This is a genomic window from Streptomyces sp. NPDC001507, assembly GCF_042894765.1.
Classification (GTDB): Bacteria; Actinomycetota; Actinomycetes; order Streptomycetales; family Streptomycetaceae; genus Streptomyces.
In genome coordinates this window covers 284,711-398,016 of sequence record NZ_JBIAVV010000010.1, presented here as the reverse complement: position 1 = coordinate 398,016, position 113,306 = coordinate 284,711, and the positions used below count along the sequence as shown (strand labels likewise).

Genomic DNA, 113,306 nt, shown 5'->3' with positions numbered 1-113,306 from the left:
AACGCGCCGTGAGGTCGGCCGCGTTCCCGTGTTCGTACCCCTCGAAGGTGAATCCGGGGGCCATGGTGCAGCCGAACAGGGTCCAGGCGCCCGGGGTCGCCACCCGGGCGCCCATCCAGGTGCCGGCCGGGACGGTCAGCTGGATGTGCTGGCCGCCGAGGAGGTCGGGGCCGAGGACGGGCGTGCTGGTGGTGCCGTCGGGGGCGAGCAGCAGGAGCTCCAGCGGGTCGCCCAGGTAGAAGTGCCAGATCTCGTCGGTGGGGAGACGGTGCAGGGCAGAGAAGTCGTCGGCGGTGAGGAGGACCACGATCGCGGTGCCCTCGGGGCGGCCGTCGGGGCGTGCGGGACCGGCCCAGGTCTCCCGGAACAGGCCGCCCTCACGGGGGATCGGCTCCAGGCCGTAGTGGGCGATGAGGTCATCGGCGGTCGGCTTCGGGCTGGGGCTCGGCATCGGGGAGGTCACCCGGGAAGGCTACCGGCCGGGTGAGGAAAGCCAGTTGAGCTTGCTTCTCGGGCAGGTGGACGTCGGGGAGGTCGATCTCGGGGAGCAGGACGGCCGGGCCGAGCTGGAAACCCTGGCGCCGGAAGCGGGCGATCGCCTTCTCGTTGCGGACGTCCGGGTCCACGACGATGCGGAGGCGGTCCCGGGCGAGCAGCACGTACGCCGTGAAGGCGGTCAGCAACGCCTCCGTCCAACCGGGGCGGGGGCCTTCGGGTCCGGCCGGGGCGAGCAGGACGTGGACGCCGATGTCGCCGGGGTGGATGTCGTAGCACTCGCCCACCCGGTCGGCCGCCGGCTCGTACGTCTGCAGGAGGCCGACCGGGGTGCCGTCCTTCTCGGCGAGGTGGGCGTGGTGGGTGTCGAGGGTCGCCATGTGGGCGTAGATCTCGGCGACCTGGGCGCGGGTGAGGCCGGTCATGCCCCAGAAGGCGGCGCGTTCCGCGTCGACCCAGGTGTGCACGACGGCCGCGTCGCGCTCGGGGTCGAGGGGGCGGAGCCGGACGGTGCCGAAGCCGGCGAGGGTGTGCTCGAAGACGGTGTGGTGCTCAGCCATCGGTGTCCTCCGTGAGGTCTACGCGTTCCAGCCGGGCCCAGTCGGTGACGACCGGGAGCAGTTCTCCCTTGAGCCACAAGGGGAGTTGGTCGGTGTGGTGGGGGGCGCCCGGGACGCCGTCCGCGCCGAGCGGGACCAGCCAGAGGCTGTCGTCGCGGCGGGCCAGGTCCCAGACGTAGCGGGCGGCCGGGCCGCGGGCGGCGCGGTCGGTGAGGCCGGGGACGGCGGAGGTGCACAGCACGCAGTCGTGGTCGCCGGACAGCGCCGGTCCGTCGTACGGCGACGGGCCGGGCAGCGCCTGCCAGGGAGCGAGGCGGTGGGTGTCGCCCCAGGTGCCGGTGGGCGGGCCGGCAGCGACCTCCTGCACGGCGGCGCGGACGGCGGCGGGGCGGTCGACGCCGTACAGCTCCGCCGCCCGCAGGAGGTGTTCTAGGGCGAAGGCGATCCGGGGGGTGAGGGCCAGCCAGGGGAGCAGGACCTCGGGGAGGGCCGGGGGTTCGGCGAGCGCGGCGAAGGCGGGGTGCGCGGCGAGGTGCCGTACGACGGCGGAGCGTACGGCCGCGTAGGCGGCGGCGTCGGTGCTGTCGGCGTCCATCCGGCGGTCCCAGGCGAGGAGACGGTCACGGAGGGCGCCGGCCTCGGGGGTGAGGCCGTCGAGGGCGGCCAGGTGATCGAGGAGGGGGGCGGCGGAGGCGAGGTGGGTGTCGGTGTGGATCGCGGACAGGCCGGCGGCGGACCAGGCGCGGCGCTCGCCGAGGAGGGCGCGGATGCGGTCGGCGCGGTGCGGCGGGGCGAACTCGACGCCGAGGGGGGCGGCCGGGCCGCGCTGGTTGGCCATCACGGCCACGCCGTCCGTGAAGCCGCCGTACGGCATCTCGTGCCAGCCCTGCCAGTCGTGGCCGGGGAGCCAGGCGGGGGCGAGGCGGGTGCGGTTGGTGTGGGACCGGACGGGGACGCGGCCGGCGACGCGGTGGAGGAGGCCGCCGTCGGTGTCGGCGGCGTGCACGACGTTGACGGGCTCGGCCCAGGCGTCGAAGGCACGGTCGACGTCGGTGACGCTGCGGGCGCGGAGGAGGGGGAGGAGGGCGCTGAAGCCGAGGTCTTCGGTGACGCGGGGCGGGTAGCGGAGGGCCAACGCCTCGGCTTCGCCATCGGCGGAAGCCTTCCCACCCGCACCACCCGTGCGGGTTTCGTGGTCCGGTGCGGGTGGCCCCTGTGGGGGCCGAGCACCGCCGGCGGCTGCCCGCGAAGCGCTGTCGTCCCCCGCCGTCTCCTTCGTCGCCGCCGTCCCCGCCCCCGGACCCGTCCGCGTCCCCGGACCAGTCCCCCGACCCGTCTCCGTCCGCGTCCCCGGACCCGTCCCCGGCCACCCGGTGATGACCGGCCCCCGGGGTGTTTCGAGTACCTCGAGCTCGGTGGGCGGGTTGCCGTAGACCTCGATCGTCTCCGTGTGGCGGTCGGCCGGGGTCCAGGTGCCGTCCGGGGCGAGGGCCTCCACGTCGGCCCCCATGCGCCGCAGGCGCTCCCGGTAGAGGTCCTGGTAGTCGGCCATCGCGTTGGTGATGGACCAGGCGACCGTGCCCGTGTGGGCGAAGTGGGCGATGCCGGGGACGCCCGGCACCGCCAGGCCGACGACGTCGAACTCCGGGCAGGCGAGGCGGATCTGCTGGTAGACGCCGGGCGCCTCGATGAAGCGGTGGGGGTCGCCGGCGAGGAGGGGGTGGCCGGTGGTGGTGCGGGAGCCGGCGAGGAGCCAGCCGTTGCTGCCCGAGGTGCCCGGGCCGTCCGTGGCGAAGAGCGGGACGGCCTCCTCGCCCAGGTGCCGTATCGCCTCCTCGCGCCACAGCTTGGCCGGGAAGCCGGCGAACAGGATGTGGGTGGTCAGCCAGACGCCCAGGGGATGCCAGGGCTCCCAGGTGCCGGGGGCCAGGCCGGTGCGGGCGAACTCCGGGGTGCGGGCGGCGCCGGCCGGCAGGCCCTCGTTGACGCCGGCCACGTACGCCCGTACCCACTGCGCCGTCTCCGGGTCCCGTCTCTCCAGCGCCCCGAAGCAGCGTCTCGCCGTGTCCGCCAGGCGGGCCCGGCGGGCGAAGACGTCCCAGGCGAGGGCCGTGGCGCCGAGGAAGGACGCCGACGTGCCCTGCGCGCGGTGCCGTTCCACCTCCAGCTGCCAGGCCCGGTCATGGGCGGTGACCCGGCCCTGGGCGCGAGCGAGTTCGAGGGCGTCGGCCGCCCGCAGATGCGGGATGCCCCAGGCGTCGCGGTACGTCTCGATGGCCACCCTGTGACCCCCTTGTCTGAGGTTAGCCTTACCTAAGTTGAATCGCAGCGGAATCGTACGCGAGGGGTGAGGGAGCCACGAAGACCGGGGGAGCGCGGGCGGCGGCGAGCGCGCGGCGCCGGTCCGGGCGCGGGATCATCGAGCCATGGACGCCGACACCGACTCCCCCGCCCTGCACCTCGCCCAGGACCCCGAGGCCGACGAACTCCTCAGCCGCAGCAGGCTCGCCGCCCTCACCGGCATGCTGCTCGACCAGCAGGTGCCGATGGAGTGGGCGTTCAAGGGGCCGGCGACCATCGCCCGGCGCATGGGCACGGACGACCTGGACGCGCACGAGATCGCCGCCCAGGATCCGGAGGCGTTCGCCGCGCTGCTCGCCGAGAAGCCGGCCGTGCACCGGTATCCCGGCTCCATGGCCAAGAGGATCCAGCAGCTGTGCCAGTACCTCGTCGTGCACTACGACGGTGACGCCGAGGGCATCTGGCGGGACGCCGGCAGCGGGGCGGAGCTGCTCCGGCGGCTGCAGGAACTGCCCGGGTTCGGGAAGCAGAAGGCGCAGATCTTCCTGGCACTGCTGGGCAAGCAGCTCGGGGTGACGCCGACGGGGTGGCGGGAGGCCGCCGGGGCGTACGGGGAGGCGGCGGCGTACCGGTCGGTGGCCGACATCACCGGGCCCGAGTCGCTGGCGAAGGTGCGGGCCCACAAGCAGGAGATGAAGGCGGCGGCGAAGACCGCGAAGGGCGGGACCAAGCCGTAGGGGACGTCGGGCAGGGCCAAGCCGTAGGGGACGTCGGGCGGGGCGGCCGTGGCCCTCGGGGCGTCATCCGATCAGACCCTCCCTGCTGGCACCGCCGTCTTCCCCGGTCTCAGCTGGAACCATGACCGAGCCCCCCAGCACCGGCCCCGCCGACGACGACCGGAAGGCGCACGCCACCGGCACCGCTCGGCATGAGCCGGAACCGCCCTTCGAGGGACCGCTGCACGCCCTCTCCCGGGCCGCCTGGCAGATCGTCCTGCTCACCGGGATCGCCTCCCTGATCCTCGGCGTCCTGGTCCTCGTCTGGCCCGGCGCCTCGCTGCTCGCCGCGGGTGTGCTCTTCGGCATCTACCTGCTGATCGCCGGTGTCTTCCAGCTGGTCGCCGCCTTCGGCACGCACCGGGCGACCTCGCTGCGCGTACTGGCCTTCTGCAGCGGCGCGCTGATGATCGTGCTGGGCCTCTTCTGCTTCCGCGGGCCCCTGGAGTCGATCCTGCTGCTCGCCCTGTGGATCGGCATCGGCTGGCTGATCCGCGGGATCACGCAGACCATGGCCGCCGTCTCCGACTCCAGGGTGCCCGCGCGGGGCTGGCAGGTCTTCCTCGGGATCGTCACGTTCATCGCCGGCGTCGTGCTGATCGTCTCGCCGTTCACGTCGGTCGCGGTGCTCACCCTGGTCGCCGGTATCTGGCTGGTCGTCGTGGGCGTCGTCGAGATCGTCACGGCGTTCGGCATCCGCGGCCGCGCCAGCCAGGTTCCGCAGGCCCTGTGAACCCCGGCCTCGTCGGCGCGGGCCTCGTGGACGCGAACCTCGCGTGCGCGGGCCTCGCGGGCGCGGGCTTCATGGGCGCGGGCTTCGTGAACGGTGCGGGCCTGTTGAACGGCGCGGAGTTCGTGAGCGGCGTGGGCCACGTCGGCGTCACCCCGTCCGATTCGTCAACCTCGCGCCCCGCAGGTACGCCGAGCGAGCGGTTCTCGGGCCCCGCGCGATGAACAGCGCCCACTTCGTGGGGAGATGAGGGGCATGAGCAGCGGTCCTGCGGCCGGACGCCGCCCGCGGCCGGGCCCCGCCTGGCCGCGGGTGCTCGTGCTGCTGCTCGCCCTGCTGCTGGCCGGCGTCCCGACGGCGGCCGAGGCGCTCGCCGCGGCCGCCACGGCCGTCTCGGCCGAGACCGTCGAGCACGACGTCCCCGACATCCCGCTGCGGCCGCCCGCCCGCCCCGTCGACCGCGTCGACGTACCCCAGCGCCCCGCGCCGCTCCCCGACCCGGCCCCCGCCGGCCCGGCGGACCGCCACCGGCCCTGTCCGACGGCACCGCGTCCGCCGTACGCCACGCCCCTGCTGCGCACCGTGGTCCTGCGCTGCTGAGAGACCGGCCTGTCGCACTCCCCCAGGTCAGTCAGCTCAGTCAGCTCTACGCAAGGAACACAGTCATGTCCTCAGACCCGTACGCGGTCCTGCGCGCCCTGCTGCGCGCGGAAGCCGTGCGCAGCACACCGAAACCGGAGACGAAGACGGCGGAACCGCCGCAGCCGCGGCCGCAGGCGCAGAAACGCGGTTGACCCCGCGGAGCTGAGCCGGAACCGAGCCGTGGCCGAGCCGGGTGTCCTGTGCGGGCGCCCGGCTCACCGGCGCCGGCGGGCCGTGCCGAACAGCGACCGGGTGATCTCACGGCCGAGTTGCGTGCCCACCGACCGGGCGAGGGACCTGAACATCCCGCTGCCGACCACCTGCTCGACCAGCGAGGGCTCTTCTCTGCGTACCGCTTCTCCGCGCGCTGCGGGGGCCTGCGGCTCGGCCGGCGTCCGCTGCAGCTTCTCGTACGCCGACTCCCGGTCCACAGCCTGTGCATAACGCCCGTGCAGCGCGGACCCGCGCACCGCGGCGTCCAGCTCCGCCGCGTCGACCGGCCCCATCAGCGACTCGGGGGCCCGCAGCCGGGTCGCCGCGACCGGCGTCGGGGCGCCCGTCTCGCCGAGCACGGTCACCACGGCCTCGCCGGTACCGAGCCCCGTGAGCAGCTCCTCGAGGTCGTACGACGACTTCGGGAAGGTCTGCACGGTGGCCCGCAACGCCTTCTGGTCCTCGGGGGTGAAGGCTCTGAGCGCGTGCTGGACGCGGTTGCCGAGCTGGCCGAGGACGTCGGACGGTACGTCCTTCGGGGTCTGCGTCACGAAGAAGACGCCGACTCCTTTCGAGCGAATCAGGCGCACGGTCTGCGTGATCGAGTCCAGGAACGCCTTCGAGGCCTCGTCGAACAGCAGGTGCGCCTCGTCGAAGAAGAAGACCAGCCTGGGCCGGTCGGCGTCGCCGATCTCGGGGAGGTCGTGGAAGAGGTCGGCGAGCAGCCACATCAGGAAGGTGGAGAAGAGGAGGGGCTTGTCCTGGACGGCGGGGAGTTCGAGGACCGAGACGATGCCGCGGCCGTCCGGTGCCGTGCGCAGGAGGTCGGCGGTGTCGAACTCCGGCTCGCCGAAGAAGTCCGCCATGCCCTGGGCCTCGAAGGCGGTGAGCGAGCGCAGGATCACCCCGGCCGTGGCCGTCGAAAGGCCTCCGATGTCCTTCAGCTCCGCCTTGCCCTCGGGCGAGGTGAGGAAGGCGACCACCGCCCTGAGGTCCTTGAGGTCGATCAGCTCCAGGCCCTTGGTGTCGGCGTAGTGGAAGATCAGGCCGAGGGACTGCTCCTGGGTGCGGTTGAGCTGGAGCACCTTGGCGAGCAGCAGCGGGCCGAAGCTGGTGATCGTGGCGCGGACGGGGACGCCGTGGCCCAGGCCGCCGAGGGCGAGGAACTCCGCGGGGAAGCCGGTCGCCGTCCACTGCTGGCCGACCTCGGCCGCCCGGCCCTCGACCCCTGCGTCCGGCTGCCCGGGGCCGGCGATGCCGGACAGGTCGCCCTTCACGTCCGCCAGGAACACCGGGACGCCGTGCGCCGAGAGCTGCTCGGCGATCAGCTGGAGCGTCTTGGTCTTGCCGGTGCCGGTGGCGCCGGCGACCAGGCCGTGGCGGTTGAGCATGGGGAGGGGGATGCGGACCTGCGCGCCGGGAAAGCAGCGGCCGTCCCGGAGAACCGCGCCGAGTTCCAGTGCCTGACCGGCGAAGGCGTACCCGGCGGCGATCCCGGCGACCACGGGATCGGCGGCGCCCGCGGGGATCTTGACGCCCGCTTCCTCGGCGTCACCGGAACTCGTCATCGGACCCCCTGTTCCCGTTTAGCCCGCTTGATGACCTTTACGGCGTCTTTTCCAGCGTCGCACTCGGTCGCCATGGCTGCGCCCGGAACGTCTGGACCGGTAGGCTTTCCGTGTGATCTTCAAGCGCATCGGAAACGGCCGGCCGTACCCCGACCACGGCCGGGAGAGCACCCGGCAGTGGGCGGACGTCGCACCGCGCCCGGTCCGCCTCGATCAGCTCGTGACGACCAAGGGGCAGCTCGACCTGGAGACCCTCCTCGCCGAGGATTCGACGTTCTACGGCGACCTCTTCGCGCACGTCGTGAAGTGGCAGGGCGACCTGTACCTGGAGGACGGGCTGCACCGCGCGGTCCGCGCCGCCCTCCAGCAGCGTCAGGTGCTGCACGCGCGCGTGCTGGAACTCGACTGACACCCGTAGGCCATCGGGCATTTGCCGCCGGTTGACCCTTTCGGGTTAGACCGTCCGCCGTCGGATGATCATCTATTAGTCAACGCACCCGTGGCGCACTACGCTGCGCTCATGAGCATGCTGACTCCCCCCGGCATGGGTGGCCAGTACCGGATCACAGGGGACAAATACCCACGCATGCGCCCGCGCCGACGGCGCGCCCGGCTGGTCCTCTCCGTGGTCGCCTCCGTCACCGCGCTCGGCCTGGCCGGCTGGGGCACCCTGCAGCTCATCGACGTCTTCACGGGCGGCGGCGGAACGGCCTCTGCGGCCGGCTCGGCGGGAGACTGCGTCAAGCAGGCCGCGGCCAGCGCGAGCCCCGCGGCCGGTGCGACGGCCGTGGTGTTCCCCAAGCCGGCGCAGATCACGGTGAACGTCTACAACGCCACGACCCGTACCGGCCTGGCCAAGGACACCGCGGACGAACTGAAGAAGCGCGGCTTCAAGATCGGCGACGTCGGCAACGCGCCGGCGAAGTTCGACCAGAAGGTCAAGGGCACGGCGATACTGCTCGGTCCGGCCACCGCCCTGAAGACCTCGCTCCCGGTCCTCGCCACCCAGGTGACGGCGGCCGAACAGCGCACGGAAGCGGGCCGCAAGGGCACCGCCGTCGACCTGATCATCGGCAACGCCTTCAAGTCCCTGACCCCCCAGGCAACGGCAGCAAAGGCCATCACAGCCCTCTCCGCCCCCAAGTCGACGGCCGCAACCACGAAGAAGACCTGCTGACAGCAGGACACCACCGGGACTGCAGCGCCCCGTAGGGGGCGCTGGGGGTGCCCCCGGCCGAAGGCTGGGGGAGGAACCGCGCGACCAGCCACAACGGACCCGCAGCCGCCGACGCACCCGCACCCCTACGGCGCCGACGTCGACGCACCCGCCCCCGCACTCCTACGGCGCCGAAGCGGACGGGCCGTTACTCGGCCGCGCCGTAGAGCCGGTCGCCCGCGTCGCCCAGGCCCGGCACGATGTAGCCGTGCTCGTTGAGGTGGTCGTCGACCGCCGCCGTCACGACCGTGACCGGCGTCCCCGCCAGCTCGCGCTCCATGAGCTCGACGCCCTCGGGCGCCGCCAGCAGGACGACCGCCGTCACGTCGTCCGCGCCACGCCTGATGAGCTCGCGGATCGCCGCGACCAGCGTGCCGCCCGTGGCCAGCATCGGGTCCAGGACGTACACCTGGCGCCCGGAGAGGTCCTCCGGCATCCGTGAGGCGTACGTGGACGCCTGCAGCGTCTCCTCGTTGCGGATCATGCCAAGGAAGCCCACCTCGGCGGTCGGCAGCAGCCGCACCATGCCGTCCAGCATGCCGAGCCCGGCCCGCAGGATCGGCACCACCAGCGGCCGCGGCCGGGCGAGCTTGACGCCGGTCGTGGCGGCCACCGGGGTCTGGATGTCGACCGCCTCGGTCCGCACGTCCCGCGTCGCCTCGTAGGCGAGCAGGGTGACCAGTTCGTCGGCGAGCCGCCGGAACGTCGCGGAGTCGGTGCGCTGGTCGCGCAGCGTGGTGAGCTTGTGGGCGACCAGGGGGTGGTCGACGACGTGGAGACGCATGTCCACAACAGTAACCGCGCCCTCTCCCGCCTCGCGCACGTCCGTGCGGTCCCACGCTGGCATCAAACCCCCCATCCGGGGGAAAGTGGAGGTGTCGGACTGGGGGTGATGTGACCGTGCCCGAACTTCCCGGGCCGCCCGAGCGGCCGGACCGCGCGTACGGCGCGCCCGAGGGTGAGACGGAGGCCGAGCGGCGGCGCCGCCGGGCCCGGTTCCTGCGCGACCTCGCCGAGGCGCGGGCGTTGCGCGACCGGGTCCAGCCTCGCCGCGCCAAGGTGGCCCGGCTGCGGCAGGCGATGCGCATGCGGACGTTCCGCTGGTAGGAATCGCCGAGAGACGGCAAGACTCGGCAACGGTCGTACAGCCGATCCTTCGGCAAAGATCCACTCCTTGTGGCGCGTTGCGGTCCGTCACGGGGGAAGGCCGTGCGTGGGCCGCGGGAAAACCCGCGTACGATCCGCAGGTGGCGGCAACGAGTGCGCTGGTGACTGCGTTGACGGGCGCATGGATGGCTCTTTGCATACGTGCGATCAAAACTGCCAGACACAGGGAGCCGAAGACGTCCCCTGAACGCCTTGTTTCTGCCACGATTCCGAGTGGGCGGGGCTCGGAGCACAGCTCTCCCCGCCCAGAACCTCCGCCGGGGGGACCCCCAACCGGCACGCCTAAGACCAGTGGGAGAGTCACGGTGTACTTCGCCGCACTGCTCGCGCGCACCGAAGACGGGTGGGAAGCGAGCGACACAGAGCTCGACGATGTGGAGACCCTGTCGGACCTGGCCGACCTGGCCCGGGAATCGGCGCCGGACGCCGACGACACGGTGCTCGTCTTCATCGAGCAGGAAGACGCTTGGTTCGGCGTCGTGCGCGTCGACGGCGAGGAGGACCCCCGGGTCTTCGTCTCCAGCGCAGCCGCCGCCGCCCGCAGCTCGTACGGCGAGCTGCTGCTCACCGACGAACTGCTCGGAAGGGAGCCCAAGGACGAAGCAGACGACCTGGACGCCCTCGACCTCGACGGCACCGAGGACGGTGAGCCGGACGCCGAGGAGGACGACGACGCGGACGGTTCCGCCGTGCCGGCCGGCCCGGTCGGCGACGCCGCGATCCTCGACGACCTGGGCGTGAGCGCGAAGGAGTTGCTGGCGCTCAGCGACGACGCGCTCAGCGAGATCGCCGAGGCCCTGGGCGCCTCCGACGTCCTGGAGACCGTCCGCTGACGCTCCCCGAGGCATCCGGGTCCCCCGACCCGGTACGCGACCGCTGGCGGGCCGTGATGCGGCTCGCCCTGGACGAGGCCGGCCGGGCCGTCCGGGGCGGGGACGTCCCCGTCGGCGCCGTCGTGCTGTCCCCGGACGGTACGACGGTCCTCGCGGCCGGGCACAACGAACGCGAGGCCACCGGCGACCCCACCGCGCACGCCGAGGTCCTCGCCCTGCGCCGGGCCGCCGCGGCGCTCGGGGAGTGGCGCCTCACCGGCTGCACCCTGGTCGTCACGCTGGAGCCCTGCACGATGTGCGCCGGCGCCCTGGTCCAGTCCCGGGTGGACCGGGTCGTCTACGGCGCCCGCGACGAGAAGGCCGGCGCCGCGGGCTCCCTCTGGGACGTCGTCCGCGACCGGCGCCTGAACCACCGTCCCGAGGTCGTCGAGGGCGTCCTGGCGGACGAATCCGCCCGCCTCCTCACGGACTTCTTCCGCACCCGCTGAGGGCCTTGCCTGGCCCCCGAATACCGATTTCAGAGCACGGCCCCCCGTGCTGTAAGGTCTCCCTCGGTAGCGTGTCCGAGCGGCCGAAGGAGCTCGCCTCGAAAGCGAGTGTGGCGCAAGTCACCGAGGGTTCAAATCCCTCCGCTACCGCTGGTGAACGAAGGGGCGGTCCAGTGGGCCGCCCCTTCGTGGTCTTCCGTCGCAGGGTACGGATCTTCCCTATCGGAGACTCACCCGGTGTGCTCCAGCAGCGCCTCTCGGATCCCGCCCACGAACATCGCCCCCGCGGGCAGCAGTTCCCCGCTGTCCAGCAAGGCGCGGGTGGCGGTCAGTGAGTGACGGCCCCAGGTCTCGTACTCGTGCCGCGCCCGCTCGCCCCCCGTGCCCGCATCGGCTTCCGTCCGCCAGAAGTCCGTGACACCGAGGTGGGCGTAAGTGCCCTGCAGCAGGGCGCCCGCGGGGCGCGGGTCCGCCCGCCAGGGGGCGTGGTAGACGGCGCCGGAGGGCGGGCCGTGCAGGGGCACCAGGTCCATCAGAGCCCCGAGCTGGACATGCAGGAACTCGTGAACCAGCGTCAGGGCCAGCAGCACCGGGTCGGGCGGCCGGGAGGCCGCGACCGCACCGAAGGCCCGGCGGGCGGCGGAGCTCACGGCGGTGCCGCCCGGGGCCGGTCGCAGGGGCACCAGGGCGGTCAGGCAGGCAGCCACGGCATCGGCGTGCCAGGGGTGCCGTCGGACCAGCACCTCCCATGCGCCCTGCAGCGTCGTCGCCCAGCGCTGCACCTCGTCGTCCGCCAGCGGCTCCGCGCACAACCGGCCGTGGACCTCCCTGAACGGCCCTCTGTCGGCCAGCCGTACTTCCCAGACCCGGCCGTCGCACTCGGCGTGCAGCAGCGGCGCAGCGCCCCAGGTACCGCCCGGCGCCTCGGCATCGTGGACCAGACGGTGGAACCACTCCGTGTCGGTGACCTCACCCGCCTTCATCGCCGCGATCGTCCGTGCCGCCCCCTCGTCGAGGTAGGGATGGAGCATGACGGCTCGCCAGCGTCGTGGATCCTGCCGGTTCATCCGCACCAGACGCCGATAGGGCGCCTCGATGCCGTGCCCGTGTTCCGCGGCCACCTGGTGCAATGCGGCGACCAGCAGCATCCGCTTGCTGAGCTGCCCCGCCTGCAGCAGCTTCACCGCCGCCGCCCCGCCGCGCGCCCGGGCGACCGCGTGAAAGGTAGGTGGGTCGACGACGTGCCGCTTGAGCAGCCGGCCGCTCACCGCGAGCCTCCGCCCGTACGGCGGCCCAGCACGAGGGCCATGTCACGGGTCACACGTTCGCGGATGTGGTCGACGACGACGGCGAGATCCCTGCAGTAGACCGACGGGGAGGCGAAGGGGGTGGGGCGTGCGGTGGGGCTGTACCGGTGGGCGTAGAGACCGCCGCCACAGACCTGGACGCGCGCGCACCCGGCGCACACCGGTCCGAGACCGGCGAGCCCTCGCTGCCGGACCCGGAACGCCTCATGCGCGGCGGCTTCGGCGAACGTGTTGCCGAACACGTCCAGCCCGGTCGTGGGGGCACCCGGGTACGAGACCTTCAAGGAGTCCGCCTGCTCGATGGATCCGTCCGTCTCGACCACGACGAGATCGACCGGTGCCAGACCCACCGTCTCACTGCGAGTGCTTCCGCCGAGCAGAACCGTCATGATCTCGTCGAAGAACCGGATGCCGGTCTCGCGCAGCGGAGCGTCGTACCAGCGGTCGAAGACGGCACACAGCCAGTCGGCGTACGGCGTGGGCTCGTCCGGCCGGGGTCCGGGGGACGACGTCGGCGGGACCGTGCGGCGGGTGAGGCCCGGCGGCGGATTCAGCCAGGTCCCGTGTGGCAGCAGCAGGTCCATCCGGGGCGGTGCGAACTCCAGCAGAGCCTCGTACGTCTCCACCGGATCGGCGGCCAGGTCGACCACGCACAGCAGTCCCGCGTACAGCGCGCGGTTGGCCGTCCGGCCCAGCGTCCGCAGCGCGCGGGCCGTCGCCTCGTGGCTTCCCCGCCCGTTGCGGCGGGGTCGATGCCGGTCGTGCACGGCAGGGGTGCCGTCGAGGCTGACGCCGACCTGGACTCCGTACCGGTGCAGCACGGGGAGCAGCGCCCGGTCCTCGGCGAGCCTCACTCCGTTGGTCTGCACCGTCAGCCCCACCTCGGTGATCCCGTGCAGACCGTCGACGAGCAGCCGCAGCATCTCGTCCAGCCGCTCGGCCCCGACCAGCAGCGGCTCGCCGCCGTGCAGCACGACACTCACCCGGTCCAGCCGGTGCTCCCGCGCGTGGTCCGCGATGAGGGCGGAGGTCCTGCGGACCGTTTCCGCGGTCATGATCCGGGGCCGGTCGCGCCAGCTCTGGTCAGCGGCCTCGTAGACGTAGCAGTAGTCGCAGGCCAGGTCGCAGCGGCTGTGGATCTTGAGCAGGAACTGGCGGAACGGCAACTCCGGTGCACCGGAAGCGGTGAGAGGCGAGCGCGTCTGCGGGACGGTGTGATGCGGGGTGGTGGGGCGCATGAATCCCGATCGCTCTGTGCGGGAGGCAGGGGCCCGCATATTACAGCCCGTCAGTAGCCCGTACGGGCGCCTTTCTCAGGTGGTGGGAGGCTCGATGTCCGCGTCCAGGCGGGCGCCCGACATGACGGCCCGGGTGGTGGGATGCTCCTCGCCGAGAGTCAGCCGCGCCCGTCTCAGGGCTTCCGTCCGGTACTCCTCGGCCTCTGCAGTGCGCCCGAGCGCGCGCAGGCTGAGGGACAGATTGGCCGTGACAGCCATGGTGTCGTAGTGATCGGGGCCGAGGTGCTGGAGGAGCCTTTGCCGAGCCTGTTCCTCCAGTTCCGCGGCACCGGCCACCTCACCGGCGGCCACCAGATCGTTCGCGTGGTTGATCAGGCACGCCAGGGTGTACGGGTGTTCGGCACCGAGCACGTCGTACAGCTGTTCCAGCGTCCGCTGCGACATGTCCCGGGCCGCCTCCAGGCGTCCCGCCAGCCGCAGATGGACGGACAGGTTGTTGGCGCAGGCGAGCGTGACGGGATGGGCATCGCCCAGGTAGTCCACGTAGCGGCGCTGCACGCGTTCCGCGAGTTCCAAGGCCTGTTCGGCGTTTCCGAGCGCGGCGAGGTCTCCGGCCAGGTTCGAGGCGACGGCGAGGGTGTCGGGGTGCTCGGCGCCGAACAGCTCGATGTACCGGCTGTGGACCTCGTGGTCGATCTCGTGGGCTTCGGTGTAACGACCGGCGCGACGCAGGGCGACCGCGAGATTCCGCCGCGCGTCCAACGTGCTCATGTGACCGTCCCCCAGGGTCTGCCGGTACAGCTGGACCGTCTGCTGGAGCAGCACGAGAGCCTGGCTGAGGTGACCGGTCTCTCGCAGGTCCCGGGCGTAGTTGGCCGCGCTGCTGAGGTTGTAGACGTCGTCCGCCCCCCGTGTCTCACGCCCCTGGTCGTAGATTCTCCGGTGGCGTGCGAGGGCCTGTCTGCGGTCACCTGCCAGATATTCGGAAACGGCGAGGTTGTTGTCGTACATCAGGGTGCGGGGATGGTCTTCGCCGAGACTCTGCTGTGCGGCCGCGAGCGTTGCCGCATCGAGGGCACGGGCTTCCCGGTAGCGACCGAGGGCCCGCAGATCGGAGCCGACGTTCGTCGCGGCGGCGAGCGTGTGGGGGTCGTTCTCCCCCCTGGTGGCACGGAACCGCTCGTGCGTGTCCTGGTCCATGTCGAAGGCCGCGCGCAGCTGGCCCTGGAAGCGCAGCGCGTTGCCCAGCTGGATCCGGAGCAGAAGCGTGTGGGTGTCGCTCGGATCCTCGAACGGCTCCCTGCTCCATCGCTCCAGGGTGCGCTCGGCCAGTGTGCGAGCCGCGCTCAGGAGCCCGCGTTTCCAGAGGTAACGGACCGAATCGATGATCCACTTTCGCACTTCGGGATCGGTGTTGCCTGCTGCTCTGGACGGCCACAAGTGGGGAAGAAGCTCCTCGTACCCGTCCCAGTTCCGGGGGGAATCCGGGTCGCCGGGGCTGGCCTCGGCGAGCGCGGTGTGGACGACACGGCGCCACTGCTGCCAGCGTTCGCCGACGACATGGTCACGGATGACCGCCTGGACCAGCCGGTGCACCGTGAGGGTGGCGCTGCCCTGATCGCTCTTCGCCAGTCCGAACCTGTTGATCAGGCGCAGGATCTGGGCGGTGGCCAGTTCGTCCCGGGGTTCACCGGGAGCGATGGTGAGCGCCTGGGTGACCGACCGGCTGTAGAGGAGGCGCATGGGGATCGGGTCCGGGCCGAAGAAGGAGCAGATCTCCAGCATCTCCGCCGCCGCAGGGTTCTTGCGGCGCAGCTCACCGACCGCGAGCCGCCACGTCGCGACCGCGGAGTGGTCGTAGTCCTGCCTGGGGAGCTGGGTGCTGCCGAGCACCTCGGTCAGCCGGTCCCGGAGAAGGCCCAGGTAGCGGGCGACCGGCATGTTGCTCTCGTGCAGATAGATCGCGGCCTGGGCGACGGCCAGGGGGAGGTCGCCCAGCTCGTCGGCGACCTGGCCGATGTCCTCCTCGGACAACGCCGGATTGAATCGGTGCATCAGTTCGACGCTCTCGTCGCGGGTGAACACGTCCACCTCGACCAGGCCGGCGCTCGTCGCCCAGGCCCGGTCGCGAGAGGTGATCAGCACATGACCGTTGGGCGGCCCGGCAGGGATCAGGCCGGCCAGCTCCTCGGGGCCTCCCGCGTTGTCGTAGACCAGCAGCCAGCGGGCGAACGGCTCGCCGCGGCGCAGGGCTCGGAGCACCGAGGTGACCGTCGTGTTCAGGTCCTCGCTCTCCTCCAGGCCCAGATACGGCGCGAGGTCGGCAAGGGCCGGAGGAATGAGTTCCGGCTGCGCCGCCGCGACCCACCACACGACGTCGTAGGCGCCCTTGAAGCGGTGGACGTACTCCAGGGCGATCTGGGTCTTCCCCATGCCGCCCAGCCCGTACAGCACCTGGCTGGAAACGGCACCGGTCGGTCCGGCGGTGAACTGGTTGCGCAGTCTCTCCAGGAGTTCGGCGCGGCCGGTGAACGCCAGGTTCCTGGACGGCGCCCGCTGCACCGCCGGCATGCTTCCCGGAAAGTCCGGACGTCGGCCTCCGGCTGCCCGGAGGGCGGCCTCGCCGTCCTGGCCGTGGGACGGCACAAGCACCGCGGCCAGCAGTTGCGCTCTGGCCTCCGCGGCGTTGGAACAACGACTGAGGTCGGTGGCGAGGTTGTGCCACAGGGGGGTGGACGCGGTGGTCTCCAGTTCCTGGACGCACACGGCCACCATGCGGGGGACCCTGGTCTCCTCGCAGTCGCCGAGCCGCAGCCGGAGGTCCGCGGCACGCCGATGCGCGGTGTACGCAGGAGACAGCAGCGCGAGCAACCTCCCCTGGCCCTGCAGGGCGCCGAGCAGCTCGGGCGGTCCATCGGCTTCGGTGACCGCCGTGATGCTGTGCAGGGAGACGCGGTAGCCGACCCCCTCCAAGGTGCCCGCCGCCCATTCGGCCCACATCCGGTCGCCGGGCGCGTAACTGATGAAGATCCGCGCGGGCACGGTGCGCGGAGTGCGCAGGTAGGAGGTGTTCAGGCGACGGCGCTCGTCGGGGGGCAGGGGAACCAGGGCACGTACCCGGCCCTCGGTGATCCAGTCGGTGAGCCGTTCGAATGCGGAGAGCAGAGATCCTTCCTGCAGCGGCCGCTCGGCGACCGTGGCAGGTATCTCCTCATACGCGTAGAAGGGTTTGTAGGGGATCTCCACCTCGCCCCAGTAGCGCTCGCGCTGTGCTTCGCTGAGCCAGTGCAGGAAAGGGGCGAAGGCCTCACGTGCGAAGTCCCGGCCGGCTTCCAGACGCTCCTTCTCGGCGTCCTCCACTCTCATCGGGACGGGCAGGATACGGATGTCACGCTGCGACGAACGGCCCACCGACAGGGCGACGTCGACACCGCCACGGATGCTCTGCACACTTGAGGTGAAGCAGCCGACCAGGATGTCCGGCATCAGGATGGTGCAGATGCCGGACGTGTCGCTGACGCCCGTCCGGCTGTCGATGAGCACGTAGTCATAGGTGGAGACCATCTCTTCACGCAGCGCGTGCAAGAACGTTCCTCCGCCCAACTGTTCATAGAATCGATGCCAGTTGAACCTGGTGACGGCCGTGGAATAGGAGGCCGACTGGCGTCCGGCGGGAACGAAGTCGAGCCGACCGGACAGGTTCAGTTCGAGGCCGGTCGTGTAGGGACGGAGCCGGGTGAGCGAACGCAGTCGTCGCTCACTGACAGCGGCGGGCACGGTGGGCGGAGCCTCGGCCCGGCTCGGGCTCAGTACCTCGTTCACATAGGCCTGGACCATGTTCATCAGGCCTTCGGTCGAGCGCAGTTCCGCATCGACGAGCACGGGGTGGAAGTAGCGGTGCAGTCCTGGAGCCTCCAGGTCCCAGTCGACTATCAGCACCCGGAGACCGTTGCTGGCCAGGATCCAGCCGACATTGGCAACGGCCATGGTCCGTCCGGTGCCGCCCTTGTAGGAGTAGAAGGTCACGATCTTCCCGTTGCCCGGGACTTCAGTACTCTCAGTACTCATCGTCCCCATTCCCCTCCCACGGTCGGCGCACCGGCGTGTCCGCCGTCTCGGGGCCGGCGGCCGTTGCCTGCGGTGCAGGCACGGTCAGCTCGGGCAGCCGCGAGGCGGCCGGCCCCTCGGGCAGCCATCTGGGCACGGCGCTCTCCGTCAAGCGACTCTGGGCGACGGCGACCATCACTGCCAGATGGTCGTCGAAGTTCTCCTTGCCGACCCGCACCCGGAAGAGCGGGTCGTACGGATCGTTCCGCCGCATCCAGTTCCGCCGGAACACCTGCCGCAGGCGTGCCCAGAGCCCTTCGTCGGCAGACTCCTCGTCGCTGTCGTGGCAGGGGACCAGCACCCCGGTGACGGGATGGTTCTGACGGTCGAAGTCGACGAGTGCCGCGCGATAGGGCTCGACTGCCGCAGCCCAGGCGTCGACCAGGAGGATGCTCGTCTGGCTGTCGGTCAGCGCCGCTTCGAGCTTGCGGCCGAGTTCGTCGTCGATCGCCTCAAGACTGCTTGTGCACCCCTCGTCGATGATCACTCGTTGAGCGCGGTGGGCCAGCGTGGGACGAACCGGCGGGTGGTAGGGCGTCCACTCAAGAGGTGTGCGCCCGTAGTACTCGATGCCGCGCCGGCCCTCCGGCAGCCGTTCCGCGGTACCCGCGGCCACGAAGATCCTCACGTGCCCCAGATCGCGCTCCGTGGGCTGCTGCCACTGCGGGGCAGGGAAGCAGCCCTGCACCGTGCCGAGGTCGAGTTCTTCGGTGTGCGGCAGCCTGAAGCGCTCCGCGACGTGCCTGACCCGATCGGCTATGACCGAGACGGCCTTGCGGTAGCTGTGACCAGCGGGATCGGTACGCAAGAGTGCCTGGAGGCCGTACTCGGCGTACTCCGATCCCATCCTCGGCTCGGAATACTGCAGCCGTGCGACCTCGTCGGGCAGCGGACCGCGCAGCGGCGCCCACATGACCGGCACCAGTGCGGGCACATCGATGTCGGTCTCCTGCCGGTACTGCGTGAGGCGGTCCCGGAACGCCGTCCACTCCTTGCCGCAGTAGAGACTGCGCATGTAAGAGGACGAGTACAGGGCGACAAAGGCCCGACAGCGCCCCACCGCCCTGCCGAGCACCCGCTCCCAGTCCGAACCGAGTCCGAGCCGCTCCACGTCCCGGAAGGCGGGTTGCATACCGGAACCCGCACCCAGACGCTCCAGTTCGTCCACCAGATCCCGGTAGAAGCGCCCGACGAAGGCATCGCTGTCATCCCGCCTGGCGTAACTGAGGAAAAAGTACGGCTCCTCGTCCAAGTCGCCCCCCGGTACCCGTCCACAGAACCTGGCACCGTGTCACCCACCTGCCAGGGCGCGCGCACAGACGTTCATACCCGACGGCGGAAGGGCTCAGACATCCCAGCCGAGACGGAGCCGACGGCGCGTCACAGCGCCGACTGGAATCCGGCCATCGGCTCGTTCGTGGGGTGCAGCACCTCGTCGATCACCCTGCGCAGGGCAGCGGTGAAGGCGGTGTCGGGCATGTCATCCAGATCGCCCATCGACACGCCGGTCAGATCCACCAGGCCCGAGCTGTACTCGGAGCCGAACGTCCGTTCCACCGCACCCCTCACACGCGCGTGCGCACACGTGCATTCGGAGACCGGCATGCACGCCCACTTCTGCCAAGGCGGGAGCCTACTCGCTCCACACCCCGCCAGGCGCACGCGATGCCCCGCACCCGACGGGCCGTGACGCCGCACCCCCAGAACAACACGAGTGACGCGCAAGCCACCGAGGGCTCGGGTCCGTCCGTCACCGACTTCACACGAACGGCTCAGGGCGCTTGCCCGCGTAGTTCCAGACCATGGCCCCGAAGACCGGGGCGTGCAGCAGGAACAGCAGCCAGAGCCACTTCGGGACGTACCTGACGCGCTCCGCCGGCGTGCGGACGCAGTCGAGCAGTGCCGCCACGACAAGCACGACCAGCAGGGTGACGAGCCCGAAGGCCATCGTCGTCATCAGCATCCGCGCTCTCCCTCTCGACTCCGGTTGACCCGGGTTCGCCTCCGTTGCCTCGGCCCTTCATCGGATCGGCCCCCGCGATCGGTTCACGCGACCGGTTCACGTTTCGGGGACCGGGAGATTCGGAGATTCGGAGAAAAAAATCCGGCACGCATCGCGCCATCGGTCATACAAAACGATCGGAGGGTTACACTCGCGCCCGGCAACCGGGGGAACCCGGGGGAGTGACAGGGGAGAGGCCAGGTGGCGGTGAACGCCAAGAAGATCGCCGTCTACGTACTCGTGATCTTCGCGCTCTACGTGATCATCACGGACCCACCCAAGGCGGCGGACTGGGTCCAGATAGTCTTTCAGGGCATATCGGACGCCGCGAAGGCCGTCGGTGACTTCTTCACCTGGCTGGCCGACGGGGCGAAGTAGACGCACCGGGAGTACCCATGATCCGCCACCTGGTCCTCTTCAAGCTCAACGAGGGCGTCGGGCGCGACGATCCGCGGGCCGTCGCGGGCGCCCAGGCCTTCTCCGACCTCGGCGGCCAGATCGAGGAGCTGCGCTTCTGGGAGTGCGGCTGGAACATCACCGACCGCCCCATCGCCCACGACTTCGCGATCAACTCGGCGGTCGAGGACCAGGACGCGCTCAAGCGGTACCTGGAGCACCCGGCCCACCAGGCGGCCGCGGCGCAGTGGCGGGAGTTCGCCACCTGGGTGATCGCCGACTACGAGTTCTGAGCCGTACGGCCGCCTGAGCATCCCGAGCCCCCTGCCCGCCGGGCAGGGGGCTTTTACTGCAGCTGGTGCCTCAACTTGCCCGTATTAATACCCAACACGACGTTACCAGGTGCTTGCACACAGTGCACATGTCTTGTGATGCTATGACCGCTTTTGACGGATGATTGACCGATGAAGAGGTGGCGTTGACCGTGTCGGCCAGTTCTGCGCCGCCCCAGGAAGAGGCGCCCGCCCCAGCCCAGACCCCCACCGCTCCCGCCCAAGCCGCCGCGCCCGCCCAAGCCGACGCCCCCGCCCCGGAGAAGCGACGGGGCGCCGACACCCGGGCGCTGACCCAGGTGCTCTTCGGACAGCTCAAGGAGCTCAAGCCGGGCACGCCGGAGCACAACCGCGTGCGCGCGGCGCTCATCGAGGCGAACCTCCCGCTCGTGCGCTACGCGGCCGCCCGCTTCCGCTCCCGCAACGAGCCGATGGAGGACGTCGTCCAGGTCGGCACCATCGGGCTCATCAACGCCATCGACCGCTTCGACCCCGACCGGGGCGTGCAGTTTCCGACCTTCGCGATGCCGACCGTCGTCGGGGAGATCAAGCGCTACTTCCGGGACAACGTCCGGACCGTGCACGTACCGCGCCGGCTGCACGAGCTGTGGGTCCAGGTCAACAGCGCGACCGAGGACCTGACCACCGCCTTCGGCCGCTCCCCCTCCACCGCCGAGATCGCCGAGCGGCTGCGGATCAGCGAGGAGGAGGTGCTCTCCTGCATCGAGGCCGGCCGGTCGTACCACGCGACCTCCCTGGAGGCCGCGCAGGAGGGCGACGGGCTGCCGGGCCTCCTGGACCGCATCGGCTACGAGGACCCGGCCCTGGATGGCGTGGAACACCGGGACCTCGTCCGCCACCTGCTCGTCCAGCTCCCCGAGCGGGAGCAGCGGATCCTCCTGCTGCGCTACTACAGCAACCTCACCCAGTCGCAGATCAGCGCGGAGCTCGGCGTCTCCCAGATGCACGTCTCCCGCCTCCTGGCCCGCAGCTTCCAGCGCCTGCGCTCGGCCAACCGCATCGAGGCATAGGGCCTCGCCCCAGGGACCCGTTACCGGTCCGAGACCCGTCCCCGGCGACTTGGTGAGACCGTAACCGCAAACAGGATCGAGCCATCACCGTCGCGAGCGAATCGCTCACCAGCGCACTTCCCGACAGTTGAGGGTCGAAAAAGCGTCAGACCCCCTTCTTCCAGGGCGGATTCGCATCTCGCATGTCGACATGTCACTACAGCGTGTTGCCGACATGTGACATTCTGCCGGAAGCGCGTTTGCAGGGGCTCCGGCTCCGGTATTCAGGTGAAGGCATCGTTCCTAGCAGGGAACGCCGCCGCGACCGTCCCGCGACCCAAAGGGGGTGGCATGTCCGCAGACCAGGGCAGCTCGAAGGTGCTCACGCCCACGAACAGCGAGGCAGCGCCCAAGGAGCTCGACGCCATCGACGTGCTCGACAGCATCGATGGCGCCCTCGAAGGCGCCCCGGCGCTGGAGGCCCCTCCGACCCCGGAAGTCCCGGTGGTCTCGGAGAACCTCGACACCCGCACCCTGTCCCGCTCCCTGTTCCTGCGCCTTGCCGCACTCGAAGAGGACAGCCCCGAGCGTGCTTACGTCCGGGACACCCTGATCGAACTCAACCTCCCCCTCGTGCGCTACGCGGCGGCCCGCTTCCGCAGCCGCAACGAGCCGATGGAGGACATCGTCCAGGTCGGCACCATCGGCCTGATCAAGGCGATCGACCGCTTCGACTGCGAACGGGGCGTGGAGTTCCCGACGTTCGCGATGCCGACGGTCGTGGGCGAGATCAAGCGCTTCTTCCGTGACACCTCCTGGTCGGTGCGCGTGCCGCGCCGCCTCCAGGAGCTGCGCCTGGCCCTCACCAAGGCCAGCGACGAGCTCTCCCAGAAGCTGGACCGCTCGCCGACGGTGACGGAGCTGGCGGCCGTCCTCGGCGTCTCCGAGGAGGACGTGGTCGACGGCCTCGCCGTCGGCAACGCGTACACCGCCTCCTCCCTCGACTCCCCGGCCCCCGAGGACGACGGCGGCGAGGGCTCCCTGGCCGACCGCCTCGGCTACGAGGACACGGCTCTGGAGGGCGTCGAGTACCGCGAGTCGCTCAAGCCGCTCCTCGCCAAGCTCCCGCCGCGCGAGCGCCGGATCATCATGCTCCGCTTCTTCGCGAACATGACCCAGTCCCAGATCGGCGAGGAGGTCGGCATCTCCCAGATGCACGTCTCCCGCCTGCTGACCCGCACCCTGGCCCAGCTCCGCGAGGGCCTGATCTCGGACTGAAGTCGCGCCTACGGGTTCCTTACTGACGGAGTGTCAGCCACACTGGCGCGATGCCTCTCCGCAGGACAGAGATCCGTAGGACGCACATCCGCAGGAAGCAATTCCGCAGCACGCCGAGCGGCGAGACACCGAGCCGCAGGACGCCGAGTGGCCGTGGGGCCGATGCTCCCGCGGCGCCGGTGGCCGGTCCGGTGCGGCCACGCAGGGCGCCCGGCGGCCGGTGGGGCACCGGCACGGCGGCCTCGGCGGTCGCCGCCTGTCTGGCCTCGGCGCTCGCGGCGTGCGCGGGCGGCGGTCACGGCGGCTACACGGCGGTGGGTGCCGCGGGCGGCGCACCGGGCACGTCGGCACGGCCGACGGGATCGGTGACGCTGGTCCCCCTGGACGGGGCGAAGGGGGCGGACGGCCCGACGGCCCGGGCGGATGAGCGCGAGCCGGCCCCGACCGCCGCCACGGCCGGCGAAGCCGCCACAGCCGCCTCGCCGTCCGTCATGACGGCTTCCCCCGGTTCCGCTTCCCGCCGCGACGGCACCCAGCCACGCCGAAGCGAGCCGCCGGCGTCCAACTCACCACGGCCCGGCACCTCTTCGGCCACGTCGTCACCCTCGCCCGCCGCCCTCACCTGGAGCACCCCCACCCGCGAGGCCACCGACCAGCGCTGGTGCGAGAAGGTGACCATCACCTTCGCCAACTCCGGCGGCACGGCGGTGCGTTCGGGCACGGTCACGCTCGGCACGCACATCATCGACCTGCTGGGCATCGACTGGTCGACGGTCACGTCGACGGAGCCCGTGCCGGCCCCGGTCGCGCCCGGCACCCGCAAGGCGAAGACCTGGACGGTCTGCGTGGACGACTGGCGGGTGCCGCTCGGCATGCACGTCGAGACACGGGTGGTGACCGTCGACTGGAGCTGAGCACGACGAAGGCCCGGGGCACGCGACCCCGGGTTCCTTTCGCCGTACCGGCCGCCGTGGCGGCCGTCCTACATGAACGCGAGCCAGGCCACCGCCGCCACCACGACCACCGCGGCGACGACGCCGAGGATCAGGCCGAGGCGGGGGCCGGAGGAGGAGTAGGTGGTCGCCGTCTGCTGAGGAGTCTGCGGGGCCTCGTCGACGAACGCGCGGAACATCTGGGTGCTGCCGGCGGGGTCGTAGTTGCCCTGGGGGCCCTGGGTGTTAGCCATGGCCCGAGACACTAGCGAATCCGGGGGGCCGGCCCAAGTGGGGGGCCTCCGTTGCACCCGACCCACCCCACCTGCACGTTTACGTTCGCAATACTTGCCTTTGCCAAGTTTTTATGCCCACTCCCGCCGATATATTTGCCTGTGGCAACCAAGCAGTTCTATGGTTGCCCCAAGCAACGAATACGGTCGTGAGGAGGTGTGCGGGATGGCGAAGCAGGCGCAGTTCGAGGAGCTGGCGCGTCAGCTCAGCGCCGTCGGAGCCGTGAAGCGGGACCTGGGCCGCATTCTGCCGCCCGAGTGCCCGACCGGCTCGGCGGCGGTACTGACGCTGCTCGGCCGTCACGGCTCCATGCGCATGAGCAAGCTCGCCGAGCTGCTCGCCGTGGACATGTCCGTGACCAGCCGGCACGTGGCGCACGTCGCCGAGCGCGGCTGGATCGAGCGCTCTTCCGATCCGGCGGACAAGCGCTCCCGCATCCTGCACCTCACGCCCGCGGGCGAGGCGACCCTCGAGGAACTGTCCCGGCGCAGCACCGAACTGCTCGCCGAGCGGCTGGGCGACTGGAGCGACGAGGAGGTCGACCAGCTGATCCGGCTGATGACCCGGCTCCGGGACAGCTTCGGCGACTGCCGGGCCACGGCCCCGCATCTGCGGCCCACCGCCGTCGGCACGGTACCCGCGCCGGGCGCCCCGAAAGCCACGGCCGAGGCCATGGACAAGGTCACGGTCACCTCCGCCGCCCGCGCCCCCACGCCCGTACTCGAACCGACGCCCACGACGACCACCCGTACACCCGCATAAGACGTCAGAAAAGGAAGCCCATGGCAACGACCACACCAGCCGGTGTGCGGGCTCACGCCAAGCACGGGGGAGGCAGCGCCGCCGGCTCCGCCGAGCAGGCCCCGATGTCCCACCGGCAGATCATGGAAGCCCTCACCGGGCTGCTGCTCGGCATGTTCGTGGCGATCCTGTCGTCGACGATCGTCACCAACGCCCTGCCGCACATCATCGGCGACCTCGGCGGCGGCCAGTCCGCCTACACCTGGGTCGTGACCGCCTCGCTGCTGGCCATGACGGCCACCACCCCGCTGTGGGGCAAGCTCTCCGACCTGTACAGCAAGAAGGCGCTCGTCCAGATAGCCCTCGTCATATACGTCGCGGGCTCCATGGTCGCCGGTCTCTCGCAGAACCCCGAGATGCTGATCGCCTGCCGTGTCGTCCAGGGCGTCGGGGTCGGCGGTCTGTCGGCGCTGGCCCAGATCGTCATGGCCGCGATGATCTCGCCGCGCGAGCGCGGCCGCTACTCCGGCTACCTGGGCGCGACCTTCGCCGTCGCCACCGTCGGCGGCCCGCTGCTCGGCGGTGTCATCACCGACACCTCGTGGCTGGGCTGGCGCTGGTGCTTCTACGTCGGCGTCCCCTTCGCCGTCATCGCGCTGATCGTGCTGCAGAAGACCCTGCACCTGCCGGTCGTGAAGCGGGACGTCAAGGTCGACTGGGCCGGCGCGTTCTTCGTCGCCGCCGCCGTCTCGCTGCTGCTGCTCTGGGTCACCTTCGCCGGTGACAAGTACGACTGGATCTCCTGGCAGACGTACGCGATGGTCGGCGGCTCGATCGTCCTCGGTCTGATCTTCGTCCTGGTCGAGTCGAAGGCCACGGAGCCGATCATCCCGCTGCGGCTGTTCCGCAACCGGACCATCACCCTGGCCTCGCTGGCCTCCCTGTTCGTCGGTGTCGCGATGTTCACCGGCACCGTGTTCTTCAGCCAGTACTTCCAGCTGGCCCGCGACAAGTCCCCGACGATGTCCGGTGTGATGACGATCCCGATGATCGGCGGTCTGTTCATCTCCTCCACCGTCTCGGGCCAGTTCATCACCCGCACAGGACGCTGGAAGGCCTGGCTGGTCAGCGGTGGCGTGCTGGTGACGGCGGGCCTCGGCCTGCTCGGCACCATCCGCTACGACACGGCGTACTGGAAGATGTCGATCTTCATGGCGCTGATGGGTCTCGGCATCGGCATGATGATGCAGAACCTGGTGCTCTGCACGCAGAACCAGGTCGCCCCGTCGGACCTCGGGTCGGCCAGCTCCACCGTCACCTTCTTCCGGTCCCTGGGCGGCGCGGTCGGCGTCTCGGCGCTGGGCGCGGTGATGGCCAACCGGATCACGCACTACGTCACGGACGGTATCGCCTCCCTCTCCCCCAAGTACCAGGCCGCCCTGGCCGGTTCCAGCTCGTCCACCGACAGCATCCCGGACCTGGGCAAGTACCCGAAGCCGCTGCGCACCCTCGTCGAAAGCGCGTACGGCCACGCCATCGCCGACGTCTTCATGATCGCCGGTGGCCTCGCGGCCCTCGCGTTCCTGATCAGCCTGTTCATCAAGGAGGTTCCGTTGCGGACCAAGGGCGCGCTGGCGCAGGCCGCCGAGGCCGAGAGCACCGAGACCGCGGAGAGCCCGGAGACCGTGAGCGCCGCCGTCGCCGCGCCGGTCGCGGCTCCCGTCGAGGAGCGGCAGGTCCCGAGCTGGGCCGCCCCGGTCGTGAGCAGCACCACGGAGGCCGCGGCCCAGCCGGAGACCGCCGGGCTGTTCACCGCCGTGGCCACCATCGCCGGTCCCGAGCAGTCGGCGGGCTCCGGTGCCACCCCGGTGCACGGCTTCGTGCGCGGTGCCGAGAGCGCCCCGGTCGCGCAGGCCGCGGTCACCCTGATCTCGCTGTCCGGCCGCCAGCTGGGCCGTGCGGTCGCGGGCTTCGACGGTTCCTACCGGCTGGACGCGCCCGGTGCGGGCTCGTACGTGCTGATCGCCTCCGCCGACGGCTACCAGCCGCAGGCCGCCACGGTCGTGGTGGGCGAGGAGCCGGTGCCCTACGACATCCTGCTGAGCGGCACCAGCGGGCTGACCGGCGTCGTCCGCGGGGCCGGCAGTGCGCTCCCGGTCAAGGACGCGATGGTCATCGTCACCGACGTGCGCGGCGACCTGCTGGCCACCGCGGCCACCGGTGACCAGGGCGACTTCCGGTTCGGCGAGCTGGTGCCGGGTGTGGTCACGGTCGCGGTGAACGCGGCCGGGTACCGGCCCCGCGCCCTGCCGGTCGAGATCGGCACCGCCGGGGTCACCCGGATCGAGGTCGACCTGGACGCCGGCGCCCAGCTGCAGGGTGTCGTCCGGGCCCCGCACGGCCCGCTGGCCGACGCCCGCGTGACCCTCGTGGACGCGGCGGGCAACGTGGTCGGCACGTCCACCACCGGCCTGGACGGCGCGTACGCCTTCGCCGACCTGGACGGCGGCGACTACACCGTGATCGCGACGGGCTACCCGCCGGTCGCCACCGCCCTGAACGTCACGGGCGCAGGTGTCGAGGGCCACGACATCGAACTCTCCCACCCGGGCGAGTAGTTCGAACTCCGGCCCGTGGCGGGCGCGCCCACAAGGAGGCGCCCGCCGCGGGCCGGTCTCATACGACCAATGTGTGATTGCCTGAGTGTTTCAGTGTCTGCAGGGAGAAACGGGATGGGACTGACCGCGAGGATCCGCACCCGGGACGGATGGGCCGTGTCGCACGCGGTCGTCACGGTGACCGACATGACCGGCAGCCAGGTGCTGCGTGCCGAGGCCGACGACGAGGGCACGGTGCGCGATCCGAATCCGCTCGCGCCGGGGGCGTACACCGTCATCGTCACGGCCCTGGGCTACGCGCCCGCCGCCTCCAGCGCCATCGTCACCGCGAGCGGCCGCGCCGAGATCGGCACGGTGACGCTGGCGCGGCAGGGCGGCACCGAGCTGCCCCCGCCGGGCCCCTGGACGGTGGACCCGGCGCACTCCACGGTGGGCGCGGTCGCCCAGCACCTGGGCATCTCCAGCGTCCGCGGCCGGTTCACGGACTTCAGCGCGGGCATCGAGATCGCCCCCGACGACATCGCCAAGTCCCGAGTCCAGGCGGTCATCCGGGCCGCCTCCATCGACACCGGCAACGGCATGCGCGACACCCACCTGCGCTCCGCCGACTTCCTCGACGTCGAACGCCACCCCGAGATCACCTACACCTCGACGGGACTGACGGCGGCCGGTTCCGACCGCTGGACGGTGCACGGCGAGCTCTCGCTGCACGGTGTCGTACGGCCGGTCGACCTCGCCCTCGCCTACCTCGGCACCGGCGCCGACCCGTGGGGCGGCACCCGCGCCGCGTTCCGCGCGACGACCGAGCTGCACCGCGAGGACTTCGCCATGAACTACAACCAGGTGGTGCAGGCGGGCATCGCCGCCATCGGCACCACCCTCAAGATCGAGCTGGAGATCCAGGCGGTCCAGGGCGAGTCGCTGCCGCAGGCCTGAACATGAGCCCGTCAGGGACAGGCTGAGCGGGCCCGGCGCCCCTAGGCTGGCGCCATGGCACCGAACATCGCGACGAACACCACCGTCTCCCTCGACGAACTGCTGGACTTCGTACGGCCCCGCCACCGCGCGATCCTGCTCACCCGGCGCGCCGACGGCAGCCCGCAGGGGTCGCCGCTGACCTGCGGGGTCGACGACTCCGGGCGGATCGTCGTCTCCACCTACCCCGAGCGGGCCAAGACCCGGAACGCCAAGCGGGACGAGCGGGTGAGCCTGCTCGTCCTGAGCGACGACTGGAACGGGCCGTGGGTCCAGGTGGACGGCCGCGCCGAGGTGATCGACTCGCCCGAGTCGGTGGAGCCGCTGGTGGAGTACTACCGGAACATCGCCGGGGAGCACCCGGACTGGGACGAGTACCGGGCGGCGATGGTGAAGCAGGGGAAGTCGATCATCCGGGTGACGCCGGAGAAGTGGGGGCCGGTGGCCACCGGCGGGTTCCCGGCGCGACTGACTTCGCCGGACGCGTAGGCGCGGTGCGCGCCACTCGGGGCCGACGGCGTCCGCCGCGGTGTTCCCGGCAGCCGCTGCCGGGCTGCGGAGAGTCCGGCGTCCTGGCCCGCTGAGCAGGCCGTCGGTCGGCTGCGCCGCCGTCGTGGCCGGTCGCGCAGTTCCTCCCCCAGCCTTCGGCCGGGGTACCCCGGCGCCCCTTACGGGGCGCCCTTCGCCACCATCGCATCGATTCCCGCGATCAGCAGATCCAGCGCGAACGTGAAGTCCCGGTCCAGCATCTCGGCGACGGTGTCGCCGCCCCGTGCCGCCCTGAGGTCCCTGGACTCCTCGATGATCTGCGCGGTCGCCGGGGTCTCGGTCACCGCGTTCATCGCGGTGTCGAAGTACTCGTCCGGGGTCATGCCGGCCGCCGCCACGCGCTCGGCGAAGTGGCTCTCGATCGTGCCGTAGCCGTAGACGAACTGGAAGACGGCCGAGATCGCGCCGGTCACGCCGTGGGCGGGCAGGCCGGCGCGGCGGACCACCTGCTGGACCACCCGGGAGAAGGCGAGCGAGTGGGGGCCGATGTTGAGATAGCGGCCGGCCAGCGGGGAGAGCCAGGGGTGGCGGACCAGCAGGGCGCGGTACTCCGTGGCCAGCGCCCGCAGCTGCGCACGCCAGTCGCCGACGGCGGCGTCAGGCAGGGCCAGCTCGCCGAAGGCCGCGTCCAGAGCGAGTTCGAGCAGGTCGTCCTTGGTGTCGACGTACCAGTACACGGACATCGCGGTCACGTTGAGCTCGGCCGCCAGCCGCCGCATGGAGAACTTGTCGAGCCCGTCGGCATCGAGGAGCCGGACGGTGACGGAGGTGATCCTGGCCCGGTCGAGCCCGGACGGCTGACCACTGCGCCCGCCCTTGCCGCCCTTCTCCGCCAGCCACACACTGGCCCGCGCCATAGACACACCTTCCTCCACGACCACTTCCAAAGATGCTAGAACCCCAACGCCCCTGGAAGGGGCGCGGGGCTGTGCCCGACATGCGGCTCCGCCGCGCGGCCGCGACCAGCCACAATCCACCCGCACCCGCCGCCGGACAAGTACCCCCCTCCCCCTGGGCGACCTCCTTCTCCGCCTTCCTGAGAAGCCCCGCCGACAGCGACTTCCCCGGCGCCACCCAGGAACTGAGCACCGCGCCCAGCACCGCAACCCCCAGCCCGTTCCCGAACTCGGCCAGCGGGCCGTTGATCCCGGCGCCCACCCCGGCCTTCTCCGGAGGAATCGCGCTCATGACGGCGTGCGCCATCGCCGGGTTGGCGATCGCACACCCCGCCCCGATCAGCAGCAGCCCGAGCAGCGTGCCGCCGTACCCGCTCGCGTCCAGTACGGCGATGGACACCAGGCCCAGGGACATCAGCAGCCTGCCGAGCGCGATCGCGACCGGTGTCCCCAACCCGGTCGCCCACCTGGCCGACAGGCCGCTGAAGTTGAGGGCGACGACCGTCAGCGCGAGCGGCGCGGTGCGCAGAGCGGCCTCCAACGGGCCGTAGCCGAGGACGAGTTGCAGGTGCTGGGTGAGCAGGAACGGCGCGCCGCCCATGCCGAACGTGATGAGGACCGCGCCGGCGACGGCGCCCATGAAGCAGTTTCCGGGGCACGGCAAAGGGCGGTGACCGGGGAGGTCACCGCCCTCTGTGCCGCTCAGGGAGCCGTCAGCTGCTGCTCGTCTTCTGCGTGAGGTCGTAGAAGGTGGACGAACCCACCGTCACCTTCTTGAAGTTCTTCTCGACCCAGGAGGAGATCTGCGAGGCCGTGCCGCTGCTGCTGCCGCCCATCATGCCGCCGCCGGTGCCGGAGGAGATGAAGTAGTGGATCTTGCCTTCGGCCACGTACTTCTCGAACTGGGCGAGCGTCGGGGACGGGTCGGTGCCGTTGAAGCCGCCGATCGCCATCACCGCGTCGCCGGTGGAGAGCTGGTAGCTCGCGGCGTTCTGGGCGCCGACGGCCGCCGCCGCCCAGGTGTACTGGGAGGAGTTCTTCTGCAGCCGTGCCTTGGCCTCGGAGGAGACGGTCGCGCCGTTCAGCAGGCCGCCGGCGCCACCACCCATCCGGCCGCCCGTGCCGCCGGCCTCGCCCGTCCGGCCGCCGCCCGGGAACCCGCCGGTGCCGTTCTGGCCCTGCGTGCTGCCGTTGCCGTTCTGCTGGTTCTGGCCGAAGCCACCGCCGCCGGTTCCGCCCGGGAACCCGCCGGTACCGCCGCCCGGGAACCCACCGGTGCCGTTCTGGCCCTGGCCCTGCGTGGTGCCGTTGCCGCCCTGCTGGTTCTGGCCGAAGCCGCCGCCGCCCGTGCCGCCGCCGAAGCCGCCCCGGCCGCCGCCGGGACCGCCACCGCCGCCGAAGCCCATCGTGCTCGCGCCCGCCGGACCGGCCGTCGGGATGGAGCCGGTGTGCGCGGAGTCCACCGTGGAGAAGGTGTACGCCGTCGGGCCCGCCAGCGCGGCCAGCAGGCCGACCGCGGCCGCCCCGAGGGCGAGCTGCCGGGAGATCCGGCCCGCGAAGATCAGGCCGAGCGCGGCGGCCAGACCGCCGATCAGGACCAGGTACTTCAGCCAGGGCAGGTAGCCGGAGGTGCGGTCGAGGAGGACGTAGCCCCAGACCGCGGCCGAGACCACGGCGGCGGCGAGGGTGATCGACGCCCACAGCTCGGCGCGCTTCTCCCACAGCAGTCCCGCGCCCATGCCGACCACGGCGGCGATGTAGGGAGCGAGGGCGACCGTGTAGTACTGGTGGAAGATGCCCGCCATGTAGCTGAACACGATCATGGTCATCAGCAGCGAGCCGCCCCAGACCAGGAACGAGGCCCGGGTCACCGAGGTCCGCCGCAGCCTGCGGGTCGCCACCAGGCCGGCGACCAGGAGGATCAGCGCGGCCGGGATCAGCCAGGAGATCTGGCTGCCGATCTCGTCGTTGAACATCCGGTCCCAGCCGGTCGCGCCCCAGCGGCCGGAGCCGGTGCCGCCGCCACCGCCGCCGACGCTGCCGGTCTCGTCGCCGCTGATCCGGCCGAGGCCGTTGTAGCCGAAGGTCAGCGACAGGAAGCTGTTGTCCTGGGAACCGCCGATGTAGGGGCGGGAGGAGGCCGGCCACAACTCGACGATCGCCACCCACCAGCCGCCGGAGACGACCAGCGCGCCGGTCGCCAGGGCCAGCTGCGCGATCCGCTTCTTCCACGTGTGCGGGCCGACGGCCGCGTACACGAACGCCAGCGCCGGCAGGATCAGGAACGCCTGGAGCGTCTTGGCGAGGAAGGCGAAGCCGATCGCCACGCCCGCCCACACCAGCCACCTCGTCCGCCCGTCCTCGACGGCCCGGACCACGAAGTAGCAGGCCAGCGCCATCAGCAGGGCCAGCATGGCGTCCGGGTTGTTGAACCGGAACATCAGCGCCGCGACGGGGGTGAGCGCGAGCACGGCGCCCGCGATCAGGCCGGCCGCGGGGCTGAACCGGCGGCGCACGGAGGCGTAGACGACGGCGACCGTGCCGACGCCCATGAGGACCTCGGGGCCGAGGAGCGTCCAGGAGTTCAGCCCGAAGATCCGCGCCGCGATCTCCATCGGCCACAGGAACGCCGAGGGCTTGTCGACGGTGATCGCGTTGCCCGCGTCCAGCGAGCCGAAGAACATCGCCTTCCAGCTCTTGGTGCCCGCCTGGACGGCGGCCGAGTAGAAGGAGTTGGAGTAGCCGTTGACGCTCAGGTTCCAGAAGTACAGCACCGCGGTGGCGAGCAGCAGGCCGAAGAAGGCCGGGCGCACCCAGCGGGGGTCCTCGGGGCGGCCGCGCCACAGTCTCCGTACGAACGGCTGCTTCGGTTCGCCGGAGCCGGGGGCGGGCGCCACCGGGACGTTGGGGGCCTGCTGCGGCCGCGGGGGAGCCGTGGGGGGCGCGGTCGGGGGCGGGCCCCACTGGGCCGGGTGCTCGGTGTCGGTGCTCATCGGGGGTCCCCCGGCTCGGTGTCGTGGGGGCGCACCGGCTGCAACTGCATGGTGGCGTCCCTCCAGGTGCCGTCCGCGGCTTCACCGGCGCGGAACTGAGTGGTCGTGGTGCCGTTCTGGGCGTACGGCGGGTGCGCCGGGCGCTGCGGCAGCGGGCCCTGCGGCTGGTACGGCTGGTGTCCGCCGGCCGTGTAGGTCCCGGTCGCGTAGGTCGGGGACGACGGGTTGTGCTGGGCCACCACCGTCGACTCCTGCCCGTCGGTGCCGTCGCGGTCCGGGAAGACCCAGGCGCGGAAGAGCAGGAAGCGCAGCACGGTCGCCGCGAGGTTGGCGGCGACCAGCACCGCCAGTTCGGTGGAGTGCGCGGGGTCACTGCTCGCCGCGTTCAGGGCGGCGAGGGAGCCACTGGTCAGCGCGAGGCCGATGCCGAAGACGACCAGGCCCTGGGCCTGGTGCCGGACCGCGCCGCCCCGGCCGCGCACCCCGAAGGTGAGGCGCCGGTTGGCGGCCGTGTTCGCCACCGCCGACACCAGCAGCGCGAGCGCGTTGGCGATCTGCGAACCGGAGAACTCCCGGAAGAGGCTGTAGAGGAGGAGGTAGAAGAGGGTCGACAGGCCGCCGACCACGCAGAACCCGACGAGCTGGCGGGCCAGGCCCTTCGGCACGTCCTGGATGTCGCGGTCGCGCGGGTCGTCGCCGAACGGCCGGGCGACCCGGTCCAGCGGCAGCGAACCGGTGGCCAGGGCCTTGCCGACCCGCCACACGCCCTTGAGGTCCTCGGTCGCCGTCTTCACGATGTGCACGGTCGAGTTCGGGTCGTCGACCCAGTCGACCGGCACCTCGTGGATGCGCAGTCCTGCGCGTTCGGCGAGGACCAGCATCTCGGTGTCGAAGAACCAGCCGGTGTCCTCGACCATCGGCAGCAGCACCTGTGCGACGTCGCGGCGGATCGCCTTGAAGCCGCACTGCGCGTCCGAGAAGCGGGCCTGCAGCGAGCCGCGCAGGATCAGGTTGTACGAGCGGCTGATGAACTCCCGCTTGGCACCGCGCACCACGCGCGACGAGCGGGCCAGCCGGGAACCGATCGCCAGGTCGGAGTGGCCGGAGATGAGCGGCGCCACCAGCGGCAGCAGCGCGTTCAGGTCGGTCGACAGATCCACGTCCATGTACGCGAGGATCGGCGCGTCCGAGGCCGACCAGACGGTCCGCAGCGCCCGGCCGCGGCCCTTCTGCTCCAGCCGGAACGACTTCACCTCGGCGATCTCCGCCTCGAGCTGCTTCGCCACCTGGGGGGTGGTGTCCGTGGACGCGTTGTCCGCGATCGTGATGCGGAACGCGTACGGGAACGTGCGCTTGAGGTGGTCATGCAGTCTGAGGACGCATGGGCCGAGGTCCTTCTCCTCGTTGTAGACGGGGATCACTACGTCCAGGACAGGCGTACCGGCGTTACCGGCCGGGAGGTGCTCCCGCGCCGGCAGGGTGCCGGGAGAAGAGTCGGTTCGCATGCATCGACTCTCGTCAAGCGCCCTGTTGCACCCATGTGGTGGCACTGTGCTGTGCCTGTGAGTGCGATTGCCAGTTCGTTTCGGGGGCGGGCTGCGGGGCCGCCGGGGCAAGCGCGGGCAGATAGAGGGTGAACACCGTACGGCCGGGCACGCTGTCCACGGTGACGGCGCCGCCGTGTGCGGTCGCGACGGCCTGCACGATGGCGAGCCCGAGGCCGGTGGACCCCGTGGACCGGGACCGCGCGGAGTCTCCGCGCGCGAACCGCTCGAAGACGTGCGGCAGCAGGTCCGGCGGGATGCCCTGCCCGTTGTCCTCGACGTCCACGCACATCCACGGCCCGCGCCGCTGGATGCGGGCGGTCACGGTGGTGCCCGGCGGGGTGTGCTTGCGCGCGTTGCCGAGCAGGTTGATCAGCACCTGCTGGATACGGGCCGCGTCGGCGGCGACCAGCGCCGGCTCGTCGGGCAGGTCCAGGCGCCAGTTGTGGTCCATGCCGGCGGCCCGCGTGTCGCTGATCGTGTCGACGACGAGCGGGATGAGGTCGGTGTGCTCGAACTGCAGCGGACGGCCCGCGTCCAGCCGGGCGAGCAGCAGCAGGTCCTCCACGAGGAGGGTCATCCGGCCGGCCTCGGACTCGATACGGCCGAGGGCGTGCCGGGTGTCGGGCCCGACCTGCTCCCGCCCGCGCCGGGTGAGTTCCGCGTACCCGCGGATGGAGGCGAGCGGGGTGCGCAGCTCGTGACTGGCGTCGGCGACGAACTGCCGTACCCGCATCTCGCTCTGCTGGCGGGCGTGCAGGGCGCCGTGCACGTGGTTGAGCATCCGGTTGAGCGCCGAGCCGACCTGCCCGACCTCGGTGTGCGGATCGCACTCGGTGTCCGGCACCCGCTCGCTGAGGTTCACCTCGCCGGTGTGCAGCGGGAGTTCGGAGACCCGGGTCGCGGTGGCGGCGACCCGGCGCAGGGGGCGGGTGGCGACACCGACGATGACGGTACCGGCGAGGGTGGCGGCGATCAGGCCGGAGACGGTGACACTGATCTCCACGAGGATCAGTGTGCTGATGGTGCTGTCGGCGTCCTTGGTGGGGATGGCGACGTAGTAGGCGTTGCTGTCGTTGCTGGCGTACGCGACCTGGTAGCTGCCCAGACCGGGGATGTCGATCGTGTGCGGCTTGTTGTCCTGGGGGACCGAGTTGAGCACCTTCTGCTGGGCCGGCGACAGCGTCTTCGCGCTCATCGAGAAGTTGGCCTGAGTCTTGGACTTCACGCCGACCCGGGAATCGGTGACGTTGCCGTTCACGACCGACGCCGCGATCGTGCCGTCCGGCAGCTGCGGCCCCTTGACGAAGTCTTCGATCCTGGTGACGTGCAGGCCGCCCTGCTGCTGGTTGGGCGTCTTGGAGCCGCCGTTCTTGACCCCGTTCGGCGGCCCGAACTCCCGGGGTGCCACACGCGCGGCGACCTCGCTCAACCGGTCGTCCAGCTGGCCGTAGAGATGAGACCGCAGTGCCAGCGTCGTCACTGTGCCGATCACCGCGCAGACCACGGCGATCAGCACCACGGACGCGACGACGAGCCGGGTCCGCAGGGTGCGCGGTTTTCCCGCTCGTCGCTTCTGCGTACGCGGCCGTCGTCGCCCGCTCATGACGCGGCTGGCTTGATGAGGTACCCGGCGCCACGCCGGGTGTGGATCATCGGCTCCCGGCCGGCGTCGATCTTCCTTCGCAGGTACGAGATGTAGAGCTCGACCACGTTGGCCTGCCCACCGAAGTCGTACGACCACACCCGGTCCAGGATCTGGGCCTTGCTGAGCACCCGGCGCGGGTTGCGCATCAGGAAGCGCAGCAACTCGAACTCGGTGGCGGTGAGGTGGATCGACTCCCCGGCCCGCGAGACCTCGTGGCTGTCCTCGTCCAGGGTCAGGTCACCGACGACGAGCACGGAGTCGGACCGCCGGTCGGCCGCGCCGGAGCGGCGGATGAGCCCGCGCAGCCGCGCCACGACCTCTTCGAGGCTGAAGGGTTTGGTGACGTAGTCGTCGCCGCCGGCGGTGAGACCCGCGATCCGGTCCTCGACCGCGTCCTTCGCGGTCAGGAACAGCACCGGCACGTCCGGCAGTTCGCGCCGCAGGCGCCCCAGCACGGTGAGGCCGTCCATGTCGGGCAGCATCATGTCGAGTACGACGGCGTCGGGGCGGAACTCCCGGGCGGTCTGGATGGCGCCCTGGCCGTCGCCCGCACTCCTGATCTGCCAGCCCTCGTACCGCAGGGCCATGGAAAGGAGTTCGGTGATCGACAGCTCGTCGTCCACCACAAGCACTCGGACGGGGCTCCCGTCCGGCCTCAGCAGTTCGGTGCGCCCCTGGGGCGAGGTCGTGGTCATGGTGGACACCTTGTCGGGGTCCTCTGAGAACACGCTTTCACTAATCTGTGATTTCCCTAAGAAACACACAGGCGCCTCTCAGGGAACACCTGGGAATCCCCTCACGCGTGCATGAACTCGTGACCTCGCTCGCGCCGGGCTGTGCGGATCATGTCCGTCCGGGCCACGCCCCGGGCCGTTCATGAACCGCCGATGAGCCGCAGCTGAGAGCCTACCGACCCGGCCCGGATCCCGCGCGGTGAGGAACCTCCCGCAGGGCTGCCGAGGGTCAGAAGAGACCGTCCTGCGGGACCTCGAACTCCCTTACCGGCACCTGGAGTCGACCCTCCTCCCCACGCCCGGCAGCGGTCAGCTCCCACCCGGGCAGCAAGCGCGTGTCGAGGACGACGACACCGCGCCGGGTGGCGAGATGCAGATCCGGCCCGGCCGCCGCGACCAGCTCGCCGCTCACCACGCCGCCCGGCACCAGCTCGGCCACCTCACCGACGGCGGCGACCACCCCCTCCAGCCCGAACACCGCCATGTGGTCGACGACTTGGCACGGCTCCGGGACGAGCGACTCGGGCCAGCCGCCGAGCGCGACAGCCAGCGCGTGCAGTCCCTCGACCTCGGCCGCCCGCTCGGCCCGGTCCGAAGGCAGCAGGGCGCGCACGACGCGCTTGTCGCCGTACGGGATACGGTCCGGCACCCGGAGCGCGGCCCGCAGCAGCTCCTCGGCCCGCCGGGCGGCCATCAGCGGCCCGGCGCCCAGCCAGCTGAAGCACACGGCCCCCTGCTCCAGCAACCGGGCCGGGCCCCGCTCGACCGCCGTGATCCCCACCTTGACCATGCCGGGCCCGAACCAGGCCAGGTACACGTGGTACGGCCGGGGGTCGTCGGGGACGGTGTCGGCGGCCACGGAGTGCGCCCGGTCCAGCCGCGCGCACTCCTCGCACCGGGCCCCGGTGGTCCGCCCCGAGACGGGTGTCCGGGTCGGACAGGCATGCCCGCGCGCCCCCACGCACTCCCGCACACCCCCGTCGGCGACCCCGAAGGCCACCCGCTTCCCCCGGACGAGGGGACTGCGCCGCCCACCGCTCCACCGCAGCACGGGGCCGTCCTCCGACCACCGCAGCCCCGAGCATTTCCACACCTGTGCCATCACTCGCGAGGGTAGAGGGCGGCACTGACAACGGCCCGGGGTCAGCCGGGCCGTGATCCTCACCCCCGCCCGGTCAGCCGCCGGCCTCCGCGGGCGCCGGCTCGGCCTCGCCGACGCCGGACACCGGCCGGAGCGCGGACGCGGTACGCCGCCCCCGGCCCGCCAGCCGGCACGAGACGCAGCCGGGGTGGCCGTCGCGGGCGCCGGTGTCCCGTACCCGCAGCGGCCACTGCGCCCGGGGCCGCGGGCCCGGCGGCTTGCCCCACCCGGCGAGATGCAGATACCAGGTGACCAGGACGCTCACGGCACACACCGCGAGCCCCGCGACCAGGGCGGCGGCCGAGACCGTACACACACCCAGCCCCAGCAGGCCGCTCCCGACGGTCGCGATCGCGGTACCGGTCCACCCCGCCACCGTGTGGCCTTCGTCGTGCTGACTCACGTACCCGTCTCCCCTTCAGGCAGCGGAAACACCCGGTCCGACGCGAGGGCGACTAGAATCCCTCACCGGGTGAGAAATTTACTCCCCATACCTCTCACGCGCTAAGGGAATCTTCGGATCCGCAGGGAAACGGGAACAACCATGCACGGCAAGCCGCGACCGCCCGCGGACCCGGCCGGGGCGCTGTCCGCCATGGACCACCTCATCGCGGCCCATGTGATCGGCCAGCAGGAACTGGCGCGGCGGCTCGGGGTGAGCGTCACGGACCTCACCTGCTTCGCCTTCGTCCTGGAGGCGGGCGACGCCCTGCTGACCGCGGGCGACCTGGCCGCCCGCGCCCACGTGACGACCGGTGCGGTGACGGGCATCCTCAACCGCCTGGAACGCGCGGGCTACGTCACCCGCCGCCCCGACCCCGACGACCGCCGCCGGGTCCGCGTCGCCGCGGTCCCGGAAGCCGTCGCCCGCGTCGAGGCGGTCTACGCCGGCCACTACGCCCGCCTGGCCGAGCTGTTCGCCGACTACACCCCCGACGAACTCGCCATCCTCACCGACTGGTTCACCCGCGCCACCGCACTGGCCCACGCCTACCTGGAGAAGCTCAACAGGAACGACCCGGCGGAACCCTGCTGAGACCGCCGCCCGGCCGGTGTTCGGTCAGCCACCTCTCCGCGTACGCCACCGCCGGCGCGAGATCGAACAACAGGCAGTCGGCGGCCCCCACCCGGCCCCGGGCCACCGGACGTTCCGGCAGCGAGGCGTAGGAACGGCCCAGCGCCGGGAAGTCCGACGCGTCGAAGTCCACGTCCCGGTAGCGGTGCCAGCGCCGTCCTTCCGGGCCGTCGGCCACCGCACAGCCGTACAGGCGCGTGCCCCGGCCCGGCACGCGGTACTCCGCCAGGTGCAAGGCGGTGCACACGGAGTAGCCCACGCCCAGCAGCAGGATGCGGGCGTCCAGTTCCTCGAGGCGGGCGAGGGGGGAGGCCTCGCCCAGGTGACAGTCCAGGGCGTGCCCGGCGGTGATCCGTGCGGCGGCGGGGCCCAGCGCGGCGAACGAACTCTGCGGGTGATCGCTGCGCAGCGCACCGGGGCGGGCCCGCACCTCCTCCGGCAGCACACCGACCCGGAAGCTCGGGGTCCGCTCGCGGTCGAAGGCGGGCAGGGTCGCACGCAGCCGGGGCCACTCCGCCGCGGGCACGGCGTACCCGCGCGTGACGGGCCAGCGGGAGGGATCGGAGTTGTCGGGAGTCTGGGTGTAGACGACGAGGGTGCCGTCCGGACCCAGCGTCTCCAGCAGGGAGTCGGCGACGGTCCGCGCCCGCCCCCGCACCGGTCCGACGGCACTCAGCGACGCGTGCACGAGCAGCGTGTCCCCGGACCGGACTCCCAACGCACGCAACTGGGCCACGAGTTCGTCGCGACCGAGGGGGCTGCCGACGGCGATCACCCTGACTTCTGTCAACAAAGCCTGGAAAAAATGGAGTTGATGGCCAGAATTGTGCCACGGCCGGTTGCCGGGTCTCGTGCGAAACTGAGGACCAGGCAGGTACGCAAGCCACACAGCGGGGGATGAGATGGTGCCCGTGTACCGCTATGCCGTCAGCTATGCGCACGGCAGGGACGAGGCCTGGGTCGCGAGATTCCTGGACGAGCTGAGACGGCGTCTGGAAAACGCCGGCGGCCCGCGTTTCCACCGCCTGGTCCCGCCGCCCGGCCCGCCGGACGGCCGGGCGGGGTCGTACGGCGTCGGCACGGCGGACATCGTGCTGGCCCTGTGCAGTCCCGCCTACTTCAACGAGGGTCCCGCCCAGCACGACTGGGCGATCCTGGCGCTGCGCCGGCGCCTGGGACAGGCCCGTACCGGGGTCACCCCGCAGACGGCCCTGTCCCTGGTGTGGGAGCCGGTCGACCGGCGGCTGCCGGGGCCGGTCGCGACGGCCGACGCGCTCTCCGCGGACCGGCTGCCCGAGTACCGCTCGCTGGGGCTGGCGCTGCTGACCATGCAGGCCCCCCGGTACCGCGCGGCCCTGGACCGGGTGCTCGACGCGATCGTGGCCCGCATGACGGCGATGACCGAAGCCGCGGCCCCCGCACCCGAGCTGGACGACCGGTTCGCCGGGGAGGCACCTGACGCGCTGTCGGCGGAGGACGCGGCCTTCACCGAGCAGTTCCGCAAGGAGGTGGCCCCGGCCCTGCCCGCGACGACGGTCCCCCGCACCCTGACCGGCCGCGGCCCCCTGGCCGTCCGCGGCGCGGCTCCGGACGGGACGGCTCCGCCGCCCGCGGAGGACGCCCTGACCACCGATGCACTGCCGGAGCTGGGACGGCGGATCCTCCTCGTCGGGCCGCCCGGGACCGGTCACAGCACCGAACTCGCGCGGCTGGCCGCGAGGGCGCTGGACGACACGGTGCCGGGGCGGGCCGGCGCGGGCGGCCCGCCGTGGGGCTGCCGGATACCGTTCGTGCTGTCGGCACGGTCGGGTGCGCTGCCCCGCCTGGACGGGCTGGTGCCGACCCTCGCCCCGCTCGCGGCGCCGCAGGAGCCGGCCGGCTGGGCCGCCCGCCAGCTGCGCTCCGGACAGGCCTTCCTGGCCGTCGACGACCTGGACGCGGTGCCCGTGGCCAACCGCGCCGCCGTGTGGGAGTGGCTCCTGCACGTGCTGCGGGCCCACCCGCAGGCGCCCTGCGTCATCGCCACCAACGGCACCGGAGTGCCCTGGGCCCGGCTCGAGGACACGTTCCGGGTCACCGGCCTCGGGCCCCTGACCCCGGACGGGGTCCGTGCCCTGCTCGGCTCGCTCGTGGCGACGTCCGCAGGCGACCGGCGGGCCCTCACCGGGCTGCTGCGCCGGTTCGACGCCGATCCGCTGCTCCTCGGGGTGGCCGGCCGCCCGGCCGCCGCCGCGGCACTGCTACGGGCAGCGGGCGGTCCGGACCGGCCGGGTCCGGTTCCCCGGCACCGACTGCTGCGCGCGGGCGTCTCGGCGGTGTGGCGGCGGGTGCGGGAGGAGCCGGCCGGGTCGGCCGCACCTCCCGTGCCCGTGCCCGGCCTGGCCGCCGACCAGGTACCCGACAGCGTCCTGAGGTCCGCCTCCGGCCTGCTGGCCGTCGCCGCACTCGGCCTGGACAGCTCCCGCATCCCGCTGCGGACCGCGCTCGGCGCGCTGCGCGACCCCGGTGCCTCGGACGCCGCCTCGCCCGAACGGCTGCTGGCCGCGCTCGCGGACCGGGCAGGCGTGGTGTTCCGGCCCGGACCCGACACCGTGGCCTTTCCCGGTCCCGAGGTCAGGACCTTCCTGGCGGCCCAGCACCTGGCGCACACGCCAGGCGCGGACGCCGACGAGCTGCTCGTCCGGCACCCGTCCGCCGAACTGCGCGAACTGCTCGGCCAGTTGCGGACCGCCGAGGCGGGCACCGGCACCCCGCGCAGTGTCCTCGCGCCGACGGACGGTCCGCCGCGCCGGCTGTCGGCCGGCAGTCCGCCGCCCCGGCCCGCCGTGCGGCGGGCGGAGGCCCGGTCGGCGGCGGAGCTGCGCGCCCTGCTCCGGACGGACACCGTCGTGACCGAACTGCGCTGCACCGGCCCTGTGGACGAGCTGGCCGCACTGCTGCCGCGGCTGCCCGGGCTGCGCTCGCTGGTCCTCGCGGACGACCCGTCGCTCACCGCCCTGCCCGAGCTGGGCGGCTGCCGGTCACTGCGGTCGCTGCGGGTGCTGCGCTGCCCGAACCTGCGGGATCTGACGGCGCTGGAGTCCTCGGCGGTCATGTTCCTGGACGTCGATCCGTGGCCGGACCTGCCGGTGCCGGCGGGCCTGCGCCGGGCGCCCTGGCTGAGCCGGGTGAACCTGGTGACCGGCGGGCCGGGGGTCCGGCCCGCCGGGGCGGCCGGGGCGGCCGGAGCGGCCGGAGCGGCCGGAGCGGCCGGAGCGGCCGACGCTGCGGACCGGCCGGGCACCGGGGTGCCGGAATCGACGGCGCTGCCGGAGGTCCGGATACGGCGCCGGCTCCGCACCTGAGGGTTTCCCGGACCCGCGGACCGTCCGCGGACTCCGCGGGTTCCGCGGATTCTCCGGCGGTTCCGGCACCTCCGGGAGAACCACGCCGTCGGCCATATTCGTCGACGGAGTAGTGGCCGTACGCCCCGAGGGGAAGAGTGCAACGGGTGCGGTGCGCCGGAGCCACGGGCTGACAATGGGGGGCAGTGGGCTTGATCAAGCTTTTCGACCCGGCCGAGGAGACCTACCGGCCCGCGCCGGCCGGCCGTACGCCCGCGCGCGGCACGGGCCGCCTCGACGACCAGGTCTACCTCTTCGACCACCGGACCGTCCTCGCCGTCAACGTGGCTCTGGCGTCCGGACGTCCGCTGCTCGTGCTCGGCCCGCCCGGCTCGGGCAAGTCGGCACTCGCGCCGAACGTGGCACGGCTGATGCGCTTCCGGTACTACGCCGAGGTGGTCACCGCCCGCACCGAACCGCACGACCTGCTCTGGCGCGAGGAGGCGTTCCGCCAGCTCAACGACGCCACGCAGGGCCTGCTCCAGGCCCCCGGCTCGCGGGCCTACTTCCGGCCCGGCCCGCTGTGGAAGGCGCTCGATCCGGCCGTGGACGAGGAGGGCCTGCCCGCGTTCCGCGACCGGCCCGCGGTGGTCCTCATCGACGAGATCGACAAGGCCGACCCCGATGTCCCGGACGCGCTTCTCGATCCGCTCAACAACCTCCGTTTCGTCGGCCCCGACCGCCACACGGTGACCGCGGCCGAGGGCACGGGCGCCCCCCTGGTGGTGATCACGAGCAACGAGGAGCGGGAGCTGTCCACCGCCTTCCTGCGCCGCTGCATCCTGCTGAGGCTGGATGCGCCGGACCGCGAACACCTGCTGAAGGTCGCCCGGTTGCACATGGGGGACGACTACGACGAGGCACTCACAGTGGAGTTGGCCGACATGTTCGAGCACGAGTCGGTGGCGTCCCGGCCGGCGGCGAGCACCGCCGAGTTCCTGGACACCCTGCGGGCCTGCCACCAGATGGGCCTGACGGTCGAATCGCCGGAGTGGCGGGCGGTCGCGGACCTCGCCATGACGAAGGGCTCCTCCGACCCCTTCTCCTACACATGAGCCGAAGCCCGGGCCGCCTGGGGGAACTGCTGCGGGCGGCCCGCGCCCTGGGAGTGTCCGACACCGACGGCCTGACCACGCTGGCGGCGGCCCTCGGCCTGGCGCTGGCCACCGACGGCCCCGCCGGCCGCGCCGCGGGCCCGGTGCGGCCGTTTCGGGGCGAGGGGCCGGCGGGCGGCGCGGGCCGCCCGGGGACCGGCACCGGGGCCCAGGGCCGCACCCGCGGCCCGGGCACCCCGCCCGGTCCCGGTGCGGGGGACGCCACCGGCCCGGCGCCGTACCGCCGGACCCCGGTCCCGCCCGAGCAGGTCCCCGGCCCGGACACCCGGTCGGCCATCGGCGGTTCGCTGCTGCTGGTCGGTGCCGCGCGCCCGGCACCGGGCCGGGAGGCGGAACGGCCGGAGTGGCCGGAGTGGCGCGAGGCCGGTCCGCCCGAGACGCCGGGCGACGGCGCGGGCCGGCTCCTCGGCCACCCCGAGGCGTTCGACGCGCCCTGGCCGACGGCTCTGCCACGGCCCGCCCCGCCCTGGGACCCGCGGACCCAGCGGGCCGTCTTCCTCGCGATGGCCGGCACCCGCACCACCGGACGCGCGGTCGACCACCCCCGCCTGGTGGACCTGGTCGTGCGCAGCCTCGCCGGTGGCCAGACGGGCCGGCCACGGGTGCCGTACCGGCAGCGGACCACCACCCGGGCCGGCGCACTGCTGCTGATCGACCGCGGCGAGTCGATGCGGCCGTTCCGGCACGACCAGGAGTGGATCACCCGGCTCGCGGGCAGCATCCTGCCGCCGGGCGGCCTGCGCGTGCTGGACCTGCGCATCGCCCAGGGCGTCAGCCGCGACCGGGGACGGACCTGGGAGCCCCACCCGGTGCCGCCGTACGGGCAGCCGGTGCTCCTGCTCTCCGACCTCGGGCACCTGCGACCGCCGGCACCGGGCCGCCACCACTCCCCGCCGGCGAGCTGGCTGCCGTATCTGCGCCGGCTGCGGGAGGCGGGCAACCCCGTCGTCTGCCTGACGCCCTATCCCGCCGAGGAGTACCCGGCGGCCGTGCGGCGGACGGTCGCGCTGGTTCCGCTGGACCGCCGGGTGTCCGTACGGCTCGCGCAGACCGCGGCCCGCCAGGACCCGCGCCGGGCGAGGCGGCGATGACGGCGGCGCCCGAGCGCACCGCCTTCCAGCTGATAGCGGAAGAGCGCCGGCACCGGCCCGCCGTGGTACGGCTGGCCCGGTCGCTGTGCCTGGCCGCGCAGGCGGAGCCGTACTTCCTCAGAAGCGCCCGGCTCCGCTTCGCCCCGGACAGCAGCGCCGGCCTGGAGGCCAGGCTGTACTTCTCACCGCTGGTGGAGGCCGCCGACAGCCGCGCCCTGGTGCTGTACCCGGAGGTCAGCGCGGAGCTGCGGCGGGAGCTGTACGACCATGACCTGGACCTGCTCGGCTCGGTCCGCGACTTCACCCGCGCCGCCCACCGCTCGGCACCGCCCCTGGTCCGCGGCTTCGAGGAACTGCTGTGGTCCGCGACGATCGGTCCGCCGCCCGCCGAGGCCGAGGTCGAGCGGACCCTGACCCCGCTCTTCCGGCAGGTGCTCGCCGAGGGCGTCGCGGCGGCCGAGGCAAGTCGCTGGATCCTGCGCTTCCTGCCCCGGCTGCCGGAAGCCGTACGGGAGTCCCTGCCGGCCTGGCGGCTCCAGGTGATGGCGGCGGAACGGCTGGGCATGGAACCGCCGCGTTCCCTGCTGACCCGGGCCACCGACGACGAGGTACGGACGGTACGGGCACTGGTCCACACCGAGGTGGACATCGGCGTCCGGGCCTCGGCGCAGGGCCTGGTCCTGAGCCGGCCCCCGGAGCCGGACGCCCTGGTCTGCGGGGCGAGCGGGGCGGGCCGCGTACAACTGCGGCTGCGCGGCGCGCTGCCCGGCACCCGGTGGCACGAACTGGACCTGTACGACGGCGAATACACCGCCCTGGGCGTCAGCGTCGCCGCCGAGGTCCGCGCGGACGGCACGCTCCTGGCCGCGCAGGCGGAGCTGGGCGGCACGCTGCTGTGCGCACGGGCGGGCCACCGGGCGGCGGCCGCGACGACCGCGGACGGCCGGACCGCGCTGCGCGTCGACGACGGCGAGTCCGTGCTCTCCGTGGACCTGCCCGAGCAACCACGACTGCTCGCGGTCGCCGACGCGGGGCCCGCGGCCACGGCGGTGGTGAGCGCCAAGGGACTGCACGTGGTGACGTCGGCCGTGGACGGCACGGCCGACGCCGTCCTGCATCCGCTGTCCGAGCAGCCGACGGCCGTGGGCTGGTCCCGGACCCGGGAACGCGGCGTGCTGTGCCTGGCCGGCGGGAACGACGTCCTCCTCGTCGACGACGGGGACCCCGGCCGGACGCTGGGCACGCTGTCGCATCCCGCACCGGTGGTGCGCCTGTGGGCCTCCGTCCGGGCCGGCCTGGTGGCCGTGGCCGATGCGCACGGCGGGGTGACGGTCCACGACCTGACCGCGGGCCCGGCCGGCGGTCCCGGGCGGCGGCAGCAGGCTCCGGGGGGCGAAGTCACGGCTCTGTGCGGGGACCCGTGGTCGGGGGCGGTGGTCTGGGGCTGTGCGGACGGGCGGGTGTACGGGGTGGAGGCGGCGGCCGGTGCGGTCGTCCCGCTGGGCACGTTGCCGGCGCCGGCGTCCTCGCTCGCGACGGCCGGCGACGCGGGACTGGTCGTGGCCGCGGACGGCGGGGACCGGTTGCTGCGTCTTCCCTGGCCCGGGGGCGGGCCGGTGACGGCGGTGCCGATGCCCTTCCGGGTACGGGAGGTCCATCCGGCGACGGACGGGCTGCTGCTGGTGTCGGGGCACGGCGGCGAGGTGGAGATCCGCTCGGAGGACGGCCGCACGCATCTGCTCACCCCGGGGCCCGTGCCCGCACCGCCCGAGGGTGCCGGACCCGGCTGGCTCCGGGACAGCGTCGGGGTGGTGCTGCCGGAGGGCGTGACCGGGCTGCCGGCCGGCATCCGGCGCCGGGGCGTCGGACACGTCTGTCTGCCCGCCTCCCTGCCACCGGAGTCGGCGGAGTTCGCCGCCCTGCTGGCGGGGGCCCGCGACCAGGGGCTGCGCGTGCTGGTGGAACTGGCGCCCCCCGGCGAGGACTCCCCGCACGGCGAACTGCTGGGCCGGGCCCACGACCTGCTGGAGGCAGCGGTCGACGGGCTCCGGCTCGGCGACCCGGGCCGGTGGCCGGCGTCCCTGCTCGTCCGCCTGCGCCACCTGCTGGACGCCTATCCGCAGGCGGCGGTCGTCACGACGGGCACCCCCCAGCTCGCACTCGGCCCCGGCCACCTCACCCTGAACGCGCCCCCGGCGCCCGCCGCCCCGCCGAGCGCGCCCGACAGCAACTGGTCCCTCCCGGAGGGGCTCCCCCATCCGCAGGCCTGCCTGCTCCTGGCCCTGCCGGGCTGCCGGGAGGTCCCCGCCTCGGTCCTGGCACCGGCAGGCTCGGCGGCGGCGCCGACGCCGGCCCCGCTGCTCGCGGCGCGCGCCGCACAACTGGCCCTGCGTCACGGCGGAGTGGAGCGACCGCCCACCGGCTCCACGCGGGTGACCGCCGTTCGCCGGGACCACGCGGGACAGGCCGTCCTCTGCCTGACCAGCACGGCCGACGTGCCGGTCACCGTTCGGGTCCCGCTGCCGGCGGCGGCCGCCGGGACCGAGCTGGTCCAGATCGCCCACGATCTCCCGGACCACCCGCCCGGCGCGCCGCCGCCCGTGCTGCGGCCGGATCCCGACGGCCTGGTCACCGTCGCGCTCGACGCGGGCCGCACCCGCTGGTTCCGGATCCGCACCGCCGCCCACCCGCCGCCGGACGGGGCCACGGACCCCTTCGCCCCCTCCACTCCCTGACACGTCACGGTCCCGTACGAGGAGTCCCATGCCCGGTCCCCATGTATTCCTCAGCCGCAGCGAACCGCCGGGCTGCCCCTGCAACTGCTGGCCGGCCCGCCGCGCCATGGAGGAACTGCTGTACCAGGAGGGCTGCGAGCCGATCATCGTGGACCGGGAGTCCCTGGTGCCGGGGCAGGACTGGATGGAGGCCATCTCCGACGGCATGGGCCGTGCCCACGGCATGCTCCTGATCGTGTCCAGCCATGCCCTGAGGTCCGAGCACGTGCAGAACGAGCTGGCCATGGCGGAGCTGCGCAACCGGCACGACGGTTTCCCGGTGATCCTGCTGATGCTCCCGGAAGTGACCCTCGAGGCACTGGAGAAGAGCGGTCTGGGGTCGCTCAGCCCGAACAGACGGCAGACCGTGGAGTGGCGGGGAAAGGACGACATCGAATCCGTACGACGCGACATCAGGCCACAACTGGATCTGATGCGGGCGGAGTTGACCGGCGCGAAGGTGCATCACCGGGTGGTCCACCATCTGCGGGAAGTGGACGCGCAGAGCCTGAGCCGGGCCGGGGCGACGCTGGGGGTCCAGATCGAGACGCTGTTCCCGCTGATGCGCCACCGGCTCGCCTCGGGACTCCTGGCCGAACGGCCGAGCGAGCCGGAGACCGACCCGCTGCGCGCGGCCCTCACCGAGCTGCTGCCCCTGTCCGGTCCGGACGCCTCACGGGAACTCATCCAGCTGAGCGTGACCCATGCCCGGGTGCCCGCGGCCGAGGCCGGCCGGATACGCGGGGTGCTGGACACCGCGTCCCCCAGGGTCGCGGTGCTGCCCGCGCTCTCCACGGACACGGCCCGCCGCTACATCCACCGGGCCAGTGAACAGCCGCTGCCCTGGGACCACTTCGTCGTCGCCCTCACCGCGGGCAGCGGCGTCCTGGGCGATCTGGTGCAGCACATCGGAGAGGAACTGCTGGAGGAGTTCGACATCCACGACGAGGAGACGCTGCGCGAGCACGAGCACGACTTCGGCCCGGTCGTCGTGATCGTCCCGCATCCCCCGGACGCCGACCTGGTCAGGGCGCTGGACACGGCGTACCCGGTGGGGCTGCTGTTCCTGTTCGTGGTCGACGGGGAACTGCTCGGCGCCACCGGGGCGCTCACCCGGCTGGAGGGCCTGCCCGCCTGGCGGGAGGAGGAGATGAACCGCACGGTGCGCCGGTTCGTGCGCAGATACGGGACGACTCTGCGCAACTGACGCGGTGTGCCATGGCCGCCCCCGGCACGGCACCGGGGGCGGCCACGCGCACGGCAGGCTCAGATGGGCGGCATCTCCAGGTCGAAGTCGATCCGCTTGCGGTCGCTCATCACCCGGAGCAGGGGATGGGAAGACCCGAACTCGCGCTCGGCGGCCAGCGCCGCCCCCCGGACCCCCGGGAAGGTGTCGTCGTCGCCCATCAGGCTGCGGTCCAGGGCGACGTTGTAGTCCGCGCACAGCACCCGGGGGTGATGATCGCGGTAGAGGGCGCGGTAGGCCTCGCGGGCCACCTCGTCCTGGGCCAGCGCCTCGGCGTACCGGCCCAGCGCGGAGAGCACACCGGCCCGGTTGGCGCGGCAGGCGACGGTGGCCGGATGGTCGGGGCCCAGCCGATCGACGAGCACCGGGAGCGTCTCGTCGGCGAGGTCCATCGCGCGCTCGGTCTCGCCGCGGTTCCTGAGGATGGCGACCAGGTTGGTCGCGGCCGACAGGGTGAACGGGTGGTCGGCGCCGAGCCGCTCCCGGTAGCGCTCGAAGTTCTGCTTCCCGAGCTCCACCGCCTCCGATCCGCGGACCGGATCGAGCAGCGACAGGGCGAGCAGGTCACAGGCGAGATTGGCCGTGCACGACATGGTGTCGGGGTGGCCCTCGCCGTAGCGCTGCCGGTACACGTTCAGGGTGGAGCGGGTCAGGGCCTCGGCCTCGGCGTAGTGGCCGAGGCGACGCTGGGTCACCGCGAGGGACGCGTCGGTGCGCAGCACGTCGTTGGACGACTCGTCCTTCTGGAGGCTGACGAACCGCTTGCGCATCTCGATGAGCAGATCGAGGGATCCCTGGTAGTCGCCCGTCTCCCGGCGGTCCAGGGCCACGGGGGAAGCAAGCACCCAGGTGAGCCGGTTCTGCAGGCCCAGGGACTGGCGGCACCTCTGGTAGGTCTCCGTGGCCTGCTCCAGGGCCTCGCGGGGGTAGCCCGCGAGGTTGAGGGAGACACCGAGGCTGTTCGCCGCCCGGAGGGTCTCCTCGTTGTCGGGGCCGAAGTGCGGACTGCTCCGGTAGAGGTCGAAGGTCTGCCGGTCCTCGTTGATCGCCTCCTGGTAACGGCCCAGACCGCGCAGATCGGCGGCGTAGTTGCGGGCGGTGATCAGGCTGTAGCCGTCGTCGGCGCCGAGCTGCTCGCGCTGGCGCCGCAGGGTGTCCTCGTCCACGTCGTGGGCCTCCTGGTAGCGGCCCAGGGAGCGCAGCGGGTTGGCCACCTGGGCGGCCAGCCGCAGCCGGAGGTGGTGGTCCGCGCCGAGGGACTCCGTCCAGGTGTTGAGTGCCTTCTGCCCCAGCGCGGCGGCGGCCCGGAAGTCGCCGATCCGCGACTGGTTGCGGACCTGCCGGATGACCCACTCGCACACCCGCGCATCGGTGTTCGACAGCGCTTCGGAGGGTTCCAGGTGGGGCAGCAGCTCCGCGAACCGCTGCCGGACCGGGACGCTGTCCTCCTGGAGGGAGGCCGAGGGCAGCGCTCCCGCCAGCACGAGCTGTGCCTGGCTCCGCGTCCGCTTCGCACGCTCGGGGTCCTCGCCCAGCCATTCGCGCACCGCGGCCTGGACCAGCCGGTGGACCTGGATGGAGCCGCTCTGCTGGTCCACCGTGGCCAGCGCGTAACGCCCGAGGTCGCGGATCAGGTACCCCATCACCATGGGGTCGAGCACCGAATCGTCGCCGGTCACCTCGGCGAGCCGGTTGCGCATGGCGTCGCTGTAGAGGAGGGAGTGCGCGATCGGCTCCGGAGAGAAGAACGCACAGAGTTCGAGGAGCCGGACCGCCGCCGGCCGCTCGTTGCCGAGCCGGTCGACGGTCAGCCGCCAGACCGGCAGGAGGGACTTCTGCTGGCTGTCACCGCTGACGCCGGTCCCGCTCAGCACCGTGCTGACCCGGCTGTTGACGAGTTCGAGGTAGGTGTCCAGGGGCATGGCCGTCTGGCGCAGCCAGGCCGCCGCGAGCTCCATGGCCATCGGGAAGTCGCCGAGCACCTCGGCGATCCGGTCGGCGTCCCGCGCGGAGAGCCCGTCCACCCTGCGGCGCAGCAGGGCGATGCTCTCGGACCTGTTGAAGGCGTCGACCTCCACGGAGATCTGGTTCTCCTCGTGGGGCGATCGCCGGGCAGTGAGAATGACGTGTCCCGGCCCCTCGGCGGGAAGGTACCGTTCCACTGGCGTGTCTCCCTCGTCCCTGTCCCGGGTCTCTCCGTTCGCGTCCTGGTTCTCGGTGATGTTGTCGAAAACCAGCAACCAACGACCGTGATCGCCATTCTTAAGCGCCGTCATGGTTGCCTGCGCGCGTTCGTCGACCGTGTCGCCGGGAATTCCCAGTTCCAGGCCGAGTTCCGCGAGGAGCTGGGGAATCCGGTTGGGCTGTTCGGCCTCAACCCAGTGCACGAGGTCGTACTGCGAACCGTACCTGTGGACGTACTCCTGCGCGATCTGGGTCTTTCCGATACCGCCCAGGCCGTAAAGGAAAACCCTGCCCACCGGTGTGTCCGAACGCAATGATTCCGAATTCAGTTCGAACCGCAGCCGGTCCAGCTGTACGTCGCGGCCGGTGAAGGCGTTGTTGCGGCGCGGGACGTTGAAAATCCGGGGGGCCTGGCCCGGATAGGTGAGGTCGCCGCTGACGACGGGGATCCGCGTCTCGAGTTCGAGCAGACTGAAGAACCTGCTGAGCACCTGCGTGGCGGACTGGTCCACCAGCGTGAATCCCGGCAGCCCGCGCAGCGCCGGCTCCGGCGTGTGTTCCCGGGTGCGCAGCCCGATGATCCTGGGTCCTTCGGGCGCCGCCGCCAAGGCGCGTACCTCCTCGGCGACCGGCGTGGTGGCGAAGTCCGGCGAGAGCAGTGCGACGACCACGTCGGCGCCCTCCGGCGGAGCGCTGGACAACGGCACGGACGGGCTGCTTCCGCGCAGCGCCACGGAGATACCGGCGGCCTGCAGCTGGGCCGCGATCCACTCCGCCCAGGCGCCGTCGCGCAGCGCGTAGTCGACGCGGACCCGGGGCACGAGGCGGCCGCCGGGCACCGGTACCCGCTGGAAGCGGGCGAGCAGCTGCCTGCGCACCGGCTCCTCGACCGGCCGCAGGGCCGTCACCTGACCGTCCGTGATCACCGAGGTGAGGCGTTCGTAGGCGCCCAGCAGCGAGGCGGGCTGGCGGGGCGTGTCCGCGACGGTGGCCAGCACCTCCTCGTAGGCGAAGAACGGCTTGTAGGGAATCTCCACCGCACCCCAGTAGCCGTCGGGGTCGGCGGCGCGCGGCGTGTCCTTCAGGAACTCCTGGAAACGCTGGCGGGCATGGCCCCGGCTGATCACCAGCTTCTCCTGCTCGGCGTCCTCCACCCGCATGGGCACGGGGAGGATCCTGACGTGCGGGACCGTACGCCTTACGTCCGCGGCCACGCTGGCGCTTCCGTCCACGGACTGGGTGTTCAGCGTGAAGCAGTCGACCAGCACGTCCGGCATCACCATCGTGGTGATGCCGGAGGTGTCGCTCCAGCCCGTGCGGCTGTCGATCAGGGCGTAGTCGTAGTTGCGCCGCATGTCCTCGCGCAGCGCGCCCAGGAAGGCCGCGCCGCCCCGGCGGTCGTAGAACCCCTTCCAGTCGTACGTGTTGATCGTCTCGGAGTACTCGGGGGTCTTGCGTCCCGGGGAGACGAAGTCGACGTAACCGCCGCTGTCGAAGCTCCGCGACAGGGTCGAGGCGAAGCGCTCCACCCTCGCGTACTGGCTGTAGTCACCGTCGACCGGCCTCGGCCTGGCCAGGTCGAACCCGCGGATCAGGTCGATGAGACCGGGAGTGGAGTCGAGCTCCGGGTCGCCCAGGAAGGGGGCGAAGTAGCGGTGCAGACCCGGCGCCTCCAGGTCCCAGTCCATGGCCAGTACACGTTTCCCGTTGCTGGCCAGGATCCAGGCCACGTTCGCCAGGGCCATGGTGCGGCCGGTGCCGCCCTTGAACGAGTAGAACGTGACGATCGTGCCGGACTCGCGGGTGCCGGCGTCACCCGAGTCGAACGTCATGAGGAATACCTTCCGAGCAGGGGAAACGTGTGCAGACCTTCGGCCGGCGTTGCCGGCGACCGAACGGCCTCCACCGACTTCAGCGCCTCGTTCTGGAGGCGGATCAGGACCTTGCGCAGCGAGGAGGTGAAACTCTCCGCGTCCGGCAGCCCCCAGCGGTCGTACTCGCTGTGCTGCCCGCGCATCAGGGGAAGCGTGTGGTCGAGGAGTTCGTCGAGGGTGACCGTCTGCTCGACCGACTCGGTGTCGTCACGGGACCTGGGTTCGAGCGCGGTGGTCGCGTCGGGGCTTCGTTCGTCCACAGCCGCCAGCAGCCGCCGTTTCTCCCGCCGCATGGCCACCCACGCGTCCACCAGCAGCACGACGAGCTGCTCGGGGTCCTGTTCCCGGGTGATCCGGGCGACGGTCTCCTCGTCCAGCGGCAGCACGGTCGCGGTGAAGTCCAGGGCGGTGGCCGTGTTCTTCACCAGCGAGACCAGGGCCTCGTGTTCCCCCGGAGCGTAGGGAGACCAGTGCAGGGCCGTCTTTCCGTAGTACTGGCTGGAATGCCGCTCCTCGGGCAGGTCGTCCTCGGCCGTGGACGCCACCACGAAACTGACGGTCTGGCCGCCGCTGGGAGTAGGGGCGCCGAGCGGTGAATGGCTGCCGCTCGCGTCGAATCCGTGCACCTCGGGAAGTTGTTCCGCGGCCGCCACGATGCGGTCGGCGGTGGCCCTCAGCACCTCCTCGTAGTCGGACCGGTAGCGCGCCTTCAGCCGCAGCAGGTGCAGCAGTCCGTCGCGCCGGTAGGCCGCCGACCGCACGCTCAGCGGCGCGGCCGGGGCGACGGCGTCCAGCGTGTGTGCCGGGTCGGGCTCCCACATGACGGGGACGATCGCCTCGACACTGCGGCCGGTCCTGGACCACAGCATGTTCAGCCGCCGCTGGAAGTAGGACAACTCGGCCCGGCAGTAGGACTGGCTGAAGTAGCGTGGTGAGTGCAGCACGACAAGGACGGTGGACCGGCCCAGCAGGTCCACCGACACATCGGGCGAGTGCGGCTTCCCGCGCACGCCCACGACCTCCGGGGAACGTCCCGTGCGCTCGGCGACGACCCGGCAGAGGTCGTGAAAGAACGACGCGACCCACTCCTCGTCGACGGTGCGAACGTGACTCAGGTAGAAGTGGCTCACGGTGACTCCAGTTGCTTGGCACGGCCCCAGGGCGCGGGCAGCCTCCGGCTGCGCGGGACGGAGGCCGGGAGCGTGCCGCCACCCTCCCCGACTTCAGCCACACCAAATCGGCTCGATATTCGAATACAGAAGAAACAAAGACAAAGGGTATTTGCGCACAATAGGCGGCATACGACGTCTCGTTGCAGGCCCAACGCTGCGCAACACGTTCCGCCCACGCCTCCTCCTCCCCTTGGTCGACCCCCCGTCCCCGCACTCCGCGGCGACGGAACCGCTGCTTACTGCACCGCCAGTCGCCCCGATGGGGGTGGCCGGACCTCGGACGCCCCCGAAGGAGGGATGTCTTCCACTTCTTCGTGGGCCACCCGGACAGATTGCGGCCTTCCGACGCCCGACCCCACGGACGGGTGAATCACGCCCGGCCGCCGCACCCGGAAGCCGTGCAGCTCCGCCTCGTCGGTCATGCAGTCGACGAAGTAGCTTCCCCAGGGCGTCAGAGCAGCGCCGTTGCGCCGCAGCACCCGCAGCGCCATGACCACCTGGCGGCCGTACCGGCGCAGCCGGGCCTCCGCCGCGCGGGCCGGCACGCCGTCGGACTCGTGGTAGACACGCGACCAGAACTCCAGCAGCCCGAGGTGGGCATGCGTCCCGGTGAGCGCGGCGGCCAGGGGCCGGGGATCGGGGCGCCAGCCCACACGGTGGCGGGTCCGGTCCTGCGGGTCGGTCAGGTCGACCAGATCGGTCAGGGCCGCCAGGGCTATATGGCTCGTCTCGTGGAGCACGGTCTCGGCCAGCCGCACGGGATCCCGCTCGGGAGCGACGGCCACCGCCCCGTACGCCTCACGGGTGGAGGAACTGCGGCCCCGCCCCAGGGGCCCGGGCTGCAGAGGGACCAGCGCCGACCACAGGGTGGCGCAGTCGGCGGCGCGCTCGGGCATCAGGTCGTTCAGCAGTCGCCACGCCGGTGCCAGCGCCGTGCGCCAGGCCGCAAGCTGTGCCGGGGTCTGCCGGGGCTGGACCGGAAAACCGTGCACGTCCCGATACGGATCGACGTCCTCCACCACCACCGACAGGCGGGGCGCCGGAGCGGCGGACGGAATCACCAGGCGGTGGGGCGGGAACCGGCGCGCCGCGCCGCCACGCCGTCCGTGGTCCGGTTCGTTCCCCCGGAGGTTCACCTCCTCCTCCGGGAGCTCCAGGGTCCAGCCGTCGAGCCGGGCGGTGCCCGCGCCCTCCGGCAGCCGGACCGCGCCCAGCGTGGGCAGCCAGAGCAGGCCGTCGGGGACCGGAAGAACCAGTCTCGGCCGCAGACCGCCGCGTAACGCGGCGGCGTGCCCGAACGCCCCCAGCCGGGCCAGGTCGACGGCGAGGTCCTCGTCCGCGCCCGTACCGTGGACGGCACGCAGACAGCGCCCGAGCCAGACCCCGGCGTGCGGGTGCCGCAGCACCTCTTCGAAGGCCCGCGGATTCGCCTCGTACGCCTGGCGGCACAGTTCCCAGCCTGCGGCGGCGCTCCGCGCCCAGACGTCCGGCACCAACCGCCGGGCGGAGTCGGCCAGGCCCGTCAGCAGGAACAGGCGTCTGCTGGTCTGCGCCCTGTGGAGTACGGCCAGCGCCGACGGGACAGGGCGGCAACGGGCCAGGGCGCCGAGGTCCTCGGCCGTGATGCGTAACGCCATGGGCTCGGTCACGAGGCCCTCCCGAGCAGTTCCCTGACGTCGGCCACCACACGGTCGTGGATGTGTGTGGTGAGCCGGCGCAGGTCCGCGCAGAAGACGCTCGGATTGTCGAAGTCGTCAGGGGCCCGGAAGCGGTGGGCCCGCAGACCCCCGCCGCACAGCCGGACCACCGGGCACTCCATGCAGTCCGCGGCGAGCGGGGCCGGTCCCGCTCCGCGGGCCGCCACCACACTCGGATGACGGGCCACCGTGTCGAAGTCGTGTTCGTGGAGATTCAGTCCGGTCGCCGCAGCGCCGTCGTAGGCGGCCTTGAGGCTGTCGGGGAGCTCGACCGACAGATCGCTCTCCACCACGATGAAATCGGAGACCGCGGGCTGCACAGGAGCCGAGGGGGGCCCGGTGCGGAGCGACCGTTCCACGATGTCCTCGAAGCGGCGGATCCGCGTCTCCCTGACCGGCGCGGTGTACCAGCGCTCGAAAACGGCCAGGAGCCAGTCGGCGTAAGGCGTCGCCCCGGTGTCGTGACCGGGCGGCGGATGCTCCCAAGTGCTGTGCGGGAGAAGGAAGTCGATCATCGGAGGCTCGTGGGAGAGCAGCTCCTCGTACACCGCCACGGGATCGTTGGCCGTGTCCACCGTGCAGAGCAGACCGCTGTACAGCGCTCTGTTCTCCGGTCGCCTCAACAGTTCCAGCCCTTTCAGAACGGCGGTGTAGCTACTCCGGCCGTTCCGAGAAAGCCGATGACGATCGTTCGCCGCGCGGTCGCCGTCGAGGCTGACCCCCACCGACACTCCGTACTGGCGGAACAGATCCAGCCACTCAGGATCCAGGAGTGTCCCGTTGCACTGTAGTGAGATATCACAATCGGACACGCCCTGTAGGGCAGACCTCAAGACCGAGACAAGGTGTTCGATCCGCCGTCTCCCGGCAAGCAGCGGTTCACCACCGTGCAGCACGACGCGAACCGCCGGCAGGGCATGGCCCCGGGCGTGCTCCGCTATCCTCCCGGCGAGCTGGTCGGCCGACTGCGCCGCCATGACAACGGGCTTGTCCCGCCAGGTGGTGTCCCGGAGTTCGTACACATAGCAGTGATCACAGGCCAGGTTGCAGCGCTGGGCGACCTTGACCACCCATTCACGAAAAGGCCGTACCTTCCGCATGTGCCACCTCCCGAGACCCGGCACCCCTCCGTGTCGGGCGTAACTCGGTGTCCGGCGGCAGCGCCGAATCGAACGAGGACGCAATGCCGTTCGAGTCCCCGTGGCCGTACACGACCCGCCTCACGACCTGACCGAGTGGGCCGGCGGGCAGGGCGCCGAGATCCTGCTCCGACAGCCCGGCCAGGTCCGGCATACCCAGATCCACGTCGATCGCTGGCTTCTCCACGACCCCCCCGTGCTCACTTGTACCGCCGCACCCGGCAGTTTCCTCGGACACGACGGTGTGGATGCGGCCGTTGTGGGCGTGCGTTGGTGCGCGACTCGCCTCGGCGCATGCTGAGTCGCGGACGGATTCAGTTGGTTCTTCCCTCAGGGAAGCACACTGATCGCCCGGCGGCCAGGTAGCCGTAACCGCGCTCCACGGCCAGCGGCCGGTTCTCGCCACGATGCCCACCCGGCCTCCTCACCACACGGTGATGGCACCCCTGCGACTCCAAGTCCCCATGAGTCTTTCCCCCTTCATGGCGAGGTGACCCCCGAAGACGGTGATCGCACCCGGTCAGTACGTCCGGGCAGCCGTGCCCCGGCCTCATCTCCCGCCCGGAGTTCGGCGTCCTGCCTCACCCCGTGGGCCGTGACCGGCGTCGTCCGGCCGCGGCTGCCGCGGCACACCACCGGTCGGCCGGGGTGGTCCGGGGGCGAGACTGACGGAAAAGCTCCGGCAGGCTCCCGGCCGAACCGGGCGGCCTCGTCCGAACGCCCGGCACCACTGCCGCGCCCCCGGATCAAGCCGTGGTCCGAGGCCGGGCGGGCCGATTCCTGTCCGACACGCTCACCCGTGAAGATCCGCTCCGCGCGGCCCGGGTCCGGGGGCGGGAGGCGGTGAACGCACGATGAAGAACGTCCGGCCGGATTCCTCGTGGGCTGGTGCGGAGACGTACACCTGCCTATCGTGCGAGCGGTGATACGTCCCCGGGGCGTTACCGCCCTCCTGTTCTGCCTTCTGGCGACCTCGGCCGCCGTGGCGTGCGACGTCACATCGCTGCCCGGCGACACCGTCGTGGCTCCGGACCCGGGCTCCAGCGCGCCGCACGCCACGGTCACCCCGTCGACGGTTCCCACGACGGCCCGACGGAGCACCACGCCCGCCCCGAGCGCGTCGCCGAAGCGATCCGCCGTGTCCTCGCCCCCCGCCGTCGCCTCCGGGGGAGCCAGCGGGAGCGACTGCGCCGCGCACGATCTGGTGCTCACTTCCGACAGCCCGAGGCGGGCCGTCCTGGGCAACCCGGGGGACGTGGCCATGGACGTGCAACTGCGCAACCGCTCCGGCATCAGGTGTGTGCTCGGCGGGTGGCCGGGTGTCGCCTTCATCGGCGGGGAATCAGTGATGCCCACGAACTGCGCGCCGGGCCAGACATGTGTCGGCCGGGTCGACACGACGTCCCGGCGGCCCCTGTCGGTGACACGCTACGGTCCGGGGCACCCCACGGCGGTCCGGCTCGCTCCCGGGCAGAGCACGTCGTTCAGCGTCGTCTGGAAGTCGGCCACGGTCACGGTCTGCAACGGCGCCGACTTCTACTACCCGCCGCACGCCTGGGACATCTGGGTGCCCGGCGACCCCGCGCCCCTGGTCCTGACCCCACTTCCCATCTCGCCCTGCCATGGAAAAATCGCGATCACCCCGTTCGGGATCACCGGCTGAGGCCCACGCGGCCCCACCGCGGCAGAGGTGACCTCACCCACCGAGGCCGAGGTCCACTTCGACTCCGGCGACTTCGACCGACTCATCGTCCGGGTCGGCGAGCACGACTTGTGCTTCGCTGCTGTACGCCCCTGAAACACGAGAGGCCCCGGATCTCTCCGGGGCCTCTCACCTGTGTGCACTCGGCAGGATTCGAACCTGCAACCTTCTGATCCGTAGTCAGATGCTCTATCCGTTAAGCTACGAGTGCTTGTTGTTTTGTTTTCCTGTCTTCGCTCCCGGCCCTTCCGGCCCGCTCGCGGCGACAGGAAGAACATTACATGACTGCCGCCGCCATGTGAAATCCGTTAGGCGCACCCCTTGTGAGCTGCGGAAACGCCGAATCGGGCGGGTTCCGGGGACGTCGGCGGGGCCATGAACGCGAATCAGGGAGCCCAGACCGAAACGGTTGGACTCCCTGAGTCAGGTGCGGAGGCGGAGGGATTTGAACCCTCGATGGGCTTTAAGGCCCAAACCGCATTAGCAGTGCGGCGCCATAGACCGGACTAGGCGACGCCTCCAGCACAGCCGCCCGCGCGAGCGCGAGTGGTGCGTGCAGATGATGACACAGTCGAGCGTGCTGTCACCAATCGGCTCCCACGGTACTAGGCAGCCGGGCCGCAGGGCAAAGCCCTTCCCTCCGGCGGGGGCGTCGCGCAACGTCCGGCCGGGGTGAGCGTTGGGCAGGGCATGTCGCACTTCGCCGTGCGGGGCGCCCTCGGGGCCGTCGCCGCCGTCCTCGGGTCCGTCCACGCCCTGCCCGCGTCCGCCGCCGCCACGGGCGACCACCTCACCGTCACCGTCCGCCACGCCGGAGACGGCCGGGACGGGACGTACGAGCTGTCCTGTCACCCCGGCGCCGGCAGCCACCCGGACGTGGCCGGGGCCTGCCGGGTGCTGGACCGGAACACCCGCTGGGGCCGGGACACCTTCGCGCCGGTCGCCCCGGGCACCGCCTGCACCATGCTCTACGGCGGCCCGGCCACCGCCCGTGTCACCGGGACCTGGGCCGGCCGCCCGGTCGACGCGACGTACGACCGCAGCAACGGCTGCGAGATCGGCCGCTGGGACCGCATGGTGCCCCTGCTCCCCGATCCGGGCACACCGGGTGATCTCGGCTGACGGACGGGCCCGGCCGCCAAGGGCGGGCACAGGCGTTTCACGGGCGCGGCCCCGCGTGCGCAAAAGTCTCGCGAAGATATGGCGGAGGCGAGGCGCGTCGGTCACATGTTCGCCGTCACTTCGTCGTGCGACCTCCCTCTCATCCGGCGTCGCGAGCGCAACCGGTGCCTTTAGACTCCCTCGCGTGACACGCCGCGGGCCGGTTGGCAAGATGGCCCGAGCGGTCGGCAAGGTGCGGTAACAGGGAGGAAGCGTCTCGTGAGCAGCAGGCCATCCCGAGGCGCTGCTCGCCTCGCAGCCATACTGGACGCGCTGCCGGATGCGTTGGTGCTGGTCAACGCCAACGGCACCGTCGTCAACGCGAACACCATCGCCCTGGAGGCCTTCGAGACCCCGGGCACCGCGCTGGTGGGACGCGGGCTGCTCGACCTGCTTCCCCAGTTCGACTCGCGGCTCATCCCCGGGTCCATGCGGCGGCCCGATCACATGGATCCGCGGGGGCGGACCAAGCCGACCCGCATGATCGCGCGGCGCACCGACGGCACCGAGTTCCCGGTCGAGGTCACCAGCGCCAACCTGGAGAACGGTCAGCAGGCCTACGACGGTTACGGCTACAGCGGCGACGAACTGCTGATGCTCGTCGTCCGCGACCTGACCGGCACCGTCGACACCGAGGCCGAGCTGGCCCGCTCGCAGCGGCAGACCGAGATGATCCTGCGGGCGGCGAGCGAGGGCGTCGTAGGCACGGACACCGACGGGCGGATCGTCCTCGTGAACCCGGCCGCCGCCCAGATACTGGGGTACCGGGCCGGTGAGCTCGGCGGCAAGGAGCTGCACGACCTCGTGCTGCACTCGCGCGCCGACGGCTCCCCCTTCCCGTACGCCGAGTCGCCGCTCGCCGACACCCTGCGCTCCGGGCGCAAGCACCGGGTGCGCGGGCAGGTGCTGTGGGCCAAGGGCGACAAGAAGGTGCCGGTCGACCTGACGACCGCGCCGGTGCGCGACGGCGACCAGCTGGTCGGCGCCGTGATGACCTTCACCGACCGGCGGCCGTACGACTCCGTCGTCGACGAGAAGACCGCCCAGGAGAAGGCGCACGCCGACGAGCTGGAGCGGCTCTCCGAGGAGCACGCCTCCGACCTGACCGCGCTGCGCCAGAAGCACGTCACCGAGGTCGAGGAGCTGCTCGAACGGCACGCCGAGGAACTGGCGGCCGGCGAGGACCGGTACGCGGCCCTCGGCGAGCGCGAGAAGGACCGCTACGAGGCCCTCTCCGGGCGCCACGAGCAGTTGCTGACGCTGCTCGCGCAGTCGCTGCGCGGTCCCCTCGACGAGCTGCGCCGGGAACTGGCCGCGCTCGCCGCCGACGACGCCGGGCAGCTGTGGCCCGAGGCCAACCAGGTGCTCCACCACCTCTCGGCCGGTTACTCGCGGATCACCCAGCTCATCGACAACGTGCTCGGGTACCAGCGGCTGGACGCGGGGTCGGAGGACATCAACCGCACGAAGGTCATGCTCGACGCCGTCGTCGCCGCCGGTGTGGACGGGGCGGTGGAGCTGATCGGACCCGGTCGGGTGCAGTTCGCCGTGCACGCGCCACCCATCGAGGCCGAGGTCGACCCGCAGCGGCTCGCCGTCGCGCTCGCGCATCTCGTCGCGGACGTGGCAGGGGTCGACGCGACCGGCAACGCGCCCGTCTCCGCGGGCGGCTACATGGACAACACCGTCGTGGTCGCGGCGGCGCAGCGCGGCGAGGTCGTCCGGATCGAGGTGCGCGGTCCCTACACCGGGGGCGACCCGGTGCACGAGCCGATCGTGCGCGGGATCGTGCGCGCCCACGGCGGGGTGCTGCAGACCCACGAGGTGCCCGGCATGAGCGGCAGCGCGTTCGTGCTGGAGGTGCCGATCGGGGGCGGCGCCGGCGCGGTGCCCCCGCCGCCCGGTGCCGAGGTGGAGCTCGTCGCGGCCGCCGACGAGTCCGGTGCCGGCGGGCGGCGGCGGGCCCGGCGGTCCTCCGTGGACGCCTTCCTGGAGAGTGACGTGCCCGGCGACGCGGGCGGCGAGGGCGAAGCCCCGGCCGCGCCGACCGGCCGCCGGCGCCGGCGGGCCGCCGAGGCGGCGGGCCCGGAGAGCGGGCCCGCGGCGATCGAGAGCGCGGAGCCGGCGTCCGGCGGTACCGGACGGCGGCGCGGACGCCCGGCCGACGGCGACGGCGACAGCGGCCCGGGAGTCGCCGAGGGTGCCGTGATGACGGCGGCCGAGCAGGGTGCCGGGGCGGCGGCCTCGGGTACCGGGCTGGGCGGCACCGTTCCCCCGCAGGGCGTGCCCGTGCCCGTACCGGCGTCGGGGCGGCGCGCCCGGCGCGAGCCCGAGGAGCGGCAGGCGCTGCCGCCCGCGCTGCCCTCGGCACCGTCCGGGCAGGCGGCCGAGCCGGTGTTCGACGAGAGCCAGTCCGGCGGGCGGCGGCGGCGTGCGCTGGCCGCCGCGGCCGAGCGGGCCGAGCAGCAGCAGGCCGGGCCACGCCCGGTCTTCGCGCTGCCGCCCGCGGCGGCCGACCGCGCCCCCGAGCCGGTCGACGCGATGGAAGCCATGGAGGCGGTCGGCCAAGAGGGCCGGCACGACGCCGTGGCGCACGACCAGGCCGAGGACCACACCCCGCCGCAGCCGCATCCCACCGACGCGCCGACCGGCCGCCGGCGGCGGGCGGTGGGCCAGCCGCCTGCCGAGAACACCCCGGCGGCCGCGGCGGTACCGACGGTGCCCGCGCAGGCAGCCGTTCCCGGACCACAGCCGGGGCAGCCGGTGCATCCGCAGGGCGTCCCCGTCCAGCCCGGACAGCCGCAGGGCATCCCGGCGCAGGCCGGGCCGACGGCGGGCCAGGTCGCCGCGCCGGCCGGTGGCCCCGGTGCCCCGGCGGCAGGCGCCCCCGGCACGGCCGTACCGGCCCCGTCCGCGCCGCAGAACCAGCCGCAGCCGCCGGCTGCCGCTCCGGTGGCCCCCGGGCAGCCCGCCCCGGCCGCCGGAGCCGCGCCGGTTCCCGCCCAGCCGCTGCCGCTTCCGGCGGAGGCCGCGCCGGTGGCGCCCGTACCGCAGCAGTGGCCGGGTGCCGACGACGCCCCCGCCGCCCAACCGGCGCGTGCCGCGCAGCCGTTGCCCGCCGAGGCGGCCGCACCGGCACCGGCACCGGTCGATCCGGACTCCACGCAGGGCCGGGCGTTCAGTGTGCGGACGCTTGGGCAGGGGGTGCCGTTCTCGCGGCAGGCCGCACAGGTGCAGCAGCCGACGCCGACGCCGCCCCCGCACCAGCCGGGCGGCAACGGGCGGCGCCGCAAGCTGGGCACGCGCCCCGATCCGGGTACCGCCGCCGAGCAGCCGGGGGCCGAGCAGTCCGCCCGGCCCGCGCAGTCCGCACGGCCGCATCCGCCGGCCGAGCAGCCGGTCGCCGCCCAGCCGCTGCCGCAGCCGTCGCTGGCCGGGCAGTCCCGGCTGGTGGGGGCCACCGAGGGCGGTGGACGGTCGTACGCGATAGGCGCACCCGACGTGAACGCCGCCGAGGGTCCGGAGCCGCTGGACGGTCCTGGCGGGGCGGTCGAGGTCGCGGACCCGCCGCGCCCGCAGCCGATGGACGACGAGCTGCCCCCGGAGCCGCTGGACAACCCGCGCCGGCTGCTGGTGTGGCCCGCGCCGGACGTCACCACCCAGCAGGAGCTGAGCGACCGCGGCTACCGGCCGGTGATCGTGAACTCCCGTGAGGAGGTCGACGCGCAGATCGCCGCGTTCCCGGCGGCGCTGTTCGTGGACCCGCTGACCGGGCCGATCACCCGGACCGCGCTGCAGTCGCTGCGGCAGGCGGCGGTGGCGGCCGAGGTGCCGGTGATGGTCACGGCCGGTCTCGGGCAGGCGACGCGCGAGGCGGCGTACGGCGCCGATCCCGCCGTGCTGCTGAAGGCGCTCGCGCCCCGGGACAGCGAGCAGCATCCGCCGCGGGTGCTGCTGATCGAGGAGCACGCGGAGATCGCGCTGGCGCTGACCTCGACGCTGGAGCGGCGCGGGATGCAGGTGGCGCGGGCGGCGAGCGACGCGGACGCGGTGACGCTGGCCGGGCAGCTGCGGCCGAACCTGGTGGTGATGGACCTGATGCAGGTGCACCGCCGGCAGGCCGGGATCATCGACTGGCTGCGGGCGAACGGGCAGCTGAACCGGACGCCGCTGGTCGTCTACACGGCGGCCGTCGACCAGGCGGACCTGCCGCGGCTGGCGTCGGGGGAGACGGTGCTGTTCCTGGCGGAGCGGTCGACGAGTGCCGAGGTGCAGAGCCGGATCGTTGACCTGCTGGCCCGGATCGGGACGAACTAGGGCTCACTGCAGCGCCCCGAAAGGGGCGCGGGGAACTGCGCGACCAGCCACGGACCACCCGCGGCCCACCGACGGCAGTTCCCCGCCTGGGGCGCAACGCCCGTCACAGGCTGGTGACGTCCAGGTCCCCCTCGGCGTACCGCCTCCTGAGCACCTTCTTGTCGAACTTGCCGACGCTCGTCTTCGGCACCGCCTCGATCACCGTCCAGCGCTCGGGGAGCTGCCACTTGGCGATCTTGCCCTCCTCGGCGAGGAAGATGCGCAGGGTCTCGAAAGTGGCCGTGGAGCCCTCCCGCAGGACGACCGTGGCCAGCGGGCGCTCGCCCCACTTCTCGTCCGGTACGGCCACCACCGCGGCCTCGGCGACGTCCGGGTGGGACATCAGCGCGTTCTCCAGCTCGACCGAGGAGATCCACTCGCCGCCGGACTTGATGACGTCCTTCGCCCGGTCGGTGAGGGTGAGGAAGCCGTCGGGGGAGATGGTGCCGACGTCGCCGGTCTTCAGCCAGCCGTCCTCGCTGAACTTGTCCTCGGGACGCAGGGGTTCGGCGTCGGGGCCGTTGTAGTAGGCGCCCGCGATCCAGGGGCCGCGCACCTCCAGCTCGCCCGCCGACTCACCGTCCCAGGGGAGGCGCTCGCCGCCGGGGCCGCTGAGCCGGGCCTCGACACTGGCCGGGAAACGGCCCTGGGTGAGGCGGTAGGCGAACTCCTCCGCGGTGCCGACCGCGTGGGCCGGCGGCCGGGCGACGGTGCCGAGCGGGGAGGTCTCGGTCATGCCCCAGGCGTGGCAGACCCGCATGCCCAGCTTGTCGAAGGCCGTCATGAGGGAGGGCGGGCAGGCGGCGCCGCCGATGGTGACCTGGGTCAGGGAGGAGACGTCCCGGGGGCGGGCGGTGAGCTCGCCGAGAAGGCCCTGCCAGATGGTGGGGACCGCGGCCGCGTGCGTGGGGCGCTCGCGCTCGATCATCTCGGCGAGCGGGCCGGGCTGCAGGAAGCGGTCCGGCATCAGCAGGTTGACGCCGGTCATGAAGGTGGCGTGCGGCAGGCCCCAGGCGTTGACGTGGAACTGCGGCACGACGACCAGGGAAGTGTCCTGGTCGGTCAGGCCCATCGACTGGGTCATGTTGACCTGCATGGAGTGCAGGTAGATCGAACGGTGGCTGTACACCACGCCCTTGGGGTCGCCGGTGGTGCCGGAGGTGTAGCACATGGCGGCGGCCCGGCGTTCGTCGAGCTCCGGCCAGTCGTAGCCGGTCGGCTTGCCCGCGAGGAGCTCCTCGTACTCGTGCACGGCCACGGTCGCGCCGGCGAGGAGGGAGCGGTCGCCCGGACCGGAGACCACGAGGTGCTCGACGGTCGGCAGCTTGGACAGCAGGGGCGCGATCATCGGGAGCAGCGAGCCGTTGACGAGGACGACCTTGTCCGCCGCGTGGTTGACGATCCAGACCAGCTGCTCGGCGGGCAGGCGGAGGTTGAGGGTGTGCAGGACCGCGCCCATGGAGGGGATCGCGAAGTACGCCTCGGTGTGCTCCGCGTTGTTCCACATCAGGGTGGCCACGCGATCGTCGCCCTGAACCCCGAGGTCGTCCCGCAGGGCGTGCGCCAACTGGGCGGCGCGGTCGCCGATCTCGGCGAAGCTGCGACGGTGCGGCTCACCCTCGCCGGTCCAGGTGATCACCTGTGACGTGCCGTGGACCCCCGACCCGTGGGTCAGGATCCTTGAGATCAGCAGCGGTACGTCCTGCATGGTGCTCAGCACGGCGTCCTCCCGGGGGCGACATTGCCTACTCGGTGGTGAAGGGGCTGCGCTGATTCTGCTCACATACCGAGTGGTATGTCACTAGGAGAAAGCCAACAAAGCCTGTTCGGACGCTTCGAACACCGCTGATGCTCCGGCAGTTCCGGACGTCCCGTAGGCCGGTCGGTCAGCGTGCGAGGTCCAGCTCCGGGTCCTCGCGCAGCTTGCCCAGCGCACGCGACACGGCGGACTTCACCGTGCCCACCGAGACCCCGAGCACCTCGGCCGTCTGTACCTCGCTCAGGTCCTCGTAGTACCGCAGCACCACCATCGCCCGCTGCCGCGCCGGAAGTTTCATGATCGCCCGCCACATCGCGTCGTGCAGCGCCTGCCGTTCGGCCGGGTCGTCCTCGCCGGGCACCGGCTCGGGCTCGGGCATCTCGTCGCAGACGAACTCGTCGACCCGGCGCTTGCGCCACTGCGAGGTCCGGGTGTTGAGCAGCGCCCGGCGCACATAACCGTCGAGGGCCCGGTGGTCCTCGATCCGCTCCCAGGCCACGTAGGTCTTGGCGAGCGCGGTCTGGAGAAGGTCCTCGGCATCGCTCGGGTTCGCGGTCAGCGACCGGGCGGTACGCAGCAGGACGGGCTGGCGGGCCCTGACGTACGACGCGAACGACGGGTAGGAGGGGCGGGCGTACGGGCGGGTCTGCCGCGCCGAGACAGCGGCGGCGTCCGAAGCGCTGGTGCAGACGGGTGCGGTCATGGCTCCACGCTATGAGCGGCCGGTGTCACCGCGGATCGGCCGCAGGTCCCGAAGCCGAGTCCCCCTCAGGTTGTAGGGGTGGGGCTGCCTACACCTCCTGAAGGTGGAGTACGGGAGTGGAACTCCTGCGGGTTTACCCCTGAGGGAGAGGGCCCCAGGGGGTCCGGCCTCACCCGTCCGAGGTCAGGACCAGCCCGGACGTCGGTACGCCCGTGCCGGCCGTCACCAGGACCCGCTCCGCCCCCGGTATGGGGTTCACGGCGGTGCCGCGCAGCTGGCGCACCCCCTCCGCCACCCCGTTCATCCCGTGCAGGTACGCCTCCCCGAGCTGTCCCCCGTGCGTGTTCAGCGGCAGCCGCGCCCCGGCCACGAAGTCCGCCGCCTCCCCCCGCCCGCAGAACCCGAACTCCTCCAGCTGCATCAGCACGAACGGGGTGAAGTGGTCGTACAGGATCCCCACGTCGATGTCGGCCGGGGCCAGTCCGCTGGTGCGCCACAGCTGGCGGGCCACCACGCCCATCTCCGGCAGCCCGGTCAGGTCGTCCCGGTAGAAGCTGGTCATCTGCTCCTGGGCCCGGCCGGCCCCCTGCGCGGCCGCCGCGATCACCGCCGGCGGATGCGGCAGGTCGCGCGCCCGCTCCACCGACGTGACGACGAGGGCCTGGCCGCCGTCCGTCTCCTGGCAGCAGTCCAGCAGCCGGAGCGGCTCGACGATCCAGCGGGAGGCCGCGTGGTCCGCGAGGGTGATGGGGCGGCCGTGGAACCAGGCGGCCGGGTTGGTCGCCGCGTACCCGCGGCCGACCACCGCCACCTGCCCGAACGCCTCCGGGGTCAGCCCGTACGTGTGCAGGTAGCGCTGCGCCGCCATCGCCACCCAGGACGCGGGGGTGAGCAGCCCGAACGGCAGCACCCAGCCGAGCGCCGCCCCCTCCGCCGACGGCTCCCGGTGCTGCACACCCGAGCCGAAGCGGCGGCCCGATCTCTCGTTGAAGGCGCGGTAGCAGACCACCACCTCGGCGATCCCGGCCGCGACCGCCAGCGCCGCCTGCTGGACGGTCGCGCAGGCCGCGCCGCCGCCGTAGTGGACGCGGGAGAAGAAGGAGAGCTCGCCGATCCCGCAGGCCTGCGCCACGGTGATCTCCGGGCTTGTGTCCATCGTGAACGTCACCATGCCGTCCACGTCCGCCGGGGCCAGCCCCGCGTCGTCCAGCGCCGCCCGCACCGCCTCCGCCGCCAGCCGCAGCTCGCTGCGCCCCGAGTCCTTGGAGAACTCGGTGGCCCCGATGCCGACGACCGCCGCCCGCCCGCCGAGTGAATCCCGGCCGCGCACGCTCATGAGTCCGCCCCGTCGGTGAGGGTGACGGTCACGTGGGCTTCGGCGAAGGTGAGGGTCACCGTGCCGGTCACGTGGTTGCCGAGGCCGTTGGCGCCGACCACCCGGACCGTCGCCGTACCCCGCTCGTCGTCCAGCTCCTCGATCCGGCCGGTCAGCACCATCGTGTCCCCCGGGTAGTTGGGCGCGCCGAGCCGGATGGCGACCTTGCGGAGCTCTGTCGTCGGGCCGAAGCAGTCGGTGACGTACCGGCCGACCAGGCCGTTCGTCGTCAGGATGTTCATGAAGATGTCCGGGGAGCCCTTCTGCCGGGCCAGTTCGGCGTCGTGGTGCACGTCCTGGTAGTCCCGGGAGGCGATCGCCCCCGCCACGATCAGCGTCCGCGTGATCGGGATCTCCAGCGGCGGCAGCTCGGTGCCGACCCCCGGCCGGGTCGTCTCAACTCCCACTCGCGATCAACTCCCCCAGTTCCTGGAGCACTTCGCCCCCGCTGCCCAGATACGCGTCCAGTTGCCGCCCCCACAGGAAGTGCCGGTGCACGGGATGGCCGACGTCGGCGCCCGCGCCGCCGTGCAGGTGCTGGCCCGTGTGCACGACCCGCTGCCCGGCCTCGGACGCCCACCAGGCCGCGGTCAGCGCGTGCGCGGCGTACGGCAGACCGGCGTCCCGCCGCCAGGCCGCCTCGTACGCCGTCACCCTTATCGCCTCGGTGTCCATGTGGGCGTCGGCGGCCCGGAGCTGGACGGCCTGCCGGGTGGCGAGCGGGCGCCCGAACTGCTCGCGGGTGTTGGTGTGGGCCACGGCCCGGGCGAGGGAGCCCGCGCAGACGCCCGCCTGGAGACCGGCGAAGGCGGTGCGGGCGGTGGCCAGGACGTCGGCGTAGACGTCGGGGCCGGAATCCCGGCCGGGGCTGGGACCGGAACCGGAACCGGGACCGGAACCCAGGAGCTCGGCGGAGGCCTCGTCGAGGGTGAGCCGCCCCGCCGACCAGGGCGCGGTCAGCTCGACCTCCTCGATGCGGGTGCCGGTGCCGGTGCCCTCGCCGAGCGGCACCAGCCACAGCCCCCGGCCGGCGTCCGCCACCAGGACGTGGGTGGCGTCCCGCAGCCACGGGACGACGGGGACGGTGCCGCTCAGCCCGCCCCGCGCGCAGGGCCGTACCCCCTGCTGGGCGGGGAACGCCCCGGCCACCACCACCGAGCCGTCCCCGATCCCCGGCAGCAGCCGCGCCCGCTGGTCGTCGGTGCCGTGCGCGGCGATCGCCAACTGTCCGTACACGCAGCTCGCCGCGTACGGAACCTGGGCCGTGGTACGCCCCTGTTCCTCCAGCAGGAGCACCAGTCCCAGCAGGCCCAGCTCCGCGACCGCGGCGACCAGTCCCGCCCCGCACAGCGCCTTCCACAGCTCCGGGTCACTGCCGGTGCCGGCCGCGCGCAGCCGCTCGTGGGTGGCGAGGTCGGCGAAGATCCGCGCGGCGAGGTCACGGGCCTCGGCCTGGTCCTCGGTGGGCGTGAAGTCCATGTCAGGCCTCCACGCCGAAAGCGCCGGAAGCACCGGAAGCACCGAGCCCACCGGAAACGCCGAGCGCGCCGAGCGGGTCGGCGGCCCGGAAGACGGGCAGGGTCGACGCCCCGCCCTCGTCCTCGTACCGGCGGAACTCCACCCGCACCGGCAGCCCGATCCGCACCTTGTCGTACGGCACCCCCACCACGTTGCCCACCATCCGCACGCCCTCGGCGAGCTCGATCAGGCCGACCGCGTACGGCGGGTCGAAGGCCGGGAAGGGCGGGTGGTGCATCACGACGTACGACCAGACCGTGCCCTCGCCGGACGACTCGACGGTGTCCCAGTCGAGGGAGCCGCAGGCGTTGCAGCCCGGCAGCCAGGGGTGGCGCAGGGTGCGGCAGCCCGTACAGCGCTGGATGAGGAGCCGCTCCCCGGCCACGCCCTCCCAGAAGCCGGCGTTGTCCCGGTTGACCACCGGACGGGGGCGCGGCGGAGCCTTGGCCGGCCGCCCCGCGGGCTCGTACTTGAGGACGCGGAGGCGGTGGACGCCCACCAACTCCTCGCCGATCCGGATGTCCGTGCGCGTGGTGACGAAGTAGCCCGTGCCCAGCTTCGTCGTCTTCCGCGCGGACACCGACTCGATCACCGTGTCGAAGACCAGCTCGTCGCCCGGCCGCAGCGGGCGCAGGTACTCCTGCTCGCAGTCGGTGGCGACGATCGAGACACAGCCCGCCGCGTCGAGCAGGGCGGACATCTCGTCGTACGCGCCGGTGCGTGCCGTGTTGCCGGAGAGGCCGCCCATCGTCCAGGCCTGGAGCATGGTGGGCGGGGCGATCGCGTCCGGCCCCTCGTACGCCGGGTTCGTGTCGCCCATCGCCTCGCACCAGTGCCGGATCATGGGCAGGTTGACCGGGTCCTTGCCGGTGCCCGCCCGGGAGGCCGGCTGACCCTCGTACGCCTTGAGCCGCGCCCCCAGCCCGTCAGTCCCCAGCTCGTCAGTCCCCCCGGCCACGGCCACCCCTCCGCATCCCGAGCCGCATCGTCGCGACGATCTCCCGCTGCACCTCGCTCACCCCGCCCCCGAACGTGTTGATCTGCGCCGCCCTGTTGAGCCGCTCCAGCTCTCCGTCCCCGAACACCCCCGGCGAACCGGACCGGACCAATGCCGCCTCGCCGACGATCTCCTGACACATGCGATACGTCGCGACTGCCGATTCCGTTCCCGCGAACTTCACCCCGCTGGCCTCCGCGGGGGCCACCCGGCCCGCCCCCGCGTCCCCCACCAGACGCCAGCTGAGCAGGCGGTTCGCCGCCAGTCGGGCATGCGCTTCGGCCAGTCGAAGACGAATCCACGGCTCGTCAACACGGCGCCGCCCGCTCACCGGATCGGGGGTGCGGGCGGCGGTGAGCGCGGCCGCGTAGAAGTCCTCGGCCTGCATGCCGGTCGCGGCGAGGGCGACCCGCTCGTGGTTGAGCTGGTTGGTGATGAGCGACCAGCCGTCGTGCTCGGCTCCGACGAGGCTGCCGGCGGGAACGTGGACGCCGTCGTAGTACGTCGCCGTCGTGATCTGCCCGCCCACCGTCTCGATCGGCGTCCAGGAGAACCCGGGTGCGTCCGTGGGGACGAGAAGGATCGAGATGCCGCGGTGCCTGGGCGCCTCGGGGTCGGTGCGGCAGGCGAGCCAGATCCAGTCGGCGTGCTGGGCGCCCGAGGTGAAGATCTTCTGCCCGTCGATCCGCCAGCCCTCGCCGTCCCGCACCGCCCGGGTGCGCAGCGCGGCCAGGTCGGTGCCTGCCGAGGGTTCGCTGTAGCCGATGGCGAAGACGAGGTCGCCGCGGAGGATGCCGGGCAGGAAGCGGACCTTCTGCTCCGCGCTGCCGTACTTCATCAGCGTCGGTCCGACCGTGTTGAGGGTGACCATCGAGACGGGGGCGCCGGCCCGGTACGCCTCGTCGAAGAACACGAACTGCTCGTCGGCGCCCCGCCCTTGGCCGCCGTACTCGACGGGCCAGCCGAGGCCGAGAAGGCCGTCCGCGCCGATGCGGCGCAGCAGGGCACGGCGTTCGGCGGGGTCGTCGGGGGCGGTGGACGGCATCAAGGACCGGAAGTAGGCACGCAGTTGGGCGCGCAGCCGCTGCTGGCGTTCGGTGGGAGCCAGATGCATGGTTTCTGACTGTCCGTCAGATACGCCTTGCTGTCAAGGTCGAGAGGGGGCGACAAGGGGGGCGATCGGGGGCCGAGGGGAGTGCCGGAAGGAGGCGGAAACGCCTGCGCGGCGATGCCGAAGCACCGCCGCGCGGACGCACTGCCCATCCCCACAGACCACACCCCACCAGGGCTCAGGCGGGGCTTACCACAGGTGGGTGAAGTGGACGGCGACGTTGTCGTTGCCCTGCTGGATCGCGGTCCAGGCGGAGTGGTTGACCTGAGCGGTGTTGCTCTGGTTCGAGGCGCCGTTGCCCACCGCGTTCTGCTGGGTGGTCGAGGAGTTGCCGTTGTTGTCGTGGCCGACCCCGCTGCCGATGATGCCCGCCGTGCCGGCGTTGGCGCTCGATCCGTTGCCCGCGATGGCGCCGTTGTCCGCCGCCGCCACACCGGCGAAGAGGGCCGCGGCGAGCGGAAGGGCGGAGACGGCGGCGAGAACGCGGGCGGTACGGATGCTTGCCATGTTGTTTCCTCTCGGAGCCCGGCTGCTGTGCCGGAGGTTCGTCAAGTAAGCCTGTTTCCTGGGCAGTTGGCCGACCGCCCCGGTGTTCGTCTGCGACGTCGCGAGACCAGAGTTGCCCACCGAATCCCCGGCGAACCACCCCGGAAGCCCTCATTCGCCCTCAAGCGTGATGACAAGTCGATAAACCCCTTTCGCCACCTTTGATCGACTTACGCCCCAGCAGTGGCCACTCCGGACATCCACTCCCATCAGGTCCCCCAAGGGAAAAACCGTTCCGCTTCCGATCCGCGCCCAGATCTCCGCCCCCGGCGTGTCACACCGGCACCCCCTTCCCTTTTTCGAACGCACGTACGAACATGGATGCATGGCCACCACCGATCGGCAGGCCACGACGCTGGCCCTCGCACACGCCCTGTCAGCCGCCGAGCGCGGCCTGGCCGTCATCCCCCTGTCCCGCACGAAGCTCCCCGCCCTGCGCTCCCCGCACCGCCACGACCCCGGCGCCGCACTCCCGCCCTGCCACGGCGAGTGCGGCCGCCCCGGCCACGGGGTGTACGACGCCACCACCGATCCGACCCGCATCCGCGAACTGTTCGCCGCGGCACCCTGGGCGACCGGCTACGGCATCGCCTGCGGGCTGCCCCCGCACCGCCTGATCGGCGTCGACCTGGACGTGAAGGGCGGTACGGACGCCACGGGCGCCCTGCGCGAACTGGCCCTGCGGCACCTTTTCACCATCCCGCCGACGGTCGTCGTCCTCACCCCGAGCGGCGGCCGCCACCTCTGGCTGACCGGACCGCCGGACACCGTCGTCCCCAACTCGGCCGGCCGGCTCGCCCCCGGCATCGACATCCGCGGTGCCGGCGGCTACCTGGTCGGCCCCGGCTCCCGCACCGACCACGGCGTCTACGCCACCGCCCCCGGTACCGAGCACCTGGTCCCCGCGCCCTGTCCCCCGTCCCTGCTCCGCCTCCTGCTCCCGCCGCCACGCGCGCCACACCCCGCGACCCACCCCTCGGTGGGCAACCGCGGCCAGGGCCTGGTCCAGTTCGTCCTCTCCGCCCACGAGGGCCAGCGCAACACCCGGCTCTTCTGGGCGGCCTGCCGCGCCTACGAGAACGGCATCGGCCGCGCCCTGCGGGCGCCGCTGATCGACGCGGCGGTCCACACCGGCCTCACGGAACAGGAGGCCCGCGCGACGATCGCGTCGGCGGCCCGCATGACCGGCCACCGGCCCTGAGACTCCCTGAGGGGCCTTGAGAGGCGAGAGGCCCATGAGACCGAGAAGCCCTGAGGGGCCCTGAGGGATCCGGAGAGGCCCTGAGGGGGCCCTGCGCGGGGTCCTGAGGGGTCCTGCGGCTCCCTGAGGGGCCCTGAAAATCGAACGCACCCGGGCCGCGCGCCCGCCTAACCTGCCCCCATGACCCTGACCCGTGTCGTCCTCACCTCCGGCCGTGTGATCGGTCTCTCCCACCTCCGGCTCTCGTCGACATACGGCGGGCTGCTGGAGGGTTATCCGCACCAGGCCCTCAACGACCGTCGCATCAAGCGCATGTTGGCTGCGGCCACCGCCGAGTACCCGCACACCCCGACCCATCTGGTCCCGCCCCCGCGCGAACACCCCGCCGACGACCGCACCGACCGCGTCGGCCCCTTCGGCCCGGTGGAGATCCTGCCGCCGGTCACCTGCATCGGTCTGTTCGATTCCGCACCCGTCGCCACGGACGTCGACCCGGTCCTGCACGGCTCGGCCCTCACGATCGTCTGGTTCCAGGCCACACCTCAGCCGCCGTCGGGCCACGACGCGGACCAGGGGCTGCGGGAGGTGGCCTGGGAGGAGCTGGCGGAGGACTACGAGATCTGAGGGGCCGATCTCTGGCATCCGCGCGCTGCGTGCCGCGACTTGGGGATGCCGAGGCAGCTACGAAAGATGCGCGGACGCAGACTTTCGGGAACTGATCCGGGCGGGGCCTGCTCGCCATGCTGACGGTATGGATCATATGGATCAGGCGAAGATTTCCCGGGCTCCCCGGGCGACGTCGGACCATCCGCGACAGCGCCATCCGGCTCGACGGCACGCACATCACCCGGGACGGCCGCACCCGCCTCCACGTCGACGACGGGCGGCTGCGCACCGTGGGGGAGCCGGGGACCTTCACCCTCAGCAGCGGCAGCGCCTCGGACCGCCTGCACCAGCGGATCTCCCTGACCGTGTCCTGGCCCGCCCCGCCACCACCGGAGAACCGGAGAACCCCATGAACACCGCCGACACCCCCCTCGCCGAGGCCGACTACATCGCGGCCACCGCCGACGAGCTGAGCCGCAAGCAGGACGCCGACAGGGCCGCGGCGCTGGTCAGCCAGAAAGCCCTCTTCCAGCGCCGCGGCCGGATCGTCCTCCGTCCCGACCGGCTCGTCCTCACCAACTGGTCGGACACCGGCTCCCTCATCCTGGCCCGCACGGACATCACCGCGGCCGAGACCCGCTTCACCGACCTCTACGGCCGCTTCATGGGCGGCCTCCTCAACGCCGGCAAGCCCCTCGTCCTCACCACCACCGCCGCCGCTCCGTCCCCGGGTGACATCTACCTGCTCGTCAACCGCCGCGAGTTCATGGAGACGACCGACGACAGGCAGTGGGAGAAGCGCATCAACGCCTGGGTCAACGGCTGATCCCGGCTGCCGGCGCGGCTGCCGAGAAGTCGTATCCGGACCACTCGCTGAGCCGGACGAACCCGAGGCGCTGGTAGAGGGCGTTGCTGACGGGGTTGGCCAGGTCCGCGAACAGGACGACGTCCTGCGCGCCCGCGGCCAGCGCGGCCCGGCTCACCTCCGCCGTCACGGCCGCCGCGTAACCGCGACCGCGCAGGTGGGAAGGGGTGTAGACGACGTCCACCTGCATCTGGCCGCCGATCAGCGAATTGAGGCCCGCGACGGAGACGGGAGTGCCGTCCGGGGTCTCCCAGAGCGTGTAGGTCTTGTCGGCGAAGCGCGTCCCGGCCCAGGTCCCCGCGTCGACGACCACGTCCTCCCCGACGGCCTCGGCGAACTCACCGCACCAGAACATGGTCTCTTCGAGGTCCTGCTCGCCCAGGACGCGACCCCGGCCCGCCGGCAGCGGGTCCGGTGGGGTGAGCGAGCCGAGGCGGTACAGGCACAGCCGCGTGTCCCGGAGCGTCGGCGTCGCGCCGGTGCGCCGCTGCCAGGCCTCGGCGAAAGCGGTGGCCGAACCGTGGTCCGCGCTGACGGAGGGAACGGAGTCCCCGAGGTCGGCCAGCCGGCCGGCGAGCGAGTCGGCCTGCTCGGGCGTGAGCGGGGAGAGGCCGAAGCCACGGGGCGGGAGGCGGTAGCAGGTGGCGTGCACCTCGCCGCCCCGCTCCAGCATCCCGAAGACGGGAACACCGGTGCCGAACGCCTCGGCCCCCCGCGCCCGCACCCTCTCGGCCCACGTCGACTGCATGACGTGCGGGCCGGGACGGGAACGCAGGAAATCCCCCGCGCGGGCGAGGAATTCATCGACATCATGGGTCAGGTACCAGTCGGATGAGCGCATGCCCCATGCCCTACCACTCCGGCCACGAGGCCAGTCGGCCCCCGCCGGACGCAGCGCCGCACGAACACCCCTTTCAGCCATCCGAGCCGAAGCATTCCTCGACAGGAGCACCGGAGAATCCGCACGCGGCGGCATCCCCCTCGCCCCGACGCCGAGGGCCGTGCGCTTTCCCCGTCTGCCGAACGCGGCTCAACCCAGGTAGGGGTCTCGAAGATGACCACCAGGCGCAAGGGCCTACCCCCTGCCCAACAGGAAAGCGCAGGTCGCCGAGATCCCCGACAGGACCCTGGGACAAGAACAACCAACCCCTAATGATCAAGCCCCCTACCAGCGAAGATCCGCGGGTAGGGGGCTTGTCGCCGTGGACGCCGATCGGCGGTCAGGGTGCCGGTATCGGCGATCCCGCGGTTTGACGATCAGAAGGAGACAGTGATGCCGACCTGGTGGTACTGGCCGACGGTGTCCAGGACCTCGTCCTTGACCGCGCCGAACTGAGCCACGAGGTCCGAGTTGCTGACCGCCGTGGGGCCGGCGGCGATGCCGACCTGCGGGCTCAGGCCGCCGGAAACGGTGTCGAGTTCGGCGTCAGCTATCTCAAGGGTCTGAACCTGGGGAGCGGAGTTCATGGGGAAACTGCCCTTCGTATGGATGTTCCACAAGGGGGAGCGGCCAAGCTGGGGATAGCCGATGAGCCGCGACCGCAGGCCCGCGCCATCCGTTTCCGGACGTCTTGGCGCGATCCAGGCGGTGCGAAGGATCAAATCACGGAGCATGCCCGGCATCCAGTCACTCGCTGGTCTCAGCAGGGCAGTTGAAACGGTCGACTACTCATCCATGCGCGCATGCACACGAATTGAGGGCTGCTTCTCTACATGTAGCCCCGCATAGGAAACCGACAGCTATTGCCACGGCAGCTCCGACCAGGACAACTCCGCACCAACCGAACGCCCTCGTGCCACAGTTGCGCATTCGGTGTGGAGATTCAGTCACGTATACATCCGCGCGCCCTTCAGGACCCTGTCCACCGCGTTCGGCGGCCCCTACACCGCGGTCGTTTCCGGTCGCGAAGAGAACGGAGGTGAGGACGGCACGGGGCAGGGCCGACACTCCACGGTGTACGGGCAGACACTGACTACGCCTGTGCACCACAGGCGCACCAGATGCGGCGGGGAACAGCGGGGAATCACCTGGGAGCCCTACGCCCTCGCCGGCACCCTCGTCGTCCTCCCCGAGGAGGCCCGCACGCCGGAACGGGCGTCGTGAACCGCATGGCCGCCCTCGGGATCACCGTCAGCCACGCCGTGGAGCAACCCAAGCCCCGACAGCCGACCGCCGAGGAGGCATCGCTCCTCGGAATTCAGAAGGCCGCTCTCGTCACCCACATCCGGCGGACCTACTACAGCGACCAGGGACGGCCCGTGGAGACCGCGGACATCATCGTGCCCGCCGCTCACTACGAGATCGTCTACGAGATTCCCATCAGCCGGTAGCCGACAGCATCCTCGGGCCATGATCCGAGGCCCTCAGGCCGTGCCCCTTCCGTGCCCCTTCCGTGCCCGAAGAGCGCACACGCCAACGGCCCCCAACCGTCTTGCCTGGTCAGGGGCCGTGAACGTCATGCGGTGGGTGTGGGATTTGAACCCACGGTGACATCGCTGCCACGACGGTTTTCAAGACCGTTCCCTTAGGCCGCTCGGGCAACCCACCCCGCGCCGACCGAGATCGGCGCGGGGAACAGAGTAACCGGTTCGTGCGGGCGGGTGTGGGTCAGTTGTCGCCGACGCGGGAGCCGAGGGTGACGGTGACCGTGTGTTCGCTGCCGCCCCGCTTGTAGGTGATCTCCACCTTGTCGCCGGGCTTGTGGGTCCAGATCTCGCCGATCAGGGTCGGGCCGCTGTCGATCACCGTGTCGTCCAGCTTGGTGATGACGTCGCCGGGCTTGAGGCCGGCCTTGTCCGCGGGGCCGCCCGACTCGACCGCGGCGGAGCCGCCCGAGCCGGAGTCGGTGATCTGGGCGCCGGAGGTGCCGTCCTCCAGCGACACCGACGCGCCGATCTTCGCGTAGACCGGCTTGCCGGTCTTGATCAGCTGCTGGGCCACGTACTTGGCCTGGTTGATCGGGATGGCGAAGCCGAGGCCGATCGAGCCCGACTGCCCGGTGCTGCCCAGGCCGCCGCTGGACGCGGACTGGATCGCGGAGTTGATGCCGATCACCGCGCCGGAGGCGTCGAGCAGCGGGCCGCCGGAGTTGCCCGGGTTGATGGACGCGTCGGTCTGCAGGGCGCTCATGTACGACGCCTTGCTGGTGGAGCTGCCGTCGCTGGAGGCGACCGGGCGGTTCTTGGCGCTGATGATGCCCGTGGTGACCGTGTTGGACAGGCCGAAGGGGGCACCGATCGCGATCGTCTCGTCGCCGACGGCGACCTTGTCGGAGTCGCCCAGGGCGAGCGGCTTCAGGTCCGACGGCGGGTTCTTGAGCTTGATCACCGCGACGTCGTAGCCCTGGGCGTGGCCGACGACCTCGGCGTCGTACTTCTTGCCGTCCGGGAACGTCGCGGTCAGCTTGCCGCCGTCGAGGGAGTCGGCGACCACGTGGTTGTTGGTGATGATGTGGCCCTGCTTGTCGAAGACGAAGCCGGTGCCGGTGCCACCCTCGCCGTTGGTGCCCTCGGACTCGATGGTGACCGTGCTGGGCAGCGCGTTCTGGGCGACCGCCGCGATGGTGCCGGCGGCGCGCTTGACCTGGGTGGCGCCGCCGCTGGAGGTCGCGGAGATGGTCGTGGAGCCGCTGTCGTCGTTGTTCTTCGCCAGCGTGTAGCCGAGGCCGCCGCCGAGGCCGCCCGCGACCAGCGCGGCCACCAGGACGGCGGCGATCAGACCGCCGCGCCCGCTGCCCTTCTTCGGCGCGTGCTGGGGCTGCTGGAACGGCTGGTGCTGGTACTGCTGGTGCTGCTGGTGCTGCTGGTCGTACGAGGAGCCCCAGCCGGCACCGGCGCCCGCGCCCGGGTCCGCGTAGGAGGGGGTCGCGGGGGGCGGCGGCGGCCAGGAGGCGTCGGGGGCCTGGGGCGCGGGCCCGTAGGGGTCGCTCGCGGGCGCGCCCTGGGGCGTCGGCGGGATCGGAGCGGTCGGCGCTTCCCCGCCGTCGGACGCGGCTGCCTGCGGCGGGGCAGCGGGAGACGACGGCGGCACGGGAGGTGCGGACGGGGCCGGGGGTACCGGGTTGCCCTCGTTCTCGGTGCTCACTACTTCTCTCCTCGGTCCACGGCTCTTCTTCTCGGTCGCACTCGGTCACGCACTTTCACGCTTGCTGTCGGCCCGGCGCGATTCGGCTGTGCATGTGCTTTTGTATGCCGTCAGCTTTTCCCACAGGCCGTCAGAGCACCATAAGCGGTGGCTGTGGGTACACGGACAACCTTTATATGGTGCTTGTCCGACAAAAGTTCTCTTTACCGGCATCCGTGATGCCCCCAGCCGCCTCCGCTCGATGGCACCATGTCGCGGTGACCCACGCACCACAGCATCGCATCCAGGTCGTCGCGCACCGCGGGGCCTCCGAGTACGCCCCCGAGCACACGCTGGCCGCGTACCGGAAGGCCATCGAGGACGGCGCCGACGCCCTGGAGTGCGACGTACGCCTGACCGCCGACGGCCACCTGGTGTGCGTCCACGACCGGCGGGTCAACCGTACGTCCAACGGCCGGGGCGCGGTCTCGGCCCTGGAGCTCGCGGACCTGGCCGCCCTGGACTTCGGCTCGTGGCGGAAGGGTCCGGCCTGGCGCGGGCGGGACGAGGAGCCCGACTGGGAGTTCCGGCCCGAGGACCGCGCGGACACCTCGGTACTGACGCTGGAGCGGCTCCTCGAGCTGGTCGCGGACGCGGGGCGGCGGGTGGAGCTGGCGATCGAGACCAAGCACCCCACGCGGTGGGCGGGGCAGGTCGAGGAGCGGCTGCTGGTGCTGCTCAAGCGGTTCGGGCTGGACGCCCCGGCCACCCCCGACGAGTCGCCGGTGCGGGTCATGAGCTTCTCCGCGCGGTCGCTGGCCCGGGTGCGGGCGGCCTCGCCGACGCTGCCGACGGTGTATCTGCTGCAGTTCCTCTCGCCCCGGCTGCGCGACGGGCGGCTGCCGGCGGGGGTGCGGATCGCGGGCCCCTCGATCCGGATCGTGCGCAATCACCCGGCCTACGTCGAACGGCTGCAGCGCAACGGCCACCGGGTGCACGTCTGGACGGTGAACGAGCCGGAGGACGTGGACCTGTGCGTGGAGCTGGGCATCGACGCGATCATCACCAACCGGCCGGCGGCCGTGCTGGGCCGCCTGGGGCGTTGAGCGGGACGCGGAGCGGGACCTCGGGACCGTCCTGACCAGGGCTCAGATAAAGAGTCGAGTAAGGACATCTCGCAGCCCTTGACCCGACAGCCCGCTCACAGCATCCTCACTTCTCGGCCACACCAGCGAAAATCAGCCACACGTAGCCGTATCTGGGGGATAAGGCGACGACCCGTGACAGGGAGTGCTCCGGCGCGTTCGGCGCGTATTCGTTCGTTGCGAATGCGTCACCGGGCATTCATTGGCCGGTTTCCGGTTCAGGCCAATGGGGCATCCACACCGTGGCGTGGGGCAAAGGAGGTCTCGGGGGTGGCGTTGGTGGTGGCACAGGAGGTGCCCACGTCGTCGAGCATGGCCGTACCCCATGGCCCTGCGGGCGTGGGGAAGGCGAGACACCGGATGCGCGATCAGTTGCGCACGGGCGGTCTGTCGGAAGCGGTCATCGACGATGCCGTACTGATCCTTTCCGAACTTTTGAGCAATGCCTGCAAACACGGGCGCCCCCTGGGGGACGCGCTGGCCGGGGACGGCGACGTCCGGGCGGCCTGGCAGGTGGACACGCGCGGCCGGCTGATCGTCGAGGTGACGGACGGCGGCGGCCCGACCCGCCCGGCCCCGATGACCCCGTCGGTCACGGCGCACGGCGGCCGCGGGCTGAACATCATCACGGCCCTGGCCGACGACTGGGGCGTCCGGGACGACGCCCGGGGCGAGGTGACCGTCTGGGTCGTGGTCCACAAGGACGTGCGCGGTCCGGGCACCCGGGACCACCGCGACGCCTTCGCTACGCGCGTCACGGCACCCCCCGTCCCGGAGATGGCCGACCTGGACTTCGCGGACGCGTTCGACGACCTGGACTGAATCGCCGAGGGGCCGGACCGGCGCGGCTCCGTCGACCCGGACCGAGCCCTCGGCGACCGGGACCGGACAGATACGCGACGGACCCGGACCGGACAGATACGCGACAGGCCCGGACCTGACAGATGCGCGACGGCGTCTTCGTCCGCAGGGCCACGGCCGTACGGTTCGTGGCGGCGCCGTTGTCCACAGGTTCCCGTGGTCCAGGGCATGAACGGCTAGGCTCCCGCCCGTACGAGACGAGCCGTAACCGGGAGACACCCAGATGGCCAAGAAGCGACCCCAGACGACGGCCACGCGGCCGCAGCCCGGCGATGCAGCCCGCGCCGAAGGCGCTGATGTGAACTATCCGGTCGTCGGTGCCCGTGAGCCCTGCCCCTGCGGCAGCGGCCGCCGCTACAAGGCCTGCCACGGCCGGGCCGCGGCGCACGCGGCGACCGAGCTGGTGCACCGCCCGTTCGAGGGGCTGGCCGGCGAGGGCGACTGGGTGGCGCTGCGTGAACTGGTCCCCGCCGCCACCGTCGAGCTGACCCTGAAGGACGGTCTGCCCGACGGTGTCCCCTCGGTCACGCTCGCCACGGTGCTGCCGATGGCCTGGCCCGCGCTGCGCCGTGACGACGGCACGGTCCTGCTCGGCCTGCAGAACGACACGGCCTCCGGCGACATCAGCCGCGACCTGGCCGACACCCTCCAGCGCGCCCTCGCCGCCGAGCCGGGCACCCCGGTGCAGGGCCGCCGCGCCCCCGCCGACAGCCCCCGGCTGCAGGACCTGCTCGACCCGAAGGGACCGTTCGAGCCAGTTGTGCACGACGGCTTCGAGTTCTGGGTGCAGGACGCCGCGAACGCCACCCCGGACGTGACCGCCTCCCTGGAGCGGGCCAACGCGGCGGCCATCCCGACGGTGAAGCTGACCGGCGTCGACTCCGCCTACTGGTGCGAGACGCCCGAGAAGAACCACTTGCGGTGGGTCATGCCGTACCCCGAGGAGCAGCTTCTGGACGCTCTCGCGCGGCTGCACGCGGCGGGCCGGTCCGGCCTCGGCGAGGGGACCCGGCTGGTCGGCTCCTTCCGTGCCCACGGCCTCACCGTGCCGGTCTGGGACCTGCCGAGCGGGGTCGGCGCCGAGGACGTGGAGAAGCCTGCGGCCGAGTTCGCCGAGCGCCTCGCGACCGCCCTGGCCTCGGAGGCACCCCTCACCGCGGACGAGCGGCGGGCCCGCGGCGGACTCACCAACCGACAGGTGACGCTCAGCTGAAGATCAGCCGGCGATCAGCGCGGGCACAGGGTCGCGGCTGACCGGTCGGTCAGCCGCACCAGGTCCGTTGACTCGGGTGACTCCTGTCACAACTTCCCTACCCGGCAAGCAAATACGTGTCCGAATAGCCGAGATCGAATTTGCGAACCGCCGATCTCTTGTTACCGTCTCAGTAGCCCGGTTGCTGGTGCATCCCCCGTCGCCAGCAACCGGGCCTTTTCATGCCCGCGCCGGTGTACGGACCGTTGCGGATCGTCAACTCCCGTTGGACCGCTGGGAGTTGCTCACGGCGGAGTCCCCCGCACCGGTGTCCCCCGAGTTGCTCGCGGAGCGCAGCAGCAGCGGGCCGTCGCCGTCGCGCGCCGCGAACTCCGTGACGGCCGTGTAGGCGTCCAGCGCGCCCCGGGTGTGCTCCCGGGGCGTCTCACAGGTGGCGGGCTCGTCGTCGGCGGCGGCGTCGGCGGCACAGTGCGTCTGCACGGTGCGGCCGTTCGGGCCGAGGAGGCTCAGCACGCTCTCAAGGGCCGCGCCGGTGGCGTTGCGGTAGTAGGTGCGCGCCCAGGTGTCCGCGCCCTGGGCCATCACGCAGGTCTGCGCCTCGACGCCGTCGGGCGAGGTGAGTTCGGGACCGCAGCGGGCGGCCGTGGCCAGACCCAGACCGAGCACCAGCGGGGACCGGACGGGCACCGGCAGCTTCTCGTCGTCGTGCCGGGCGGCGGGTACGGCGGCGTCGCCCACCTGTCCCGCGGACGCCACGGCCAGCGGCAGCGCTACCGCGCACACCATGACGCCCGCGAGGGCGAGGAGACGCACGTTCATGTGCGGAGGGTAACCAGACGGACGCGACAAGCCGGGTTCGCGCGCCCGACACCCCTACAACTCGGGTGCGCTCACACCCGTACGGGTGAGGGCGTCGACCACGGCGTCCACCACGGCCTCCACATCGGGCACCCAGGGCTTGGCCGAGCCGGGCAGCGGGGCCCGCTCCCAGCGGATGGCGCCCTGGCCGGTCTCGGAGGGCGGCAGGGCGAGATAGCCGCCCTCGCCGTGGAAGCGGAGCGAGCCGGGGACGAAGTCCTTGGCGTAGAGCAGGTCACCCAGCTGCTCCATGGAGTACGGCTTGACGAGCAGCGCCCAGCGGGTGGGCGCGGCGACCACCGGGCCGAGGCGCATGCCACGGCGGTCGAGGAGAGCAAGGGCGCGGGAGGCGGCGAGGGCCGGCAGGCTGACCGCGCAGGGTGCCTTGCCGCCGGCGGCTCCGGTGGCGAGGACGATCGGGGCCGTCGGCCGGTTCCCCCACCACCAGCGGACCATGCGCTCGTCGGTGGTGGCGGCGAGCAGGCCGGGGTCGAAGGGGTGTGCACCGGGCACCGTGCACTCGGGGTCGGGACACGCGCACCGGGCCCGCCCCTGAGGGTCGGGAGCCACGCCCGGGAGTACGGGCCACTGCCATTCCGTCGCGAAGGTCAGGGCCGCGCCGAGAAGCTCAGGCCCCTTGTCGTTCCGCCTGGACAGGAGCCTGCGTCGCCTTCCGAGGATCTCGCGCATGAGCGCTCGTTCCTTTCCGTTGCACCGCTGGCAACACCGTGGACCACATCACATCATGTGTCGATCACTTCACTGTGCGTACCTGTTGGCGCATCACACCCCTGCGCTGGGCAAGGGGAACCCCATCGGGGTCGAGCGGGGGCCGCGCCCGCGTTCACAAGAACTGCGTCGTACTGCTCGTACCGCGTACTGCACGTACTGCGTCTCGTACTGCGTCTATCAAAAGCACGGCCACGGCGTGGGGGTGGCGAAGTCTGGCGTTTTGCCGTTCCGAGTGTTTCTCTCCGCCTCCGCCACGGGAGGATGGGGCACGGTCGTCGGTGGTTAAGACGCCCGGGTCCGTCGCCAGGTTCCGGGTGGTCCCCAACCACCCCTGGCCTTCTCCGAGTACGTACCCATCACGACCGCTGTGACGCTCCGTGGAGCAAGGCCAGTCGACCGCAATGAACCGTTGCCCGAGTCAGTTTTAAGCCAACTTTGCCTTTGTGCAAGCGGTCCGGAAGAACCCCTTGAGAACACCTCAAGGGACCCACGGACACCAGGAATCCCAGCAGGACAATGCTGGACATCCCCTCACGAGTGCGTGTACATGTGGAGACACCGCCGGCGGCGCAGAAAGACATGGGGGTTTGCGATGCTTTTGAGCAATACGCACAGGTCTGAAAGCCGGACGCGATGAACGCCCCGCACCCTCCGAAAGTGGCTGGAATCGATTCAACGGTCCCCACTCCCGCCCACACTGTCGCGCCGGTCCCCCCCGCCCCGGCCGCACCTGCGGTCCCCAAGGCCCCCGCCGCCCCGGCACCCGGCACCGTCCTCCAGGACCGGCTGGCCGGCTGGGTCTCCGACCTCACCACCCTCCACGAACTGACCGAACGGCTCGCCCGGACCGACGCGCTGGAGCAGGCCCTCCACGAACTGCTGTGCGCCGGTGCCGCCCTGGTGGGCGCCCGGCGCGGGGTGGCGGCGCTGGAGCCCGCCGACGGGCTGGGCCCGCACACCACGCTCGGCCTCGGGCTCGGCCGCGCCGACCTCGGCCACCTGGAGACCGTCCCGCGCGGCGCGCTGCCGTACGACACCGGTACCGCCGCCGAGACCGCGCACCCCGACCTGTTCGCCGAGGACGGCCTCGACCCGCGCCACCGCGAGGTCGCCGTCCGCCTCGGCTACGCCGCCAGCTACGCGCTCCCCCTCGTCACCGGCGTCGCCGACCGCCTCGGCTCGGTCGCCTGGCTGTACGACGAGCCGGCCCAGCCCGACGAGCGCCGGCGCCATCTGGCCGGCCTGTACGTCAGGCACGCGGCCGCGCACCTGGCCAGGCTGCTGGAGGTCGAGCGCACGCGCGCGTGCATGGCGACCATCGCCGAGGAACTGCTCCCCTCCCGGCTGCCCCGGGTGGCCGGCGTCCAGCTCGCCGCCCGGCACCGCACCGGCCCGCGCGGCGGCGGCGACTGGTACGACGCGCTGCCGCTGCCCGACGCCGCCCTCGGCCTCGCCGTCGGCTCGGTCACCGGCTCCGGGCCGAGCGCGGTCGCCGCGATGGGCCGGCTGCGCGCCTCGCTGCGGGCGTACGCCGTGATGGAGGGCGAGGACCCGGTCGCGGTCCTCTCCGATCTGGAGCTGCTGCTGCGGCTGACCGAGCCGGCCCGCTCCGCCACCGCCCTGTTCGCCTACTGCGAGCCCGCGCTGCGCAAGGTCACCCTCGCCGGGGCAGGGCACAGCCCGCCGCTGCTGATCGGGGAGCACCGCACGCAGTTCGCGGAGACCTCGGTGTCCGCACCGCTCGGCATGCTCGCCTGCTGGGAGGCGCCCAGCGTGGAGATCGAGGCGGAGGCCGGCGAGACCGTGCTCCTCTACACCGACGGACTGCTGCACCGCACCGGCGACCCCATGGACCGCGCCTTCGCCCGGCTGCACACCGCCGCCGCGAGCGTCCCGCACGCACTGCGCCGCGACCCCGGCGCGATCGCCGACCACGTCCTGCGCACGGTGCTGCCGGACGGCCTGGCCGAGGCCGACACCGAGGAGGACGTGGTCCTGCTGGCGGCCCGCTTCGACTGACCGGTCAGTCAACAAGACGGAGCACGGCGGAAGCGCGCACACCTCACACGGCCGCGGGCCCCGCGTCCCTGGGACGCCGTCCGGTACGACCGTACGATGGACGGGATCCACTGCAGTGTCGAGGAGGATAACCGTGTCCGACGAGCTCACCCCGGAAAATCCGGAGACCCCGGAGACCGAGTCGGAAGAGCCGATCAAGCAGCGCAAGAACGGCCTGTACCCGGGCGTGTCCGACGAGCTCGCCGAGAGCATGAAGTCCGGCTGGGCCGACACGGAGCTGCGCGATCTCCAGCCCGTCGAGCAGGCCGGGCACACCGCCCGCCGCCGCGCCGAGCTGTCCGCCCGCTTCCCGGGCGAGCGCCTGGTGATCCCGGCCGGCAACCTGAAGACCCGTTCGAACGACACGGACTACCCGTTCCGGGCGTCCGTCGAGTACGTCTACCTGACCGGCAACCAGACCGAGGACGGCGTACTCGTCCTGGAGCCGAAGGACGACGGCCACGTGGCCACCGTCTACCTGCTGCCCCGCTCCGACCGTGAGAACGGCGAGTTCTGGCTCTCCGGCCAGGGCGAGCTGTGGGTCGGCCGCCGCCACTCCCTCACCGAGTCCGAGGCGCTCTACGGCATCCCCGCCGCCGACGTGCGCGAGCTGGCCGACAAGCTCCGCGAGGCCACCGGCCCGGTGCGGGTCGTCCGCGGGTACGACGCCGGCATCCAGGCCGCGCTGACGGACAAGGTCACCGCCGAGCGCGACGAGGAGCTGCGGGTCTTCCTCTCCGAGGCCCGGCTGGTCAAGGACGACTGGGAGATCGGCGAGCTGCAGAAGGCCGTCGACTCCACGGTCCGCGGCTTCGAGGACGTCGTGAAGGTCCTCGACAAGGCCGAGGCCACCAGCGAGCGCTACATCGAGGGCACCTTCTTCCTCCGCGCGCGCGTGGAGGGCAACGACATCGGCTACGGCTCCATCTGCGCGGCCGGCCCGCACGCCTGCACACTGCACTGGGTCCGCAACGACGGCCCGGTGCGCTCCGGCGACCTGCTCCTGCTGGACGCAGGCGTCGAGACGCACAGCCTGTACACCGCCGACGTCACGCGGACGCTGCCGATCAACGGCACGTACAGCGAGATCCAGAAGAAGATCTACGACGCCGTGTACGACGCCCAGGAGGCCGGTATCGCGGCGGTGCAGCCGGGCGCCAAGTACCGCGACTTCCACGATGCCGCGCAGCGGGTGCTGGCCGAGCGGCTCGTCGAGTGGGGGCTCGTTCAGGGGCCGGTGGAGCGGGTGCTGGAGCTGGGCCTGCAGCGCCGGTGGACGCTGCACGGCACCGGGCACATGCTCGGGCTCGACGTCCACGACTGTGCTGCCGCGCGGACCGAGACGTATGTGGAGGGCGTCCTGGAGGCGGGGATGGTGCTGACCGTCGAGCCGGGGCTGTACTTCCAGGCCGACGACCTGACCGTGCCGGAGGAGTACCGGGGGATCGGCGTCCGGATCGAGGACGACATCCTGGTGACGGCCGACGGGAACCGGAACCTGAGCGCCGGGCTGCCTCGTCGGTCGGACGAGGTGGAGGCCTGGATGGCTTCGCTCAAGGGCTGACGTGTGAGGTGAATGGCCGGGTGCCAAGGGGTGCCCGGCCATCATTGCGTTCTGCGGGTGGTGGGGGGTGCTCGCGCGGTTCCCCACGCCCCTTGGGGGGGCGCTCCAGTCGGGGCGTCACAGAGAAGGCAGGGCGTCCAAGAACAACGCTCCCGCCAGCAGGCCCGCGCTGCCCCTCGGGCTCCAGCCTCGTTCGTGGAGGTCGGCGTCCATGGCTGCCAGTGCCGCCGCGCCCGCCTCTGTCGCCGTACCGCCCGCCTCCAGTACCGCGCGCGCCCCCGCCTGGACCTGGCGCAGGCCCAGTGGGCCCGCGGTGTAGAGAAGTTCGGTGTCCTGGAGCGTGGACATCACGGTGAGTAAGGCGTCGAGGCGGGCCTGGTTCTCGGTGGCGCCCGCCGTGCGGGCCGTGGTGAGGGCGTCCAGGGCCCTGCGCACGTGCGGGAATCCGGCCCGGGCCTCACCCCGGGCACCGGCCGCGCCGTACTTGACGGAGATCGACGAACCCCGGGAGGGGCGCTTGGGGGCGCCCTTGTCGTTGAACGCGGCGATCTTCCGTGCGTTCAGGGCGATCTCGCGGGCCTTGGCGCGGGGGTCCAGGGCGACCGCGGCGACCAGGAAGCCGAGGGCCCACAGGGCGCCCTTGTGGCCGCCGCCGGCCAGGCCGACCGAGTGCTCGGTGCACCGGCCGATCGCGCCGAGTTCCGCCCGCAGCACCGGTGTGGCTTCGCCGGTACGGCGGGCGGAGGCGGCCATCGCCGCGAGTCCGGGCACCAGCGCCCTGGCCGACCAGCGCAGACTGTCGTGCTCCCGGCGCGTACTGCGGGCGTCCAGGTCACGCGGGTCGGGCAGGCCCGGCTTGGGGGCCAGGGCCAGCTGACCGGTGAGCGCGGCCACGGCGGCCTGGGCCAGCGCGTCGTCCTCGCGGCTTGTCATGTCCCTTACCTTATGAGGCGGCGGAGGCCGAAGGGGAGGCGCTGCCGCCTGGTCCGTCGCTCGGCGGGCGGCGGGTGATCGACGTGTTCTTGCGGTTTCCCGTCATGGCCGACGAAGCTAGGAACGCCGTTTGTCAGGGGCATGGGCAGAGGCTGGCAACGGCCTGTGAACGCCCAGGAGGCTGAACCAGTCGGGAAGCCACTGGTCACAGCGCCGGGGCGCGGTCGTGCAGGATCCGCTGGAACAGCCTGCTGTCCCGCCATTCTCCATTGATGTGCAGATACTGCGGGGCATCCCCGATGGTCTCGAACCCGCATTTCTTCAGCACGCGTTGGGACGTCGTGTTCTCGATCAGCGTGGACGCCTCGATCCGGTGAAGCCCCACCACATCCCGGGCGATCTCGCAGACCCGTTCCAGGGCGGCGGTGGCCAGACCGCGGCCCTGTTGATCACCGGCCACCCAATAGCCGACGTAAGAACTGCAGAAAGGACCCAGGGAAATCCCGGAAAGGGTGATCGCCCCGACGATCCGGCCGTCCTCGGCCGACTCCATGAGCCAGGGGGCCACGAGGCCGTCCGCGGCCTGTCCGAGCAGGCCGTCGATGCGTTCGGCCTGGCCGTCGACGGTGAAGAAGGACTCGGGTCTGACCGGTTCCCAGGGCTCGAGATGACGTCTGCTGCCGACGTATGCGGCGCACAGCGCTTTCGCGTCGCCGACGGCAATGGGACGCAATATCACGCCGGGGACGAGCAGGCTTTCTTTAATCTTTCCGAGAATCATGCGCGCACCCTAGCGCGGGTGTTATGCCGGAGCGAGAGTCATGCCGAAAGCAGGGAAGGATCTTTCTTCCACTTGAGAATCTTGTCGAAGCTGACCACGGTGCCGCCGCGGCCGGGCTTGTTGCCGATGTGGACGTGATCCGCGAGTTCTCTGATGAGACAGAGGCCTCTCCCGTTCTCGGCGTCGGGACGGGCGGGCCTGATGTCCTGGGTACGGGCGAACCCCGGCGCGAGCCCCGGTCCCGAATCGGCCACTTCGATACGGCACTTCTCGCCGTCCAGGTAGGCGGTGACCCGGTACGCCTCCGACGTACGGCCGGCCCCGCCGTGCTCGACGGCGTTCGCACAGGCCTCGCTGAGGGCGACGGAGAGGTCGAAGGAGATGTCGGGGTCGACGCCCGCCGTCTCCATCGTGCCGATCAGCAGTCGGCGGGCGAGCGGCACGCTCGCGGCCTCACGCCGCAGATGGAGTGACCACCAGATGCTCATGCTCCAGCCTCCTGGCTGCGGCTCGACATACCGATACCTATTGCCACCCGTGCACGGGTGTAAGCACTCCGTTCATGTGAGAACGCCCATCCGGGGGATGCGCGGGTGGAGGTTTCGGTGTATGAGCGGGCAGTTCACCACAAGGATGATCTTTCGGTTCTTTTTCTCGATCACCGTCCTGGGCGCAACGGAGTCTTCGTGTAAAGGAATCTTCCGGACCTGACGCAAGACGGGTGCGGGTCCAGTGCGATGATGAGCGCGCCATGACTGCCCCCCACCCGCGCGCGGCGCGCACCGGAAGCGGACTGCGGCTCCTGCGGGCCGCGGTGTTCGCCGCGCTGTGCGTCGTGCTGGCCGCGGCGGGGCACACCCTGGCCTCCTGCGCGACCGTTCCGCTGTGGACGCTCGGCGCGGGCTTCCTGGGCACTCTGGCGCTCGTCGCCCCGCTGACCGGCCGGGCCCGCTCGCTGCCAGGGATCGTGGCCCTGCTCGCGGTGGTGCAGACCGTCCTGCACACCCTGTTCGGGCTGGGTCAGCACGGCGGTTCCGCGATGTCCGGCGGCGCGATGTCGATGTCGTCGATGTCGTCGATGTCGTCGATGAGCGACGCCTCGCTGGTGGAGCGAGCCGCACGGCTGGTGTGCGGGGCCGGGGCCGCGCAGATCAGCCCCGCCCACGCCTACAAGATCCTCACGGACGCGCATCTCAGCACCTCGGTTCCGGCCACCGGCACGAGCGGGGCGGCCCATGCCGCGGACGCCACCGGGGCCTCCGGTTCGCTGCTGCCCTCCGTGCCCATGCTGCTCGGACACGTTCTCGCGGCCGTCGTGGCCGGGTGGCTGCTGCGCCGGGGTGACCTGGCGCTGCTGCGGCTGATCCAGTTGTCGGCCGATTCGGCGCACGGGGTCGCCGAGGGGGCGCTGATCCGTGCCCTGCGCGGGGCGCTCGCGCTCGCGCGCGCCCTGTGCGCCGGGCTCGTGGCCGTGCCCGAGGCGCCCGCGCGTGTCCGTCGCGGTGCCTGGGACATACCTCCGGCCCCGCGCACCGTCGAACTCCAGCACTCCGTGATCCGGCGCGGGCCGCCGGTGGCCGCCGCCGTACTCGTTCTCGCCGCCTGACACGACGCGCCCAGAGCACTCCCCGGGGTCTGCCCGGACCGGAGGGACCTGCCGCCGTCGTGCGGCACGCGCGCGTGCGCTTTCCGTCGGCCCTGTCCGATTTCCGGCTTCGGTGCTTCGACACTTCGGTGCTTCCGGCATCGGGTTTCGGGCCTTCGGGCTTCGGGCTTTCGGGTCTCCACGCGCCCCCTCAACGACAGAACTCACTCGGAGTGGAGTGCTCCTGCCATGAAGGCTTCCGTCATGACCGCCGTGTCCGCCGTGTCCGCCATGAAGGCATCGCGCGTCATCGCCGTCGCCGCCGTCACGGGTACGGCCGTACTGGCCGTCTCCTCGCCCGCGTTCGCGCACGTCAGCGTGCAGCCCGAGGGCACCGCCGCCAAGGGCGGTTACGCGGTCATCGACTTCAAGGTCCCCAACGAGCGCGACAGCGCCTCGACCACCAAGGTCGAGGTCAACTTCCCCGCCGACCACCCGATCGCGTCCGTGATGCCGCAGCCGATGGCCGGCTGGAAGATCGACGTCACCAAGTCCAAGCTGGCCAAGCCGCTGGAGATGCACGGCGAGAAGATCGACCAGGCGGTCACCAAGGTCACCTGGACCGCCGAGGACAAGGGCATCGAGCCGGGCTACTTCCAGAAGTTCCCGCTCTCCGTGGGCGCCCTGCCCGAGAACACCGACGAACTGGTCTTCAAGGCCGTCCAGACGTACTCCAACAAGGAGGTCGTCCGGTGGATCGAGGTCCAGCAAAAGGGCCAGGACGAGCCGGAGAACCCGGCCCCGGTCCTCGCGCTGTCCGCCGCCACCGATGATCACCACGGCTCGACGACGGCCGAGGACACCGCGGCCACGACCGAGACCACGGCATCTTCCGACGACTCCGGCTCCTCGAGCGGTACCGACACCACCGCCCGCGTCCTCGGCGTCGTAGGCATCGCCGTCGGTGCGGCCGGGGTCGCCTACGGCGTCCTCGCCGGCCGCCGCCGGTCCACCACCGGCACCGAGGCCTGAGTTCCGCGTCCGTAACGCGCACGGGGGGTCGTGCGACGCTGTGACAGCTGTCGGGCAGCTGTCGTACGGCCCCCCGGTGCGCGCCGGATCTCTCACATCTGGGACATTTTCGTATGCGCAAGAAGACGTTCGCCGCGGCCGCGCTGCTCGCCGCCGCCACCCTGACCCTCTCCGCCTGCGGCAGCGGCGACAACGACGCGAAGTCACCCGTCACCGTGGTCTCCGGGGACACCTCGAACAAGGCCGCGACCATCCTGGACACGCCGTTCGAGAAGCCCGACCTGGTGCTCACCGACACCCAGGGCAAGAAGTACGACCTGCGCGCGGAGACCAAGGGCAGGCCGACGCTGATCTACTTCGGCTACACGCACTGCCCCGACGTCTGCCCGCTGACCATGAACAACCTCGCGGTCGCCAAGAAGGCGCTGTCCAAGGCCGACCAGGCGAAGCTCCGGGTCGTGTTCGTCACCACCGACCCGGCCCGCGACACCCCGTCCGAGCTCGGCAAGTGGCTCAAGGGCATCGACCCGAGCTTCGTCGGGCTGACCGGCGACTTCGCCACCATCCAGGCCGGTGCCCGCACCCTCGGCATCTCCATCGAGCCGACCCACAAGGACAAGAAGACCGGCAAGGTCGTCTCGGTGCACGGCACCCAGGTCATCGCGTTCTCACCGAAGACCGACGGCGGATACGTCCTGTACGGCGAGAACGCCACCGTCGACGACTACACCAAGGACCTCCCCAAGCTCATCCAGGGGGAGAACCCGTGAAGTCCATGAACCCCGCGAGGCCCGGGAACCCCGGGAAACGCCTCGCCCTGACCGCGATAGCCGTCGCGGGGGCGCTCGCCCTCGCGGGCTGCGGCGGCTCGGGCTCCTCGGGCGGCTCGGGCTCTTCGGGCTCCTCGGGGACCGAGCTGTCCGTCCAGGCCTCCTACATGCCCCAGCCGGTCTCCGCCGACATGGCCGCCGGATTCCTGACGATCACCAACAAGGGCGGCACGAAGGACGAGCTCACCTCCGTCACCAGCGACTCCGCCGGTGAGATCACCATGCACGAGACCAACGGCGGGGCGATGGAGGAGGTCAACTCCTTCGAGGTGCCCGCACACGGTCAACTCGTGTTCAAAAGTGGTGGCAACCATCTGATGTTCGAGAAGCTGAAGCACCGCCCGGAGCAGGGCGACACGATCACCTTGAAACTCAAGTTCGCCGAATCCGGTCCGCTCACCGTCGAGATGCCGGTGAAGTCCGCCACGTACAACCCGTCGACCGGACACTGAGGGAGGACCGACCTTGATGCGGACCATCACCCCCCGCCTGCGCACCCTGGTGCTGCTGTTCCTCGCCGTCACCGGCGCGCTGCTGGCCGGCGCCGGGCCGGCCTCGGCGCACGCCGCGCTGACCGGCAGCGACCCCTCCCAGGGGGTGGTGGTCACCAAGGCGCCCGACCAGGTCTCGCTCACGTTCTCCGAGAACGTCTCGATGAACAACAACTCGATCCGGGTCCTCGACCCCCAGGGCAAGCGGGTCGACCTCGCCAAGCCCGACAACCTGAGCGGGACGACGTACGGCGTGCAGCTCAAGAGCGGGCTGGGCAAGGGCACGTACACCGTCGCCTGGCAGGTCGTCTCGGCGGACAGCCATCCCGTCGCCGGCGCCTTCACCTTCTCCGTCGGGGCGCCCTCCAGGACCGTCGCCTCGGTCGGGGACAAGGAGGCGGGCGGCGGGGTCGTCGGCTGGCTCTACGGCTTCGGGCGGTACATGTCGTACGCCGGGTACATCGTGCTCGTCGGCGGCGCCGCCTTCGTCCTCGCCTGCTGGCAGCGTGGCTCCGGGGTGCGGGCCATGCAGCGCCTGGTCGTCGGCGGCTGGCTGACGCTCACCGCGGCCACCCTCTGGCTGCTGCTCCTGCGCGGCTCCTACACGACCTCCGGCAGCGTCGGCGACATCTTCGACCTGAACCTCCTCGGCCAGGTGCTGCAGACCAAGCCCGGGGCGGCCCTGGTCTCCCGGCTGCTGCTGCTCGCGGCGGCCGCCCTCTTCATCGCCGTGCTGTTCGGCGCCTACGACAAGCGCGAGGACGAGGAGAAGCGCGACCTGACCTTCGGGCTGGCCGTCGGCGGAACCGTCGTGGCCGCCGGGCTCGCGGCGAGCTGGGCCATGGCCGAGCACGCCTCCACCGGACTCCAGCCGGGCATCGCGATGCCGGTCGACGTCATCCACCTGATCGCCGTCGCCACCTGGCTGGGCGGGCTCACCGCCCTGCTGGTCGCCCTCTACCGGGCGCCCGCCGACACCCCGGTCGCGTCCGCCGCCGTACAGCGCTTCTCCCGGGTCGCCTTCGGGTCGGTGCTCGCACTGGTCGCCACCGGCATCTACCAGTCCTGGCGCCAGCTCGGCTCCTGGTCGGCGTTCACCGACACGGCGTACGGCGAGCTGCTGCTGGTCAAGATCGGGCTCGTGGCGCTGCTCGTCGGCATCGCGTCCATCTCGCGACGGTGGACGGGGCGGCTCGCGGCTGCGGGGGTGACGGAGACCGCCGAAGAGACGGTGGAGGAAGAGGCGGCGGAGGAGGCGGAGACCAAGGAGACGGTCAAGGCGTCCGCCGCCACGAAGGAGGCCTCCGGCAAGGCCACCAAGTCCGGCACCGGTGTTCCCGCCGTCTCCGGCGGCACCGGCGGCACCGGCGTCTCCGGCAAGGCCATGGCCACCGACGAGGACCCAGGGCGCGCCGCCCAGCTCGCCCGGCAGCAGTCCGCCATGGAGACCGCCCGGCAGAAGCGGCTCCGGGACGCCGACCCGCACCGCTTCGGCCTGCGCCGCTCGGTGCTGGCCGAGGCCGGGGTCGCCGTCGCCCTGCTCGCGGTCACGACCGTGCTGACACAGACCGAGCCCGGCCGTACCGAGCAGGACGCCAAGGCCGCCACCGCGGCCGCCTCGTCCTCCTCCGCGTCGAACTCGTCCTCGGGCGCGCTGACCCTCGACATGTCCTTCGACACCGGCGGCAAGGACGGCAAGGGCGTCGTCCGCGTCGACCTGGACCCCGCGACCGTCGGCAGCAACGAGATGCACGTCTACGTCCAGCGTCCCAACGGCCGGGCCTTCGACATCCCCGAGGTGAAGGTCGCCTTCACCCTCGACGCCAAGAAGCTCGGGCCGATTCCCGTGAACCCCGACCACATCACCACCGGACACTGGGCGGCCAACGGGGTGCAGATCCCCATCGCCGGCGACTGGAAGGTCTCCGTCACCGTGCGGACCTCCGACATCGACCAGGTGACCGTCTCCAAGAGCGCGCAGATCGGCTGAACCGCACCATGCCCGAACAGTCCCAGTCCGTCACCGAGGACCGCACCGCAGCCGCCGATGCTCCCCCGGCCGGGGGCGTCACCCGACGCGCCCTGCTCGGCACCGCCGGAGCCACCGGACTCGTACTCGGCGCCGCGGGCGCGGGCGTCGGCTACGCGGCCGCCCCCGCCCAGGCCGCCCCGCTCAGCTCGGTCGGCTCCGACCGGGCGATGTTTCACGGGAAACATCAGCCGGGCATCACCGAGGGCCTCCAGGCGCGCGGCCATCTCGTCGCCTTCGACCTGGCGGCGGGCGCGGGCCGCAGCGAGGCCGCCGCGCTGCTGCGCCGCTGGTCGACGACGGCCGAGCGGCTGATGGCGGGCGAGCCGATGACGCAGGACGACACGGACGTGGCCCGCGATGCGGGTCCCTCTGCGCTGACGGTCACCTTCGGCTTCGGCAACAGCTTCTTCACCCGTACCGGCCTGGAGAAACAGCGGCCCTCCTCGCTGGACCCGCTGCCCGACTTCTCCTCGGACCACCTCGACAGGTCGCGCAGCAACGGCGACCTGTGGGTGCAGATCGGCGCCGACGACGCCCTGGTCGCCTTCCACGCCCTGCGGGCGATACAGAAGGACGCGGGCAGCGCGGCGAAGGTCCGCTGGCAGATGAACGGCTTCAACCGCACCCCGGGCGCCACCGCGCACCCCATGACGGCCCGCAACCTCATGGGCCAGCTGGACGGCACCCGCAATCCGAAGCCGACGGACTCGGACTTCGACCGCCGGATCTTCGTGCCGGCGAACAGTTCGAGCGACCCCGCCTGGATGGCGAACGGCTCCTACGCCGTCGTACGCCGGATCCGCATGCTCCTCGACGACTGGGAGAAGCTGTCGCTCGCGGCCCAGGAGAACGTGATCGGGCGGAAGAAGTCGAACGGGGCGCCGTTGACCGGGGGCACCGAGACGACGGCGATGGACCTGGAGAAGGCCAGGGCGGACGGGGAGTACGTCGTCCCGATCAACGCGCATGCCCGGATCACCCGGCCCGACCAGAACGGGGGCGCGGCGATCCTGCGGCGCCCGTTCTCGTACCACGACGGCATCGACGCGGACGGGACACCGGACGCGGGGCTGCTCTTCGTCTGCTGGCAGGCGGATCCGCTGCGCGGGTTCGTGCCGCTGCAGCGGAAACTGGACCGCGGGGACGCGCTCTCGCAGTACATCCGGCACGAGGCGAGCGGCCTGTTCGCGGTGCCGGGCGGTGCGGCCGCCGGGGAGTATGTCGGGCAGCGGCTGCTGGAGGGGTGACATCCGTCTGTCGCAGCGATGGCAGAGTGGTTTCTGATCACTATTGGTGCGTTTCCGGGTTTCAAACCACCCGGTCGAGTGGATCCGGTGAGACAAGTGAGCCGCGTCTCCCCGCGCCCATTAGGGTGAGGGACATGCCAGCGAGCTATGCGTATCTCGGTCCCGAAGGCACCTTCACCGAAGTCGCCCTGCGCACGCTTCCGGAGGCCGCCACCCGGGAGCTCATCCCGTACGTCTCCGTCCAGTCCGCGCTGGACGCCGTACGCAACGGCGAGGCCGAGGCCGCGTTCGTGCCGATCGAGAACTCCGTCGAGGGCGGGGTCACCACGACCCTCGACGAGCTGGTCGCGGGCAGGCCGCTGATGATCTACCGCGAGGTGCTGCTGTCGATCACCTTCGCGCTGCTGGTCCGGCCTGGCACCAAGCTCTCCGAGATCAAGACGGTCACCGCCCATCCGGTCGCCCAGCCGCAGGTCCGCAACTGGCTGCGGGCCCACCTCCCGGACGCCGTCTGGGAGTCCGCCGCCTCGAACGCGGACGGTGCCCGCCTGGTCCAGGAGGGCCGTTACGACGCGGCCTTCGCGGGCGAGTTCGCGGCCGAGCGGTACGGTCTGGAGGCCCTGGAGACCGGGATCCACGACGCGGAGAACGCGCAGACCCGGTTCGTCCTGGTCGGCCGCCCGGCCCGGCCCGCGGCCCCGACCGGCGCGGACAAGACCTCGGTCGTGCTCTGGCAGAACGACGACCACCCCGGTGGGCTCCGCGACCTGCTCGGCGAGTTCGCCACCCGGGGCATCAACCTCATGCTGCTGCAGTCCCGGCCGACCGGCGCCGGCATCGGCAACTACTGCTTCTGCATCGACGCCGAGGGCCACATCTCCGACCGGCGGGTGGCGGAGGCCCTGATGGGGCTGAAGCGGATCTGCCGCCAGGTCCGGTTCCTGGGCTCCTACCCGCGGGCGGACGTCGGGCCGGGCGAGACCGTGGGGCCCACGCTGCCGGGGACGTCGGACGAGGAGTTCGTGGCGGCCTCGGACTGGGTGGCGCGCTGCCAGGACGGCCGTTTCTAGCCGGTCGTACCCTCGTATCTTCGTTATCCACAGGGGTTATCCACAGGTGCCCATCTCGACCTGGGGACAAGTCGACAGCAACACATGAGCCTGTCGACAAATCGGCCCACGGGCCGTCGGCGCGGCCTCGGCCGCCCACATCACCCTTCGTCCACTCGTTTCCCATGGTTCATCTTTTGGAGCGACGCCTTTCCACTCGAAAGGGGGTGTTGTCCCGGTTTGATGTGGGAATTCCTCTCTTCACGCACCGCTCGCGGAGTGATCAATTCCGGAGTCCACACCTCGTCCACACACCCTGTGGATAACTCTCGGGAGGGCGGGGATTCCTGTGGACAACCGCGCCTGCAAGTCCCGGTCTCCACAAGGGAATCCAGTCAACCGCAGGCCGCACGCCTGCCCCGTCCCGGGGAGTGAGACACTTTTTATTGACACGCTCGGCAATTACCCCATAACGGAACGTAAGCCGCGATTCGGAACACGTGTGAATAGTGATTCGTGGGCGGCAACCCCGCACCGGTAGCCTTGGCTCCGTGATTGACCTTCGCCTGCTCCGTGAGGACCCCGACCGTGTGCGCGCGTCCCAGCGCGCCCGTGGAGAGGACGTCGCGCTCGTCGACGCCCTCCTCTCCGCCGACGAGCGGCGCAGGTCCTCCGGCGTCCGCTTCGACGAGCTGCGCAACGAGCAGAAGTCGCTCGGCAAGCTCATCCCCAAGGCCTCCGGTGACGAGAAGGCCGAGCTGCTGAAGAAGGCCGGCCAGCTCGCCGCCGACGTCAAGGCCGCCGACGCCGAGCGCGACGCGGCCGACGCCGAGACCCAGGAGCTGCTGCTCCGGCTCGGCAACCTCGTCCACCCCGACGTGCCCGTCGGCGGCGAGGAGGACTTCGTCACCCTCGAGGAGCACGGCACGATCCGGGACTTCGGCGCCGAGGGCTTCGAGCCCAAGGACCACCTGGAGCTGGGCCAGCTGCTCGGGGCGATCGACGTCGAGCGCGGCGCCAAGGTCTCCGGCTCCCGCTTCTACTTCCTGACCGGTGTCGGCGCCCTGCTGGAGCTGGCGCTCGTCAACGCGGCGATCGCGCAGGCCACCGAGGCCGGCTTCACGCCGATGCTGACCCCGGCGCTGGTCCGCCCGCAGTCCATGGCGGGCACCGGCTTCCTCGGCCAGGCGGCCCAGGACGTCTACCACCTCGACAAGGACGACCTCTACCTGGTCGGCACGTCCGAGGTCCCGCTCGCCGCGTACCACATGGACGAGATCATCGAAGCGGAGCGCCTGCCCCTCCGCTACGCCGGCTTCTCCCCCTGCTTCCGCCGCGAGGCCGGCTCGCACGGCAAGGACACCAAGGGCATCTTCCGCGTCCACCAGTTCGACAAGGTGGAGATGTTCTCCTACGTCGCCCCCGAGGACTCGGAGGCGGAGCACCAGCGGCTGCTGGCCTGGGAGAAGCAGTGGCTGACCTCGCTGGAGCTGCCGTTCCGCGTCATCGACGTCGCCACCGGTGACCTCGGCGCCTCGGCCGCCCGCAAGTTCGACTGCGAGGCGTGGATCCCGACCCAGGGCAAGTACCGCGAGCTGACCTCGACGTCGGACTGCACCGAGTTCCAGTCCCGCCGACTGTCCATCCGGGTCCGCGACGGCAAGCAGGTCAAGCCGCTGGCCACGCTCAACGGCACCCTGTGCGCCGTACCGCGCACCATCGTGGCGATCCTGGAGAACCACCAGCAGGCCGACGGCTCGGTGTACGTGCCCGAGGTGCTGCGCCCGTACCTGGGCGGCCGGGAGGTCCTGGAGCCGGTGTCCCGGTGACCTTCCCCTACGGGCTGATCGCCACCGACCTCGACGGGACGCTGCTGCGCTCCGACGAGTCGGTCTCCCCGCGCACCCGTGAAGCGCTCGCCGCGGCCACCGCGGCGGGCGCCGCGCACATCGTCGTCACCGGCCGCGGGGTCCCCTGGACCCGGCACATCCTCGACGACCTCGGCTACGACGGCCTCGCCGTCTGCGGCCAGGGGGCGCAGGTGTACGACGCCGGGGCGCACCGCCTCCTCACCTCCGTGACACTGGACCGGCAGCTGGCCGCGGTCGCCCTCGCAAAGATCGAGGCGGAGGTCGGCCCGCTGCATCTGGCGGCGAGCCGTGACGGCCTAGACGGCGACGTGCTGGTGGGGCCGGGGTACGCGGTGACGGGCCACCTCCCGTCGGTCCCTTTCACGGACGTGGCCGACCTCTGGGCGGCGCCGCTGAACAAGATCTACATACAGCACCCGCAGCTCTCCGACGACGAACTCGCGGAAGCGGCCCGGCAGGCGGCCGGAGGCTTCGTCACGGTGGCCATGGCGGGCGAGGGCATCGTGGAACTGCTCCCGCTCGGTCTTTCGAAGGCGACCGGTCTCTCCCTGGCCGCGCGTCGCCTCGGCCTCAAGTCCGCCGACACGATCGCCTTCGGCGACATGCCGAACGACATCCCGATGTTCGCCTGGGCGGCTCGGGGAGTGGCCATGGCCAACGCCCATGAGGAGCTGAAGGCCGTGGCGGACGAGGTGACGTCTTCCAACGAGGAGGACGGGATCGCGGTGGTCGTGGAGCGTCTGCTGGGCTGAGGCCCGTCCTTTGTCTGTGGGTGCGTGGGGGCTGGTCGCGCAGTTCCTCCCCCAGCCTTCGGCCGGGGGTACCCCCAGCGCCCCTTCGGTGGGACCACTCATGCACGCTTACAAGTTCTGCGGAGGATGCACGGATCGAACGTGCGCGGGCTTTCCAGGCCCGACCACGGCTTAGCAAGCCGGTGCCTTACCACTCGGCCAATCCTCCGGGTGGGCGGCCCACGCGAGAGCGACCATCGCGTGCTCGAAGCGGCCGCCCCGGGCAGCTACACGGCGATCCGCCGACGGCTGCCCTGACGGGAGCGGGACGTACTGTCGTGCATGGACATCGTCCGGCTCCTCTCCCGGCTCGTGGGCTGACACAACAACTGTGCCTTTGAGCCGAGTTGGCCGCCACCGAATTAACTGGCGTCAACTGGAGCGCCCCGGCAAGGGGCGCTGGGGGTACCTGGGGGAGGAACTGCGCGACCGGCCCCCACCGGCCCGCAGCCGAAGAACCACCTACCGGCGCCACCACTTACGCCGGCCCTTGCTGAAAAGCCATCCCGCCGGCGGCTCGTCCGAGCGCCACGGCTGCGGCTCGGGTTTCTCGGCCTTCCAGCGAGCCGCAAGCATCCGCGCTCGCGCGGAAGGCTCCGAAGTCCCCGCGGACCGTATGAACTCCTCGTCCAGGGCGACCTCGTCCCAGTCGCCGTCTCCGACAAGCTCAGCCATCCCCGTTCCTCTCCACGGAACATCCCCTTTGCCCAGTGTGCCCGAGCCCGGGTGAAGTCCCCGTCAATAAAGCGGGCGTCTACTCCTCGCCCGCAAGCGTCAGTGAGCGCAGCTTCTGACCGGCGTACCAGGTGGCCAGGACGGTCACCACGACCAGCAGCACCGTGCCCGTCGTCAGGGAGACGTCGGACGTGACCAGGTCGCCGCCGGTCACCTTGTGGGCGACCGCCAGGGACCACTGCTGGACGCTCAGCGTCCGCGCTCCGGGCACCAGGGAGCCGAACAGGGCCTCCCAGACCAGGGCGTAGACGAGCCCGAAGACCACCGCGTGCCGCGACACCGTGCCGAGCAGCAGGAAGAGCGCGGCGTAGGCGATGGAGGCGACCAGCGCGGCGACCGTGTAGGCGACGGCGATCTGCTGGCCGTTGCCGTTGAGGATGAATCCCGCGATCAACGTCGGCAGGGCCGAGAACACCATGGTCACGGCGATCGCCACGATCAGCTTGGTGAAGATGATCGTCGGGCGTTTGATCGGCTTGGACAGCAGGTACACCACCGAGCCGTCGTCGATCTCCGGGCCGATCGCGCCGGTGCCGGCGATGACGCCGATGATCGGCACCATGGTGGCGAGCCCGAGGCCGCCGAGCAGGTCGGCGGCCGTCTGGTCGTCGGCGCCGGCGAGGCCGCGGACGACGACGGAGATCGCGATCAGCAGCAGTGGCAGGGCGCCCAGGATGAGGGCCCGACGGCGGCCGAGCAGGGCCCGGTAGGTGAGCCGGGCGACTGTGGGGTCGTACATCTTCGGCCTCCTACGCCGCGACCAGATACGAGAACACGGATTCGAGGGACTCGTCGGACGGCGAGACCGTGAGCAGCCGGATGCCGTGGTCGCGGGCGACCTTGGGCAGCAGGGCGGTGAATCGGCCGAAGTCGACGGCCTGGATGCGCAGCGCACCCTCGGCGAGGTCGACCTCGATGCCCGAGGTGGACGGGTCGGCGATGAGGGCGGCCGCGAGGGCGCGGTCGTCGCTGGAGCGGACCAGGTAGCGGTGCGGGCGGTCGGTCATCAGGCGGCGGATCTTGCGGAAGTCGCCGCTGGCCGCGTGCCGTCCGGCGACCACGACCTCGATGTGCCAGGCGAGCTGCTCGACCTCTTCGAGGATGTGGGAGGAGAACAGAACCGTGCGGCCCTCGTCGCCCATCCGCCGCAGCAGTTCCATGAGCTGCATGCGCTGGCGCGGGTCCATGCCGTTGAAGGGCTCGTCGAGGAGGAGCAGCGAGGGGTCGTGGACCAGGGCGGACGCCATCTTCACGCGCTGGCGCATGCCCTTGGAGTACGTCGAGATCTTGCGGTCCTGCGCGTACTCCATCTCGACCGTGGCGAGGGCCTTCTGGGCGGCCTTGGCGCCGAGGCCGTGCAACTCGGCGTTGGCGACGACGAATTCGCGGCCGGTGAGGAAGTCGTACATCGCCTCGCGCTCGGGAACGATGCCGATGTGCTGGTAGATGGCCTCGTTGCGCCAGGTGGGCTGCCCGTCGAGGGTGACCGTGCCGGTGGAGGGGGCGAGGAAGCCGCCCATCATGTTGATGAGGGTGGACTTTCCGGCGCCGTTGGGGCCGAGGAGGCCGGTGACGCCGGGGCCGATGGTCATGGTGATGTCGTTGACGGCGACCACGTTGCCGAACCAGCGGGAGACGTGGTCGATGGAGAGCGTGGTCACAGTCCCACCTTCTTGTAGCGGCGCAGCAGAAGGCCGTAGCAGGCGGCGATGAGGCCGAGGACGACGAGCAGGTACACGGCGCCCTGGGCGTGGGAGGGACCGTCGCCGCCCGGGAAGGTGTTGGTGCCGCCGAGCAGGGCGGTGCTCAGGCCGCCGATCAGGGTGACCGGCGAGAACAGACCGATCCACGGGATGGCGCCGGTGCTGCCCTGGGAGTCGGCGATGGCCTGGAGGGTGGAGACCGCGCCGTAGGAGATGGTCAGTACGGCGATCACGGCGGCGATGCCGAAGCCGCGGCGCGGGGTGACCGACGCGATGACCAGGCCGATGCCGGCGAAGAGAAGGGAGAGCAGGGCCACCGATACCAGTCCCTGGCCGAACCCCTTGGTCTGGTGGGCGAAGTCCATCTTGGAGAGCAGGGCGCCCAGGTACAGCACGACCAGCGGGGCGCCGGTCAGGATGAACATCGCGGAGGCGAGGGCCGCGAACTTGGCCTGGACGTAGTCGGCGGTCTCGATGGGCCGCGAGAAGTACAGCGGGATGGTCTTGAAGCGCAGGTCGCGGGAGACCGCCTGGGGGGCCTGCGAGGCGACGTACAGGCTGATGACGGCCTGCATGATGATCGCGTACCGCGTATAGGTGACCGGCAGGTCGTGCGCCTTGGTGGCGACGGCGACGGCGACCATGATGGCCGCCGGCACGCACATCACCGCGAACAGCAGCATCGGCAGCACCTTGGACTTCACCGAGCGGCCGAGGCCGTAGGAGCCGCGCAGGGTCTGCGAGTACAGGGACAGGCGGGCGTACCCGCGGCCGAGGCGCGGGCCGTCGTAGCCGCGGTAGCCGATGTCGTGGATGCGGGACTGGCCACCCGGTCCCGCGATGGGCTGGTCAACCGCCATGGACGGTCGCCTCCTTCCGCTGCTCGTCGTCGCTGGTGAAGACCTCGGAGATGTGGTGCCGGCGCTGCTCCATGCGCACCAGGCCGAGCCCGAGGTCGGCGACGACGTCGCGGACGAGGTCGTAGGTCTCCTCGCCCTGGGCGGTGAGCAGCAGGATGTGGCCGGCGCCGGGGAGGCCGCCGCCCTCGTTGTCCGTCTCCACCCCGCGCGCGTGGAGCGCGTCGCGGACCGCGCGGGTGCCGTCCGGGTGCTCGTCGCTGTCGGTGACCTCGATGGCGAGGGTGGTCGTGGACTGCGTGAAGTCGGTGGTGGAGCTGGAGCGCAGCAGCTTGCCGCCGTCGACGACGACCACGTGGTCGCAGGTGCGTTCCAGTTCGCCGAGCAGGTGCGAGGTGACCAGGACCGAGATGCCGAAGTCGGTGTGGATGCGACGGATCAGGCCGAGCATCTCGTCGCGGCCGACCGGGTCGAGCCCGTTGGTCGGCTCGTCGAGGAAGACCAGCTGCGGGTCGTGCACCAGGGCCTGGGCGAGCTTCACGCGCTGCTTCATGCCGGTGGAGTAGCCGCCGATGGGGCGGTACCGCTCCTCGTAGAGCCCGACGTGGCGCAGGGTGTCGGCGGTGCGCTCGCGGGCGGCGGCAGGCGGCAGGCCGGACATGCGGGCCATGTGCACGACGAACTCGGTGGCCGAGACGTCGGGCGGCAGGCAGTCGTGCTCCGGCATGTAGCCCACGCGCTCGCGGATGGCGGCGCCTTTGGTCGCGACGTCGAGGCCGAGCACTTCGGCGCGGCCCTCGGTCGCGGGGGACAGACCCAGCAGGATCTTGATCAGGGTGGACTTGCCGGCGCCGTTGGCTCCGACGAGCCCGGTCACACCGGGTCCGATGTCCACGGACAGCCGGTCGAGCGCGGTCACCCGGGGGAACCGCTTGCTCAGGCTTTCGGTCGCGATCACAGTCACGCCATAGAAGGTAGTGACCCGCGCCACCGCGGTCGTCAGACCTTGGAGCCGTCTTCACATCACTCTCGAGTATTACGGGGCCCTAGGGGAGCCCCTGCCTGAGAGCTACGCAGAGTTATCCACAGGCCTTGCCCCGCCTATTGACGTCGACTCTAACAACTGTCACATTCACGAGTGTCAAGTTACGGGCACGTACCGCAGTCGACGGAGACGGGGACGGGACGGGACGGATGGCGACGGCAGTGGCATCGAAGGAAGAACGCGCCACGGAGCTCGAGGGTTTCCGGCGGGTGCAGCGGCTCGCGTACGAGTGCGCGGAGGCGGTGGCGGCCGGACTGGAGCCGGGGATCACCGAGCGCGAGGCGGCCCGGATGCAGCGCGAGTGGCTGCGTGGCCGGGGCGTGCGGGACTGGTTCCACCTCCCCTTCGCCTGGTTCGGCGACCGCACGGCGTTCACGGACTTCCGCATACCGCTGCAGTTCTTCCCGACCGACCGCCGGCTGGCACCCGGCATGCCGTTCATCCTCGACCTGGCCCCGGTGTACGAGGGTTACACGGCCGACATCGGCTACTCGGGCTCCCTCGGCCCCAACCCCGTCCAGGACCGGCTGATGGCCGACCTGGAGGCACACCGGGAGCTCATCCTGCGCGAGGTGCGCGAGCGGCGCCCGCTGCGCGAGATCTACGAGGACGTGGACCGCCTCATGGTCCGCCAGGGCTACGCCAACCGGCACCGCGCGTACCCCTTCGGCGTGATCGCCCACAAGGTGGACAGGGTGAAGCAGCGCCGCTGGTCACCGAACCTCTTCGGGTTCGGCACCCAGTCCCTGAAGGGCCTCGCGGCCGACGCGCTGCACGGGCACCGCGAGGGCTGGTCGCCCCTGTGGTCGCCGTACCGCTTCTCCGACCACCCGCCGCAGCCCGGCCTGTGGGCGGTCGAACCGCACCTCGGCTTCCGCGGCACGGGCGCCAAGTTCGAGGAGATCCTCGTGGTCACCGACTCCCGGGACCCCGAGCAGAGCGCCTTCTGGCTGGACGACGATCTGCCGCACGTGCGGCGCTGGGCGGAGGACAAGTGAACGGGATCGAAGGCGCGCGCGAGCGCCGGGTGCATACCGGCGGCATCGACCTGTGCGTGGCGGAGCTGGGCGACCCGGCGGACCCGACGGTCGTCCTCGTCCACGGCTACCCGGACAGCAAGGAGGTCTGGTCCGAGGTCGCGGCCCGCCTCGCCGGGCGCTTCCACGTCGTCCTGTACGACGTCCGCGGCCACGGCCGTTCCACCGCCCCCAAGCCGCTGCGCGGCGGCTTCACCCTCGCCAAGCTCACGGACGACTTCCTGGCGGTGGTCGACGCGGTCAGCCCGGACCGCCCGGTGCACCTCGTCGGCCACGACTGGGGCTCGGTGCAGTCCTGGGAGTTCGCCACGGTGGGTCGCACGGAGGGCCGTATCGCCTCCTTCACGTCGATGTCCGGGCCGTCCCTGGACCACTTCGGGCACTGGATCAACGCGCGCGTGCGGCGCCCGACCCCCCGCCGGGTGGGCCAGCTCCTCGGCCAGGGCGCCAAGTCCTGGTACGTGTACCTGCTGCACACCCCCGCCCTGCCCGAGCTGGCCTGGCGCGGCCCCCTCGGCAAGGCCTGGCCGGGCATTCTGCAACGGGCGGAGAAGCTACCCGCGGGTGACTACCCCACGTCCTCCCTGCGCTCGGACGCGGCACACGGCGCCTGGCTGTACCGCGACAACGTGCGGGCCCGGCTGCGCCGCCCGCGCGAGGACGCGTACGCGCACGCGCCCGTGCAGCTCATCACGCCCCTCGGCGACGCGTTCCTCTCAGAGCGGCTCTACGACGACCTGGAGCGCTGGGTGCCCCGGCTCACCCGCCGCACCCTGCCGGACAAGCACTGGATCCCGCGCACCCGGCCGGACCAGGTGGCTGCCTGGATCGAGGAGTTCGTGGGATCGGTCGAGGACGGCCCGGGGTCGCAGCCGAAGCCCGCCGACCGCCATGCCCAGCGGTTCGCAGGCCAGTTGGTGCTGGTCACCGGTGCGGGCAGCGGCATCGGGCGGGCTACGGCGTTCGCGTTCGCGGAGGCGGGGGCGCGGGTGGTGGCGGTGGACCGGGACGCGGAGGCGGCGGCCCGCACCGCCGAGCTGTCCCGGCTGATCGGCGCGGCGGAGGCCTGGGCGGAGACGGCCGACGTCTCCGACGAGCAGGCCATGGAGAAGCTCGCGGAGAAGGTCCACCGCGAGTACGGCGTCCTGGACGTGCTGGTCAACAACGCGGGCATCGGCCTGTCCGGCTCCTTCTTCACGACGACGACGGAGGACTGGCGGCGCGTCCTGGACGTCAACCTCTGGGGGGTGATCCACGGTTGCCGTTTCTTCGGGGCCCGGATGGCGGACCGCGCCCAGGGCGGCCACATCGTGAACGTCGCGTCGGCGGCGGCCTACCAGCCCTCCCGCGCCCTGCCCGCCTACAGCACCTCCAAGGCGGCGGTCCTGATGCTCTCCGAGTGCCTGCGCGCCGAACTGGCCGGCCGGCGCATCGGGGTGACAGCGATCTGCCCCGGCTTCATCAACACCAACATCACGTCAACGGCCCGCTTCACCGGGGTCGACGAGGAGGAACAGCGCCGCAGGCAGAAGCGCTCCGCCCGGCTGTACGGGATGCGCAACTACCCTCCGGAGAAGGTCGCTTCGGCGATCCTGGAGGCGGTGGAACACAACCGCGCGGTGGTACCGGTCACACCGGAGGCGCGGGGGGCACGGGTGCTTTCGCGGCTGGCGCCGGGGGTGTTGAGGAGGATCGCCCGGGTGGAGCCCAAGCTGTAGTCGTGCTCCCTACGAGGCTGCTCAGCTGCGGCAGTCGTGCTCCCTACGAGGCCACGTAGCTGCGGGCAGTCGTGCCGCTGGGGCGGCACGGGTGGCGCAGCGGCACCCGGCCGGCGCCGGCAAGCGTCCCCGCCCCCGCCCCCCGCCCCGGTTATCAGCCAAGGAGCCCCACATGACCGACCCCCCGGCCACCCCCAACCACCGCATCGAGGACCTCGCCCGCCTCTCCCGCACCACCGTCCGGACCATCCGCGCCTACCAGGACAAGGGGCTCCTGCCCCGCCCCGAACGCCAGGGCCGCGCCAACCTCTACTCCGACGTCCACCTCACCCGCCTCCACCAGATCGCCGACCTCCTCTCCCGCGGCTACACCCTGGCCTCCATCAAGGAGTTGCTCGACGCCTGGGACACCGGCCGCGGCCTGGCCGGCGTCCTCGGGCTGGTCACCGAGGCCGAGGGCCCCTGGAGCGACGAGGAACCGGTGCGCCTGACCCGCGCCGACCTGGACGCCCGCTTCGGCGGCACCCCCGACGACGCGGCCGTGGCCGAGGCCGTGGCACTGGGCGTACTGGAACCGATGGCCGACGACCCCGGCTCCTTCCTCGTCCCGAGCCCCCAGGAGCTCGCTGTGGCGGCCGAGTTGTACGCGGCCGGTGTCCCACTCTCCGCGATCTCCGAGCACCTGCGGGAGTTGAGACTCCAGGTCGAGCACATAGCCTCCCGTTTCCTGGAGTTCACCACCGAGCACGTCTTCGCCCGCTACCTCGACGACCCCGGCCACCGCACCGACGCCGACGCGGCCGAGGCCGCCTCGCTGGTTCGGCGCCTGCGCCCCCTGGCCCGGCAGACGGTGGACGCCGAACTGGCCCGTGCCATGCGCCTGTTCGCCACCCGTGAGGTGCGCCGCCGGCTCGGCGCGGGGGAACAGCCGAAAGCCCCGGACGAGACCCGTTCCGTGTCCCTCCCCGCCGAGACGATTCAGGCCGTACGGCGCCTCGTTGGCCCTGACCGCATCGCCGAGTTCATCTCACTGGCAGCCGAACGCGAGGTCGGCGCACGGCACTTGGATGCTCTGGCCGCAGATCACAACCCCGTTACCGATCTTGACGAAACACCGCGAACCGCCCAGTAGTTGTCCACAACTCGGCCAATTTCCTTGTGGATAACCGCACTTGGTTGTGGATCAAACCCGAAGCGAAAAATATCTGCGTGATCCGCGTCTCGCCCGGCACGCTGATGGCATGGACGCGAGACACAGCCAGGGAACACCGGACGAACGGCGCACCGTGAAGGTGTCGAAGTACCTCTCGAAACACCTGCGCCACCAGCCCGAACGCATCGGGCTCAATCTGGACGAGGCGGGCTGGGTGGAGATCGACACGCTGCTCGCGGCGGCCGCGGCGCACGGTTTCCCGGTCAGCCGCGAGGAACTGGATTACGTGGTCGCCGCCAACGACAAGCAGCGGTTCGCCGTCGAAGGCACCCGGATCCGCGCCAGCCAGGGCCACAGCATCGACGTCGACCTCGGACTGCCCCCGGCGACCCCGCCGCCGTACCTCTACCACGGCACCGTCGCACGGAACCTGGACGCGATCCGGAGCGAGGGCCTCAGGCCGATGAACAGGCACGACGTGCATCTGTCGGCGGACCGGGAGACCGCGACGCGAGTCGGTGCCCGGCGCGGTCGCCCCGTAGTGCTGTCGGTGGACGCGGCCGCAATGCACCGGGACGGGCACGTCTTCCACGTCAGCGCAAACGGCGTGTGGCTGACGCGGGCGGTACCGCCGCCCTACCTGCGCTTCCCCGAACCCCACTGACCCCGGCATGATGAGTGGTATGGACCACTCCGGGCGCGGGGCACACCAAGAGCACTTTCCGACCACCGAGGCGGCCGTCGCCGCACTGCACGCGGTCGCGGCCGAACACGGGCGCGAGATCGAGGTCACGCACGACATCGGCGCCGACCAGACCTCGCGGCGCAGTGCGGCGGGCTTCGGGGTCACCACCGACCCGGACGGTTCGCTGCCGCACGAGGCGTACGCCGAGTTCGGCGGCCTGCCCCGGGTGAGCGTGCGGCTCTTCCCTGAGGACGACGCGCTGATCACCGTCGAGGGCGTGGTCTTCCACGACGTCCCGCGCGACGACGTGCCCGCCTTCCTGCACTCCGTCTTCGGCGGCCTGGCCCACGTCCGGGGCCGCAGCTTCCCGCCCACGGCCTCGCTGGTCGTGCCGCTGGCCGGAGACCGCACGTACCGGGAACACCTGGCCGCGCACCTGCTCACGCCGTGGCTGAGCGGCCGCATGCGGTGAGCGTTTCGGCCGTCGCGGGTGGTCCCTTTAGTCTCGGACGCATGAGTCTGCGTCTGAGCACCGTGATCCTCCCGTACCGCCGCTGGAGCGAGGGCGGCGCCGCCGCCTGGACGCGGGCCGAGGAGCTGGGCTTCCACACCGCGTACACCTACGACCACCTGTCCTGGCGCAGCTTCCGGGACGGCCCGTGGTTCGGGGCGATCCCGACGCTGACCGCCGCCGCGTCCGTCACCGACCGAGTGCGCCTCGGCACCCTCGTCACGTCGCCGAACTTCCGGCATCCGGTGCCCCTCGCCAAGGAGCTGATCTCCCTCGACGACATCTCCGGCGGCCGCGTCACCCTCGGCATCGGCGCGGGCGGCAACGGCTTCGACGCCACCGCACTGGGCCAGGAGCCCTGGACCCCGCGCGAGCGCGCCGACCGGTTCGCCGAGTTCGTGCCGCTCCTCGACCGGCTGCTCACCGAGGACTCGGTGACGTACGAGGGCGAGTTCTACTCGGCCCACGAGGCGCGCGACATCCCGGGCTGTGTGCAGCGGCCCCGGCTGCCCTTCGCGGTCGCGGCCACCGGACCGCGCGGACTGAAGCTGGCCGCGCGGCACGGCCAGGCGTGGGTGACCACCGGCGACCCGAAGCTGTACGAGAACGGCACGCCCGAGCAGTCGGTCGAGGCACTCCGCGGGCAGATCGGAAAGCTCGGCGGGGCGTGCGCGGCGATCGGCCGGGACGTGGCGGAGCTGGACAAGGTCCTGCTCACCGGGTTCACGCCGGACCGCGGCCGCCCCTTGGAGTCCCTGGACGCCTTCGTGGACTTCGCCGGCCGCCACCAGGAGCTGGGCTTCACCGAGCTGGTGATCCACTGGCCCATCCCCGACTCGGACTTCGCGGCCGACCAGAAGGTCTTCGAGCAGATCGCCATGGAGGCCCCGGCCCAGCTCGGCTGAGTCCCCTTCAGCAGGGCCGCGGCGCGGTGGGGGACGCTTCGGAGTCGTCTGTGTCTCATCTGTGCGCCCGGCCGCCCGGCCGTGCGGGCATATGCGCGAGAATGGCGCGGTGACCTCAGCGACCCGACAGCCCGAGACCCCTGCCTTCGCGACCCCGCCCCGGCTGGTCGCCACCGATCTCGACGGCACCCTGCTGCGCGACGACAAGTCGGTCTCCCCGAGGACGGTCGCCGCCCTGGCCGCCGCCGAGGAGGCCGGGATCGAGGTCTTCTTCGTCACCGGCCGCCCGGCCCGCTGGATGGACGTCGTCAGCGCGCACGTCCACGGCCACGGCCTGGCGATCTGCGGCAACGGCGCGGCCGTGGTCGACCTGCACGGCGGCCCCGGCGCGCACCGCTTCGTGAAGGTGCGCGACCTGGCCCGGGAGAACGCGCTGGACGCGGTACGGCTGCTGCGCGAGGCCGCGCCCGGCACCGTGTACGCGATCGAGCAGACGTACGGCTTCCACCAGGAGCCGGCCTATCCCAAGCTCCACCTGGAGATACCGGACCACCTGCTCGCCGCCGAGGAGATTCTCGCGGCCGACGGTCCGAGCGCCGGCGAGCCCGTCCTCAAGATCCTCGCCTTCCACCCCGACCTCGACCCCGATGCCTTCCTCACCCTCGCCCGCCTCGCCGTCGGCGACCGCGCCACCGTCACCCGGTCCAGTCCGAGCGCCCTGCTGGAGATCAGCGGGCCGGGCGTCTCCAAGGCCAGCACGCTCGCTCTGGAGTGTGCCGAGCGCGGCATCTCGCGCGAGGAGGTCGTGGCCTTCGGGGACATGCCCAACGATGTCGAGATGCTGACCTGGGCCGGCCGGTCGTACGCCATGGGCAACGCCCACCCCGCCGCCGTCGCCGCCGCCTCGGGACGCACGGTCGCCAACAACGAGGACGGGGTGGCCGTGGTGATCGAGCGGCTGCTGGCCGCCCGCGCCTGAGGCCGCCCGCCGCGGCGGCTACCGCGCGCCCACCAGAGAGTCCGCCGCCGCCTCCCGCTCCGCCATGTCGCGCAGCGGTCCGGCCGCGGCGACCAGCTCCGCATGACTCCCGCGCTGCACCATCCGGCCCGCGTCGAGGACGACCACCTCGTCCACGGCCTCCAGGCCCGCCAGCCGGTGCGTGACGAGCAGCGTCGTCCGGCCCTCGGTGGCGGCGAGCAGGTCCGCGGTGAGCGCGTCCGCCGTGGGCAGGTCGAGATGCTCGGCCGGCTCGTCCAGCACGAGCACCGGGAAGTCGGCGAGCAGTGCCCGGGCGAGGGCCAGCCGCTGCCGCTGCCCGCCGGACAGCCGTGCCCCGTGCTCGCCGACCAGGGTGTCGAGTCCGTCGGGCAGCCCGTCCACCCAGTCGAGCAGCCGGGCCCGGCCCAGCGCGTCCCGCAGGTCCTCCTCGGTGGCGTCCTTCCGGGCGAGCAGCAGGTTCTCGCGCACGGAACTGTCGAAGAGATGCGCGTCCTGGGCGCACAGCCCGACGAGCCGCCGTACGTCGTCGCTGTCCATGCCGTACGCGTCCACGCCGGCGAGCGTGTAGGAGCCCGCGCCCGGGTCGAGGAACCGGAGCAGGACCTGGGCGAGGGTCGACTTGCCGGCGCCGGAGGCCCCGACCACGGCCACCCTGCGCCCCTCGTGCAGAGTGAGGTCGAGCCCGCCGAGGGCGTCCCGCTGCTGCCCCGGGTACCGGGCCGTCAGGCCCTTCAGTACGACGGGGAAGGGCGCGGCGGGCGCCTGACGCGGCAGCTCCGGCTCCCGCACGGGGTCGGGCGCGTCCAGCACCTCGTAGATGCGCTCGGCGCTCCTGCGAACCCGCTGCCGGTGCCGCACGGCCAGCGGCAGCCCGAGCACGGCCTCGAAGGCGGCCAGCGGAGTGAGCACGACGACCGCCATCGCCACGCCGCTCAGCCGGCCGTCGGCGACCCCCTGGGCGCCCAGCAGCGCGGCGGCCGCGACGGTCAGGCCGGTCAGCAGCGCGGTCAGCCCGTCGCCGAGCGCGGTGGCCGTGGCCCCGCGCGAGGCGATCCGGGTGAGCGCGCGGTCCGCCCGCCGGGCCTCGTCGGTACGGGTGGGCAGCGCGCCGGCGACGGTCAGTTCGGCGGTGCCGGTGAGCAGGTCGGTCACCCGGGTGGCGAGCAGTCCGCGGGCCGGTGCCAACCGGTGCTCGGCGCGCCGGGCCACGGCCGAGGTCACCAGCGGAACGCCGGCACCGGCCGCCAGCAGCCCCACCGCGAGCGCGGCCCCGGCCTCGGGCAGGAGCCAGGCCGTGAAGCCCACGGCCCCGGCGGACACCGCCACCGCGGCCCCGACCGGAAGCAGCCATCGCAGCCAGTAGTCCTGCAGGGTCTCCACGTCGGCGACCAGCCGGCTGAGCAGATCGCCCCGCCTGGTCGTCCGCAGCCCGGCAGGAGCGAGCCGCTCCAGCCGCCTGTACACGGCGACCCGCGTGTCGGCCAGCATCCGCAGCACGGCGTCGTGCGACACCAGCCGCTCGCCGTAACGGAACACGGCCCGCCCGATCCCGAAGGCCCGCGTAGCCGTCACGGCGACCATCAGATACAGCACCGGCGGCTGCTGCGAGGCCCGCGAGATCAGCCACCCGGAGGTCGCCATCAGCCCGACGGCACTGGCGAGCGCCAACGCCCCCAGCAACAGCGCAAGCAGCAACCGCCCCCGCCGTGCGCCGGAGGCGGCACGAACCCGCCTGAGAACACTTCGGCGCCCCACAGCCCCCGAGTCCACGGTGCCGTCCACAGCCTGCGCGAACACCTCCGACCGCTCACCCTCCAACCCCCCGAGCCGATCGGCGCCCTCACCCACGGACTCCTCAAGCCGCCCCGCGACCTCCCCCTCCGACACCCCGAGACGCCCCACAACCCCGCTTGCCAGCCCACCGAGCCGACCCGCGCCCTCGCCTGTCGACTGACCCAGCCCCTCCGCGATCTCACCTTCCGACTGACCGAGTCGGGTGGTGGGTGGGCGAAGGTTCTGGGGGTCCAGGGGGCGGAGCCCCCTGGGGACCTCGCCGCCGGAGAGCCGCACCACCCGGTCCGCCGCCGACAGCAGCGCCGGCCGGTGCACGACCAGCAACACGGTGCGCCCCTCGGAGAGCCTCCGCACCGCCGCCACCACCTCCCCCTCGGTCGCCCCGTCCAGCGCAGCCGTCGGCTCATCCAGCAACAGCACCGGCCGATCGGCCAGAAACGCCCGCGCCAGCGCCAGCCGCTGCCGCTGCCCCGCGGACAGACCGGCTCCGTCCTCACCGAGAACCGTCTGCGCCCCCTCCGGCAGCGCGTCCACGAACTCCAGCGCCCCAGCGTCCCGCAGCGCCCCCCGGACGGCGTCGTCGTCCGCGCCGGGACGCGCGAGCCGTACGTTCTCGGCGATCGTCCCGGCGTACAGATGCGGCCGCTGCGGCA

At 71.9% G+C, this 113,306-nt stretch carries 99 protein-coding genes, 5 tRNA genes and 2 pseudogenes (2 of these 106 running past the window's edge); 55 read left to right on the top strand and 51 right to left on the bottom strand.

What is annotated here, in order from left to right:
• The 3 genes in view from ACFY0K_RS31625 to ACFY0K_RS31615 are tightly spaced (each overlapping or abutting the next) and all read right to left on the bottom strand, a layout consistent with a single transcriptional unit that may run on beyond the window.
• Nucleotides 1-451 carry the 5' portion of a cupin domain-containing protein gene (locus ACFY0K_RS31625; protein WP_351960402.1) on the bottom strand. Its footprint begins 44 nt before the window's first position, so the window shows 451 of its 495 coding nt (coding positions 1-451); the start codon lies at nt 449-451; its stop codon lies off the left edge, out of view.
• Nucleotides 417-1,055 carry a GNAT family N-acetyltransferase gene (locus tag ACFY0K_RS31620; RefSeq protein WP_390642668.1) on the bottom strand — a complete coding sequence of 213 codons (639 nt, stop codon included), beginning with the start codon at nt 1,053-1,055 and terminating at the stop codon, nt 417-419. The genes ACFY0K_RS31625 and ACFY0K_RS31620 overlap by 35 nt, the downstream gene beginning before the upstream one ends.
• Nucleotides 1,048-3,336, bottom strand: a complete 2,289-nt coding sequence (locus ACFY0K_RS31615) for a penicillin acylase family protein (RefSeq protein WP_390642667.1) — start codon at nt 3,334-3,336, stop codon at nt 1,048-1,050. Before ACFY0K_RS31615 ends, ACFY0K_RS31620 begins: the two co-directional genes overlap by 8 nt.
• A 145-nt stretch (nt 3,337-3,481) precedes the next feature.
• On the opposite strand from ACFY0K_RS31615, the gene ACFY0K_RS31610 reads away from it, so the two are divergent.
• From ACFY0K_RS31610 to ACFY0K_RS31590, 5 genes are all read left to right on the top strand, one after another.
• Nucleotides 3,482-4,093, top strand: a complete 612-nt coding sequence (locus ACFY0K_RS31610; protein ID WP_390642666.1) for an HhH-GPD-type base excision DNA repair protein — start codon at nt 3,482-3,484, stop codon at nt 4,091-4,093.
• Between the two features lie 121 nt (nt 4,094-4,214).
• The gene (locus tag ACFY0K_RS31605; protein ID WP_390642665.1) at nt 4,215-4,865 is read left to right on the top strand and encodes an HdeD family acid-resistance protein; all 651 of its coding nucleotides are present in this window, start codon (nt 4,215-4,217) and stop codon (nt 4,863-4,865) included.
• Entirely contained in the window at nt 4,862-5,086 is a 225-nt protein-coding gene (locus ACFY0K_RS31600; RefSeq protein WP_390642664.1) for a hypothetical protein, read from the top strand. The genes ACFY0K_RS31605 and ACFY0K_RS31600 overlap by 4 nt, the downstream gene beginning before the upstream one ends.
• 31 nt (nt 5,087-5,117) lie before the next feature.
• The gene (locus ACFY0K_RS31595; RefSeq protein WP_390642663.1) at nt 5,118-5,462 is read left to right on the top strand and encodes a hypothetical protein; all 345 of its coding nucleotides are present in this window, start codon (nt 5,118-5,120) and stop codon (nt 5,460-5,462) included.
• A gap of 65 nt (nt 5,463-5,527) precedes the next feature.
• On the top strand, nt 5,528-5,656 hold the full coding sequence (locus tag ACFY0K_RS31590) for a hypothetical protein (RefSeq protein WP_256215910.1): 129 nt from the start codon (nt 5,528-5,530) through the stop codon (nt 5,654-5,656).
• Nucleotides 5,657-5,719: 63 nt separating this feature from the next.
• Here the strand turns inward: ACFY0K_RS31590 and ACFY0K_RS31585 are convergent, their stop codons facing one another.
• Complete coding sequence (locus tag ACFY0K_RS31585) at nt 5,720-7,285, bottom strand: helicase HerA-like domain-containing protein (protein WP_390642662.1); 1,566 nt, start codon at nt 7,283-7,285, stop codon at nt 5,720-5,722.
• 112 nt (nt 7,286-7,397) lie between these two features.
• On the opposite strand from ACFY0K_RS31585, the gene ACFY0K_RS31580 reads away from it, so the two are divergent.
• Entirely contained in the window at nt 7,398-7,694 is a 297-nt protein-coding gene (locus tag ACFY0K_RS31580) for a type II toxin-antitoxin system VapB family antitoxin (protein WP_003999914.1), read from the top strand.
• A gap of 111 nt (nt 7,695-7,805) precedes the next feature.
• Nucleotides 7,806-8,462, top strand: coding sequence for a LytR C-terminal domain-containing protein (locus ACFY0K_RS31575; RefSeq protein WP_390642661.1), 657 nt, complete (start codon nt 7,806-7,808; stop codon nt 8,460-8,462).
• 187 nt (nt 8,463-8,649) lie between these two features.
• Here the strand turns inward: ACFY0K_RS31575 and upp are convergent, their stop codons facing one another.
• Nucleotides 8,650-9,285, bottom strand: coding sequence for a uracil phosphoribosyltransferase (upp, locus tag ACFY0K_RS31570; RefSeq protein ID WP_189262743.1), 636 nt, complete (start codon nt 9,283-9,285; stop codon nt 8,650-8,652).
• Nucleotides 9,286-9,401: 116 nt separating this feature from the next.
• Between upp and ACFY0K_RS31565 the strand changes: the two genes are divergently transcribed.
• The 4 genes from ACFY0K_RS31565 to ACFY0K_RS31550 all read left to right on the top strand — a co-directional run bounded on the left by ACFY0K_RS31565 (nt 9,402) and on the right by ACFY0K_RS31550 (nt 11,139).
• Nucleotides 9,402-9,608 carry a hypothetical protein gene (locus ACFY0K_RS31565; protein WP_351960341.1) on the top strand — a complete coding sequence of 69 codons (207 nt, stop codon included), beginning with the start codon at nt 9,402-9,404 and terminating at the stop codon, nt 9,606-9,608.
• A gap of 365 nt (nt 9,609-9,973) precedes the next feature.
• Nucleotides 9,974-10,501: a hypothetical protein gene (locus ACFY0K_RS31560; RefSeq protein WP_351960342.1), complete on the top strand. Its 528-nt coding sequence runs from the start codon at nt 9,974-9,976 to the stop codon at nt 10,499-10,501.
• Between the two features lie 56 nt (nt 10,502-10,557).
• Entirely contained in the window at nt 10,558-10,989 is a 432-nt protein-coding gene (gene tadA, locus ACFY0K_RS31555) for a tRNA adenosine(34) deaminase TadA (RefSeq protein WP_294006499.1), read from the top strand.
• A 65-nt stretch (nt 10,990-11,054) separates the two neighbouring features.
• Nucleotides 11,055-11,139, top strand: a tRNA-Ser gene (locus tag ACFY0K_RS31550).
• 80 nt (nt 11,140-11,219) lie between these two features.
• Here the strand turns inward: ACFY0K_RS31550 and ACFY0K_RS31545 are convergent.
• The 6 genes from ACFY0K_RS31545 to ACFY0K_RS31520 form a co-directional block, all read right to left on the bottom strand.
• Entirely contained in the window at nt 11,220-12,257 is a 1,038-nt protein-coding gene (locus ACFY0K_RS31545) for an aKG-HExxH-type peptide beta-hydroxylase (protein ID WP_390642660.1), read from the bottom strand.
• Complete coding sequence (locus tag ACFY0K_RS31540) at nt 12,254-13,534, bottom strand: FxsB family cyclophane-forming radical SAM/SPASM peptide maturase (RefSeq protein WP_390642659.1); 1,281 nt, start codon at nt 13,532-13,534, stop codon at nt 12,254-12,256. The genes ACFY0K_RS31545 and ACFY0K_RS31540 overlap by 4 nt, the downstream gene beginning before the upstream one ends.
• Nucleotides 13,535-13,609: 75 nt before the next feature.
• Nucleotides 13,610-17,602 (bottom strand): FxSxx-COOH system tetratricopeptide repeat protein, encoded by a 3,993-nt coding sequence (gene fxsT / locus ACFY0K_RS31535; RefSeq protein ID WP_390642658.1) that lies wholly within the window; start codon nt 17,600-17,602, stop codon nt 13,610-13,612.
• A complete protein-coding gene (locus tag ACFY0K_RS31530; protein ID WP_390642657.1) occupies nt 17,592-18,893 on the bottom strand; it encodes a TIR-like protein FxsC in 1,302 nt (433 codons plus the stop codon). The genes fxsT (ACFY0K_RS31535) and ACFY0K_RS31530 overlap by 11 nt, the downstream gene beginning before the upstream one ends.
• 128 nt (nt 18,894-19,021) lie before the next feature.
• A complete protein-coding gene (gene fxsA / locus ACFY0K_RS31525) occupies nt 19,022-19,198 on the bottom strand; it encodes an FxSxx-COOH cyclophane-containing RiPP peptide (RefSeq protein WP_390642656.1) in 177 nt (58 codons plus the stop codon).
• 202 nt (nt 19,199-19,400) lie between these two features.
• On the bottom strand, nt 19,401-19,604 hold the full coding sequence (locus tag ACFY0K_RS31520) for a PLDc N-terminal domain-containing protein (RefSeq protein ID WP_390642655.1): 204 nt from the start codon (nt 19,602-19,604) through the stop codon (nt 19,401-19,403).
• A gap of 240 nt (nt 19,605-19,844) precedes the next feature.
• Between ACFY0K_RS31520 and ACFY0K_RS31515 the strand changes: the two genes are divergently transcribed.
• From ACFY0K_RS31515 to ACFY0K_RS31495, 5 genes are all read left to right on the top strand, one after another.
• Nucleotides 19,845-20,021, top strand: a complete 177-nt coding sequence (locus ACFY0K_RS31515; RefSeq protein WP_351706364.1) for a hypothetical protein — start codon at nt 19,845-19,847, stop codon at nt 20,019-20,021.
• A gap of 17 nt (nt 20,022-20,038) precedes the next feature.
• Nucleotides 20,039-20,332 carry a Dabb family protein gene (locus tag ACFY0K_RS31510; protein WP_390642654.1) on the top strand — a complete coding sequence of 98 codons (294 nt, stop codon included), beginning with the start codon at nt 20,039-20,041 and terminating at the stop codon, nt 20,330-20,332.
• Nucleotides 20,333-20,517: 185 nt separating this feature from the next.
• Nucleotides 20,518-21,402 carry an RNA polymerase sigma factor SigF gene (locus ACFY0K_RS31505; protein ID WP_352365916.1) on the top strand — a complete coding sequence of 295 codons (885 nt, stop codon included), beginning with the start codon at nt 20,518-20,520 and terminating at the stop codon, nt 21,400-21,402.
• Nucleotides 21,403-21,732: 330 nt separating this feature from the next.
• Nucleotides 21,733-22,659 (top strand): RNA polymerase sigma factor SigF, encoded by a 927-nt coding sequence (locus tag ACFY0K_RS31500; RefSeq protein ID WP_351960345.1) that lies wholly within the window; start codon nt 21,733-21,735, stop codon nt 22,657-22,659.
• A gap of 191 nt (nt 22,660-22,850) precedes the next feature.
• Nucleotides 22,851-23,573 (top strand): hypothetical protein, encoded by a 723-nt coding sequence (locus tag ACFY0K_RS31495; RefSeq protein WP_390642653.1) that lies wholly within the window; start codon nt 22,851-22,853, stop codon nt 23,571-23,573.
• 68 nt (nt 23,574-23,641) lie between these two features.
• On the opposite strand, the gene ACFY0K_RS31490 is transcribed toward ACFY0K_RS31495, so the two are convergent.
• Complete coding sequence (locus ACFY0K_RS31490; protein ID WP_294006520.1) at nt 23,642-23,845, bottom strand: hypothetical protein; 204 nt, start codon at nt 23,843-23,845, stop codon at nt 23,642-23,644.
• Nucleotides 23,846-24,050: 205 nt separating this feature from the next.
• Here ACFY0K_RS31490 and ACFY0K_RS31485 point away from each other — a divergent pair, with 205 nt between their 5' ends.
• From ACFY0K_RS31485 to ACFY0K_RS31470, 4 genes are all read left to right on the top strand, one after another.
• Nucleotides 24,051-24,647, top strand: coding sequence for a MarR family winged helix-turn-helix transcriptional regulator (locus tag ACFY0K_RS31485; protein WP_390642652.1), 597 nt, complete (start codon nt 24,051-24,053; stop codon nt 24,645-24,647).
• Nucleotides 24,648-24,667: 20 nt separating this feature from the next.
• The gene (locus ACFY0K_RS31480; protein ID WP_390642651.1) at nt 24,668-27,244 is read left to right on the top strand and encodes an MFS transporter; all 2,577 of its coding nucleotides are present in this window, start codon (nt 24,668-24,670) and stop codon (nt 27,242-27,244) included.
• A 114-nt stretch (nt 27,245-27,358) separates the two neighbouring features.
• The gene (locus ACFY0K_RS31475; RefSeq protein WP_390642650.1) at nt 27,359-28,180 is read left to right on the top strand and encodes a YceI family protein; all 822 of its coding nucleotides are present in this window, start codon (nt 27,359-27,361) and stop codon (nt 28,178-28,180) included.
• A 54-nt stretch (nt 28,181-28,234) separates the two neighbouring features.
• The gene (locus ACFY0K_RS31470) at nt 28,235-28,708 is read left to right on the top strand and encodes a PPOX class F420-dependent oxidoreductase (RefSeq protein ID WP_390642649.1); all 474 of its coding nucleotides are present in this window, start codon (nt 28,235-28,237) and stop codon (nt 28,706-28,708) included.
• A gap of 179 nt (nt 28,709-28,887) precedes the next feature.
• On the opposite strand, the gene ACFY0K_RS31465 is transcribed toward ACFY0K_RS31470, so the two are convergent.
• From ACFY0K_RS31465 to ACFY0K_RS31430, 8 genes and pseudogenes are all read right to left on the bottom strand, one after another.
• Nucleotides 28,888-29,625, bottom strand: coding sequence for a TetR/AcrR family transcriptional regulator (locus tag ACFY0K_RS31465; RefSeq protein ID WP_390642648.1), 738 nt, complete (start codon nt 29,623-29,625; stop codon nt 28,888-28,890).
• A 184-nt stretch (nt 29,626-29,809) separates the two neighbouring features.
• Nucleotides 29,810-30,307: pseudogene (locus ACFY0K_RS31460) on the bottom strand (MFS transporter); the annotation flags it as partial.
• Nucleotides 30,308-30,377: 70 nt separating this feature from the next.
• Nucleotides 30,378-32,657: a glycosyltransferase family 39 protein gene (locus tag ACFY0K_RS31455; protein ID WP_390642647.1), complete on the bottom strand. Its 2,280-nt coding sequence runs from the start codon at nt 32,655-32,657 to the stop codon at nt 30,378-30,380.
• The gene (locus ACFY0K_RS31450) at nt 32,654-34,162 is read right to left on the bottom strand and encodes a glycosyltransferase (protein WP_390642646.1); all 1,509 of its coding nucleotides are present in this window, start codon (nt 34,160-34,162) and stop codon (nt 32,654-32,656) included. Before ACFY0K_RS31450 ends, ACFY0K_RS31455 begins: the two co-directional genes overlap by 4 nt.
• 13 nt (nt 34,163-34,175) lie before the next feature.
• Complete coding sequence (locus ACFY0K_RS31445) at nt 34,176-35,807, bottom strand: ATP-binding protein (protein WP_390642645.1); 1,632 nt, start codon at nt 35,805-35,807, stop codon at nt 34,176-34,178.
• Entirely contained in the window at nt 35,804-36,544 is a 741-nt protein-coding gene (locus ACFY0K_RS31440) for a response regulator transcription factor (RefSeq protein WP_150134013.1), read from the bottom strand. Before ACFY0K_RS31440 ends, ACFY0K_RS31445 begins: the two co-directional genes overlap by 4 nt.
• Nucleotides 36,545-36,812: 268 nt before the next feature.
• Nucleotides 36,813-37,685, bottom strand: coding sequence for a DUF2797 domain-containing protein (locus ACFY0K_RS31435; protein WP_390642644.1), 873 nt, complete (start codon nt 37,683-37,685; stop codon nt 36,813-36,815).
• A 73-nt stretch (nt 37,686-37,758) separates the two neighbouring features.
• A complete protein-coding gene (locus ACFY0K_RS31430) occupies nt 37,759-38,127 on the bottom strand; it encodes an HGxxPAAW family protein (RefSeq protein WP_390642643.1) in 369 nt (122 codons plus the stop codon).
• 141 nt (nt 38,128-38,268) lie between these two features.
• Here ACFY0K_RS31430 and ACFY0K_RS31425 point away from each other — a divergent pair, with 141 nt between their 5' ends.
• Entirely contained in the window at nt 38,269-38,760 is a 492-nt protein-coding gene (locus ACFY0K_RS31425; RefSeq protein WP_390642642.1) for a MarR family winged helix-turn-helix transcriptional regulator, read from the top strand.
• Here ACFY0K_RS31425 and ACFY0K_RS31420 read toward each other — a convergent pair.
• On the bottom strand, nt 38,729-39,589 hold the full coding sequence (locus tag ACFY0K_RS31420) for an aminoglycoside N(3)-acetyltransferase (RefSeq protein WP_390642641.1): 861 nt from the start codon (nt 39,587-39,589) through the stop codon (nt 38,729-38,731). The two genes, ACFY0K_RS31425 and ACFY0K_RS31420, sit on opposite strands and share 32 nt — an antisense overlap.
• Before the next feature lie 112 nt (nt 39,590-39,701).
• Between ACFY0K_RS31420 and ACFY0K_RS31415 the strand changes: the two genes are divergently transcribed.
• The 5 genes from ACFY0K_RS31415 (at nt 39,702) to ACFY0K_RS31395 (ending at nt 48,369) form a co-directional block, all read left to right on the top strand.
• Nucleotides 39,702-42,143, top strand: coding sequence for a large ATP-binding protein (locus tag ACFY0K_RS31415; protein ID WP_390642640.1), 2,442 nt, complete (start codon nt 39,702-39,704; stop codon nt 42,141-42,143).
• Between the two features lie 185 nt (nt 42,144-42,328).
• Complete coding sequence (locus ACFY0K_RS31410) at nt 42,329-43,237, top strand: AAA family ATPase (protein WP_390642639.1); 909 nt, start codon at nt 42,329-42,331, stop codon at nt 43,235-43,237.
• Nucleotides 43,234-44,388 (top strand): hypothetical protein, encoded by a 1,155-nt coding sequence (locus ACFY0K_RS31405; RefSeq protein ID WP_390642637.1) that lies wholly within the window; start codon nt 43,234-43,236, stop codon nt 44,386-44,388. Before ACFY0K_RS31410 ends, ACFY0K_RS31405 begins: the two co-directional genes overlap by 4 nt.
• Nucleotides 44,385-47,123 (top strand): hypothetical protein, encoded by a 2,739-nt coding sequence (locus ACFY0K_RS31400; protein ID WP_390642636.1) that lies wholly within the window; start codon nt 44,385-44,387, stop codon nt 47,121-47,123. The genes ACFY0K_RS31405 and ACFY0K_RS31400 overlap by 4 nt, the downstream gene beginning before the upstream one ends.
• 28 nt (nt 47,124-47,151) lie before the next feature.
• Nucleotides 47,152-48,369: a toll/interleukin-1 receptor domain-containing protein gene (locus ACFY0K_RS31395; RefSeq protein WP_390642635.1), complete on the top strand. Its 1,218-nt coding sequence runs from the start codon at nt 47,152-47,154 to the stop codon at nt 48,367-48,369.
• A 59-nt stretch (nt 48,370-48,428) separates the two neighbouring features.
• On the opposite strand, the gene fxsT (ACFY0K_RS31390) is transcribed toward ACFY0K_RS31395, so the two are convergent.
• The 4 genes from fxsT (ACFY0K_RS31390) to ACFY0K_RS31375 all read right to left on the bottom strand — a co-directional run bounded on the left by fxsT (ACFY0K_RS31390) (nt 48,429) and on the right by ACFY0K_RS31375 (nt 56,405).
• Nucleotides 48,429-52,424, bottom strand: a complete 3,996-nt coding sequence (gene fxsT / locus ACFY0K_RS31390; RefSeq protein WP_390642634.1) for an FxSxx-COOH system tetratricopeptide repeat protein — start codon at nt 52,422-52,424, stop codon at nt 48,429-48,431.
• Nucleotides 52,421-53,596 carry an FxsC protein gene (gene fsxC, locus ACFY0K_RS31385; RefSeq protein ID WP_390642633.1) on the bottom strand — a complete coding sequence of 392 codons (1,176 nt, stop codon included), beginning with the start codon at nt 53,594-53,596 and terminating at the stop codon, nt 52,421-52,423. The genes fxsT (ACFY0K_RS31390) and fsxC overlap by 4 nt, the downstream gene beginning before the upstream one ends.
• A gap of 278 nt (nt 53,597-53,874) precedes the next feature.
• Nucleotides 53,875-55,287, bottom strand: coding sequence for an aKG-HExxH-type peptide beta-hydroxylase (locus tag ACFY0K_RS31380; RefSeq protein WP_390642632.1), 1,413 nt, complete (start codon nt 55,285-55,287; stop codon nt 53,875-53,877).
• Complete coding sequence (locus ACFY0K_RS31375) at nt 55,284-56,405, bottom strand: FxsB family cyclophane-forming radical SAM/SPASM peptide maturase (RefSeq protein ID WP_390642631.1); 1,122 nt, start codon at nt 56,403-56,405, stop codon at nt 55,284-55,286. Before ACFY0K_RS31375 ends, ACFY0K_RS31380 begins: the two co-directional genes overlap by 4 nt.
• Before the next feature lie 991 nt (nt 56,406-57,396).
• Here ACFY0K_RS31375 and ACFY0K_RS31370 point away from each other — a divergent pair.
• Nucleotides 57,397-58,137 carry a DUF4232 domain-containing protein gene (locus ACFY0K_RS31370; RefSeq protein WP_390642630.1) on the top strand — a complete coding sequence of 247 codons (741 nt, stop codon included), beginning with the start codon at nt 57,397-57,399 and terminating at the stop codon, nt 58,135-58,137.
• 177 nt (nt 58,138-58,314) lie between these two features.
• Here the strand turns inward: ACFY0K_RS31370 and ACFY0K_RS31365 are convergent.
• Nucleotides 58,315-58,387 (bottom strand) — tRNA-Arg (locus ACFY0K_RS31365).
• 219 nt (nt 58,388-58,606) lie between these two features.
• Nucleotides 58,607-58,697, bottom strand: a tRNA-Ser gene (locus ACFY0K_RS31360).
• Between the two features lie 169 nt (nt 58,698-58,866).
• Here ACFY0K_RS31360 and ACFY0K_RS31355 point away from each other — a divergent pair.
• Together ACFY0K_RS31355 and ACFY0K_RS31350 are read left to right on the top strand one after the other, a co-directional pair.
• A complete protein-coding gene (locus tag ACFY0K_RS31355; protein ID WP_390642629.1) occupies nt 58,867-59,298 on the top strand; it encodes an SSI family serine proteinase inhibitor in 432 nt (143 codons plus the stop codon).
• Between the two features lie 258 nt (nt 59,299-59,556).
• The gene (locus tag ACFY0K_RS31350) at nt 59,557-63,654 is read left to right on the top strand and encodes a PAS domain-containing protein (RefSeq protein ID WP_390642628.1); all 4,098 of its coding nucleotides are present in this window, start codon (nt 59,557-59,559) and stop codon (nt 63,652-63,654) included.
• Between the two features lie 103 nt (nt 63,655-63,757).
• Here the strand turns inward: ACFY0K_RS31350 and ACFY0K_RS31345 are convergent, their stop codons facing one another.
• The 8 genes from ACFY0K_RS31345 to ACFY0K_RS31310 all read right to left on the bottom strand — a co-directional run bounded on the left by ACFY0K_RS31345 (nt 63,758) and on the right by ACFY0K_RS31310 (nt 71,663).
• Complete coding sequence (locus tag ACFY0K_RS31345) at nt 63,758-65,401, bottom strand: long-chain fatty acid--CoA ligase (protein WP_390642735.1); 1,644 nt, start codon at nt 65,399-65,401, stop codon at nt 63,758-63,760.
• A 178-nt stretch (nt 65,402-65,579) separates the two neighbouring features.
• Complete coding sequence (locus ACFY0K_RS31340) at nt 65,580-66,155, bottom strand: SigE family RNA polymerase sigma factor (RefSeq protein ID WP_351960372.1); 576 nt, start codon at nt 66,153-66,155, stop codon at nt 65,580-65,582.
• A 169-nt stretch (nt 66,156-66,324) separates the two neighbouring features.
• Entirely contained in the window at nt 66,325-67,491 is a 1,167-nt protein-coding gene (locus ACFY0K_RS31335) for a lipid-transfer protein (protein WP_390642627.1), read from the bottom strand.
• Nucleotides 67,488-67,937, bottom strand: coding sequence for a MaoC family dehydratase (locus tag ACFY0K_RS31330; protein ID WP_390642626.1), 450 nt, complete (start codon nt 67,935-67,937; stop codon nt 67,488-67,490). The genes ACFY0K_RS31335 and ACFY0K_RS31330 overlap by 4 nt, the downstream gene beginning before the upstream one ends.
• Nucleotides 67,927-69,009, bottom strand: coding sequence for an acyl-CoA dehydrogenase family protein (locus ACFY0K_RS31325; protein WP_390642625.1), 1,083 nt, complete (start codon nt 69,007-69,009; stop codon nt 67,927-67,929). Before ACFY0K_RS31325 ends, ACFY0K_RS31330 begins: the two co-directional genes overlap by 11 nt.
• Before the next feature lies 1 nt (nt 69,010).
• A complete protein-coding gene (locus ACFY0K_RS31320) occupies nt 69,011-70,006 on the bottom strand; it encodes a bifunctional MaoC family dehydratase N-terminal/OB-fold nucleic acid binding domain-containing protein (protein ID WP_390642624.1) in 996 nt (331 codons plus the stop codon).
• On the bottom strand, nt 69,990-71,159 hold the full coding sequence (locus ACFY0K_RS31315) for an acyl-CoA dehydrogenase family protein (protein WP_390642623.1): 1,170 nt from the start codon (nt 71,157-71,159) through the stop codon (nt 69,990-69,992). The genes ACFY0K_RS31320 and ACFY0K_RS31315 overlap by 17 nt, the downstream gene beginning before the upstream one ends.
• Before the next feature lie 186 nt (nt 71,160-71,345).
• Entirely contained in the window at nt 71,346-71,663 is a 318-nt protein-coding gene (locus tag ACFY0K_RS31310; protein ID WP_351960378.1) for a hypothetical protein, read from the bottom strand.
• 364 nt (nt 71,664-72,027) lie between these two features.
• Between ACFY0K_RS31310 and ACFY0K_RS31305 the strand changes: the two genes are divergently transcribed.
• The 4 genes from ACFY0K_RS31305 to ACFY0K_RS31290 all read left to right on the top strand — a co-directional run bounded on the left by ACFY0K_RS31305 (nt 72,028) and on the right by ACFY0K_RS31290 (nt 74,335).
• Complete coding sequence (locus ACFY0K_RS31305) at nt 72,028-72,903, top strand: bifunctional DNA primase/polymerase (protein ID WP_390642622.1); 876 nt, start codon at nt 72,028-72,030, stop codon at nt 72,901-72,903.
• Between the two features lie 180 nt (nt 72,904-73,083).
• Nucleotides 73,084-73,527, top strand: coding sequence for a hypothetical protein (locus ACFY0K_RS31300; protein ID WP_390642621.1), 444 nt, complete (start codon nt 73,084-73,086; stop codon nt 73,525-73,527).
• A 116-nt stretch (nt 73,528-73,643) separates the two neighbouring features.
• On the top strand, nt 73,644-73,922 hold the full coding sequence (locus ACFY0K_RS31295) for a hypothetical protein (protein ID WP_390642620.1): 279 nt from the start codon (nt 73,644-73,646) through the stop codon (nt 73,920-73,922).
• Complete coding sequence (locus ACFY0K_RS31290) at nt 73,919-74,335, top strand: hypothetical protein (RefSeq protein ID WP_390642619.1); 417 nt, start codon at nt 73,919-73,921, stop codon at nt 74,333-74,335. Before ACFY0K_RS31295 ends, ACFY0K_RS31290 begins: the two co-directional genes overlap by 4 nt.
• Here the strand turns inward: ACFY0K_RS31290 and ACFY0K_RS31285 are convergent.
• Entirely contained in the window at nt 74,325-75,215 is an 891-nt protein-coding gene (locus ACFY0K_RS31285) for a GNAT family N-acetyltransferase (RefSeq protein ID WP_390642618.1), read from the bottom strand. The two genes, ACFY0K_RS31290 and ACFY0K_RS31285, sit on opposite strands and share 11 nt — an antisense overlap.
• Nucleotides 75,216-75,631: 416 nt before the next feature.
• Nucleotides 75,632-75,841 (bottom strand): hypothetical protein, encoded by a 210-nt coding sequence (locus ACFY0K_RS31280; protein ID WP_390642617.1) that lies wholly within the window; start codon nt 75,839-75,841, stop codon nt 75,632-75,634.
• A 547-nt stretch (nt 75,842-76,388) separates the two neighbouring features.
• Here ACFY0K_RS31280 and ACFY0K_RS31275 point away from each other — a divergent pair.
• Nucleotides 76,389-76,705 (top strand): annotated as a pseudogene (locus ACFY0K_RS31275) (UTRA domain-containing protein); the annotation flags it as partial.
• A 130-nt stretch (nt 76,706-76,835) separates the two neighbouring features.
• Here the strand turns inward: ACFY0K_RS31275 and ACFY0K_RS31270 are convergent.
• Together ACFY0K_RS31270 and ACFY0K_RS31265 are read right to left on the bottom strand one after the other, a co-directional pair.
• A tRNA-Ser gene (locus tag ACFY0K_RS31270) sits at nt 76,836-76,922 on the bottom strand.
• A gap of 60 nt (nt 76,923-76,982) precedes the next feature.
• On the bottom strand, nt 76,983-78,458 hold the full coding sequence (locus ACFY0K_RS31265; protein ID WP_390642616.1) for a S1C family serine protease: 1,476 nt from the start codon (nt 78,456-78,458) through the stop codon (nt 76,983-76,985).
• A gap of 257 nt (nt 78,459-78,715) precedes the next feature.
• On the opposite strand from ACFY0K_RS31265, the gene ACFY0K_RS31260 reads away from it, so the two are divergent.
• From ACFY0K_RS31260 to ACFY0K_RS31250, 3 genes are all read left to right on the top strand, one after another.
• The gene (locus ACFY0K_RS31260; RefSeq protein WP_382731133.1) at nt 78,716-79,543 is read left to right on the top strand and encodes a glycerophosphodiester phosphodiesterase; all 828 of its coding nucleotides are present in this window, start codon (nt 78,716-78,718) and stop codon (nt 79,541-79,543) included.
• 222 nt (nt 79,544-79,765) lie between these two features.
• Nucleotides 79,766-80,404, top strand: coding sequence for an ATP-binding protein (locus ACFY0K_RS31255; RefSeq protein WP_351956917.1), 639 nt, complete (start codon nt 79,766-79,768; stop codon nt 80,402-80,404).
• Between the two features lie 262 nt (nt 80,405-80,666).
• Nucleotides 80,667-81,656 carry a DUF5926 family protein gene (locus ACFY0K_RS31250; RefSeq protein WP_390642615.1) on the top strand — a complete coding sequence of 330 codons (990 nt, stop codon included), beginning with the start codon at nt 80,667-80,669 and terminating at the stop codon, nt 81,654-81,656.
• A gap of 255 nt (nt 81,657-81,911) precedes the next feature.
• On the opposite strand, the gene ACFY0K_RS31245 is transcribed toward ACFY0K_RS31250, so the two are convergent.
• Nucleotides 81,912-82,475 carry a hypothetical protein gene (locus ACFY0K_RS31245; protein ID WP_390642614.1) on the bottom strand — a complete coding sequence of 188 codons (564 nt, stop codon included), beginning with the start codon at nt 82,473-82,475 and terminating at the stop codon, nt 81,912-81,914.
• Nucleotides 82,476-82,529: 54 nt separating this feature from the next.
• Nucleotides 82,530-83,204: a bifunctional DNA primase/polymerase gene (locus ACFY0K_RS31240; RefSeq protein WP_390642613.1), complete on the bottom strand. Its 675-nt coding sequence runs from the start codon at nt 83,202-83,204 to the stop codon at nt 82,530-82,532.
• Between the two features lie 675 nt (nt 83,205-83,879).
• On the opposite strand from ACFY0K_RS31240, the gene ACFY0K_RS31235 reads away from it, so the two are divergent.
• Both ACFY0K_RS31235 and ACFY0K_RS31230 read left to right on the top strand, forming a co-directional pair.
• Entirely contained in the window at nt 83,880-85,265 is a 1,386-nt protein-coding gene (locus tag ACFY0K_RS31235; RefSeq protein ID WP_390642612.1) for a PP2C family protein-serine/threonine phosphatase, read from the top strand.
• A 133-nt stretch (nt 85,266-85,398) separates the two neighbouring features.
• Nucleotides 85,399-86,868 carry an aminopeptidase P family protein gene (locus tag ACFY0K_RS31230; protein ID WP_390642611.1) on the top strand — a complete coding sequence of 490 codons (1,470 nt, stop codon included), beginning with the start codon at nt 85,399-85,401 and terminating at the stop codon, nt 86,866-86,868.
• Between the two features lie 117 nt (nt 86,869-86,985).
• Here the strand turns inward: ACFY0K_RS31230 and ACFY0K_RS31225 are convergent, their stop codons facing one another.
• The 3 genes from ACFY0K_RS31225 to ACFY0K_RS31215 form a co-directional block, all read right to left on the bottom strand.
• Nucleotides 86,986-87,801 (bottom strand): triphosphoribosyl-dephospho-CoA synthase, encoded by an 816-nt coding sequence (locus tag ACFY0K_RS31225; protein ID WP_390642610.1) that lies wholly within the window; start codon nt 87,799-87,801, stop codon nt 86,986-86,988.
• Between the two features lie 205 nt (nt 87,802-88,006).
• Nucleotides 88,007-88,582 carry a GNAT family N-acetyltransferase gene (locus ACFY0K_RS31220; protein WP_390642609.1) on the bottom strand — a complete coding sequence of 192 codons (576 nt, stop codon included), beginning with the start codon at nt 88,580-88,582 and terminating at the stop codon, nt 88,007-88,009.
• A 38-nt stretch (nt 88,583-88,620) separates the two neighbouring features.
• Entirely contained in the window at nt 88,621-89,070 is a 450-nt protein-coding gene (locus ACFY0K_RS31215; RefSeq protein WP_351956880.1) for an ATP-binding protein, read from the bottom strand.
• 263 nt (nt 89,071-89,333) lie between these two features.
• Here ACFY0K_RS31215 and ACFY0K_RS31210 point away from each other — a divergent pair, with 263 nt between their 5' ends.
• The 9 genes from ACFY0K_RS31210 to ACFY0K_RS31170 all read left to right on the top strand — a co-directional run bounded on the left by ACFY0K_RS31210 (nt 89,334) and on the right by ACFY0K_RS31170 (nt 99,471).
• Nucleotides 89,334-90,188: a hypothetical protein gene (locus ACFY0K_RS31210; protein WP_390642608.1), complete on the top strand. Its 855-nt coding sequence runs from the start codon at nt 89,334-89,336 to the stop codon at nt 90,186-90,188.
• Nucleotides 90,189-90,458: 270 nt separating this feature from the next.
• The gene (locus ACFY0K_RS31205; RefSeq protein ID WP_351956916.1) at nt 90,459-91,199 is read left to right on the top strand and encodes a YcnI family protein; all 741 of its coding nucleotides are present in this window, start codon (nt 90,459-90,461) and stop codon (nt 91,197-91,199) included.
• 113 nt (nt 91,200-91,312) lie between these two features.
• The gene (locus ACFY0K_RS31200) at nt 91,313-91,969 is read left to right on the top strand and encodes an SCO family protein (protein WP_390642607.1); all 657 of its coding nucleotides are present in this window, start codon (nt 91,313-91,315) and stop codon (nt 91,967-91,969) included.
• Between the two features lie 5 nt (nt 91,970-91,974).
• Entirely contained in the window at nt 91,975-92,481 is a 507-nt protein-coding gene (locus tag ACFY0K_RS31195; protein WP_390642734.1) for a copper chaperone PCu(A)C, read from the top strand.
• Between the two features lie 13 nt (nt 92,482-92,494).
• Entirely contained in the window at nt 92,495-94,510 is a 2,016-nt protein-coding gene (locus ACFY0K_RS31190) for a copper resistance CopC/CopD family protein (RefSeq protein ID WP_390642606.1), read from the top strand.
• Between the two features lie 8 nt (nt 94,511-94,518).
• Nucleotides 94,519-95,799, top strand: a complete 1,281-nt coding sequence (gene efeB, locus ACFY0K_RS31185) for an iron uptake transporter deferrochelatase/peroxidase subunit (protein WP_390642605.1) — start codon at nt 94,519-94,521, stop codon at nt 95,797-95,799.
• A gap of 134 nt (nt 95,800-95,933) precedes the next feature.
• On the top strand, nt 95,934-96,869 hold the full coding sequence (pheA, locus tag ACFY0K_RS31180; RefSeq protein ID WP_390642604.1) for a prephenate dehydratase: 936 nt from the start codon (nt 95,934-95,936) through the stop codon (nt 96,867-96,869).
• 530 nt (nt 96,870-97,399) lie between these two features.
• Nucleotides 97,400-98,677, top strand: a complete 1,278-nt coding sequence (gene serS / locus ACFY0K_RS31175) for a serine--tRNA ligase (protein WP_351956874.1) — start codon at nt 97,400-97,402, stop codon at nt 98,675-98,677.
• Complete coding sequence (locus tag ACFY0K_RS31170) at nt 98,674-99,471, top strand: HAD family hydrolase (RefSeq protein WP_390642603.1); 798 nt, start codon at nt 98,674-98,676, stop codon at nt 99,469-99,471. Before serS ends, ACFY0K_RS31170 begins: the two co-directional genes overlap by 4 nt.
• 120 nt (nt 99,472-99,591) lie before the next feature.
• On the opposite strand, the gene ACFY0K_RS31165 is transcribed toward ACFY0K_RS31170, so the two are convergent.
• The 6 genes from ACFY0K_RS31165 to ACFY0K_RS31140 all read right to left on the bottom strand — a co-directional run bounded on the left by ACFY0K_RS31165 (nt 99,592) and on the right by ACFY0K_RS31140 (nt 103,763).
• Nucleotides 99,592-99,679 (bottom strand) — tRNA-Ser (locus tag ACFY0K_RS31165).
• A 293-nt stretch (nt 99,680-99,972) separates the two neighbouring features.
• Nucleotides 99,973-100,185, bottom strand: coding sequence for a hypothetical protein (locus ACFY0K_RS31160; RefSeq protein ID WP_390642602.1), 213 nt, complete (start codon nt 100,183-100,185; stop codon nt 99,973-99,975).
• A gap of 79 nt (nt 100,186-100,264) precedes the next feature.
• On the bottom strand, nt 100,265-100,984 hold the full coding sequence (locus ACFY0K_RS31155; RefSeq protein ID WP_093500942.1) for an ABC transporter permease subunit: 720 nt from the start codon (nt 100,982-100,984) through the stop codon (nt 100,265-100,267).
• A gap of 10 nt (nt 100,985-100,994) precedes the next feature.
• Nucleotides 100,995-101,906 carry an ABC transporter ATP-binding protein gene (locus ACFY0K_RS31150; protein ID WP_351494730.1) on the bottom strand — a complete coding sequence of 304 codons (912 nt, stop codon included), beginning with the start codon at nt 101,904-101,906 and terminating at the stop codon, nt 100,995-100,997.
• Entirely contained in the window at nt 101,903-102,808 is a 906-nt protein-coding gene (locus tag ACFY0K_RS31145) for an ABC transporter permease subunit (protein ID WP_352365689.1), read from the bottom strand. Before ACFY0K_RS31145 ends, ACFY0K_RS31150 begins: the two co-directional genes overlap by 4 nt.
• Nucleotides 102,798-103,763, bottom strand: a complete 966-nt coding sequence (locus ACFY0K_RS31140; protein ID WP_351494797.1) for an ABC transporter ATP-binding protein — start codon at nt 103,761-103,763, stop codon at nt 102,798-102,800. The genes ACFY0K_RS31145 and ACFY0K_RS31140 overlap by 11 nt, the downstream gene beginning before the upstream one ends.
• 236 nt (nt 103,764-103,999) lie before the next feature.
• On the opposite strand from ACFY0K_RS31140, the gene ACFY0K_RS31135 reads away from it, so the two are divergent.
• The 7 genes from ACFY0K_RS31135 to ACFY0K_RS31105 all read left to right on the top strand — a co-directional run bounded on the left by ACFY0K_RS31135 (nt 104,000) and on the right by ACFY0K_RS31105 (nt 110,838).
• Nucleotides 104,000-104,848: a M24 family metallopeptidase gene (locus tag ACFY0K_RS31135; protein WP_390642601.1), complete on the top strand. Its 849-nt coding sequence runs from the start codon at nt 104,000-104,002 to the stop codon at nt 104,846-104,848.
• On the top strand, nt 104,845-106,605 hold the full coding sequence (locus tag ACFY0K_RS31130) for an SDR family oxidoreductase (RefSeq protein ID WP_390642600.1): 1,761 nt from the start codon (nt 104,845-104,847) through the stop codon (nt 106,603-106,605). Before ACFY0K_RS31135 ends, ACFY0K_RS31130 begins: the two co-directional genes overlap by 4 nt.
• A 172-nt stretch (nt 106,606-106,777) precedes the next feature.
• A complete protein-coding gene (locus ACFY0K_RS31125) occupies nt 106,778-107,737 on the top strand; it encodes a MerR family transcriptional regulator (protein WP_390642599.1) in 960 nt (319 codons plus the stop codon).
• A 109-nt stretch (nt 107,738-107,846) separates the two neighbouring features.
• A complete protein-coding gene (locus ACFY0K_RS31120) occupies nt 107,847-108,422 on the top strand; it encodes an RNA 2'-phosphotransferase (RefSeq protein ID WP_390642598.1) in 576 nt (191 codons plus the stop codon).
• 19 nt (nt 108,423-108,441) lie between these two features.
• The gene (locus tag ACFY0K_RS31115; protein ID WP_390642597.1) at nt 108,442-108,915 is read left to right on the top strand and encodes a hypothetical protein; all 474 of its coding nucleotides are present in this window, start codon (nt 108,442-108,444) and stop codon (nt 108,913-108,915) included.
• A gap of 41 nt (nt 108,916-108,956) precedes the next feature.
• Nucleotides 108,957-109,859: an LLM class flavin-dependent oxidoreductase gene (locus tag ACFY0K_RS31110; RefSeq protein ID WP_351956865.1), complete on the top strand. Its 903-nt coding sequence runs from the start codon at nt 108,957-108,959 to the stop codon at nt 109,857-109,859.
• Between the two features lie 91 nt (nt 109,860-109,950).
• On the top strand, nt 109,951-110,838 hold the full coding sequence (locus ACFY0K_RS31105; RefSeq protein ID WP_390642596.1) for an HAD-IIB family hydrolase: 888 nt from the start codon (nt 109,951-109,953) through the stop codon (nt 110,836-110,838).
• An 18-nt stretch (nt 110,839-110,856) separates the two neighbouring features.
• Here the strand turns inward: ACFY0K_RS31105 and cydD are convergent, their stop codons facing one another.
• Nucleotides 110,857-113,306 carry the 3' portion of a thiol reductant ABC exporter subunit CydD gene (cydD, locus tag ACFY0K_RS31100; RefSeq protein WP_390642595.1) on the bottom strand. The gene runs 1,246 nt beyond the window's last position, so 2,450 of the gene's 3,696 nt are visible here — the last part of the coding sequence; its start codon lies beyond the right edge, outside the window — the gene reads right to left on this strand; its stop codon occupies nt 110,857-110,859.

Coding starts and splice junctions, on each gene's coding strand:
- ACFY0K_RS31620 (WP_390642668.1), bottom strand. CDS start 1,055: ATGGCTGAGCACCACACCGTCTTCGAGCACACCCTCGCCGGCTTCGGC.
- ACFY0K_RS31610 (WP_390642666.1), top strand. CDS start 3,482: ATGGACGCCGACACCGACTCCCCCGCCCTGCACCTCGCCCAGGACCCC.
- ACFY0K_RS31605 (WP_390642665.1), top strand. CDS start 4,215: ATGACCGAGCCCCCCAGCACCGGCCCCGCCGACGACGACCGGAAGGCG.
- ACFY0K_RS31595 (WP_390642663.1), top strand. CDS start 5,118: ATGAGCAGCGGTCCTGCGGCCGGACGCCGCCCGCGGCCGGGCCCCGCC.
- ACFY0K_RS31590 (WP_256215910.1), top strand. CDS start 5,528: ATGTCCTCAGACCCGTACGCGGTCCTGCGCGCCCTGCTGCGCGCGGAA.
- ACFY0K_RS31585 (WP_390642662.1), bottom strand. CDS start 7,285: ATGACGAGTTCCGGTGACGCCGAGGAAGCGGGCGTCAAGATCCCCGCG.
- ACFY0K_RS31575 (WP_390642661.1), top strand. CDS start 7,806: ATGAGCATGCTGACTCCCCCCGGCATGGGTGGCCAGTACCGGATCACA.
- upp (WP_189262743.1), bottom strand. CDS start 9,285: ATGCGTCTCCACGTCGTCGACCACCCCCTGGTCGCCCACAAGCTCACC.
- tadA (WP_294006499.1), top strand. CDS start 10,558: ATGCGGCTCGCCCTGGACGAGGCCGGCCGGGCCGTCCGGGGCGGGGAC.
- ACFY0K_RS31540 (WP_390642659.1), bottom strand. CDS start 13,534: ATGCGCCCCACCACCCCGCATCACACCGTCCCGCAGACGCGCTCGCCT.
- fxsT (WP_390642658.1), bottom strand. CDS start 17,602: ATGAGTACTGAGAGTACTGAAGTCCCGGGCAACGGGAAGATCGTGACC.
- ACFY0K_RS31520 (WP_390642655.1), bottom strand. CDS start 19,604: ATGCTGATGACGACGATGGCCTTCGGGCTCGTCACCCTGCTGGTCGTG.
- ACFY0K_RS31510 (WP_390642654.1), top strand. CDS start 20,039: ATGATCCGCCACCTGGTCCTCTTCAAGCTCAACGAGGGCGTCGGGCGC.
- ACFY0K_RS31500 (WP_351960345.1), top strand. CDS start 21,733: ATGTCCGCAGACCAGGGCAGCTCGAAGGTGCTCACGCCCACGAACAGC.
- ACFY0K_RS31490 (WP_294006520.1), bottom strand. CDS start 23,845: ATGGCTAACACCCAGGGCCCCCAGGGCAACTACGACCCCGCCGGCAGC.
- ACFY0K_RS31485 (WP_390642652.1), top strand. CDS start 24,051: ATGGCGAAGCAGGCGCAGTTCGAGGAGCTGGCGCGTCAGCTCAGCGCC.
- ACFY0K_RS31480 (WP_390642651.1), top strand. CDS start 24,668: ATGGCAACGACCACACCAGCCGGTGTGCGGGCTCACGCCAAGCACGGG.
- ACFY0K_RS31475 (WP_390642650.1), top strand. CDS start 27,359: ATGGGACTGACCGCGAGGATCCGCACCCGGGACGGATGGGCCGTGTCG.
- ACFY0K_RS31470 (WP_390642649.1), top strand. CDS start 28,235: ATGGCACCGAACATCGCGACGAACACCACCGTCTCCCTCGACGAACTG.
- ACFY0K_RS31465 (WP_390642648.1), bottom strand. CDS start 29,625: ATGGCGCGGGCCAGTGTGTGGCTGGCGGAGAAGGGCGGCAAGGGCGGG.
- ACFY0K_RS31455 (WP_390642647.1), bottom strand. CDS start 32,657: ATGAGCACCGACACCGAGCACCCGGCCCAGTGGGGCCCGCCCCCGACC.
- ACFY0K_RS31450 (WP_390642646.1), bottom strand. CDS start 34,162: ATGCGAACCGACTCTTCTCCCGGCACCCTGCCGGCGCGGGAGCACCTC.
- ACFY0K_RS31445 (WP_390642645.1), bottom strand. CDS start 35,807: ATGAGCGGGCGACGACGGCCGCGTACGCAGAAGCGACGAGCGGGAAAA.
- ACFY0K_RS31440 (WP_150134013.1), bottom strand. CDS start 36,544: ATGACCACGACCTCGCCCCAGGGGCGCACCGAACTGCTGAGGCCGGAC.
- ACFY0K_RS31435 (WP_390642644.1), bottom strand. CDS start 37,685: ATGGCACAGGTGTGGAAATGCTCGGGGCTGCGGTGGTCGGAGGACGGC.
- ACFY0K_RS31425 (WP_390642642.1), top strand. CDS start 38,269: ATGCACGGCAAGCCGCGACCGCCCGCGGACCCGGCCGGGGCGCTGTCC.
- ACFY0K_RS31415 (WP_390642640.1), top strand. CDS start 39,702: ATGGTGCCCGTGTACCGCTATGCCGTCAGCTATGCGCACGGCAGGGAC.
- ACFY0K_RS31405 (WP_390642637.1), top strand. CDS start 43,234: ATGAGCCGAAGCCCGGGCCGCCTGGGGGAACTGCTGCGGGCGGCCCGC.
- ACFY0K_RS31400 (WP_390642636.1), top strand. CDS start 44,385: ATGACGGCGGCGCCCGAGCGCACCGCCTTCCAGCTGATAGCGGAAGAG.
- ACFY0K_RS31395 (WP_390642635.1), top strand. CDS start 47,152: ATGCCCGGTCCCCATGTATTCCTCAGCCGCAGCGAACCGCCGGGCTGC.
- fxsT (WP_390642634.1), bottom strand. CDS start 52,424: ATGACGTTCGACTCGGGTGACGCCGGCACCCGCGAGTCCGGCACGATC.
- ACFY0K_RS31355 (WP_390642629.1), top strand. CDS start 58,867: ATGTCGCACTTCGCCGTGCGGGGCGCCCTCGGGGCCGTCGCCGCCGTC.
- ACFY0K_RS31345 (WP_390642735.1), bottom strand. CDS start 65,401: ATGCAGGACGTACCGCTGCTGATCTCAAGGATCCTGACCCACGGGTCG.
- ACFY0K_RS31340 (WP_351960372.1), bottom strand. CDS start 66,155: ATGACCGCACCCGTCTGCACCAGCGCTTCGGACGCCGCCGCTGTCTCG.
- ACFY0K_RS31335 (WP_390642627.1), bottom strand. CDS start 67,491: ATGAGCGTGCGCGGCCGGGATTCACTCGGCGGGCGGGCGGCGGTCGTC.
- ACFY0K_RS31325 (WP_390642625.1), bottom strand. CDS start 69,009: ATGGACTTCACGCCCACCGAGGACCAGGCCGAGGCCCGTGACCTCGCC.
- ACFY0K_RS31315 (WP_390642623.1), bottom strand. CDS start 71,159: ATGCATCTGGCTCCCACCGAACGCCAGCAGCGGCTGCGCGCCCAACTG.
- ACFY0K_RS31310 (WP_351960378.1), bottom strand. CDS start 71,663: ATGGCAAGCATCCGTACCGCCCGCGTTCTCGCCGCCGTCTCCGCCCTT.
- ACFY0K_RS31305 (WP_390642622.1), top strand. CDS start 72,028: ATGGCCACCACCGATCGGCAGGCCACGACGCTGGCCCTCGCACACGCC.
- ACFY0K_RS31300 (WP_390642621.1), top strand. CDS start 73,084: ATGACCCTGACCCGTGTCGTCCTCACCTCCGGCCGTGTGATCGGTCTC.
- ACFY0K_RS31295 (WP_390642620.1), top strand. CDS start 73,644: ATGCTGACGGTATGGATCATATGGATCAGGCGAAGATTTCCCGGGCTC.
- ACFY0K_RS31290 (WP_390642619.1), top strand. CDS start 73,919: ATGAACACCGCCGACACCCCCCTCGCCGAGGCCGACTACATCGCGGCC.
- ACFY0K_RS31285 (WP_390642618.1), bottom strand. CDS start 75,215: ATGCGCTCATCCGACTGGTACCTGACCCATGATGTCGATGAATTCCTC.
- ACFY0K_RS31280 (WP_390642617.1), bottom strand. CDS start 75,841: ATGAACTCCGCTCCCCAGGTTCAGACCCTTGAGATAGCTGACGCCGAA.
- ACFY0K_RS31255 (WP_351956917.1), top strand. CDS start 79,766: ATGCGTCACCGGGCATTCATTGGCCGGTTTCCGGTTCAGGCCAATGGG.
- ACFY0K_RS31250 (WP_390642615.1), top strand. CDS start 80,667: ATGGCCAAGAAGCGACCCCAGACGACGGCCACGCGGCCGCAGCCCGGC.
- ACFY0K_RS31245 (WP_390642614.1), bottom strand. CDS start 82,475: ATGAACGTGCGTCTCCTCGCCCTCGCGGGCGTCATGGTGTGCGCGGTA.
- ACFY0K_RS31240 (WP_390642613.1), bottom strand. CDS start 83,204: ATGCGCGAGATCCTCGGAAGGCGACGCAGGCTCCTGTCCAGGCGGAAC.
- ACFY0K_RS31235 (WP_390642612.1), top strand. CDS start 83,880: ATGAACGCCCCGCACCCTCCGAAAGTGGCTGGAATCGATTCAACGGTC.
- ACFY0K_RS31225 (WP_390642610.1), bottom strand. CDS start 87,801: ATGACAAGCCGCGAGGACGACGCGCTGGCCCAGGCCGCCGTGGCCGCG.
- ACFY0K_RS31220 (WP_390642609.1), bottom strand. CDS start 88,582: ATGATTCTCGGAAAGATTAAAGAAAGCCTGCTCGTCCCCGGCGTGATA.
- ACFY0K_RS31215 (WP_351956880.1), bottom strand. CDS start 89,070: ATGAGCATCTGGTGGTCACTCCATCTGCGGCGTGAGGCCGCGAGCGTG.
- ACFY0K_RS31210 (WP_390642608.1), top strand. CDS start 89,334: ATGACTGCCCCCCACCCGCGCGCGGCGCGCACCGGAAGCGGACTGCGG.
- ACFY0K_RS31205 (WP_351956916.1), top strand. CDS start 90,459: ATGAAGGCATCGCGCGTCATCGCCGTCGCCGCCGTCACGGGTACGGCC.
- ACFY0K_RS31200 (WP_390642607.1), top strand. CDS start 91,313: ATGCGCAAGAAGACGTTCGCCGCGGCCGCGCTGCTCGCCGCCGCCACC.
- ACFY0K_RS31195 (WP_390642734.1), top strand. CDS start 91,975: ATGAACCCCGCGAGGCCCGGGAACCCCGGGAAACGCCTCGCCCTGACC.
- efeB (WP_390642605.1), top strand. CDS start 94,519: ATGCCCGAACAGTCCCAGTCCGTCACCGAGGACCGCACCGCAGCCGCC.
- pheA (WP_390642604.1), top strand. CDS start 95,934: ATGCCAGCGAGCTATGCGTATCTCGGTCCCGAAGGCACCTTCACCGAA.
- ACFY0K_RS31160 (WP_390642602.1), bottom strand. CDS start 100,185: ATGGCTGAGCTTGTCGGAGACGGCGACTGGGACGAGGTCGCCCTGGAC.
- ACFY0K_RS31155 (WP_093500942.1), bottom strand. CDS start 100,984: ATGTACGACCCCACAGTCGCCCGGCTCACCTACCGGGCCCTGCTCGGC.
- ACFY0K_RS31145 (WP_352365689.1), bottom strand. CDS start 102,808: ATGGCGGTTGACCAGCCCATCGCGGGACCGGGTGGCCAGTCCCGCATC.
- ACFY0K_RS31135 (WP_390642601.1), top strand. CDS start 104,000: ATGGCGACGGCAGTGGCATCGAAGGAAGAACGCGCCACGGAGCTCGAG.
- ACFY0K_RS31125 (WP_390642599.1), top strand. CDS start 106,778: ATGACCGACCCCCCGGCCACCCCCAACCACCGCATCGAGGACCTCGCC.
- ACFY0K_RS31120 (WP_390642598.1), top strand. CDS start 107,847: ATGGACGCGAGACACAGCCAGGGAACACCGGACGAACGGCGCACCGTG.
- ACFY0K_RS31115 (WP_390642597.1), top strand. CDS start 108,442: ATGGACCACTCCGGGCGCGGGGCACACCAAGAGCACTTTCCGACCACC.
- ACFY0K_RS31110 (WP_351956865.1), top strand. CDS start 108,957: ATGAGTCTGCGTCTGAGCACCGTGATCCTCCCGTACCGCCGCTGGAGC.
- ACFY0K_RS31105 (WP_390642596.1), top strand. CDS start 109,951: ATGCGCGAGAATGGCGCGGTGACCTCAGCGACCCGACAGCCCGAGACC.